Origin of the sequence: Myroides odoratimimus (assembly GCF_030326305.1) — a bacterium.
Taxonomy (GTDB): Bacteria; Bacteroidota; Bacteroidia; order Flavobacteriales; family Flavobacteriaceae; genus Flavobacterium; species Flavobacterium odoratimimum_A.
Map to the genome: position 1 here is coordinate 1 of NZ_JACAKB010000016.1, position 84,205 is coordinate 84,205.

Sequence of the window (84,205 nt, forward strand, 5' to 3'; positions counted from 1 at the left end):
TGTAGCAGAGAAAAAGTAGCCTAAAACATTATACTTTAAAAATTTAAAAATACTCTAGGTTTATAGGGGTCAAAACAGCATTGTAATAGCTTTTTCTTGTAATTCAATATTTTTTCTTAGACGAATCAAATGTTTAGTATAAAAATCAATGCTTTTTTCGCATTCCTCGAATAGGCGGTCGTATCCTGTCATATTTATAATAATTAAAATAAAGGGTATAGTAAAAATGATACTTTAGTGAAGTTACTTAAAATATAAAATTTTTAGTAATTTTATATTTGGTTAATGGTGACACAATCAATTAATAACGTATCTTTTTTAATTTTTCTAAAATTTCTATATTTTCTTTCATGCAGACCATTATTACATTTCTTTAGAGCTTCTTTTGACCCACAATAACATCCATCTTTTAACTTTATTTTTTGGCCTTTCAATCTATTTAAAATTAACCTATAGATAGGTAATATATCAGTTATCCCTAATATGTCATAATATCCTTCTATTACACCTTGTTTGTTATGAGAATACTCATCTCCATGGTATCTACCATTGATTTCATAATATGAATTATTTTCAAAATAGGGAATCACAATCTTATCTATAAAATCTAAAAGAGTAAATATTTGTGTTTCTAAAAAAATATCAGCTTTAGCTCTTGTTGTAAAGCAACAAGAGCCTGTATCTGAATAAATATGTCTTTCCACCTTTTTAGGAATTCTATCATCAAGTTCATGTACTATAGGAAAACAAGCAGGAAAATTTTTAAAATTTATTTCAACTTCATAGCTATCTTCTTCACTAATTAATAAACTCCCATATAGAATACAACTATCCTTTACTAACTTAAATCCTTTATGTTTCTGAAGAACTTGTTTAATTTGATCATTAATATCCATATGGTTTTGGTTTAATTAAAGAGGTTGTCAATGCAATAGATAGTACTCTGTTTTTAGTATCTTCTGTTTTATCTACACCTAATGGAAATCTATTCCCAAACTGATTATTTCTAAGAATCTCAGAAGCTTTTTTGTAATTTGGTTCCTCAAATGCTTTAAGACAATCTTCTTTTAAACTCTTTAAAACATTCAAGAAATTATTTTTACGTGTTTCTGAATAATTCGCAAAGACATCTTCTCCTTTAGGAGTAGTTGGACGTATACACTTGAAGCCATTAAGTTTTGATAATGTATTATAGATTGCCTCTACAGTTTTTCTAAATGATTCGTCCAAGTTATCCGCATCATAATAATTCTCAGTAGCAAGTATTGTTAATTCAAAGCCACTTGGAAGTTTAAGGTTAGAGTTGTTTTGTTCTCTATAATTTTTCCAAGCTTTTAAACATCTTACCACAGCTTCCAATCTATATTTTACTTTCTTTTCTTCATTAAACCATTCATAAAAGGCCTTAGGATCACTTTCTATCCATCGATTACTTTTATGAGCTAATTCTATTAAATCATCTTCTTTATAATAAATTGGTAGATCAATATGATGACCATCATTAAAAACAACTCTAATACAAGTTGCTTTTTTAATAGGAGTTTGATTAGTGTAACCATCTACTGCCTGATACACCCAATCATGCAAAGTATTAATAGTTCGTTTATTATGCTCAGATTTAGTTTTAATAAAGTATACCCCATCATCAGTATCATACTTGATGATGGAATTCTCTAATTCATCATATTCTATTAACGGGTTTATTGTAGTTCTCATTTCAGAAGAACCTTGTGGATGAAATTTTGGTTGAATCTCATCTGGTTTGTTTTCTTTAAACCATTTTTTTATTTGCTCACGAATATTAGCTCTACTTGTTGCTAATGAGTCTTTTCTTGTTTTAGTAAGTTTAATTTTACTATCAAAAGATATGTATTCTTTATTTAAAGTTGCCATATTAATATCTGTTTTTAAATTTTTTATCAGTAAAGTTTAATGTCATTATACCTTTAGTTTGAGGTTCTTTATCTGTATAATATCTACCTGTTAAAGTTTTATTATCAAGAGAATAATCCAAAATATTAGTTCCATGATGCTCAGGAATATTTAACACTGAATTGCCTAAATTATGATAGATCATAAAAATTGTATAATGATTATCCTCAATGGTTAGTTTAAGGTCTTTAGTAATTGAATAACTAGTACCTTGTGTACAGTCTTTAAAGAAAGTTCTAATTCTCAAGCTTGATCCTGTTTGCCTTATTTCTATAGCACAATCCCTTTGCTCTACTTCGCCAGTTAAATAATGTTTGAAAGAGATATTACCCTCATATCTACCACTAATATCTTTAACTTCATATAAATATTTAAAAGGAAATTTATTCCATAAGCATTTATCTATTAGTGTAATTATAATTCCAAGTATTACAGCTGTAGAAGGAAACTTTAAGTAATCAACATTAAAGAAGGACTCTAATAATTCTGTTATATATAGTACTATCTGATTAATCAATATCCCTAATAAGAGTATTGTTATTATTATTTTTGGACCATTGTAGTATATAAAATAATTCTTCGTCATATGTTAGCCTTTTGATTTTATCGGATCTATTGATTTTGGATAAGTTCTTTCTTCTTGAAACTTACCATCAAGTTTTTTGATTTTTAGAGATCCACCTCCTTTATTAATAATATCATTTTTAGCAATTTTAATTGCATCTTTCTTATTAGTAACATTTGTATTGTTATAGTTATTTGTCTTATCTTGTTTATATTGATATGTACCCTCAATTTTTGAAATAGTATATTTTTTCATTTTTAATATTTTTTAATGATTAATTAAACGAGTGTTATTAGCTCTCATTCTTGTTATAATGTTAGGTGTTAAACCTATTTGAGATATGATTTAATACTACTTAAATAGTTGCTAAGTAGTAATGTATTCTGTAACCAATCATGACGTAAGATTTGTTTTAATTTTTTACTATCACAAAGTTCTTATTGACCTACGCAACCTAATTACGCACTATATTTTATTTTTTAATATTTATATAAAACACTTATATATAAGACTTTGAATATTTTTTTTTAAACAAAAAAAGCTATGTACGCAAATAGATTGCGTACATAGCTTTTAAACAAGGTAACTGTCTTTATTCTAAAATATACATTACCTGAAAATCTAAAATAAAAATCTCATTTGTTTTCTAAGAAACTCTTATTCCAAACAATTCTATACCTACCATTTTGTTCTGGTGTCCCTCCAAGTATATCAATTGTTTTTATGTGTTTTGTTTTATTAATTTCAATAGTAGCAACTAAAGAAGGTGGCAATCCAGAATTACGGAGATTACGTAGTCTTTTATCAGTACTATAGATGAATACACGAATATATTTTACAGGTAAATATTTCTCTTTAGAAAACCAACTGCATTGTTTACGTGAATATCGTATTGCTTTTTTAATTATTCTTTTACTATCCTTCCGAATTAAATTCTCAATACTAATTTGACAATCAGTTTTAACAACTAAACTAGTGTCCTGAATTATAGTAAAAAACTTTTTTGAATGAATTTGTGTTTCACGAATATAAAAAGGATCAGGAAAATATGTTTCTAAATAATTGTTCAAGATTATAGGAACAGAACTTCTTATAGTATCATTAAAAGTCTCTAATTTATAGATGAATTTTGGAAGTTTAAATTTAGGATCAAAAGCAAGTAAATCATTTTCTAATACTCCTTTGTAAGCTTCAAAATTTGTTTCATTTTTATTTCGAAGATATTTTAATTTATTAGCATCATATGATGCCCAACCTATGGGATATGTTTTACTATATTTTGAATGAAAGGAAAGAAAAATTCGATCATATGACTTTATCAAAGACTCTGCCCATAATGCCGTAGTGAATGAATAATAAAGTACTTTATTGTAATCCCAATTCTTATTATTGATATAAACAATTAATTGCTTTTTATTATCTATTGTGCTACTTTCCAAGCAATTTTTAATCGTCCATGCTGGAACATTTACTTTTGCTTGTAGTTCTTCTAGTAAAATAGATTGAGGAATAGGTATTTGATATTTCTCAAAGAAAGTAGAATTTGTAAACGCAAAAACTTTAAATGCTAAACAAAATCCATTAGTTATATCTAGGATACCATCAAAAATATCAATAATTTTTTTTATTCCAACCTTAGCTTTACCTCCCTTTTTATCAATATATGTTATATCTCTATCTGAAAATACAATTTTCCCATGTGCAATGCCATTTCTTACATTATGAAGGTAAAAATTATTTATAAAGTTAAAGTTACTTTTCTTTAAGTATTCAATAGAATTAAAGAGATCCAATCCATCTGTGTTTTTTTTTGATTCAATCCATTTATATTCTGTTATTATTCTAGTGAATTGATAAAAAGGAGTTTCATATATATTTAATAGATTATAATGTATTTCCCTTTCAATAAAATCTATTAGATCATTATTATCTGTTGGTAATAAAATATCATGTATAGATTTGTCATTTATCGTTGTTAAAGTTTTATTTGAAAGACTTAAAAGAGATTCTGCTTTAATTAGAATATTAGCCAATAGTTTTGGATTTACTTTTTTTGCAGTTTCTAGGAAATCTAAATACTCCTCAAAAGCTTGTTTTGAGTAAAATTTCTGAGGTGCTTTATCTAAATAGTTAATCAAACATAAATAATCTATGGATGAAGTAAAATCATTATTTGGAAATTCTTTTTGGATCCTCAATCTCCAATTAGAATGTAATGTTTTAGTGATAGGATTCTCATTTAATATCATGTGAATTGAAAGCAAAATTTTTACTTCAGCACTACTTAGGAAAAAAGCTAATGTAATTTTTTTATTAAACAGAAAGCTGAAACTTCATTTTTTTTGCCTTAATCCGTCATTGCGCCAAACTTATGTTAGTTGTGGTTCTTACTCTACTATTTCATATCTTTTAAAAACGCGTTCTTCTATGTATTTAAGAGGCTCATTCTTAATAGACTTAATTAACTCATCTATTTTAGGTTCAATATTTTTTATAAATTTTACAGTTTCATTTACAGTTTTTGAATCAGGTTCTAGTTTTCCATGAGTTGTTTGATTACGAAGTTCACGAAATTCTATAAACTTTCTCCTCTCATTAATTTCAGATTCAATTCCATATACTTCAAATAATCTTGGTATATAATCTAGATTATTTACTCTCATTAAAGTAAATCTAATTTCTCTTGCATTTGCACTGTTTTTAGATTTCGGTAATTTATCTAATGCTTCAGTCATAATGTCACTAATGCATTGAATTTTTCTTTCTAAATAAGTATACGCAGAAAGTAAAGCGCCTATTGGATGAACTTTACTAAGTTTCGAAAGTTTATCAAGTTCGTGAATAGTTTTAACTTCCCTTAATTGAAAGTTTGTGAAATCATCTTCTGATAGAAAGTCTTGTAAAATTTTATCTATTTCTAAATCGTAGTTTTCTTTTAAGAAGTCTCTGAAAAAGTCATAAGTAGCTTCCATATAAAAAATTGTTGTCAATTCATTTGGAAAACCATATCGATGTTGCAAAGAATTTCTTTCATCAATTAATAATTCTAATTTATTCAGATTAGGAATTACAATTTTTTTATCTTTAGTAAGAGTATCAATCGCCCCACTAATTGAAATTGTTTCTTTTGGATTTTTATAAATTGATTCTCCTAAATCTAATAATAGATCTTTAAATATTAATTCTACAGAATTAGCTAAGTGAAGAATTGTGAATTTTCTATCTTTTTCGCTACCCCAATTGAAATGTTCGATAGAATGTGCAAATAATTCTAATGAAGAATGAAATAGAGGAGATTCGTAAGCCATATTTATTGGGATGTTTGATTTTAAAATTAAACATAACGTTATTATTTCATAAAATAATACTGATATTCGTATTTCGATAAATTTTCTACTAATACAATTAGTTTTTATAAAATAGATATTTACTAAACTAACTTAGTATAGAGATCAAAATAATTCAACAACATTATTTCTTTTCAAACTTATTTAATAATTCTCAATATGAGATACGGAAATCCGTAAACCCCTCAATATTTTGAGTCTATCTACTATTTCAAAGAAAACTATCGACTTCTATGTTGTCTTCCAAATAATCCAAGTATTATTTTTATTTTAATCACGAAATAACTTCCTTTGTATTAAGGAGTTGAAGAAGAAACAGGCTCTGCTGAGGAGCAACTTGTCAGCAATAAGCTCCCTGCGTTACACTGTAATGTTTTTTTAGGGGATGATTAATCATCCTCTTTTTTTTATCTATTACAGGTATCGCTCAATGGCTAAAAAAACCTTTTTCCCTTAAAATAGTTACTATAAAAACAACCTTCTATCAGTAGACATGATATGCTACATTTCGCTTTTTCAATTTTTATAGAATGAGGGCCGCAAACTTCGGATAGTAATTTTATTGCAGTCGATCACTAAGCGGTCACCTCAAATTTTTGTTGTTCTTATAGCTCTTAATTTTTAATACCACAAGTATATAATTTTTCATTTTTCAAAACATAATAAATTCTATTTAATAATTTACGCGCAATGCGTATAATGGCTTTATTAGGTTGCATTCGTCTGCAATATTCATTAAAAGAAATAGATAATGCAGGGTCAAACCTGATAGTCATCCAAGCACACTCCACCAGTATTCTTTTCAATATCTTTTGCCCTCTGAAGGTGATTTCTCCCATTCGCTCTTTCTCACCACTTGAATAAGAGTTGGGTATTAATCCAATATAAGATGCAAGAGAATCTGTATTTTTAAAACGGTCTATATTTTCGATTTGGGTCAAAAGAGTAATGGCACTTATCCTCCCAATTCCAGGAACACTTATCAATAGGTCAAACTCTTTTTTGTACCTTTCTTCTTCAGACAAATCCCTAATTTTCCTATTTACTTCGAGTAATAATTTACGCATGCTTTCCACTTCTGATATTAGGAATCCCAACGCATCTTTCCCATAAGGAGAACTTAACTGGACATCATCCCTTAACCATTTTATAAAGCGTTTAGTCCAGTGTGTATAAGGACTCTTGAACTGTATTGGTATGTCTATCCCATAAAAGTGGAGAAAAGCCTTAACCCTGCACTTCAGTCTAACCAAGTCTTTCACCAACATGTCACGTGTTCTGACAAGAGAACGATCTTCTAAAGTTTGTATTTTCAGAACGTGGATAGGTTGAAGCTGTCCAGCTCTTAGGGCCCTTGCAATTTTTCGACTGTCCACAGGGTCATTCTTTTGGAACATCTCTTTTTGTGTAGTGGGAATGTCCGCTGCATTAATCACGATATTGTTTATTCCTAAATCAAGCAATTCGTAATGGGATCTAAATCCACTGAACCCCGCTTCATATGCAGAATGATATTCACAATCAGGAAAATTTTTAATTAGATAGTCTGCTAAAACGGAAGCTACAGCAGGCTGGGTAAAGGTCTTATGAATGATATTTTCTGTCAAGATTGTCACTGTCCAACTTTTTAGGTGTACATCTATTCCAACAAAAAGTTTTTGTTTACTTTCAATAATTTTAGCTATTTGGTCTTCCATAAGTTGTTGTTTATTTGGTAGTTAATATTTTATTTCAAATTTATAAAACCATATAATTACTTACGTCTTTTATCATCAACATTTGACAAACATAGCGACTTCGGAGCAGTTTTCTAGTCCTCTGCAAGAGCAAGTAGTTTTGAAAACGAGAATATCAATTTCGAGTGCCTCAAAACATAACTTGCTGTTACTTATTAAACAGTATCTTTTTTAATTCAAATACTATTCATAAACATAACTTTTCTTTTCTCATAGAAATACGTGCTTTGACAAGGAGTTATATAAAAAATATGTATTATGGCTTAAATAAGTAAAGAAAAATCATGGCATAATCTTGTAGATATAACGAAGTAGTAAGCAATAAAAAAAAATGCCACATATTCACCAAAAAACAATTGTATTTTATAATTGATTTAAACTTCACTTATTGCTAAATTAAGATTTTCTCTTTAATTTGTACCGCTGACTAAAAGTCTTGAAAGATTAGTTGTAAATTTTATTAAAAGCCTTTGTAAATGAAAGATAAATTCAAAGTATCCGAATTTTTTGATTCTTCGATGCAAGTAATTTTTTGTTATGAATCCGAATCTATTTTAAAAGCAAAATCTTTAATGCTATTAAATGATTTTTCACAAATCCCCGTTTTAAATGAAAATAATAAAATCATAGGCTCTGTTAGTTGGAAATCTATTGGAAAAATGGAATCTTTAGGAGTAACATCTCCAAGTATAATTGAATATATTGAAAATTCTGCAATAATTAATGAAAATGATGATTTTTTAAAATATATGAAATTAGTAGCCAAAAAAGATTATGTATTAGTTAAAGACCAAGAGGAAAGACTTAAAGGTATAATTACAACTTATGATATGACTATTAATTTTAAAAATTTCATTATTCCTTTTTTGCATTTAGGAATTATTGAAGATTGTATTAGAACTTTAATACAATCAAATGAAATTCAAATTAAGAAAGAAGTAGATTGTTTGACTTTTGGAGAATATATCAATCTTTTGAACAAAGAACAAAATTGGAAAAAAATTACAAAACTACAACTAATTGACAAACAGGTTTTTATAGATAAACTTAATAGCATAAGGATTTTAAGAAATAATATAGCCCATTATAAAAGAAAAGGTCTATCCTCCGATGAGATATTCTCAATTGTTTCTTTTGCAACAATGATGCAAACAATATGTAGTTGAATAGATTTTGTAAAAAAACTTAAACTTCTTCATTATTTACAAATAGTTAATTAATCTTTAAACCTGTATCTCTTCTCAATTTCTTCTTTTTATAAGATTGTATATTCTCATTGTACTCGTTATTTTCTGTAGTTAATAAACTTTTAAGTAATCCAGTACCTTTTGAGTCAAATATTTCAATAATGTTGTCTAAATCTAATGAAAAGCCCAATGAAATATTTTCTATAATTGTAAAGTATTCTTCTTTATTAGTGTCGCTTAGTTTGTCTTCAATATTTTCTAAAAACATAAGTGTCTTTTTTTCTTCAACACTTCCCTTATCCATAGTTACAGAATACACAAGCTTCTCTTTAAGCCCCCTTTGATAATCAAACATAACATCAAAAAGCTTTTCGCTATTTTCTTTAAAAGCAAGATTGTCAAACTGTCCAAACTTAGCAGAGTGTGCTACGTTTTTACCTCTTGAATTATTCTTTGGGCTAAGCTTTATCTTGTTGGTTATATCCTTACGACTAACTATAATCTGTAAGTGCATTTGTTCACCTTCTTTAATATCACCAGTGTTTACTTCTCCATCTTTTACTTTTTCATCCGTATTAGAGTAATACCTAAAGTACTCAAGCTTTCCAAACCAAAGAAGATCTTTACTACTTGTAATACTATCTTTTTTAAAGTTAAGTGCATAAGCATCCATAACAGCAGTAGCATATTCTTTTAGTTTCTGCTGTAATAATTCCTCTGTATACTTCTGTTTTAAAAAGAGAATTTCTTTTTCACTTGGACTAATATTTACTAAAAAGAACTTATCATCTGTTTTACTAAGCTTAGCTACGTTGTTATCAATTTTAACTCTTACTTCTTGATGTAGCACATCGCATCTATCATTTGTAAACCAAAGCTCTTTCTCTGCTTCATTAGCCTTTAGTTTGTTTTCTTTCTCTAAGTATTCAACAAGTCTTGCAGAGCTCCCTTTGTTATTTCCTGTTTCTGAATTAGTAGTATTTATAAACATAGCTACATATTATTTAAAGATTGTCTTACATGTTCTATTAGCTGTTCTTTCTTTGCATTAGCTGTTGTCCAACCCATTTCTTCACGTGAATGGATGTAATACTCTAAAAGCTCTCTAAACTGCTCTTTGAGCTCATCTTTTTGCTTTTGATGATTTACTAGTACTCTTATTCCACCTATTATACTTTTTGTGTACTTTAATAGGGCAATACTTACCTCGCTTTCTCTAGCTAAATGAGTATCAATATTACTAAGCTTATCATTACTTTGAGCCATAGCAACCTTTAAAAATCCTACATCAGTATAACTTGGCAATAGAAAATCTTTCTCTTGTTGTTTTATAAAAGAGATTATCCGACTGATTCCTGAGGATAATTCTCTTTTTAAAACTTCATCTCCAAAATCTGATGGATCTTTTTTACTTCTATAGAAGTAATCAACCATCTGAGTAAATAACTCCTTCTTGCTTCGCTTAAATCCTAAAGCGAGCTTTTCAAGCTTTTCATTAACTGATTTTGAAAAACGAATACTACTTGTATCTATTTGTTTCATACCAATTCTTTTTTAGTTCATTAATCTTAAAAAGAGTATACCCTTAAGTATACCTAAATCACATCTCTAACAAGGCTGAAAGCCCTAGAGTATACCGTAAGTATACTCTAACCCTTTGCAACGTCAGTAAAAAGGCAAGCGACTAGGGCTCTGCCCAAGTCCCGCTTGCTTTTTTCAAAACCATAGATTTCCGTAAAAGAAAAGAGTAGTGATATACTACTCTTTTAATATCTCTTTAAGCAAAGTAAATCAATGTGACTGAGAATATTGTAAGACATAATTAGCCAAATAGAGTCATTAAAAATAATGAGGAATAATTAATCCTTTGTAAGAATATATTATCCAATAAAATCCGAACAACTTGCAAGTGAATAACTTAAAAAAATCACATTATGACTAGTATTAAAAATCACATTTCAAGTTTAAGCATTCCTAGTGCCTTAATAGAAAATTTACAGAAAATAACTATTGATGAAAATTATACTTTTTACTTTATTTTCTACTCCGAATCAAACTTACTTACATTACCAACAATAACAATTGCAGGGAGAGGTGATGTATTTAAAGAATTAACAAATCAAGATTGGGTAACTCAAAGTATTGATTTATATAATGTTATTATCAATCTTTTTGAGATAGATGCTCTCATTGAGTACCAACTGAATTCTCAAAAAATGTATAGTCATCTAAATTGTCAACTCGATCAATTGGTTTTCCAAGCTGAAGAGGATTATGGTGGATATTTAGGACTGCATTTTATGAAAAAAACTGGAAAAGCCTATCTAAAAAAAACAAGGAAATGGCTTGAAAACAGAAGTAAAAATCATCTTAATAAACTTGATGAGTATATTGTTAGAATAGAAGATAGAGATAGTAACTATGTTACAATAGTCAATGCGCTTAAACAATTATTAAAAGAAGTCCTCATAGATTTTACAACTATATTTTTTCCTCCTTTTTTAATGCAAATACCTTCTGAAGAGGAAGTATTGAATTTTATATTAAAACATTCTAAATCAGTATCTAAGTACAATTGGCCTCAGATAGATACTGTAAGGGAATATAGGTTTCAGAAATCTAACCCTCCCATACAGCATCTTTTATATATTTTTAATTTCGACAAACAAGAAGAAAACAATAAATATGAAATCACTCTATTAATTGATATTATGCGAGTATTTATAAGTTTATTTTCAACCACTCTTCTATATCAATATACAGAAGAGTATAAAAAGAGAACTAAACAATTAAAAATTCACAATATAAGAGAAGAGGCTAAAGCTAGTGTAGAATCATGGGAAGAAACGTTAGAGAATCAGGTAAAAGCAACTCTTAAAACTTTTTATAGACCTAAGTCTGTATTTCTTCTTTCAAAGAGACACTTTAATATTCCGCTAACTGAATTAAACTATGAAAGAGGAATCCACTTATTTATAGTGGTATTAACTCAAAAAAGAACTTATCAGGACATTAGGCAGTTTTGTAAGGCAATTACTAAGCAAACTAGTGGGCAAGTTAAAGTTACGGCTATACTTCAAAAAGCAAGTGATTGGACAAGAAATATTCCTATGTTCTTTGAGTTTTATAAAAAATATTTTACCAACCAAAACTTATTTTATGGCAATTCAATTTATATAAGCCATGATAAGGACGAAGATATTATAACTGATAATAAAAATAAATATATTCAAGAATGCTTAGAATCACTTAATCAAGCTTATTTGAATATTAAAGAGAATAGTAATGCAATATTCTGTGAAGCGCAAGTGATGCTTTATCATTTTGTTATACAACAATCACTTGTATTACTTATTTATAAAAAACTTGAATTTATTCCGAGTATTATTGATGTAAACTATCTATATGATTTAATTCAATGGTGTTATCCCTCTGTTTATAAAAACATAAATGATTTACCCGCAGTAAAAAAAATTCTATTTAATAAGGACTGTTTTGTAAAATATTACCCTAAACCAAATGATTTTATAGCTGATTGTACATTAGAGGATATTAAGGAATTGGACTCATTTTGTGATATGATATACTCACTTACAAAAGAAGAGGTAAAAGATAGTTCGCTTTTAATTGAGCTCTAATAGTATAAGTGAATGTTTAATTCTTTTAAAGTTATACTTATGAAAAAAACAACGATCTCTTTAGAAACACATCTATGGTATGTACAAGACCTTAAAGTTCCATATAACCTACTTAAGGCTCTTTTTTCCTATACTAATCCATCTGAGTTAAGAACAGACTTTAATGAGTTAATGTGTTATGTAAATAGCTTAACTATATGTATGAGTAGAACTCCTGCAAAATCTTTAGAAGTATATAGTTTTCTTCGTTCGATTATTCGGGTGAGTTATAAAATGTATTGTAAGCCCAAAAAGTATCATGTACAATTACCTCTAACACCTTTAGATAAGACTAGTTTCCATCTTTTTATAGGCAATTTACTATACAATGAATACTTAGACCCTTATCTGACATTTAAAAATGTATTTGAAAAGCAATCTTATAAGAAATTAGAGAGCGATCTATATCAGATTATACAGTATGCAATAGGTAGTTTTTCAGATAATCTACCGCCAAAAAGCGTGAGTACAACTTTTATAAATATAAATAAACTACTTGATGCTTGTTGGTTAATTCATAAACGAGGTTATCTTAGAGATTCTAAGGAGTTATTACCCACAACGAAATGACGTTAGAATCATCGAGATGTGTCTTTGTCCTTACAAATTGAAAATTTTCCAGTATAAAAGACCACTCGTTTTTCTCCCGAAGGTCGCAAAATTGGTAAAGAGAAAGGAGTATTAATTACCAGAATACAAGAAACAAAAAAGCTAGAGTACAAAATTATAGGTACTCTAGCTTTTTCTATTTTATATAGACTCAAAAAAAGCCTAGCTAGAAGGTTAAGCTTTAATATTTTTATTATTGTTCTATCTACTTAGTTTGAATCAGCTTCTCTAAACGCATCATCATTTCGTCTTTCTCCTTTAGCATACGCTCATATAAGGCAATCTTTTCTTCGTGAAGTTGAACTATCTTATCAATGGAATTGTTATTTTGAATATTTAAGCCATTATTATTGATAGCATTATCAGAAAAATTACAAGCAATATTATAAACAGCCTGCTCTTCATCAAAATTCTCAATTGCTTCTACAGGTATTTTAAGCACCTTAGAAATCTGTTGTAATAAAGCATTATCAATAACTTCTTTCTGTTCAAGTAGAGATATCTTCTTTTGATTCCAATCCTCTCCTAAATCAAAAGCAAGAACCTCTTGTTTGATTCCAAGCATTTCTCTAAAACGCTTTACATTTCTTCCTTGATGTATTTTATGTTCCATAATTAATAGCTGAGTTAAGAAGGCTCAAAGATAAAGCCAATGATTTAAAAAGATTGAATTGTAAAGTTATTAAAAATAAATAGAATTCTAAATTATCTAAAATAGAATACAAATACAAAGGATATAATATCCTTTTAGAGAATTTTTTATTCTTTAGAAAGTGAACAACTTTGAACACAATTACAATAAAACTTTACTAAAGGAACTACTCTCGAATTGTCTACAAAGAGAGATGGATTATCACTTTTTTAAACTAAGAAAACTAAAAAATATAAGTTGAACTAAAAAATAAACATTATGAAAGATATTTACTGGTGCCCACCTGACGACAAATTAGAAATTCCTGAATACTTACTCAATGGAGGTATATTAGAAGCCTTGAGTTCATATACTTTAGAATCTTTTCGAGAATTATTAAAAGAACTATCACGCTTTAATGAATCAGTCACTAGCAAAAAAAAGCGAAAGCAAATTTGTGAGCGACAAATCCCTTTTGTAGTAGATATTAAAATGATGATTATGGGATGTCATTTTTTTATTCACCAGAAAAAACAACTCAAATATTGGGATGATTGGATCGATATTCCGTGGGTTAAAAATCCTTATCGTTGTGTACTTGAATATCGCTCTAGAGAGGATTTAAAAATTAATCATCATCTTGCTCATTTAGAAGATTCTTATACTTTACTTAGCATCAAAGAAGTGCAGAACTTTCAAAAAACATTTAAACGTTTTTTTAAACCAATGGACTTATCACTTTGGATAAAAATGCTAGATCATTGGAAAGAAGCTTTGGAGAGAAATCAGGACATTACCGATGTTATGGGACCTCCTCCTTATAAAGTATATGATGCTATATTAAAATTATTTGAAGCTAGCTACTTAGCAATAAGTTGGGCTGATTACAGTTATTTACCTCCCAATAATCATCTATGGCAACACTATTTAGGCAGTCCATGTGAAGGTTACCAAGCCAGTAATCCTTTTGAGAATATCATTCTTATCTTCAATACAATGGGATATTATGAAATTCAAGAAGCTATTAAAGTGATGTATTCTAACTCAAAAAAAGAAGATACTTTCCTTATACAAAACATTACTAATTTTCGATTTACCTTAAAGTGGTTACTACATACAGGATGGGTACTACTACAAACTGATTATTATCCAGCCAGTTGGCTTAATCCTGATATTCTAAACTACATTAACTGTCCATTTTCCATAGAGGAACTACGTATTTGGAAACCTATATATCTAAGTGCAGCAGAAAGTGAAAACCTAAATCTAACTCTTTCTATACTCTATCACAATATTGATATTAGGGAATTTATATACGAGGTAGAAGATCGACTAATCCAATCTATTACTGATAAACAAGCTATAGAAACAACTGATTCCGATTTGAATACTGAAACTACCTTGCTTAAAATCTTAGATGTTATAACCTTATTAGCTACTGATTTTTGCAAGAGTAAAATAAAAGAAGGATTGAATTATAAAGAATTATAGAATGCATTTTATCGAAAAAATTAATTCTTACAAGATCTTAAACTAGGCAAGATAAAGCCAAATAGACTTTAAAACTGCCAAAAACAGAGTGTCATCTGTTTTGATTGTAGTTTAGTTGTTTAACCTTAAAGAGAACTATCATGGAAAGTCAAATCACAAAAGAAGATTTAAGATTGTTTGCTCAAACAATCATTGGAGAGCTAAAAGAATTATTAGCTAAACAAAGCAAAGAGTGTTCACCCGAATGGGTAAAAGCTAAAGTAGCAAGGCAATTACTAAGTATCTCGCCAGCTTCACTACAAACTCTTCGAATCAGTGGTAAATTGCAGTATCGAAAAATACTAGGCTCGTATTACTACAACAGAAAAGAGATAGAGAACCTATTTAATAAGTAGAGGTTAACTTCTACTTATTAAATAGGTTGAAAATTGACTCCCTTAAATTCCTTACTTGCAGATACAACAGTTGAATTGTTAGAAAGTGTAGAGAATTTAAGGGAGTTTTTATTATCCATTTAGCTGATTAATAAAATTAGTTAGTTGGGTTAATTTATCAGGATCTAGCTTTTTTAAACTCTCTAATAAATCTGTGTAATTATCACTTTGTTTATTTGCTTTTCCTTCAAGCTTATCTTTTAATATCTGCATTTCTGTTTTGATAGACTCTTCTTCTGTTAGAGCGTATTCCTCAGTCTGTTTAACAGAGTGATGACCTAACATTTCTTTTACTACGTGAATAGGTACGCCATTGCCAAGAGTTACAGTACTTCCAAAAGTTCTTCTTGCCTTATGTGTATTTAGCTCACTTATCTCGCACAGTGAGGCGATCTCTTTTAAATACTCATTCATTTTTTGATTAGAGCGAACGGGAAGTACTATATCTTTATAAGTGCAATCAGGATGATCTTTATACTTTTCCATTATCTCAATAGCTTTTGGAAGTAATGGAATGGTAATATTAGCATCTGTCTTTTGTCTGTTGGTTCTTATCCATAGATTGCCCTCTTCATCTTTAGTAATATCGCTTTTCTTTAGCTGAAACACATCGATATAAGCAAGACCAGTATAACACTGAAAAACAAAGACATCTCTTACAGTTGCTAGTCGCTCGTTAATAAACTCTTTGTTTTCTAAAATAGATAGCTCTTGTTTGCTTAGTGGTTTCTTATTGAGCTTAGTCTTTTTAGGTTTGTATTGTACAAATGGATTAGAAGCAATAATCCCCTTAGCAACAGCTCTTAGAACAATCTTCTTAAAGTTTGAGATATACTTAATAGCTGTGTTATTAGAACACGCTCTAACGGTCTTTAAATAGTGTTCATAGCCAATTACAAACTCATAATTGAGTTCTCTAAACTCTATGTCGTCTTTACCACATACATAACGGATATATTCAGCTACATGTGATCTTGCTGTTACGTATCTTTCATGTGTTCCAATTGCGTACTCTTTAGGGACAAGCTTAAAAACTTCATCATTGTGCTTTTGAAACTCTTCTAAAACTTTGACTTTACTTGTTCCTTTGCCTTTGATATAATCCATAAGTACAGAAGCAGTAATAGGCTCTTCATTGCTTAAGAGCTCTAATTTGTACTTAGTAATCTTTGATACGATTGTATCTAAGAGGTAGTTTAGCGTTTTAGCATCTTCTTTAGTGCCATTGGCACGACCTGCTTTTTGGTTCCATCTGTTGATATCCCATTTATGACTTAAAGAAGTCTCTTTGCGAATACCATCTACTGTGATTCTAAGATAAACACCTCTTAAATCACTTTTCTCTCTATTGGGTTTAAGAAAGAAATTAATTGATAACTGTTTTTCTAACATAATTCAACTGTTTTTAAATATTAATAAATGTCGAATTAAAACGTTCCAAAATCACAGTTTAAAACTCTCTGGCGCCATTTGGCGTAAGGGTTCACTAAGTTTGAAGGTGCGCATCACTAAAATATTTTTCTGTGCACCGAATCAAGTGTATTTTTGGGTGCACTTTTTTAAAAAATGGGATATCCCTAAAAAAGAAAAAACCTATAACTCGTTGTGAATCATAGGTTTTGTGCTTTTTTAATAACTTTTGAAAAGTTATCTTTTATAAATCAGCGGAGAAAGAGGGATTCGAACCCCCGGACCTGTTACAGTCAACGGTTTTCAAGACCGCCGCATTCGACCACTCTGCCATTTCTCCAGTGGTCTGCATTACTTCCGTATTGCGAGTGCAAATGTAGCACAAATATCCAAACCTCCAAACTTTCGAGATAAAATAATTGAAAGTTTTTTCAGTAAAGCTCTTACTTCAGATCATAGCTATAGAATAAAAAACTAAGTATCAGCCTTATACTCCCCTAACCGATTCGCTGTCTTTTAAAAATAAAAAACTCCTTAGTAGGAGTTTTTAGTATTATTTGTCTTCAAAAAGCTTAACGACTAATTTATAACTTAAAGAATCTAGTCCATTAAGAGCTCCTTCAGAAGAGCTATTAGAAAGAACTATTAGACCTTTCTTTCTAACAGGGTCAAAAGCCACATAGTTAGAATATCCTGCATCTATACCTCTTGTGAAGTAAAGAGGCTCTCCAGAACCAAAAGGATAGCCTATCTTCCACCCTAAACTAACCCAGTAATTAGGACTTACAATAAGAGTAGGCTTCTGTGTCAGCTGTAGTACCTTATCTTCACTATTAAACTGCGCTTGAATGAACTTCGTCAAATCAGCTGCTGTTGAGATCCCACCACTAGAAGGTAATAAAGCACCTACTTTGATAGGATATACTTCCTTAAGGTTTACATTAATTCCTTTTACAACTTCGCGTTTCTTCTTAGACATATACACGGTAGAGTGATTCATACCATACCTAGCAAATACTTTCTCTTCAACTAATTTATCAAAAGGTTTATTATACACCTTACTCAAGGTATTACCTAGTATAGCGTATCCAAGAAAAGAAAAGCTCTGTCTCTTCTCTGCACTTATCGTATCTGTCTCTAGATTATGTTGTAAATAATCTTCTAATTGAGCACTAGTTAGATTAGTCAAATAATCATCCTCTACCTTTGGATCATCAGACTTTATCTCAGGCAACATAGGCACTAAGGAAGAATGATTAGCCAAAGCGATAAAGGGAAGTTTAATATTCTTATTAAAACTAAAGTCATAATACTTATTTACATCAGTAGTCATATCTATACCTTGCTCTAGTACAGCATCAGCTAATACAGTAGAAGTAAATATCGTCATTAGATTAGCCATAGAAAACTTACTATTTGTATTGTTCTCTATTTTCACCCCATCTCCTACTTTCTTAAAACCGTGGTATTCTACCTTATCATTATCGATAATAGCGATGGCATACTGTCCTTTATCAGGAAGATTAGTCGTTTCATTTGCGATAATTTCTTCTATACTAAACTTCTTGAATGAATCATCCACAGGCTTAGGCATATCTAATAATCTAAATCCAACTACCTCCCCTGTATCATTCATCGCTAGATTAAGTAATGCAACATCATTATTCTCAAACTCCGTTTTAAACAATGCTAACTGATTATTATCTAAACCATAGAACTCCATATTCTTAATATTACCAAGTTTTTCTTTCATCTCTACAAAGAATAACTTAGCCTTAGCACTAGGCAACTCTTCTTTTAAAGATGGTGCAAAGTGGCTGTAAATATCATCGTAATCATTGGTATTGTAATCCTTTACAAAAGTATCTATTAAAAGTTTAAACTCTTTCTCTTGAGCGAAAGAACCAAAACTCATCAATAAACACATCGCTATGGAAATACTTAATCTCTTCATTTCTTAATTTTATTTTGCAAGGATAAATATATCAGTTATTATCCGATAATTTTCTCCCTTTAACAAGAATAAAAGAAAATAAGAATTTTCCATCTTCTTTTAAGTTAAGTACATCAACCTCTATATAGAGCATCAAACCTCTGTTAGCCTAACACCATACCATGTCTCTCCTTCCTATTCTTAAATAAAGAAACTCTATTATGATTACGAGAGTCTCTTTATTTTTTTAAGTATATTCGCCCTAAATAAAAAACAGAAAGACTATGACTAAGAGTGAAAAAGTAAAATTTGCTATGGAAACATTGGACGCTCTTTATCCAGAAGTTCCTATTCCATTAGACCATAAAGACCCTTATACCCTTCTGATCGCTGTACTTCTATCTGCACAGTGTACAGATGAACGCGTAAATAAGATTACCCCACTACTATTTGCTAAGGCTGATAATCCGTATGATATGATCAAAATGACAGTAGAAGAAATACAAGATATCATCAGACCTTGTGGGTTATCTCCTATGAAATCTAAAGGTATTTATGGGTTATCACATATCTTAATTGATAAATATAATGGAGAAGTCCCTCAAGATATGGCTGCATTAGAAGAACTACCTGCCGTAGGTCATAAGACAGCTAGTGTTGTTATGTCTCAAGCATTTGGAGTACCTGCTTTCCCAGTAGATACCCATATTCATAGATTAATGTATCGTTGGAATTTCTCTAATGGAAAAAGTGTAGAACAGACTGAAAGAGATGCTAAACGCTTATTCCCAGAGGACAAATGGAACCTACTACACTTACAACTAGTATGGTATGGTAGACAGTACTCTCCTGCACGTGGTTGGAATCTAGAAATAGATATTATAACAAGTGTGATAGGTAGAAAGACTGTAATCAATGAATACTATAAGAAGAAAGAAAAGAAATAATACTGCTAATCCTAGCACATCAGTGTAAGATAATATAGAGGTATCGAGCAGTAATCTAAGATCATCACAAGGTAAAAAAAGAGGTTAAGTAAAATGACTTAACCTCTTTTTTTAATTCTCTTTCGAGTAAAGCGATAGATTATTGATTAACCCGTTTAGCCTAACTAGGCTCAATCCTTTAGAGTAATTCAAAAGGAATTTAATGGTCTCTTCTTTGGGTAAACTAAATGAACTAGTTTTCGTTGTGTAATTTTTCTTCATATGTGGCGCGTTTTGTTGTTTATACAATACTAACGACAAAACACTTCACATATTATATCTCTGTCAAAATAATATTTTTTTCGTCAATTAATTTTCTTAAATTAAGCAATGCATATCGCATTCTCCCTAGAGCAGTATTAATACTTACATCCGTTAATTCAGCTATCTCCTTGAAACTCAAATCTTGATACATACGCATCGTGATCACTTGACGTTGATCTTCTGGTAGCTCTTTTAACAATAAATGTAGATCTGACTCTATCTGCTGTTGGATAATATCTCCTTCTATTGTATTAGAATCATCTTTTAGAAAAGAGAAAATAGGCAACTCCTCAGAATCATACTGAAACTGTACACGCTTCTCTCTTCGGTAGTGATCCATTACTAAATTATGAGCAATACGGATAACCCAAGGTAGAAACTTACCTTCTTCATTATATCTACCCGATTTAAGGGTATTAATTACTTTTATGAATGTATCTTGGAAAATGTCATTTGCTAACTCAGCATCGGATACCTTAGAAAAGATAAAACCATAGATCTTAGACTGGTGTCTTTTGATCAAAACCTCTAACGCCTCTTCACCACCTGCAATATATAATGTTACAAGGGCTGCATCAGGCATATTTATATATACCATACCAAATTTCTTTTTTAAAACTGTAAATAGATTTTTATAAAGTAATTTTGTATTATAGGCTTTGATTTTTATCGTTTAACGAGACAAATATATAAAATTATATTTGTTAAAATAAATAAAAAATAAAAGTTTTTTTTAGAACCTCAATCAACAAACGTTATCATATCTCATCATTTAGCCGGAAAACAATAAAATTCACATATCTTAAATTTGTCTAAATGAAATAATCACAATATTAGGCAAAAATAGATGTAAAAAACACAATTATATCTAACGACATAACCTGTATATTTTTGGAGAACTAACTTCCTTTTGCTCATTCATATTATTTCATTCTTATTCCTATCTGATTGTAATCTAGCTTCTGTCTTGTTTCCGAGAGATGCCCTAGAAGCGACTTTTGGGGAACAACTCGAAAATAAAATAGAGTAACCACAGAACTAAAACAGATGTAACATCAGGCCATGACTGACTTTATCTCTAAACAATACCCTCTCTTTTACTCCTATTTACTCCATTTTTTGACTTTCTACTACATCCATTATTTCATTCTTTCTATATTGCGACATCGAATCGTTCTTCTATCCCACTCTGTATACCAGATGGCAATGCGAAATATTATAGCAGATTCAGCTTTTTGCACAAGATTATACCTTGTAGAGTTTTAGAGGAATTAAAGAAAGCATTATCTTTGTTTATTAAACCTTTATAGGCTACATGAAAAAAATAGATTTCTCCAATATAGATCCCAAAAAGAATATTATCATCAAGGGCGCTCAGCTACACAATCTAAAAGATTTAGACGTTGTCATCCCTCGTAATAATCTTGTTGTTATAACAGGATTATCTGGTTCTGGTAAGTCCAGTTTAGCTTTTGACACCCTATATGCAGAAGGACAAAGACGCTATGTAGAGAGCTTATCTTCTTATGCTAGACAATTCTTAGGGCGTATTAACAAACCTAAAGTAGAATACATAAAAGGGATTGCTCCTGCGATTGCGATTGAACAAAAAGTAAATACTAGCAATGCTCGTTCTACAGTAGGTACCTCTACTGAGATATATGACTATATCAAATTACTTTACGCACGTATCGGAAAGACATTTTCTCCTATCTCAGGAGAAGAAGTAAAGAAGGATACTGTAAGTGATGTATTAGACTATGTTAAGAGCTTGGCTATTGGAGCCAAATTATTATTGCTTGCTCCTATTGATTTAGGAGAAGACAGAGAGCTTTATGAGCATCTTAATGTACTACTTCAGCAGGGATATGCTAGAATATTAGTGCATGGAGAGACTTTGCGTTTAGACCAATACATTAGTGATAATACAGAAGATATCATTAACCAAGTAGATGCCACTCAGGTTTATCTAGTTGTAGACCGTATCGTAGTAAGTGATGATGAGGATTTCTTTAACCGTCTAGGAGACTCTGTAGAAACAGCTTTCTTCGAAGGAAAAGGATATTGTTATATCGTAGATCTTAAAGATAAGAAGCGCAAAGAGTTCAGTAATAACTTTGCCCTAGATGGAGAAGTATTCCTTGAGCCTAATGTTCATTTGTTTAGCTTTAATAATCCTTATGGAGCTTGTCCATCTTGTGATGGATATGGTAATATTATTGGTATTGATGAGGAACTAGTTATTCCTAATACAGGACTTTCTATATATGAGAATGCTGTTTTCCCTTGGAGAGGAGAATCAATGGGCTGGTATAGAGATCAATTGGTTAACAATGCTTATAAATTTGACTTCCCAATTCACAAACCTTATTTTGAGCTAACAGAAGAACAAAAGGCATTAGTATGGGAAGGAAACTCATTATTCACAGGATTAAATGATTTCTTTAGAGAATTAGAAGAGAAAAACTATAAAATTCAGAACCGCGTCCTTTTATCTCGTTATAGAGGAAAAACAAAATGTCCTACTTGTAAAGGAAAGAGACTGCGTAAAGAAGCGAGTTATGTAAAAGTAGGTAATAAAACAGTAAGTGAGCTGGTAGACCTACCGATCAAACATTTGATTACCTTCTTTAAAGATTTAAAACTGAATGAATACGAAGCAAAAGTAGCACAACGTTTATTAATCGAAATCAACAACAGACTTGGCTTTCTAAGTAATGTAGGGCTTGACTACCTAACATTAAATAGAAATTCTGCTACACTGTCGGGAGGAGAATCTCAGCGTATTAACTTAGCCACTTCATTAGGAAGTAGTTTAGTAGGGTCTATGTATATCTTAGACGAACCTAGTATAGGATTACACCCTAAGGATACAGAGAAGTTAATCGATGTATTGAATAACCTTAAACAACTAGGGAATACAGTTATCGTGGTAGAACACGATGAAGATATAATGAAATCAGCTGATCAGATTATAGACATCGGTCCTGAAGCTGGTAGCTATGGAGGGCAACTAGTAGCTCAAGGTGATTATGACACTATTTTAAAAGCAAACTCTCTAACAGGGAAATACCTTAGTGGTGCCCTTGAAATTGCTGTTCCTAAAAAACGTAGAGGGTACAAGCACTTTATCGAAATAGTAGGCGCTAGAGAAAACAATCTAAAAAATATAGACGTTACATTTCCACTAGACTGTCTAACAGTAATCACAGGAGTATCTGGTAGTGGTAAAAGTACATTAGTCAAAAAGATATTATTCCCTGCACTACAGAAAAAACTAACTGGACTTAGTGATAAACCTGGTCAGTTTACAGAGATGAAAGGGGAATTTGGTGGTATTAAATCAATAGAATATGTAGATCAGAATCCGATCGGAAGAAGTTCTAGATCTAACCCTGTAACCTATATCAAAGCCTATGATGATATTAGAGATTTATACTCTAAACAACAATTGTCAAAGCTAAGAGGCTACCAACCTAAGCATTTCTCATTTAACGTAGATGGTGGTAGATGTGAAACTTGTAAAGGAGAAGGAACTGTTACAGTAGAAATGCAGTTTATGGCAGACGTTCACCTAGAATGTGAAACTTGTCATGGTAAACGCTTTAAAAAAGAAATACTAGAAGTCAATTTTGAAGGGAAAAATATCGATGATTTACTGACCATGACGATAGACGATGCCTTAATGTTCTTCCAGCAACATAAACAAACTAAAATTGCACAAAAACTACAACCTCTACACGATGTAGGACTTGGTTATGTACAGTTAGGACAGTCTTCTTCTACCCTATCAGGAGGAGAAGCACAGCGAATCAAACTTGCTTCTTTCTTATTAGCTGGTACAACAAGAGATAAGGTATTATTTGTTTTTGATGAACCAACGACAGGATTACACTTCCACGATATTCAAAAACTATTGAAATCATTTGAAGCTTTAATTGAAAAAGGACATTCTATTATTGTAATTGAGCACAACCTTGATTTAATTAAATGTGCTGATTATATTATAGATATTGGACCTGAAGGAGGAGAAAATGGAGGGCAATTAGTTGCTTTTGGCACACCTGAAGAAGTTGTAAAAAACAAAGCTTCCCTGACTGGAAAATACTTAAAAGATAAACTTAAGTAATACATTAGATAATTACGAATTACGACTATATACCTCATAACTAAAAGGCTGTATCAAATAATGACACAGCCTTTTTTAATTGTTTCAGCTTAGGTCAATTAAAAAGACTTGAAAACATGATTATACAAAGATGTTTTTTAGAACAATATAAATTATCAATTGAGCTCGGGTTCTTTATAAATTTTGTGTATTTCCTCTTTCGTTAACAAAGTGCAATAAAAAAGGTAACCTCGAAGTTCAAGATTACCTTTTTTATTATTATAATATTCTATGATATAAATCCCTCATGCCGAAGGCTAATCATTCCTATTTTTCAATTCTTAATTAATTTGGCTAGTTTCTCAGTCAATCTCTTTCTACTGAAATACTGCAGTCCCATAGCGAATACTTTTAATTGATTCTGTTGATACTGCTCAAAGTATTCTAATAGAATATCTCTGACCCTATCTTTCTCAGAATACAACACCACTTTCCCTGTATTCGTTTCCTTTATGATATCGAAAAAATCAGAATCCTCAGGTCCTATTCCTAATATTGGACGTTCTGATGCCATATACTCAAATAACTTACCAGGAATAATCGCCTTAGTGTCTTCTGAATCTATTTCAACTAACAACAGTACTTGTGAAGCACGCATCTGTCTCAATGCTTCAACATTATCTACATAACCATGATTAACAACGCAGTCCTCTAGTTTAAACTCTTTAATGGTATCTAGAATCTGATTACTTACCTTCCCAACTAATTTTAGCTGAAATACTTCTTTAAATGCCTTATTCTCTTTTCTTAACTCTGAGATAGCTTTCCATAAAACCCTAGGATTTCTATCAGATAAAAACGAACCAATATGTGCTAAAGTAAATTTCTCATCTAGAGGTACTTTTCCAAGATTCGTAATATCATAACCATTCATAATCACAGTAATAGGCTTATCCGTTTTAGCTCGGAACTCCTCTTTAGTTGTTTTACTAGTGACAATAATCTGATCTGCTTTATTTAAAACCTCTTTCTCCAACTCCAAATGCTTAGTTGCACTAGACTGATTTAGCTTTAACTCTTTATGATAGCCAATAGTTGTCCACGGATCTCTAAAGTCAGCTATCCATTGGATGTTTAACTGCTCTTTAAGAGCCATTCCTATCAAATGCATACTATGAGGAGGACCTGTTGTAATAACGGTCTCTATATCCTTATTTTCCTTTAAGTACTTAGATAAATAAGCTACTGAAGGTTTCACCCAACTTACTCTAGCATCAGGAATAAAGAAATTACCTCTAACCCAAAGCAATAATTTATCTGTAAATGATTGTTTCTTTTTATCTGGAATAATACCTGCACTTAAAGTATCTGTTTTCTTCCCACTTACTAATTTAGCCTTGCTATAAGGCTCACTAATAGGCTTCCTAAGAATCGTTATTTCAGGGCTTACCTCCTGATCATTACTAGAATCTAGCAATGGATAACTCGGATTCTCTGGTATATACACTATAGGCTCTATATCAAAGCTAGGCAAGTATTTGACGAACTTTAACCAACGTTGTACTCCTGGTCCTCCTGCTGGAGGCCAATAATAACTTATGATTAAAACTTTTTTCTTAGGCATACTCATACTACATTTTGTTTTTTTGTGAAATCGTTTTTCTGTGAAATCGTGAAGGTGTAAAGTCGTTAGTCTACTTTATCTATTGTTAGTTTATCTCGTCTTCTAAGTACATTATAGCCATAGAACAAGGCTTTCAACCGTAAACTGCAAACCTACTCCTTCTTCTTAACTAATAGATATGCTCCTCCTACTGTAATTAAGAAAATAAGAATACTCGATCCTAGAGCTATTCTACTACCTGTTTTGATTACTTGTGGTTCAAAAGTAAACTCAATAGTGTGTTTCCCTTTTGATAACTCTATTCCTCTTAATACATAATCAACCGCAAAAATGGGTACTTCTACATTATCTACTTTAGCAATCCAACCTTGTGGATAATAGATTTCAGAGAATACTGCTACTCCATCAGCGCTGTTATTTGACTCATAAACCATCTTATTAGGAACGTAACTTTTTAACTCAATACGAGCTAAAGAATCCACAGCATACGTATCTTTTAGTTGAACATCTTTGAACATCGTTGTATTCAATACAGCCTGTTCTTTTGTTTTCAACTTATCCAATGCTTTCATTTCACCATTTGCATCTTGCACCTTTTGAACACTAGATACAAACCACGCATTTCCATTCGCATTATCATTTAATAGTGGAACATCACGTCCCTCTTCATCTTTCTGAATAATATACTTCACATTCATCATATTCAACACTTCCATATTAGAATGTTGATTCAATTGATAATCTGCTAACTCTTGCATTCTGCGAGGTTTCGCTGCATGATATCCACCTAAAGAATGGTGGAAGAATGAACTTCTCGCACTATTAAAGCCTCCATTTAACTCATATACTCTAAAATGCTCTGTATCATTTAATATCACTTTATCAGCAGGTGTTGCTTGGAAAGGTTGAGACATTTGAGATGCTAGTACAAAGTTTGAGTCATTAACATATTTACGATCTACCAACACTAAGTCACCTACCATCAGTACACCAATAATAATTACTGCAATAACTGGTTTTATCTTTTCTTTAGTTGACAAGAACAAAGCTCCTGCAGCTAAAGCAATTAATATAAAACTTCTGATAAGATCAGCGGTATACATTGCTTTTCTATCTTCTATTAAAGCACTGATAAATCCTGGTCCTATCTCACCATAAGCTCCTCTGTAATAACCGTCATTTAAGCCTGTAAAACTTAAAGATCCTTTTACTAAAAACAGCAATACTAAGATAGATCCAGCTACAATACCTGATTTCTTTAGAACAGATAATTGCTCTTGTTTTTCCAACTTACTATAAGCATATAATCCAATAATAGCTAAGGCAGGTACACATAATTCAAGTATTACTTGAATAGAAGACACTGCTCTAAACTTATTATACAATGGGAAATAATTAATAAAGAAATCTGTTAGAATAGAGAAGTTCTTCCCCCATGATAACAATAAAGAAAAGACTGCTCCTATTATGAATACATATTTGATATTTCTCTTCTCAGCAAAGATACCGATCAAGAACAAAAAGAATACAACAGCACCAATGTAAGCAGGCGCAGCGACAATAGGTTGATCTCCCCAATAGGTAGGCGAACTACTTGCCATTTCTTTTGCTTGTTGATCATTAGCTCCAACTGACTTAAACAATTTATATACATTAGAATCCGTATCTAAATGCTCATTATTCGCTCCTCCAGTCAAACGAGGTACTATCAAGTTTAAACTTTCAAAAATACCATAGCTATACTCTGTGATATAATCATAGCTCATCGCATTAGAAGATTCTTTTACAGAACCATCAGGTTGATACGTTAGCTCACTATTACTACGAGTACTAAACTTAGTATATTCTGAAGTAGCCATCAGGTTAGTAGCATTCGCGCCTATACTCAGAATAGCGGCTCCTACTAATACAGCTATTGATGTACCAATCGCTTTATAATCTTTTTCTCTTATATATTTGACCATATAAAATACTCCCACTACAATAAGTAATAATAGCAAGTAGTAGGTCATCTGGAAGTGGTTTGCACTAATTTCTAAAGCTGCTGCAAATAAAGTTAGTAATCCCCCTTTTATATAATGCTTTCTAAACACTAAAAGAACTCCTGCTAACACCATTGGCATATAAGCGATAGCATGAGCTTTAGCATTATGCCCTACTCCTAAAATAATAATCAGATAACTAGAGAAACCAAAGGCTAGCGCTCCTATGAATGATCTCAAAGGTTTCATTCCTAAAGAAGCCAATAGAATATAGAATCCAATAAAATAGATAAATAAATAATCAGCAGGTCTAGGCAGAAAGCGAATTAAACTATCTAAATCTTTTACATAGTTGTGTGGAAACTTAGCTCCTAATTGATAGGTAGGCATACCTCCAAAAGCACTGTTTGTCCAATAAGGCTCTTCTTTAACTTGTTCTCTAAAGTCAATTTGCTCTTTTGCCATTCCAGTATATTGTACAATATCGGATTGGTAAATTACCTTATTAGATAAAACAGGAGAGAAATAAAGTAGTGCTACTACTATAAAACCTAAAACCACTAATAGATGTGGATAAATTCTTTTAAACGTATTCGTTGTTTCTGATGACATTTATACTACTATTTAAGTATGCTAAAATAAGTAAATTTCAGATGGCTTTAAAGAGAAGCCTACAGATTTATTATATATACAAAAAAGCCCTCAAGAAGCATTGCTCTTGAGGGCCTTAGATTGTATTCTTTAATTACTTCGAATCAACTTCTTCGAAATCTATATACTCTCCAACAACTTTTGTTGAACGTGGTACCTTATTATGCTGAGTTGTAGTATCAGTATACGTTTCTGTTTCTTGATTGTTGTTATATGGATTGTACTGTTGTTGTCTTTGTTGAAAATTCTGTTCTGCTTTTTTTGCAGCCTTGTATATTAATACAGGAAACAAATAACGCATTGCTATTTTGAATGCATAGTATATCAGAACAATAATAATAAGTGTTTTAATAAATCCCATAATTTCCTTCTTTTTACCAAAAATAGTAATTATAAGCGCATAATAGCAATGATGGTTCTTAAATTATTGATAAATATGTTTAAGTATAGCCTCACATTCTATCTTATCGTTCTTTATACCTCTAGTTAGTTCTAAACCAATTAACCTCTTAATCCATTCATCACCAATTACTAGAAAGAAAGACTACTTATTATTACCTTCTTGCCATTTAGCATATCCTCCATCTAGTTCATACACTGTTTTAAAACCTTGTTCTAAAAGAATATTTCTAGCTTTCTCACTTCTCTTTCCTGATTTACAGAAAATATAAACAGGTTCATCTTTAGACAATTCTTTTGTCTTATCAATAAAACTATCTTCTAATACATTGATGTTCTTTGCATATTCTATTGTTCCCTCGCTAAACTCCTTATCTGTTCTAACATCAACTAACTGAACTTCTGTGTTCTCAATAGCTTTTTTAAAGCTTTCATTGTTTAATAAATGTGCTGCTTTTTCTTGACTATAACCACTAATCGTTACTAGTATAGTGACAATAAACGAAAGCCAAAAAGCGTTATATTTCTTCATAATATAGAATAGTTTATAGTTTAACAAAAATGACAAATATCATAGTATGCGATTTAACATTACTATACATTTGTTACAAATATAAAATAAATATGTCAGTTTCTCTTATACAAAAGTATAATGTACCTGGTCCTAGATACACTAGCTATCCCACTGTTCCTTACTGGGATGAGACCTCTTTTTCTGCAGATAAATGGATTGATTCTTTAAAGAGATCATTCGTTGAATCTAATCAAAAAGAAGGTATTAGTATCTATATCCATTTACCATTTTGCGAAAGCTTATGTACGTTTTGTGGCTGCCACAAGAGAATTACAAAAAGACATGAAGTAGAAAGTCCATATATAGATGCTCTTCTTAAGGAATGGGATTTATATTGTGCTTTATTTGATGAGAAACCCATTATCAAAGAAATCCATTTAGGTGGAGGGACTCCTACTTTCTTTTCGCCAAAACACTTAACTAAACTAATAGAAGGTATTAAGGCTAAAGCTATTATCGCTGATGGATATGAGTTTAGCTTTGAAGGACACCCTAATAATACAACTAAAGAACACTTATCTACCCTATACAAGCTAGGCTTTAGAAGAGTGAGCTTCGGTGTACAAGATTACAACCCTGAAGTACAAAAAGCAATCCATAGAGAACAGAGTTTTCACAATGTAGCTAAAGTAACTTTATGGGCAAAAGAACTAGGGTACACTTCTATTTCTCATGATATCATATATGGACTACCTTTCCAAAAGTTAGAACATGTAATCGATACTATCGAAAAGACGAAATCTCTTTCTCCAGATCGTTTAGCATTTTATAGCTATGCTCATGTGCCATGGATAAAAGGAAATGGTCAACGTGGCTTTAATGATGAAGATGTGCCAAAAGATGCTGAAAAACGTCAATTATACGAAAAAGGAAAAGAGCTTCTTCTTAAGAACGATTATATAGAAATAGGCATGGATCACTTTTCTTTAAAGACAGATTCACTATACAGATCTATGAATACTGGTCATATCCACAGAAATTTTATGGGATATACTTCTTCAAAGACACAAGTGATGATAGGATTAGGTGTTTCTTCTATCAGTGATAGTTGGTATGCTTTTGCGCAAAACGAAAAAGATATTGATACGTACTACAACCTTTTAGATCAAAATATTATTCCTGTAACCAAAGGACATATTTTAAACGAAGAAGATTTGATTATTAGAAAACATATCTTAAATTTAATGTGTGCTTTATCAACTGATTTATCAATTGATATTGATAAAGTTGATTTCAAACCTGTGTTAGAAGAATTAAAAGAATTAGAAAAAGACCAGCTTCTTGAAATCAAAGAATATAAAATTAAGATTACTAAAAAAGGTCGCGCGTTTGTAAGAAACATTTGTATGGCTCTTGATTTAAGACTACAAAAAAACAAACCACAGAGACAATTGTTCTCGATGACTATCTAATAAAAAATAAGTATAATGAATAAGAATGTTGAGAAGATAATTACTTTCCTTGTGTTACTAGGATTAGTTTCTGGAATATATAATCTAGATATGGATAACCTATGGTCTATCCAACACAATTGGTTATCTTATATTGGTTTTATTATTTTTATAGCTTACCTAGTTTACTCTATAAAAAAAGCAGCTAAAATACAGGATCAAAAAAGCCTGTAATCTATACTTGAATTGTCATTTGTTTATTGTTTACTCTCAGGTAAACGATAGTATAAAAAAAGTCCTTAATCTCACGATTAAGGACTTTTTATTATGTACAACTATTTGATTACTCAACTTTATTATTCATAATCACTTCTATCACCTCTGGATTAATAAGTGTTGATACATCACCGAACTCTTTCGTTTCTCCATTAGAGATAGAGCGAAGTATTCTTCTCATAATTTTACCAGATCTAGTCTTAGGAAGGCTATCCACAAACTGAATCTTATCCAACTTAGCGATTGGTCCAATATGACTTGATATATACTGATTAATCTCGCGTTTAAGATTTTCTCTATCACGAGCCTCTCCTTCTACTTTTAATGTAATAAATCCATATAAAGCATTTCCTTTGATATCGTGTTTATATCCTACTACAGCACTTTCTGCTACAGCTGGATGCTCGTTAATAGCATCTTCTATAGGAGCTGTTCCTAGATTATGTCCAGAAACAATAACAACATCATCTGCACGTCCTGTAATTCTATAATATCCTACTTCATCTCTTAAAGCTCCATCTCCTGTAAAGTATTTACCTGGAAACTGACCAAAGTAAGTCTCTTTATAACGTTCATGATCTCCCCAAATAGTACGAGCCATAGAAGGCCAAGGGAATTTAATACACAATGAGCCATCTACCTGATTATCCTCTATCTCATTTCTCTTCTCATCCATTAATACAGCTTGTATACCCGGTAATGGTAAAGTCGCATAAGTAGGCTTAGTAGGTGTAATAAATGGCAGTGGAGAAACTAAGATACTTCCTGTCTCTGTCTGCCACCAAGTATCCACTATAGGACATCTTTTCTTTCCTACATGGTCATTATACCAGTGCCAAGCTTCCTCATTAATAGGCTCTCCTACTGAACCAATAACTCTTAAGCTAGATAAGTCATGTGAATTTACATAACTATAATCTTCTGTCATCAACGAACGAATAGCTGTAGGAGCCGTATAGAATTGGGTTACTTTATACTTATCAATGATATCCCAGAATCTACTAGGTGTTGGGTAAGATGGCACTCCTTCAAACATCACTGTAGTCGCACCATTTAACAATGGCCCGTAAATAATATAAGAATGTCCTGTAATCCAACCACAGTCAGCAGTACACCAGAAGACATCCTCTTCTTTATAATCAAAAATATTTTTAAAAGAATAAGCCGTTTGCACCATATACCCTGCTGTAGTATGCACCATTCCTTTAGGAGCACCTGTAGAACCAGAAGTATAAAGAATAAATAAAGGATCTTCTGCATCCATTACTTGAGCCACATGATTATTAGATGCTTCTTCTAATAAAGGAGCTAACCACATATCTCTTCCCTCTTTAAAAGCGACTTCAGCACCTGTTCTCTTCACAACAAGTACTTTCTCCACTCCAGGGCAAGATTCTAATGCTTCATCAATAATTGGCTTTAAAGGAATAGTCTTATTCCCTCTAAAACTTCCATCAGAAGTAATAACAAATTTACATTCAGAATCATTGATACGCTTTGTCACAGCAGACGAAGAAAAACCAGCGAATATAACACTGTGTATCGCTCCTAATCTAGCACATGCCAACATACTAACCGCTAATTCAGGAATCATAGGAAGATAGATACATACTCGATCTCCTTTTTTAACCCCTTGTTCTTTCAGAACATTAGCCATCTTACACACTCTATTATATAAGTCATTATAAGTAATAGTTTCTGCTTGTTCTTCAGGATTATTAGGCTCAAATATAATTGCCGCTTTCTCTCCACGTTTTGCAAGATGACGATCAATACAGTTCTTTACGATATTCAATTTAGCATTTACAAACCACTGAAATTTAGATTCCTCCATATCAAACTCGAATACCTTATCCCACACCTGATACCAAACGAAGTTTTCTTCTGCTATCTTTCCCCAGAACTTACGAGGTTCTCTAACGGATTTTTTATAGTGTTTAAAGTATTGTTCTAGATTCTCTATTTTATAATAACTCATATTTAGTTGTGATTTTTTTACGTTACATTTTTTTTAGCTCTTAAATATATGATTTTACTAATAAATAGCAAAAAGTCATACGATATTTTTATAATATAAAAACACCGTATGACTTCCGTTATTTAAAATAATCTTTATAGCTGAGCTATTTCTTTCTTTGCTTGATCAAACTCAGCAATGATATTTTTAACAATATCACCTACTGGTTCTATTTTATGAATTAGTCCAGATATTTGTCCCACCTCTAGTTCTCCTTCTACCAGATCTCCTTCAAACATTCCTTTTTTAGCACGAGCTCTACCCAAATATTCTTTTAATTCTTCTACTGAAGGATTCTTAGCATACAAGGCTTGAAGCCCTGCATAAAACTCATTCTTAATTAAGCGCACAGGAGCAAGTTCTTTCAATGTAAGAACAGTATCTCCTTCTTGTACATCTAACAGAAGATTCTTAAAATTATCATGTGCGGAACTCTCCTCTGAGACAATAAATCGAGTCCCCATTTGCACTCCATCTGCTCCTAGTATCATCGCTGCTAACATTCCTCTACCTGTAGCGATACCTCCTGCAGCGATTAATGGTATAGAAATCTTCTCACGAACCATAGGAATTAAAGTAAGTGTAGTAGTCTCTTCTCGACCATTATGCCCTCCAGCTTCAAAACCTTCCGCAACTACAGCATCAACACCAGCCTCCTGTGCTTTTAAAGCAAATTTAGAAGAACTTACGACATGCACTACAGTAATACCGTGTTCTTTTAAAAAAGAAGTCCATGTCTTAGGGTTTCCTGCGGAAGTAAAGACTATTTTTACTCCTTCTTCTACAATAATGTTCATGATTTCCTCAATATTCGGATATAACATTGGAACATTAACTCCAAACGGTTTATCAGTTGCTTTCTTACACTTTTGAATATGTTCTCTTAGTACTTCAGGATACATTGACCCAGCTCCTATAAGCCCTAAACCACCAGCATTACTAACGGCACTAGCTAACTTATAACCACTGTTCCAAATCATCCCTCCTTGCACTATAGGGTGCTGGATTTTAAAAAGATCTACTAACTTATTTTTCATTGTATTTTGGTTGTTTATAGTTTCGAAATAACACCCGAACCAATTAGTTCGTCTTCGATATGCCAAGATACAAATTGTCCTTCAGTGATAGCAGATTGCGGTTCTTCAAAACGAACATACATACCTTCTTTCATCTTGTGTAAAGTAGCTTTTTGCAAAGGTTGGCGATATCTTATACGTGCTAATATAGACATTGTTTCTCCTTCTTGCAATGCTAAATCTTCTCTAATCCAATGAATTTCTGATTCTTTTACAAATAATGCTTTGTGGAATAATCCTGGGTGATCACTTCCTTGTCCTGTGTAAATGATATTCTCCTTTACATCAGTACCTATAATAAACAGTGGTTCAGCAGTACCTCCTACATTTAACCCTTTGCGTTGACCAATAGTAAAGAAGTGAGCCCCGAAGTGCTCACCTACCTTTTTACCCATTTCTGGTTTGTACACAATTGATTTCGCTTCACTGTACAAAGCATCTTCCAATGTAGAGAATGTCTCTTCCTCTTTCGCATAGATAGACGAATCTTTTGGTATTTCATAGATAAGTCCATCTTTTCTTTTCAACTGTTGTTGCAAGAATTCAGGCAATCTTACCTTACCAATGAAACACAATCCTTGAGAGTCTTTTTTATCAGCTGTGATTAAGTTCATCTTAGCGGCTATCTCACGCACTTGTGGCTTAAGCAATTCTCCTACTGGGAATAACGCCTTTGCCAATTGCTCTTGAGATAACTGACATAAAAAGTAAGACTGATCTTTATTAGGATCTACACCTGCCAATAGTTTATATACTGTCTCTTGTGTACCGTCTTCTTTTGTGATTACTTCTTCATCTTTACGACAATAATGACCTGTAGCTACATAATCTGCACCTAAAGTCATTGCAATTTTCATAAATACATCAAACTTGATCTCACGATTACACAATACGTCTGGATTAGGGGTACGACCATTCTCATACTCCTTAAACATATAATCTACAATCTTCTCTTTATATTGTTCGCTTAAGTCTACTGTTTGGAATGGTATCCCAAGTTTCTCAGCGACCATTAAAGCATCGTTGCTATCTTCTAGCCATGGACATTCATTAGAAATTGTCACAGAATCATCGTGCCAGTTTTTCATGAAGAGTCCAATAACTTCATACCCTTGTTCTTTCAGTAAATAAGCTGCGACACTTGAGTCTACACCTCCCGAAAGACCTACTACTACTCTTTTCTTCATAATAAAAAATATTGCGGCAAATTTACGAGAAATGCCGCAATACAAAAAGTTTTTGAATTTATCTTATCTTTTAATTATGATTCTCTCATAGAGAAAAACTATTAAACTTACTTTATTTGTCTACCCAGTAACTCTGACTGTGCTTTTGCCTTATTAATACCTTCAACTAATTTTTGTAATACTTCTTCTTCATTGAAGTATTTAATCGCTTGTTCAGTAGTACCTCCTTTTGACGAAACTTTTGCTATCCAATCTTGTGTAGAAAGTGAATTGGCTTCATACAGCCCTAGAGCACCTGATATAGTTTGCTTCACTAACAATTCTGCTTGTGACGGTTCAAAACCATAAGATATCGCCGCTTGTATCATAGCTTCCATAAAATAAAACACATAGGCAGGTCCACTACCTGATACAGCAGTAGCCGCATCTATTTTATTTTCTTCAGACACATATACAGACTTACCTGTAGTATTAATTAAGTTCTGAATAATGAACAACTCTTTTCGATCTAGTTCTTCTGAAGCGGTAAAAACAGTCATACCTCTACCAATCTGAGTTGGTAAGTTAGGCATAGAACGCACTACCTTATCTATTCCTAGATCTTGCTGTAATCTACTAATAGAAATACCAGCCATCACAGAAACTATTATTTGTTCTTTATTTACATATCTCTTTAAATCAGCAACTAATATAGCGAAGTCTTGGGGTTTCACTGCCACGATAACAATGTCACAAGTTCCGATATCACCATCCATTTGATAACGATAAGACAATCCATGAATATTACGATTATCTTCCAGAGTTTTCTGTGAACGTGTATATATCAATACATCTGATGGGTTTATAAATCTTGAATTTATAAATCCATTGGCAAACGTACTCCCCATATTCCCCATTCCTATAATTGCTATTCTCATAAAAAAAAACACCTCTGAATTTGATCAGAGGTGTTAAATATAAAAGAATTATTTATTTTTCTTCTTTCTTTCTTCTTGTAATTTTTGTTGCTCTTGCGCTTGTTGCATCATTTCTTGCATTTTACGTTGGAACTTACCTTTTGGACGCTCTTTCGTTTTATTGTCTTCAATGATTGCTTTAATTTTTTCTTCTTTCACAATGTGGTTTTTAATAACATACATAATACCAATTGTAATTAAGTTAGAAATAAAATAGTACAAACTCAATCCTGACGCGTAGTTATTAAAGAAGAACAACATCATTAATGGAGAGATATAAATCATCACCTTCATGATCTTACTCATATCTGGCATCCCTTCTTGAGCTGGCGCAGCCATTTGTTGATCTCCTGTAGTCATCTTCATATATACAAAGATTGCAACAGAAGCTAAGATTGGGAATAAACTCACATGGTTACCATAGAATGGAATACGGAAAGGTAATTCTAAAATCTGGTCATAAGACGATAAGTCATCTGCCCATAAGAATGATTTTTGTCTCAAATCAAATGCTGACGGGAAGAATTGGAACAATGAATAGAAGATAGGAATTTGTAACAACGCTGGAATACATCCTGCCATAGGGTTAACTCCTGCTTTAGAGTACAAGTTCATTGTCTCTTGTTGCTTTTTCATTGGATCGTTTTTATATTTCTCATTCAACTCGTTCACTTCTGGACGAATTGCTTTCATTTTTGCTTGAGAAACATAAGACTTATAAGTCAATGGAGAAATTAATAATCTCACAAGTACAGTTAATGCAATAATAGCAATACCATAAGGTAAGAATGAACTCAATACTCCAAATACTGGAATAAATAAGAAACGGTTTAACCATCCAAAGATTCCCCATCCTAGAGGAACAATCTTATCTAATCCTTGATCATAAGATTTTAATAATTTATAATCTGCTGGTCCGAAGAACCACTTCATATCATAGTTTAACTCTCCACCAGTGTAAGCTAAAGGCATTCTAGCATTGAATTGTTTTGTAAACACTGTATCAACTGCCTCATCATGAACCAAGTTAGCTGATTTTAAACTAGCTGTATCAAAAGCTTTATCTGTAATTAAAACAGAAGCAAAGAAATGTTGTTTAAAGGCAACAAAACTTACATTTTTAGCTTCAGTACTATCATCCTTACTTGTGTTACTTAGACTGTTATCTTTTCCTCCTTCATACTCATAGTATACACGAGTATATTGGTTCTCATAAGTAATACTCTTCTCATTACTATATGTCTTTAAGCTCCAGTCTAATGCTGGTGTCTCTGCTATATTAATAACTCTACTTAATCCTTGTGTACGAATAGTAAAGTCTAACATATAGTCATCTGGCTTCAATACATATCTATACTCTAAAAACTCAGTAGCTGATACTTTTAAACGCATAGATAACACTTGATTCTCTCCTTCTTTTGTCAATTCAGGCTCAAAGAACAAATCTCTTGTATTAAACTTTTTGTTATCCTTTGTATATAACTCTAAATTAAACTCAGCGTTATTATCTTTAATTAACTCTACTAATTCTTTAGAGTTTTTATTAAAACGAGCATTGTTATTGATTACAACATTTGATAAACTACCTCCTTTATTTTCAACAACTAAAGTCAGTAATTCATTCTTAAGTTCTGTTTTACCTCCTTGAGCAGATGGTAATGTTGCACTATAAGCAAATGGGCCTAAAGCAGCTTGTAAAGCAGTATTCTGAACAGAATCTGTTTCTACATGATTACTTATAGCACTTGAAATTTTCTCAGATTCAGCTTCTTTAACTATCTCTTTTTTAGCTACCTCATTATCTTGAGCGATAGCTTCTTTCTCTTTGTTGATATTATTCAACATCATCCAAATTAGCAATCCGGCTATAATAACAAAGCCGACAATACTGTTACGATCTAATTTTTTTCCTTCCATTACTTAATTTGTAGTTTATCAAATTTTTCGCTGTAATAATACTCGCTTATTACCTTTAGAACTTATTTTGCTCTATTATCAATTGCTGCCTTAACCAAGCTTACAAAAAGTGGGTGTGGTTTTGCCACTGTACTTTTGTATTCTGGGTGGAACTGTACCGCTACGAAGAATGGATGAGTATCTAACTCTACCACTTCTACTAGTCCTGTATCAGGATTCCATCCAGAAGCTATTAAACCAGCTTTTTCGAAATCTTCTAAATATTGATTATTAAATTCATATCTATGACGGTGACGTTCATTGATTAGACTTTCTCCGTAAATTTCAAAAGCTTTAGATCCTTCTTTTAATTTACAATCCCATCCACCTAGACGCATTGTACCTCCTTTATCTGTAATATTCTTTTGATCTTCCATAAAAGTAATTACAGGATATTGAGTACTCTCATTCACCTCAGTAGTATTAGCAGAAGCATATCCCAATACGTTTCTTGCGTATTCGATTACAGCCATCTGCATACCTAAACAAATACCTAAGAATGGTATATTGTTCTCTCTTACATATTTTACAGTTTCTATTTTTCCTTCTATACCACGAGAACCAAAACCAGGAGCTACTAACACAGCATCTAAGTTCTTTAATTTCTCTGCTACATTATTAGCATTGATATTATCAGATTGAATAGAAATAATATTCACCTTAATTTGATTCTCAGCACCACCATGTACTAAAGCCTCTAAAATAGATTTATAAGAGTCTTGTAACTCTACATATTTACCTACTAGACCTACATTTACTACATGTAATGGATTTTTAAGTTTATGGATAAACTCATTCCATTTCACTAAATCAGGCGTAGTTCTCTCTGGTAAATCTAATTTCTTAAGAGCTACTCTATCTAAACCTTCTTGTAACATTAAGTTAGGTACTTCATAGATAGTATCCGCATCAATAGACTGAACTACTGCTTCTGGCTTAACATTACAAAACTGTGCTAACTTCTGACGTATTTCCGTACTTAAGTTATGCTCTGTACGACACACTAAAATATCTGCTTTAATTCCGCTCTCCATTAAAGTTTTCACAGAGTGTTGAGTTGGCTTAGTTTTAAGCTCTCCTGCTGCTGCTAAATAAGGTACTAAAGTCAAGTGAACAACAATAGCATTATTATCCCCTAACTCCCATAATAACTGACGAACAGACTCAATATAAGGCAAAGATTCAATATCCCCTACTGTACCACCTATCTCAGTAATCACGATATCGTAGTCTCCTGATTTACCTAAAAGTTGCATACGCTCCTTAATCTCATTCGTGATATGAGGTACTACTTGAACTGTTTTTCCTAAAAACTCTCCTCTTCTCTCCTTTTCTATTACAGAAAGATAAACGCGTCCTGTTGTAACATTATTTGCTTGAGAAGTAGGTACATTTAAGAATCTTTCATAGTGTCCTAAATCTAAATCTGTTTCTGCACCATCATTTGTAACGAAACACTCTCCGTGCTCATAAGGGTTAAGTGTCCCTGGATCCACATTAATATATGGATCAAATTTTTGGATAGTTGTAGAATATCCACGCGCTTGTAATAGCTTAGCCAAAGAAGCTGCTATAATTCCTTTTCCTAATGAGGATGTAACTCCACCCGTTACGAAAATATACTTAGTTTGTTTCATTTAGTGTGTGTATTAGTTGTGTAGTTAACAATAAAACTTGGCAAAAATACAACATTCCGAGCTATTCTTCTAATTTTAGATTAGCTAAAAAAGCTTCTAAGACTAACTTATAGTTTTTTAACCTTTTAGAAAACATACTAGAAAATATTATTTTGAACATTGTAAAAAAACACTCTATTGTATCACATTAGTATATACTTTTGTATATTAATCCATTATAATAATGGCCCATAAAAATATTTTACAAAATATAAGAAGTATTAAAAAATGTGTTCTAGTACTTTAAACCAAATCGCATTACAAGAATTTTAACATTTATAGAGATATAAATCACGTTTCCAAGAGCTAGAATTAATACATTACACCTGTTTTTACCATAAAACAAATCTATTCAATCCAATAAAAGTAATTAAATGACCATAGAGCAAATCATTGATCTTATCTATCCTTTATCTAAAGCTGCTAAAGGCAAGCTTATTTCTGTCTTTACAGAAATCACGTTCCCTAAGAACTACTTATTGTCAGAATATGAAAAACACGAGAACTATTTCTACTTTATTAAAAATGGCTTAGTACGTGCCTATGCTATTCAAGAGGACAGAGAACTTACTTTTTGGTTTGGTAAAGACGGAGATCCTGCTCTATCTATGTACAACTATATACTCAATAGACCTAGTTATGAGACAATAGACCTTATAGAAGACAGCACATTTTATTTTACTAAGATAAGTCAATTAGAACAACTATACTTAACAGATATTGAAATCGCTAATTGGGGAAGAAAATTTGCTGAAATAGAACTTCTAAAAACAGAAGAACGTGCTATCAGTAGACAAATCAAATCTGCTAAAGAAAGATATATTGATCTTCTAGAGAAAGATCCATACCTTCTAAATAGAGTTCCCCTGAAGTATATTGCTTCATTTTTAGGCGTAACTCAGGTAAGTTTGAGTAGAATTCGCAGTGAATTCCTCAAAAAATAGCCTTATTTTATCAATCTAATAATATTCGAAGCAATGCCTTTTTCAAAGAATAATATTTGCTCACCACACTTTTGATATAAATTATATTCTGATTATTACATTTTATTTAGCTTAAAATAATATTCAACAAACAACATTTAGCTTATTTTATTATCTTTAATTCAAATTAATAAGCAATTTCATTAGAATTTACCTAATGTGTTTTATACTTTTGTAACAAATAGTAACAATGAAAAATCAGAATAAAAATCAAGAAGTAGTCCGTGGTTTAAAGGCTAGACACCTTTCCATGATTGCAATTGGAGGATGTATTGGAACAGGTTTATTTATGGCAAGTGGAGAAGCCATACATCAGGCAGGTCCAGGTGGTGCTTTATTAGCATACGCCATGATCGGTCTTATGGTGTATTTCTTAATGACCTCATTAGGAGAAATGGCAACCTACCTACCCGTATCAGGTTCATTCAGTACGTATGCCGCTAGATTTGTTGATCCATCATTAGGTTTTGCATTGGGTTGGAACTATTGGTTTAACTGGGTTATTACTGTAGCTGTAGATGTCTCTATCGCAGCAGTGGTTATTTCGTATTGGGAACCATTAGGATTCTTACCCACTTGGGGATGGAGCCTACTCTTCTTCTTCGTTATCTTTGGTTTAAATATGTTATCCGTTAAAGCTTATGGAGAATCAGAATATTGGTTTGCTATTATTAAGGTAGTGACTGTTGTTTTATTCCTAGGAATTGGGTTACTAACTATTTTCGGAATACTAGGAGGAGAATACATCGGATTCAAAAACTTCACATTAGGAGACGCCCCTATTTTAGGAGGAGGGTTCTCAGGCAAATTCTTAAGTGTATTAGGCGTATTCCTAATTGCAGGTTTCTCATTTCAAGGAACAGAATTAATCGGTATTACTGCAGGTGAATCAGAGAATCCTGAAAAGAATATACCTAAAGCAATCAAACAAGTATTCTGGAGAATCTTAGTATTCTATATATTAGCCATATTCGTAATTGGGTTAATCATTCCTTATACAAGCCCTTCTCTATTAGGAGCAGATATTTCTGAGATTGCAAAATCTCCTTTCACATTAGTATTTGAAAAAGCACATTTAGCCTTTGCTGCAGCCGTGATGAATGCTGTTATTCTTACTTCTATTCTATCAGCAGGTAATTCAGGTCTTTATGCCTCTACTCGTATGCTATATGCTATGGGGAAAGATGGCATGGCACACAAAGCCTTTGGTGGAACAAACAAACACGGTGTACCGATGATCGCCCTAATTGCTACTGGAGTTGTAGTACTATTAATATTCGCAGTACAATCTACTCATCCCAATGCTGTAGACTTTATTCTAGCTGCTTCAGGATTAACAGGGTTTATAGCATGGTTAGGAATAGCGATTAGTCACTATAGATTCAGAAGAGCATTTCACACTCAAAACAAAAGTCTAGATCAACTAGTCTATAAAGCCAAATGGTTCCCTTTTGGACCATTATTTGCCCTATTCTTATGTATATTAGTTATCATAGGTCAAGATTCTAAACTAATTATGGAAGGAGTATTTGACTGGAGAGGAATGCTAATCACTTATATGGGGATTCCATTCTTCTTAGCCTTCTACTTATACCATAAGCTGAAATTCAAAACGAAACTTATTCCACTTAAAGAAGTGAATTTAGACAGATAATATAATACTGGAAACAGGAAACATAAAAAAGCGTGAGTTAGATAATAACTCACGCTTTTTTTTAATACTTATAGAGTACTATATTAATTCTTAATTTTAATACTTATTATCCCGAAGCTTGTAGCAAAAGTTCCATTGATAAAATCTTTCCCAGGAGTCTTTTTGTATTCAAAACTCTCTATCTTATCTACAGCTATACCTTTAAAATCAGAAGATTTTTTTAGTTCATTATTACCTTCAGAATCTACTAATATAATAGCATATTCACCTTTCACTACTAATGGTAAAGCACCTTGATTAAAGAACTTTGTAGAACTTAGATAAACACTTTCGATATACTCCTGTAAATCTATTGCATTCTCTCTATTTAACATTGTCGCATCTTCCACGTCTAATTTTATAGACACTCTTTCTTTTCTTCCTTTTTCTTGTGCAAATACATTACTTGCCAAACACAAAATTAAAAATCCCCCTATTTTTCTCATACCTTCTTAATTTATACTATAACCTAGAATAAAACACCTCGGGGCAAGCCCACGAGGTATTATGTAGTACGATGTAGTATCTCCTGAAATACAAAATGTCACTTACATCCTCTATTATACACTTTTTAAAAGTGTTTTGAAAAACCATCCGCTTTTCAAACTTTTCCTCTTTGACCCCGAGGCAAGCCTCGGGGAATTCTTTGGATTAAATATCTATCTTTATTTCACTTAACTATATGGTTACTGACTTTTAAATACCAATGACAATTCATGATTCCCCCTCTATTCCCACGTATTTCTCTCCAGAGTGCACTACTAGATAGTTACACATCTTCTTATACATTGGGGTCTCCACTCCCTGTGCAATACCTTGCTTCACCATATAACCTCCCATTATACCAAGTTCATTATGCTCTTTAAAAGCAGCAAAGTCACTGTGCATAGACGTTGTTGACTCATATGGAATTGCTTTTAAGCGCTCTATAATAACCTCAACTACATCCTCGTCAAGAGCTACTCCTTTCTTCTTACCAATAGCAGAAGCCTCTGTGATTAATTGTCTCATCTCGTCTGGATGATGCTCCATCACGCCACCAAAACTACTATCATAATAAGCAGTAGCCATAGCAGAAGAAGAGACTAAAATATACTTCTCCCATACCTCCTTAGAGATAGAAGAAGTCGCCTCTGCATGTACACCCGCAGTTTTTAGAATTGTTTCCAAATCTTTCATTTCCAGAGATACTTGACCATCTAGGCCAAACAGAATACGTTGTCTACCACTCGGATTATCTATTACCCCTGCTTCCTTTAGACGAGAGACCATATACGTACACCCTTGCCATACTCTAGAGGTTCCAAACACCTCCCTCAATTGCTCATAAGCCTCTACTCCATTTAATAATGGGATGATAACTGTATGTTCACCTACTACTGATTTCATATCCTCTATTGTCTGAGACAAGTCATATCCTTTTGTAGCAAGGATAATATAATCTGTATGCTCGATATCACCCAACTGAGAAGTAGCGATACTAGGGTGCCCCACCACTTCACTATCTTTAGACAAAACAGTTAATCCCTTTTCCTTTATTGTTTCAAGATGTTTCCCCCTAGCTATAAAGCATATTTCTATCTCTTTACTATCTTGATATTGATGAGCTAATAATCCCCCATAAAATCCTCCTACACCACCAAGTCCAACTATTGTTATTCTCTTTTTATCTTTCATTACTATATATTTTTGTTTTGTGGTTATACTTTTCTGTGAAACAAAAAAGATAGAACACCAAAATAGTAAAAAGCCAGAATACCTAAAAACAAAAAGACTTAAACTTTAAACAATAATTGTAATGAACTTGAAACCTAGCTATTCAAAAGACATATATTGATGCGGATTTAAGGTTGTAATCCGTAATTATAAAAAAAAGCCTAACTAGAAATCTAATTAGGCTTTTACTATTTTAATTAGCGAACTAATTTTTTATATTTCAAACGAGTTGGAGCTACATCCCCTAAACGTTTCTTACGATTCTCTTCATAATCAGAGAATGATCCCTCAAAGAAATAAACTTGAGAATCACCTTCAAAAGCTAAGATATGTGTACAGATACGGTCTAAGAACCAACGGTCATGGGAAATAACTACTGCACATCCAGCAAAGTTCTCAAGACCTTCCTCTAATGCACGTAGTGTATTTACGTCCAAGTCATTCGTAGGCTCATCCAGTAGCAATACGTTACCTTCTTCTCTTAATGTCATTGCTAGGTGAAGACGGTTACGTTCTCCTCCAGAAAGCGTTGATACCTTTTTATTTTGTTCAGAACCACCGAAGTTAAATCTACTCAAATAAGCACGAGAATTCACTTGACGACCACCCATCATGATCAACTCTTGACCATCACAGAAGTTCTCCCAAATTGATTTCTCTGGGTCTATATTAGAGTGTGCTTGATCCACATAAGCAATCTTAACCGTATCTCCGATCGCAAATGTACCCGCATCAGGTTGTTGTTCTCCCATGATCATACGGAAGATAGTAGACTTACCAGCACCATTAGGTCCGATAATACCTACAATACCAGCTTGTGGTAAAGTGAAGTTTAAATCATCATATAACAACTTATCTCCGAAAGCCTTCGCTACACCTTTTGCTTCAATCACATTTGTTCCAAGACGTGGTCCATTAGGAATATAAATCTCTAATTTCTCTTCTAGAACTTTTTGATCTTCATTTAATAACTTATCGTAGTTCTGTAACCTTGCTTTCTGTTTCGTTTGACGACCTTTAGCACCTTGACGTACCCAGTCTAACTCACGCTCTAAGTTCTTACGACGTTTAGAAGCAACCTTCTCCTCTTGAGCTAATCTTGTAGACTTTTGATCTAACCAAGAAGAATAGTTCCCTTTCCATGGAATACCTTCTCCTCTATCTAACTCTAGGATCCATCCTGCTACGTTATCTAAGAAATAACGGTCGTGCGTTACAGCAATTACTGTTCCTGAATACTGTTGTAAGTGTTGCTCTAACCAATGTACAGACTCTGCGTCTAAGTGGTTAGTAGGCTCATCTAACAATAATACATCTGGGTTTTGTAATAACAAACGACATAAAGCAACTCTACGACGCTCTCCTCCAGAAAGAATATTAATAGGAGTATCAGGCTCTGGCGTACGCAAAGCATCCATAGCGATAGCTAGTTTTGTATCTAACTCCCATCCTCCTACAGCATCTATTTTATCTTGTAGCTCAGCTTGTCTATCCATCAGTTTCTGCATTTTATCTGCATCTTCATACACTTCTGGCAAACCAAACATATCATTTATCTGATTGAATTCATCTAAGATCGCTACCGTTTCAGCAGCTCCTTCTCTAACGATTTCGATAACAGTCTTTGTTTCATCTAATTGTGGTTCTTGTTCTAAATACCCAACAGTGTATCCTGGTGCAAACACCACATCACCTTGATAGTTTTTATCAACCCCAGCAATAATCTTTAATAAAGAAGATTTACCTGAACCATTTAGACCTAAAATACCAATTTTAGCCCCGTAGAAAAAGCTTAAATAAATATCTTTTAATACAGTCTTATTTGTCGATGAGTAAGTTTTACTCACTTTTGACATCGAAAAAATTACCTTTTTATCGTCTGACATAAAGTAAAATATATTGAATTTATTGATTACTAAGCTATAAGCATTCCATAGCATATTAGCCAAAAATAGTATTAATTAAGGAGATTAGGAAATGTGTTCTACATTTTTTTGATTTTGTCTTGATAGACTATTTCACCTTATATCATTATTGACTCTATCTGAATTTCTATTTACCCCATAAAACCTTTTTAGCCTAAAGAACCTTATAGAATAATATTTCTATTAAACCCAGATTAAGCGATAGACATATAAACGAAAAGTAATTATACAAAATAGCTCTGAATTTAAGAAAGGGCTGAGTATAAAATAGTCCTGTGGACTATTTTATACGAAAAGCCAGCTGTAGCAAGGCATGTAGTATGGTTTTAGAAGAAGTGAAAGAGATATGAAGTAGAATTGCTTTGCAGTATTTGGCTAATGCTTAATCTGGGTTAAACCTCTTATTTCTAAAAAATTCATCATTTCACATCGATTAAACCTAAACCACACACAAAAACACAATGTTTAGAAAATATTAACAATAAAAACACACATCCAAGCCTATAATTATTTGTTTTCTATACTTTTAAATACTATTTTAGAGACAACTTTAAAAAACTCACATATATGACAGAAAATTTACTTTTTGCAAAAAGTGAAACTTGTGAAAACAATCACGAAAATCACTACTACGACCCATCAATAGATGCTTACGTTTGCTCAACATGCAACGCAATTTCACCAGCAAATTCTATTTATGATTTCGAAGAGAAAGCAGACGATGAATACGAATTGCATATTGGAATTTAAGGTCGACAGAATCTTGTAATTAACTCTAATGTGAGAGACTTAATTACAAGATTTTTTTTATTCCCCTACTTTGAAGGGGTGTCCGAAGGACGGGGTGGTTTTCCCTACACCGAAGAGGTGTCCGAAGGACAAAATACTTTATCCTTACTTAAAATGATTGTTATACTTAAAGCTATATAGTCTACTTCTTCCTTCTTAAGATATGGTAAACTTTATAGTCTTTAGTCACTACTTTCTTACTCCAATCCACTATATGTTTTCCTTCTTCTAATACCCTCATCATTTTAACCACTAAATAGTCATAAACGGTGGTAAATAGAATAACCACCACCCCAATGTATAAGGTGCGCAAATGAAGGTACTGAAAGCAAAATGCTGCGGTAATCCCTCCTACTCCAAACGAAAAGACAATAGCTAGTTTAAGTCCAATATGAGAAAGCAAAAGATTGCGAAAGTTGGCTCTCGTTAGATTAAACAATAACCTCGCCGTTTCAATACCTAAATCGGTTACGATCCCCGTAATATGGGTAGTTCTCACTACCGCCTTAGAGATAAAAGTAACTAGAGAATTCTGTAATCCCATCGCAAATAGCAGTACATAGGCTATCTTCATCGGATATTGAAACAATATATCCCCCTCGAGATAAGCCACTCCTCCTAATAAGATAGCCTCTAATATCAAAGGTAATGTAAAATACACCTTGTTCCAAATCAACTTCTGCAACTGTAAGATCACGTGAGAAGTAAAAGATCCTAAAAAGAACGAAACCAATAACAACACTGATTTCATAATAGCTTGTTTATTAAAGGTAAGCACCTCCTGAGCAAAATTAGATAGATACCCTGTCACATTGGTTGTCATCAGCTTTAAAGCCAAAAAACCACTTACATTCACCACGCCTCCTACAAATGATAACAACACTGCTAAACGCAGATTCTGCATAAAACTTCTCTCCTTACCTCTGTGTGATAACATAAACTTATAAATTACTCCTCCTCAAACTATAATATAACAAATTTAAAGAGAATTACAAATATATGGGGGTATAGTAGGAGGATTTGTTAAGTTATCTTGAATTTCCGAATCCGTGACTGTAAACAGCTACGCAATAGTCTCCCGACTTTGCGTTATTTTATTATTTATTGAAGATAAATAGAAACTATTCGACTACTAAAATCTCATCAAAATAAACTTGAGTACCACTCAACACATCAAACTCCTTATACATAGCAGTTGGATATTCATTAATCAATATAACATTGTTGTGATAAGCATATTGCGGTTTGTCTTCTCCCGGATCAAGACAAAACAACTTAGTAAGATTACCTTTTTCATCCTCTTCATATCCTATAGCTACTACTGCATGTGCTCCAGCATCTTTCCCTTTAAACTATACTCTTAGCATTACAGGGATATCTTGTTCTAAATATCCTACAATACTTCTATTATTAGCTCGTTCAACAGTGACGTACCCTTTCCTTGTAGACACTTGTTCAAATCCTTCCTTTAAATCTAAAAAGTAATTCCCTTCCCAATGCATTCCATTATCTGCAAAGAAATAATGTACTAATTTACCTACAAAAGTATTTCTCCTTACTTTCTTATAGATTCCTATTTCACCTCTCTTTATAATCCCTTGAATCATTAAAAGCATAAAAAATGAATACACAGCACATGCTCCATCTAAACTTCCCTGTTGAATAAAGAAATCCTTATCTTCTTCGCTTTTCTCTCTTAACTCTACACCAGATTCTCCTATATCTAATTTTGAGATAAAGTAAGTATGTCTCTTATCCATCTTTTTATAATTCACTATTTACTAAAGGCAATACTTCCCTTAATTTATATACTTTATGATAAAGCTTAATCCTATTATCCTCTTGCAATAATTCAATAATAACCTTCAAAGAAAAAAGGCATAACAAACATCCTATCTTGACTTGCTCAAAAAAGCAGTTAACTGATTACTTTCTCTCATATCCTTTTCTATTTAACGTGCTCTAAAAAGCAGAATGTATATCTCGTTTTATAAGGTTTATCTACTTCTATAGAAATTCGCTCTAACACTTTTCCCTTTCTCTTTTGTATTCCATCCATAAAACTCTTTTCTAAGTCTATATATTTACCCTCTTCTAAACCTGTATATTCTTTTAATTGATACTTATATAATTTAGAATCAATCCCCCATGCTTTATCAAAGGTCTTTTTAGCATCGAGATCTATAAAGTCTTGCACTACAATCATCAACAAATCACACTCTTTTTCTAAATAATTATACGTTACTGAATTTTTTCTACCTCCTTTGATATCTCCAGTAAAATAAAACTTAATCTCAATTCTATAAGGACATTCTAACTCATTTACATTATTAAAAGACAAGTCCACTCGACCTTTTCTTTCTTCTCCGTTACTCAACTCCCACTTACGAGGATGCTCTGAGAAAGCTCTATAACTAGGAGTATTCTGTTGATTATACATAGACAAAATAACATCTCTTATCAAATGTTCTTACTTCATATTAGGAAAGTTATCATTGACTTGTTCTAATCTATCTCTAAACTCATTAGAGGTAAGTATCGTTTCTAACTGTTTAAAATATGTATTCATCATTTTATTTTTCAAAGAGATATAATCACTATCTCTACCTAATTATCGTTATTTAATCATTTGTATTTATACCTGCCTTTATAAACAGTTTCCACCTCTATCAAAACATCCCAATGGGTAAATAATGGTTATTCGAATCCTGGAATTTTACAAAGTATCTTAGTAACCTTCTCATGATACCAAATCCTATAACTGTAAATATACCTCCACCCTTATATTCCTACAAGTAGATTCTCGTAAACATTGCGAATTATTGAGTAAACAACAGTATCTCATAAATATCTACACACCAATAGAATGAGATACCTCCTATCGTCGGGATGACATATATTGTGGATTCAGTAAACAGATTTAAATACAGAACACAGCATATGAAACACCGTGTGACAAATTTAAACATCAACCCCTTGAATAAGGGCTTTCTATCCATTGGGACCTAACTGTGTGTTAGACGGAAGTATTCCGTCTCTACTGATGTGACGAACGTTATATATATGACGCGTTGCATCTATTCATTCAAATATCAGCTCTCTATTGACTCTTCACATCACAATCTAAGTAAACCCTGTATAACATCGAAGGTTGACTATCTAGGTTCATTGCTAATTTATTAATCTTAATAGGATTATTTATTAACGGTTATAGCATCGACACTTTATCTTTAATTACAAAGACATCTTTTTACACCTCTTTTAATATGCTCTATTTGGGAAAACAATTTATCAAAAACTAAAACCTTATATCCTTATTTTAATAGCTATATTCACCACCACCACACCTTCACACTACATACAAGAAGAATACCCAGAGAACAAAAGGAGCATTCTTCGACAAAAGCCTCATTTTGCCCACTAAAGTCCTAGCATTGTCCTACAACTGTCCAAGGAGCCAAAAAGAAGCCCTGATTTTGCTAGGGTTAAGAGCTATATACTACTGAGTACAACAACTCATTTTCAAACAAACCACTAACTATCAATTAGTTAAACAGAAAAAGGTTTAAAAAAAGTATACACTTTTTTGCTTTTCAAGCCTTAATTCACTAAAATTAGAAGAAAACAAGGTAAAAAGAGGGAGATTTTAGGGGAGAAATAAGTTTTTTTGATGATAAATAGGTGTTTTTTTGATAAAAGTTGATCATTTTTTTAATTGAAGTTGAATGGATATACTAGGCGGTTATGCCTAATTAAATATAGATGGGCTATATAGCCAGTCAGAATAATTCGGGTAGGTAGTTGGGATAGTGATATATCATGAATTAAAAATCCGCAAGAACGAGAACGTAACGATTGTGTGATATACATACCTAAAGCCCGAAGGGCTAAGATTCGTAATTATTAATTTGAAATTCGTAATTGTTAAAAGGGGTGTACATTGTCGGCAGTATGTAATACAGCCCTACGATGACGGATACATATCATGGATTAAATCCGAGATAACGAGACGTAATGTACATAACTAAAGCCCGAAGGGCTAGGATTCGTAATTTTTAATTGTTTAAAAAAGAAGAGGAGAGCAATGCTCTCCTCTTCTTTTTTAAACTTATACTCTTCCTTTTAAAGCGTTAAAAACCCATGCTATTGCAAAGAAACCGATTCCTACAGCTGTGAATCCCCACCCTGCGATTTCGGAATATTTAAATGCTCCTAGACAGATTAATAAGATACCCATCATAATCATAATCAACGTAGCATATCCTAGAATCTTATTCTTGTTTAAATTGTTCGACATTATTTATTTATTTTAATTAAATATTTTGATTAACATCTCCTTAAGCAGTTCTCCTTGTGGCATCGCTTGAGCTCCTACTCCCTTACTTTTAAGGTCTACATCCTTTAGATGTGCAATAATACTACTGACTTGCTTCATCTTATAGATTCTAAAACCCGTTTCGTAGTCTTTTATTGCGTATTGACTCACTTTTAATTGTTTCATCACGTTGGATGGTGACTTATCTTTCAGCCCGTGATACAACAAAAGTTTAGAAAAATAAGAATAAACAAGCCCCATTGTCAATACGATTGGGTTATTCTTTGGATTCTGTGCAAAGTAATTTGCAATTTTATACGCTTTGATCTGATTACGGTCTACAATAGCTTTAATCAACTCAAAATTATTAAAATCTTTACTTATTCCGATGTTCTTTTCTACTACTTCTGCTGTGATTTGTACTCCTTTTGGTACAATTAAAGCCAATTTATCTATCTCATTCGCTATTTTAGACAAATCTGTTCCTAAGAACTCTACTAACATTGCAGAAGCTTTAGGATCTATACTATACCCTTTTGCAGTTAGTAATTTCTTAAGCCAAGCTTCTATCTGATACTCTTTTAACTTCTTACTTTCAAATATGATACCAGACTTCTCTATTGCCTTGTAAATCTTCTTTCTTTTGTCTAATGTTTTGTACTTATAGCAGAATACTAATACCGTAGATGGTTGTACTTGTGCAGCATAAGATTCTAATTGGTCTATAGAACGTGCTAACTCTTGAGCTTCCTTAACTATGACCACTTGCTTTTCTGCCATTAAAGGGAATCGCTTTGCATTAGAAACAATGTCTTGAACAGTGACATCTCGCCCATATAATACCATTTGATTAAACCCCTTCTCTTCTTCTGTCAATAGATTATCTTCAATATACTCAGAGATTTTATCAATATAATACGGTTCTTCCCCCATCAAAAAATATATAGGAGCAGCATTCCCTGCCTTTATATTCTTTATTATGTCCTTTACTTGATCCAAAATATTAGTTTTAAATATTGCTCAATACCGGTAGAAAAAAAATATCTTTGCTTTATGCAAAGACTGAATTTCCCACCGTTTGATTTTCGTTTCAAAAATAGTGAAAATAAGCTATCTATTTTTGATGTTATCCGTAAAAAGTTTATTCAGCTTACTCCTGAGGAATGGGTAAGACAGCATGTAGTACATGATTTGATCTATACTAAAGGTTATCCTCTTTCCCTCATCAGTGTAGAGAAAGTAGTGAGAATTAATGGAATGACGAAACGATATGATGTGGTGATTTTTAGACCTAATGGTGAAATCTATATGCTCATAGAGTGTAAAGCACCTGAGATAAAAATTACCCAAACAACATTTGATCAGATTGCTCGTTATAATTTTCAATTAAGATCAACCTATCTGTATGTCACCAATGGGCTAAATCATTACTACTGTCAAATGGATTATGAGAATAGTAAATATGTGTTCTTGAGAGAATTGCCGAATTATAATGAGGAATTAGGAATGAAAAATTAGTTAACAGTGAACGGTTGACAGTTTACAGTCTTACAAAACTATAATAGCTCAAAGTCGGGAGACTTTGCGCAGCGAGAGAACAACATCACGACATCACAAAAAACGATTTCACACAAAAGAAAAACAAAATGAATAAAAAGTTTGCCGTAGCTATTTTAAATTGGAATGGAGAACAGCTGTTAAGACAGTTTCTTCCTTCTGTAGTGAAGTATTCGGACAAAGCTAATATATACGTTATAGATAATGCTTCTACTGATCAGTCTATAACTGTTCTAGAACAAAAGTTTCCTTCTGTTCATATTATACAGAATAAGCAAAACTATGGTTTTGCTCAAGGATATAATGAAGGGTTAAAAGATATACAAGAGCCTTACTTAGTACTGTTGAATTCAGATATCGAAGTAACCGAAAATTGGTTAGACTCGGTAGAAGAAATATTTGATAAACAACCTCGAGTAGCTATTGTACAACCTAAAATTCTTGACTATAAACGCAAAACACACTTTGAGTATGCAGGCGCTGCAGGTGGTTTTATAGATTCGTACGGATTCCCATTCTGTAGAGGACGTATCTTCGATACCATAGAAGAAGATAAAGGGCAATACAACGATATTATAGATATATTCTGGGCATCAGGTGCTTGCTTTTTTATCCGTAATGAAGTTTACCAAAAACTAGGTGGGCTCGATGAAGACTACTTTGCTCATCAAGAAGAAATAGACTTATGCTGGCGAGCACATCATCTGGGACATAAGATTAAGTACACGGGGTATTCTACTGTGTATCACGTTGGTGGAGCAACTTTAAAGTATCAGAGCCCAAAGAAGACTTATCTTAACTTTAGGAACTCATTACTAACATTATACAAGAATCTCCCTTCTAAAGGCAAGTTCTCTACTATCTTTTTGAGATTGTGCTTAGACGGCATCGCAGGGGTAAGATATATGCTAATGTTGCAACCCAAACATTGTTTTGCAATTGTTCGTTCTCACTTTGCATTTTACAAACGTATTCCTATCTTCAAAAAAAAGGTATCAAAATCTCCTGTAAAAGAGTATTATCGAACTAAATCAATTATTAAATTATATTATATTCAAAAACGTAAGACTTATATTAGAATATTCTAATTAAAATAGTTTAGACTTTTCTTTCTATATTGCCATCTATTTGCTATATTTGACAAAACAATTCAATCATTTTTTAATTATGAAAAAAGTAGTTTTAGGATTATCTGTTTTAGCCTTGACATTAGGTTCTTGTGGTACAAAACAGAAAATTGCAGACTTAGAAGCTAAAAACAAAGAAGTACAAGATTTATTAAATACATGTACTATAAAACTAAACTCTGCTTTAGCTGAGAGAAATGCTTTCTCTAACGAGATCGAGCATTTGAAAAAGAACAACTCTGACTTATTAAGCAATATGGGTAACATGACTATGTTAACTTCTAAAGGTGCTGAAAACTTAGAGAAAACTTTGGAGAGCATGAAAGAGAAAGATCTTAAGATCACTCGTCTTCAAGATGCTATCACGAAGAAAGACTCTGTTACTTTAGCTTTAGTAAGAAGTGTGAAGAAAGAAGTTGGTTTCGATGATCCAGATATCCAAGTTAACGTAGAAAAAGGTGTAGTATACATCTCTATCGCTGACAAATTATTATTCAAAACAGCTGGTTATGAAGTAAGTTCTGAGGCTAAACGTGTATTAGCTAAAGTAGCTGCTATCGCTAAGAGCAAACCAGACTTCGAAGTAATGGTAGAAGGGCATACAGATAACGTATCTATCAAAAACGCAATGATGAGAGACAACTGGGATTTAAGTGTTAAACGTGCGGTATCTATTGTTCAAGTTTTACAAAATGACTTCCAATTAAACCCTGGTCAATTAGTTGCTTCAGGACGTGGAGAGTATGTGCCATTAGTTGAAAACGATACTCCTGAAAACAGAGCTAGAAACAGAAGAACTAGAATCGTTTTACTTCCTAAGATTGATCAATTCTACGATATGATCGAGAAAGAAATGAAAAATATGACTAAATAATTTTAGTTATTAAAATAAAGAAAAGGGCTGTCTTATAAATAAGACAGCCCTTTTTTAATTATAAATTTTCAATTAGGAATTAATTACGAATTTCAAATGACAAATGACGATTTTAATACGCGTCACATCATGGATTGCTAACAATTCTTAATTCTTTAGATAGTCTCTCAATACATATTGTAGAATACCATCGTTTTTATAATACTCTATTTCAATTAAAGAATCAAAACGAGCTTTAGCTTGGAAAGAAAGAGTTTCTCCATTCTCTTTTACCGCCTTTACCTCTAGTATTTTGTGTGGTACTAAATCTTGTTCGATTCCTGTGATAGTGAATGTCTCTTTTCCAGTTAAACCTAATGATTCAGCTGTTTGGCCTTCTAAGAATTGTAATGGAGCTATCCCCATACCTATTAAGTTACTTCTATGGATACGCTCAAAGCTTTCTGCTATAACAGCTTTTACTCCTAATAAATAAGTTCCTTTTGCTGCCCAGTCACGAGAAGATCCACTTCCGTATTCTTTACCAGCCAAGATTATTAAAGGAGTCTTATCTTCTTGATACTTCATCGCTGTATCAAACACAGAAAGAGATTCATTCGTAGGTAAATAAGTACTATATCCTCCTTCGCGTTGTGCTACTTTATTCTTAATACGCACATTGGCAAAGGTACCTCTCATCATCACTTCATGGTTACCACGTCTAGATCCGTATGAGTTAAAATCTTTTGGTTCTACTCCTTGTGACAGTAAATATTTACCTGCTGCTGAACTCTCATTAAAAGCTCCTGCCGGCGAAATATGATCTGTAGTCACTGAATCTCCTAAATACAACAATACCCTAGCATTGTGTACATCTGCAATTGGCTTAGGTTGAGCTGGTAAGTTTTCGAAGAATGGCGCTTGTCTGATATAAGTAGATGGTTGATCCCATTCAAACTTCTGACCTGTTGGCGCTTGTAAGTTCTTCCAGTCTTGCTCACCTTCAAAAATCACACTGTATACTTGTTCAAAATCTTCTTGTTTCAATGATTCGTTAATTACTGCTCTAATCTCCTCATGTGTTGGCCATATATCTTTTAGATACACTGGCTGTCCATTAGGATCATAGTCTAAAGGATCATTAATTAAATCAATATCTACTCTACCTACAAGTGCATAAGCAACAACTAACATCGGAGACATCAAGAAGTTCATTTTTACTTGTGGGTGTACCCTAGCCTCGAAGTTTCTATTCCCTGACAATACAGATGCTACAACTAAATCACCTTTAGTCACTGCCTCTGCTACAGGTAATGGAAGAGGTCCACTATTACCAATACATGAAGTACATCCGTACCCTACTGTATGGAATCGAAGTGCCTCTAGGTCTTCTAATAGACCTGAGCGCTGTAGATACTGAGTCACAACCTTAGACCCTGGAGCTAAACTTGTCTTAACCCATGACTTCGTTCTCAGACCTTTCTCAATAGCTTTACGAGCTACTAGTCCTGCTCCAATCATTACTTCTGGATTAGACGTATTCGTACAACTCGTAATAGCAGCGATAACGATACTTCCGTCTCCTATTACATACTCTTTGTTCTTCTGTTTAATACGAACTGTACGCAGACTATCTTTTACAACTTCTGTAGTAGGATTAGCAGCTTTGTTCTCTTCGTAAGCAAACTCAGTCCCAGAACCTCCTTCTGATAGCCAAGCGTGCTCTCTACGCTCTTTAGTATCAGTATAGGTACGATTATACTCTTGCTCTAATAAAGTAGAGAATGATGTCGCTAAATCTTTTACTAATATTTTGTCTTGTGGACGTTTAGGTCCAGATACTGTAGGCTCTAATGTATTTAGATCTAACTCGATCACAGTAGTATACTCAATGCTCTCTTTCCCTGTTCTCCATAACATATTGTTTTTACAATAGTCTTCTACTAAGTTTATCTGCTCTTCACTTCTATTCGTAGCACGCATATAATCTAAGGTACGGTTATCAATAGGGAAATAAGTAACTGTACATCCGAACTCTGGTGACATATTAGATATAGTCGCTCTATCAGTCACAGATAGATTATCTAAGCCATCGCCAAATACTTCTACGAATTTACCTACTACTCCTACTTGACGCAATATCTTCGTAATAGATAATACCATATCAGTAGCAGTAGCGCCTTGTGGTATTTTACCCGTTAATTTTAATCCGATTACTTCTGGGCAAGTAAAATAAATTGGTTGTCCAAGCATAGCCGCCTCAGCTTCAATACCTCCTACTCCCCATGCAATAACTCCAATACCATTCACCATAGGTGTATGTGAATCTGTACCTACTAAAGTATCTGGGAAAGCCCATCCATCTCTTTCGATAACACCTTTAGCTAAATACTCTAAATTTACCTGGTGACAAATACCCATTCCCGGAGGAACTACTGTGAAGTTATTTAGCTCCTGCTGAGCCCATTTTAACAACTCATAGCGTTCAGAATTACGCTCATATTCTTTTTCTACATTTCCCTTATAAGAGTAATCTGTTCCATAATAATCTACCTGAACAGAGTGGTCAATAACCAAATCTACAGGAATTGCTGGGTTAATCTTATTCCCGTCTTTTCCCTGTCTGATGAACTCATCTCTCAAAGACGCAATATCTACAACAGCTGGTACCCCTGTAAAGTCTTGCATTAAAACACGTGCTGGCTTAAAGGGAATATCTTTGTCAGTACCCTTTGGATCCCAGTTAACTAGAGTGTCTAAATGCTCGTCTGTTATCACATAACCATCGTGATTACGCAAAACATTCTCCAATAAAATTCTTATCGAAAACGGCAATCTTTCGATATTGTTACCCTTGTCCTGTAACTCTTTTAGTGATGCAATTTTATACTTTGTCATAATTGTTAGTTTATACAGGTTAAGTTACTGAAAACAAACTAGATTAGCTATTAAATATTTATTAAAAAACCGCTAACATTATAATATATCCAACTTATAAACAAGAGAATAAGCCATCTTAAAGAATTATTATATTGGCAAATTGACTCTTATTTTTTTAGAGAATATAGATATTTTCAATACCGTATTTTCTCTAATACAACCACCTCATTCAAAGACATATATCAATATCTTAATTCCTATTACTATCTCACTAGATAATTCAGCCATAAGCCTATATATTCCATTACTTTTAAAAACAAACAAAAAATAACTTTACTCTTAAAAAATAGATTTTAATTTATTATTTAACATATTTCACTTTTCTTTTATATGATACAGTTATTATAAACTAATTTTATTGTAGATATCATATATTATCTTTTTAATTTTATTTTTCAGATAATTTATTCGCAAATTATTGTACATTTAATAACACCAACAACTTGTATAATGAAAACAATTGACAAAAATTTTGTAGACTTTGATATAATAGGAGATATTCATGGACATAGTAATGATTTAAAGAGATTATTAGCTGCTTTAGGCTATTCTAATAAAAGAGGATATTATCAACATCCTGAACGAAAAGTACTATTCGTAGGAGATTATATAGACAGAGGAATTAATATTATAGAAGTTCTAGATATCGTAAAAAAGATGGTTGATAATGGGGAGGCTATTGCCTTAATGGGAAATCATGAGTACAATGCTATCTGTTATAACACCTTATCTACAGAAGGAAATTACCTTAGAGAACACACTCCTAAGAACTTTAATCAACATGCTGTGACAATGGCTGCTTTTATGCAAGTGCCTAATATGTACAAAATGTATATAGAGTGGTTTAAATCACTTCCTTTATTTTATGAGAATGATTCGTTTAGAGCTGTTCATGCATGTTGGGATGATCGACATATCAATTATTTAAGAAACCGATTAGTCAATGACTGTATTACGAATGATCTGTTAGAAGAAGCGAATAAAGAAGGAACAGAATTATATAATGCTGTAGAAACAACATTAAAAGGAAAAGAAGCGAAGATGCCTGAAGGTATAAGCTTCATCGATAAAGATCGTATACTACGCACTGAGTTTAGAACTAAATGGTGGGAAGATCCTAAAGAAATGACCTATAACTCTATCAGTGTACATCCTATACAAGAGCTACCTCATACTCCTTTTGAGTTTGAGAGTGATAACTTTTATCAGATCGTAGAGAAACCTGTGTTCTTTGGTCACTATTGGATGAAACACAAGGTAGGTACTAGACCCAGTATCATTAAAGATAATGTATGCTGTGTCGATTTTAGCGTTGCTAAGGGGGACGGAATACTTGTATGCTACAGATATAGTGGAGAAGACAAGTTGGACTCTAAGCAACTCGTCTTTGTAAAATAACGTCAAACTTTCTCTCTCCAAATCTATGATTAACTATTTAAAACTTTTCCTTAAAAGAAAAAACACCAAAGAAATAGACAATACGTCATTAGATTTTTTGACTTTACAAAATTGTGATAACGCCGTTTTTATACTTGATAATCATTTAATAAGCAAAAATAAAATATCTTATTACAACTGTAACCAAAACATCGATGACATACAAGTTTTGTATTTTACTTGTATTAACAATAAACCTTTGCTATTTATAGCAGGGAAGCACAATAGTCATATCCCTACTTCATCTGTAAACTTTCTTTCTACTTTTCTACACTTAGCCGAAAAGTTAGGGTTTAATCCTGTATTACTAACCTTATTCGAAGAAACCTTTAGTTGTGAAAGAAATATGTTTATATGGGCTAGAAAAAATCCTAGTAACTGTAAAGTATTAGAACAAGGAACCTATGCAGATACAATCCTAGAAGGTTATGAATTGCAGAATCAAGCAAAAACTTTTATATCATGGGAAACTCCTTATGAAGAAGTAATTGCATTAGAAGAAGTATTAATGACTAAACCATCTAATGAAGATGATTTAGTTAAATACAGCTTTAAGGTCCCTGTGAGACTTGGAAACCTTGTTCTCAACGATTTTAATTTTTATGATTGTCATAGAAAGAATATTCCTGTGAGCAATTATTTCTCTTATTGTGAGTATAAACAAATTGGTAATAAACCGTATTCCTTTTTAAAACATGCTTTACTAGAGAATCAAAGCCTTACTAGTGCTTCTATCGATACAGAAGAGGATAAGAGTGTTATCTTTAGTACAAAAATAAAAACAGATCACTTAGAGTTTTATTTCTCTAACGCCTATCCTGTAGACTTAGATGCGGCTAATAATAAAGTATTTTTCTTAATTACTAATTTAAAAGAATACTTGAATACTGTAATCTATCCAGAGTATATACTTAAATTATCTATAGCCAACTGTACAACACTATCAGATAATATAACTCTAGATATAAAAACCTATAAAGAAACAGCACATATCTATAGAGTACCAACATTCATACAAGAGATCTCTCAGAATAAACCTTTTATTTGGATAGATGATAATAACGACGAAATAGGCTTCTCTGATGATCGCTATGCTCATATAATACCACTAGCAGAGGTAAAATATATCTGTATAGAAACTACTGAGAATAGCGATGGAACTATAGAGTCTAAACTAAGCATCCGTCCACAAGGAAGTAATATGGAAATTATAAATATATTTACTTCAAAAAGCGTAGATTTGAGCAAATTTGAAGAACAAATCAGAAGAGATATTCCTGTACCTATACAGTGTCCTCTAGATGATTATTTATAAAACAATATTATGTGGAAGTACTACGCTCTACTCTCAGCTATATTTGCTGCAATGACAGCCATATTATCGAAAGTAGGAGTAAAAGGAATTAATGGTAACCTAGCTACAGCTATACGCACTAGTGTAGTCTTAGTCTTAGCTTGGGGAATAGTGATTGCAAATAGCGACTTTAAAGGTATGAAAGAATTGAGTAAGTCTAATCTTATCTTCTTAATTGCTTCTGGAGTTGCGACAGGGCTATCGTGGATATTTTATTTCAAAGCTCTAGAGTCAGGTCCTGTATCTAAAGTAGCTCCGATAGATAAACTGAGTATTGTATTTGTGATGATTATCTCTTTTATCTTCTTAAAAGAGCCTATGGATCTAAAAACTATAATTGGTGGATGTCTTATTGTAGGAGGTACACTAGTCCTAATCTTATAAAAAACTTTCTTTGAGTTCTCGATTAACTCAAAGAAAGTTCTTCTATAGCTTCAATACCTGTTCGTTTACACACAATTCTAAATCGTTTATACTCTACGATATTTTCATACTTTATTTGTGCTATGAAGTTAAGATAGTAGATCTTATCTGCTAATATTCTTTCTGGCTCCCCTATTAAATCATTTTGATCTAGAGTATACACAGTCACATAAGGATTATTCATTCTTTGAGTAAGTCGAGTTAGATTAAAATGAATAATATCATTAATCCCGTCAAAGGCATACGTACTCTCTTTAATAACCTTCTTATTATCTAGATGTACTTTCTTTCTGTACAACATGATTTTCTCATTGTGAATCTTATTCTCTATTTCTAATAAGGCTGAACGATCACGTAAATTAAGTACTTCTTCAGGCACCTTTTCTTCTACTATAAAATCGACAGATTCCTTTATCCAACCTATCTTTTGATCTTTTACACTAATATTCGTTTTATTATCGAAATACTTCCCTCCTAACTTTCCTATAAAGTAATAACGCATTAGTTCCTTAATCCTATCTTTCAACATATAACTTATAACTAATGCTACAAACAAAGGCATTGTAAAGTTGCCATATTTTTGTTGAAAAGAGAAAGCAATAACAGTAGCAAAAATCATAGACAACCCCGCTGCTAAACTATAATATATCTGCTGGGCAATCACACCATCTTCGTCTTTTCGTTTATTCGAAATTAAAGCTAAATCAGACTCTATATACTTATCTAACATAGTGTGCCTATATACTACTTTCTGATTATTCTCTCTATCCCCTTTCTTAATATCTAGATAGTTGTGTATTTTCATATACTCTTTTTCTCTAGTTATTAATCCTATTAAATGTTGGCGTACTTTCTCTGATAGATTATACTGATCACCTTCTAACAGTTCTAAGAAACCAAAAACCTGATGCACTATCGCATAAGATAAATACTCATCTGCAAAGTCATAGTAATTTCTTGTTTCACTCCCTTCTTCTATATCAATTAACAACTCTCTAAGCCCTCTAAACTGAATAGAAATGTTCTCCACTGCTGAGGCAAATTCTAAACATCTTACCTCTAAATCTTTCGTTAAAATACACTTCTTGATCTCAACAAGATGATTGCGAATAGCACTTCTAAAAATAGCCATGAACATCTTTAGCTGAAACTCATACTCCATTAATAACTCAGATGAATCCTCTTCTGCTTGTAACACATCATTTAAAGCTGAACGCAAATTATTTAATGGTACAGCTCCGTTATCAACAATTTCTTTTAGAAGGTAAATAGGTGTTATAAATCTGACCTTAGACTTAACATCTGAATAAAACTGATCTTTAGTATATGTAGAAGCATTAATATCTAAACTATTAGGAATAAAAAACCAAGTATTAATATCAAACTCTGCTGTTTGACCAATTTGCTTTGTCTTAAACCCTATTTTAACCTCTACTGAATAAGCATCATGAATGCTTGTTTCTATATCTATCATACCTTAACCCTAGAATATATACGTGAAGATATTAAATAATTCTGAGGTTAAACATATAACTTCTTCTAAAACTCACTAGCTCTTTACATTGCTTTATGAAATAAAAAAACTGCTCTCCCTGGACGGAGAGCAGTACCACAAATTAATATAAAACACACAATATCTCTACAATTGAATTAACAACATAGATGGTGCACTGTTTAGCCATGCTTTTCGTTCTTCTACTAGTGTTTTCCAACTTTCTAAACTGATCAACATCAGATTAAAATCCTTTATAAACTCATTATTAACTTCCTTAACACTAACAATTCTAATGTGGTTAGGCTTAAACTGTTCGATCAACCTAATCTGTTCTTTAAACTCAGGGTAACTTTCTAACTGACCTGTTGCGTCTAACACTGTAATCTGCGCTTCACTATTGCGAATCCACTTCTGTGCATAACTTAGCAGCTTCAAGTCCTGCTTAGAGAATACAGGCAAGAAAATTTGCTCCACCTTATCAAAGTCTTTATTGATAAAAATTCCCACAGGTACTTTAGAACGATTAAGAATCTGTTGTGTTCTAGCGTTAAACCATGAGTTCTCAAAGAATTTCTCTTTTCCTGTCACCTTGTTCAACAATACATCTGGATTGATAATACGAGTGGTAAAACCTAAGATATTCCCTAATAGAGACCCTCTATAAATAGAATACCCGACTTCAATTAATAATAAATCACTGATTTGCTCATTAACTACATTGACCACATCACTTTCGATATCATTGGATACCTTATAATAGGTTTGTACTTCTTGATCTAAGGCTGTCGCTTCTTCTTGCACTGCTTCAAATATTTCATTCTCATACTCCGTAGAAGTAAAGGCATTTACTTCTATACTATCTACTAAGTGCATCGCTGTAATCCCAGTATCTGCATTATTTTTGCCTACAAAGCTACTAGCCAATCTCATCAGTGGAGCTAAACTTGTTTTGTCTTCAAAAAATAGAGATACTTGGTATTTTCCTAGATTAGGAGTAACAGTTTTTACTTCATCATCTCCTAATGGTCCGAATATCTTTGCAATCAAATCTAATACAGGCCCCGTCATAAAGGTCGTTGCTAAAGCCATAATCACCATCATAGCAAACACTTCTCCTGTCAATACTCCTAGATCAAAACCAATATTCAATACTATCAATTCCATTAATCCTCTAGTATTCATCAGTGCACCTATCGTTAAACTATCTTTCCAAGATATACCAACTATCTTGGCTGTTAAGGCACTACCGACAAACTTCCCTATCGTTGCTACCAAGATAATGACTCCAGTCACCTTCCATAGATAAGGTTCATTTAAAAGACCTATTTCTGTACGTAACCCTGTATAAACAAAGAATAGAGGTAAGAATAAAACTACTGCTACATCTTCTACCTTCTCAATAAAGATGTTTCTAATCTTCATATTATCAGGCATCACTGCACCTGTCATAAAAGCTCCAAATAAAGCATGGATACCTATTACTTCTGTACAGTAAGAAGAAATAATTAATGTCAATAAAAATATAGCTACAGTTCCTTTAGAGAACATATTACTCGTTGGTTGGTATTTAGCAATACGTGCTAAGAATGGCTTTACTAACTTTAGCATCACAATTACATAAATAATAGCTAAAGCCATAATATAAAGCGAACTAGCAAAACTTCCTGCTTGTACAATCGCTATTACAGCTGCTAATAGACACCAAGCTGTAATATCATCTGCCGCCGCACAAGTAATAACGATAGTTCCTAAACGTGTCTTTTGTAATCCTCTCTCCTGCACAATACGCGCCAATACTGGAAAGGCAGTGATACTCATAGATATACCTAAAAACAATCCGAAGGACAGAAACTCTACTCCTTCTGGTGCGAAGGAAGTGAAAATATAATAAGCAAGAGTCATTCCCAAGGCGAAGGGAATAATAATACTAGCGTGACTAATCAGAACAGCATCATGTGCCTTATTCTTTAGCACCTTTAGGTCTAGCTCCATTCCGATGACAAACATGAAGAGAATTAATCCTATCTGACTTAAGAAACTTAAATTGCCTAATGAATGTACAGGAAATAAAGCTTCTGAGAATTCTGGAAAATAAGCCCCTACAAAAGAAGGGCCTAACGCAATACCTGCTATGATTTCTCCAATTACAGAAGGTTGACCTATCTTCTTACAAATCCATCCGAATACTCTAGCAACTAAAACAATCGTTACAATCTGGGCTAATAATAAAGCTAATGGAAAGTTTAAGTTGTCTTGTATCGTATCTAAGAAATTCTCAAAAATACTCTTGTCTGACACTACTTTAACAACATTAGACTCTAATTTAACCCCTTTAGAAACCACCCAATACATTAAGGCTGAACATCCGCCAATAATAAAGAAATATAAAAGCGAATTTTTAAACTTTGACATACTACTTACTTTTTACACCACAAACATCTCTATAATAATGCTTGTAAATAGCAAGAATGAATCCAAAGACTACCAAGTTGTAATGAAAGTGTATTTTTCTGTAATGAGTTTTATATCTTTTCTAGAAAATCAGTTTTATAGGTCATCCCAAGTGTTAGTTCTAGAGGCTTTCCATCAATTCCCTTTAGTGTAGTAGTTATCTCATCATGACTAAAAAAACGCACTATTCTTAGAGCGATCAACTCTCCTTTATTAATACGACAGAACTTAGAACTAGGCAAAACTGAAACGAATTTATCTAAAGACATATTCTTCGCTACGACCACTTGATTGTTCTCTAAATAAACATCTTTATCCCTACTATCCATTTCGTTAGTTTTGATATAAAGAATATCTGAGAAATAAAGCAGTGCTTTTCCTTTGTTCGAATTTATCGTAATAAAGGTAACTTCATCCACTGGCTTATACTGTCGCATTGCTTTTAATACGGCTTTGTGAAGTCTTTCCTTCTTAATTGGTTTAGCGATATAGTCAATAGCTTCTATCTCAAAAGCTTCTAGCGCATACTCTTTATATGCTGTCACGAAGATAACACCTTTATTAGGCAGAAGTTGTGCAACACTAAGACCATCTAATCCAGGCATATTAATATCCAAGATAACAACATCAAAGTCTTGATGTGGCGCTTCCTCTAAAAAGACTGCAGGATCATTATAAGCCTTTACGATTTCTATTTCCTCTATTTGCTCACATAACATTTTTAGGTATTTTAGTCCTAAAAGTTCATCATCGAGCAATATGCATTTTAGTTTTGAAGTCATGTAGGTTAATTTTTAAGTGCGTAGAGTAAATATGATCATCTTCGTTTTTTTCTAGCTTATAAGCAGTCCCATATATTAATTCAAGTCGCTTATTCAAAGCAGTAAGTCCATATCCCCCTTTTTCCTTGTGTAAAGTTTTCATACGAGACTTTTTATTAGAAACCAGTAGATCAAAATGTCCATTCTTCAATTTAAACAAAATAGAAATAAACGCATCTGTACTAGCCAAGTCTGCATGCTTAAATGCATTCTCAATCAATTCTACACATATAAGAGGCGCTATTAATTCTTCTGTATAAAATACCTCTCCTTCTCCTATATTAGATCTTATATCAAGTCTAAAAAGAGGATTCAACTTAATCTTATTGATGTCGATAAGGCGCAAAGCAAATTCGTGTTCTTCTTTAAGAGAAACCATTTTTCGTTGGCTATCATATAAAATATAATCTAATACTCCAGCCATTTTATCTAGAGCGTAATAAGTCTGATAAGCATGAGATTGAATAGAGTTCAGAATATTTTTAAACAGATGCGGGTCTAATCTAGACTCAAGATTTTCTAACTGTAAATATCGCATCTTAGAATCAAAGAGATACTTTTCTTTTTCTAACTCTAATCGCTTCTTATTATTCTGTATAATTAAGTATACTAAGCAAACAATCGCTACTATCAATAAAATAATTACTATAACTAGAAAAGCTTTCATCTATTCTGATTTTTAAACAAAACTAAAGAAATAAATCGACTTCATAATATCATAATTTACAGACGTAATTAAGCGTATTAACTGCATATACTACAGAATAAACAATTTTTTAATATTTAGGGAACACTAAACTATCATACTGACTAAAAGTTACAATATATAATTAGTACATAAAACTGAGCTTTTATTTAAAAAACACAAAAAACACACATATCAGACTATTATTAACCAATTTAAACACATTCCATTATTGAATTCTAAAAACAAACGAAAATAATAAAAATAAACTATTATTTTAACAATAATAATTATCTTAGCTAATGTAATAAATCAAATAAAAACACCATAAATATGATAGTATTCAAATCTGATTTACAAAATCACTTGTCAAATCTAAATGCTAAAAAGGAAAGTAAAAACACCACTAATTATGTACTTTCTTATTTAACACAAAACACCATTACGCCAATTGGTTTCTATGGCATGCTAGAAAATAACCAAATAGAAAATATCTTAAGTATTAAAAAGACATTAATCAACTTATTCGTAGATATTAAACTAGAAATACTAGATGCTATAGGATATCTAACAGAAGACCATCTACAGGATTTAAACAAACTAAAAATCCTATTCCAAATCAACGAACAAGAGCTTCTAAGCTATAAAACGTATGAAATTCAAGATATCATAACACAACAAATATCTTCTCTAGAAAACAAATTTAAAAACAACGGATTAGATATCATGATGAATCTAAATAGTTTAAAGAGGTTATTAGGGATACCTACTCCAGAGTTAAATATGAATTTAGATACTAATCTATGTACTAACTCAATGACAGAAGTAGTAATCTAACAGTAATAGCCAAACTCACAAACAACAACAAAAACAACAAATACTTTTTACTGTATTCAGATTATTTAATATACTATTCAAAGTATATTAAATAATAATGTTCCTATTGAAACATTCACTTAATCTTGGTATAGTCTTAGCGGTCTTCTAGACAAACATCTATTATTATGAAACCGCCTATTTTTATCATTCAGATAATCACTTTATCTGTTTCCATCTACTTTAATAGTCTAGCAATAGATTACTTGATTCAATATATACATACTGACCTAGATCATATCTTTGGTATAGCACTTGGTATCACTACGATTTCTTCTATTATTACATTACTGACATTCACTTACCTCATTTGGGGTATAGTACAGCATATCACTAAACGAATAACCTAGTACGCTATCAAGAATTTTAAGGCTTATCGTATCGATATTTACCCAAATACACCTTTAGATATCCTTGACTAGTAGAAACAAAAAAACCTCCCTTCTAATTGAAGAGAGGCTTATATATTATATAGTTTATTTCTTAACTATTAAGCATTACAGGCATTACTAACATCGTAACTGTTTCACCATCTTCTAACCCATCTACAGGTGTTAAGATACCAGCTCTATTAGGTAATGACATCTCCAATAAAATATCATCAGACTGTAAGTTGTTTAACATCTCTAATAAGAATCTAGAGTTAAACCCGATTTGCATATCATCTCCTTGATAATCACAAGTAAGACGCTCATCTGCTTTATTAGAATAGTCAATATCTTCAGCAGATATGTTTAATTCTGTACCAGCAACTTTTAATCTTATTTGATGTGTTGTTTTATTAGCATAAATAGAAACACGTCTTACAGAACTCAAAAACTGCGTTCTATTGATTAAAAGCTTATTTGGGTTCTCTTTAGGAATAACTGCCTCATAATTTGGATATTTCCCATCAATCAAGCGACAAGTTAAAGTATAATTCTCAAAAGAGAATTGTGCATTAGATTCATTAAACTCTATAACTACATCTGCTCCTAAAGCCATCAAGATACTCTTAAGAATATTAAGTGGCTTCTTAGGCATGATAAAGCTAGCTTCATTTGAAGAAACAATATCTGTACGAGAATATTTTACTAATTTATGTGCATCTGTTGCCACAAAGATTAATCCTGAAGGAGAGAATTGGAAGAATACTCCTGACATCACAGGACGTAAGTCATCATTCCCAGCAGCAAATATAGTTTTGCTAATAGCTGTTGCTAGAACTCCTGCAGGAACTTCTGTTTTAGAAGGATCCTCTAATGACTCTGCTTTAGGAAACTCATCTCCTTGTGCATATGCTAAAACGTATTTTCCTACGTCTGAACTAATTTCAATTGTATTGTTTTCCTTAACTGAAAAAGTCAATGGCTGCTCAGGAAATGTCTTTAATGTCTCCAACAATAACTTTGCAGGAACAGCTATACTTCCTTGACTTGTAGATTCAATTTCTAAAGTAGCAGACATTGTAGTTTCTAAATCTGAAGCAGATACCTTTAATACATTATTATCTAACTCAAATAAGAAGTTATCTAAGATATGTAAGGTATTACTACTGTTTATTACACTACCTAGAACTTGTAATTGCTTTAACAAGTAGGAACTCGATACTATAAACTTCATACTATAATTGTTTTATATGTAAAAATACTTTTACAGTTACAAATATATCCGATTATTACCAATAATAAAAGGATTATTACGTTACTTTTTATTGAATTTGCGTTTTCTTATAAGAATAAATATAGTTCCGAAAACCACAACTAGAACTATAGGTATCACTAATACTTTCATTTGAATAGAAGTATATTCTCGTTCTACACTAACTTTATCTAGCATCGGAATCTTAACCTCTTTGGTTCTCAAATTAATAAGCCCCGTATCATCTAAAAGATAATTTACTGAATTAACTAATAACTCCTTGTTACCATAAAGCATATTAGTCCACTTATCATACCCCAGCTCTAGAGGCATTCCTTTATCGTCTAATTGATTTTTAATAATATCTCCATCAGAAATCACAATCATTTGAGTCTGTCTACTCTCAGAAATCGGCTTATCTAGCCCAAAAGGAAAGACTCTATTCTTAAAAACAGAAGGAAATTCTCCTTCTAAAAGAACTCCTAGAATGTAATTCCCTTTTCCTTCATAAAACTCAGGTGTGACCTCCTCTTTTAAAACGTTGAAGTTTATTTCTCCTGGTACTCCCACTAGACTAGAGTATTTAGATGATTTAGCCAAAACTGTTTTTTTAACTCCGTTTTTTAGAGTATCTATTGGAGAAGCAAAGTCATACTTCACTCCTTCTATATTTTTTACAATAGGATGATCAATATCAGGATAAACAAATGGTGCAAATTTCCATAAGAAATCGGTATAGACTGTTTCACTCCCTTGTCTGCCTGATGCCAGTTTTATTTTTGTACTAATCTCATCTTTTACTAATACTGGATTAATACGTATACCATACTTAAAAAGTAGTTCTCCTAAGCTTTGATCTTTATTATACGCCAACATCGTTCCATTAGATCGCAAACTATCAAAATCTGCCTGAACTTGATCTAACAACCACATCGTTTTACCACCATTCATTACAAACTGATCCAACACCCCCACTTGCTCTTCAGAAAAAGCTTTAGTTGGCTTAGCAATAATCGCTAAATCAAAATCTTTTAACTGTTCTAAAGTCTTCTGTGGCTCGTTAGAGACAGATTCTAATGTGAATGGCGCTAAGTGATAAGTCTCACGCAAAGTCATCAGAAAGTCTGCTATATAAGCATCATCTAACTCTCCATTTCCTTTAAGAATAGCTATTTTCTTACTCTTCTCTGTTGTTACTTTACTGATAGCCTCAGCTAGCGCATATTCTAAATGTTGTACAGACGAAATCACTTTTTCTTCTGTATTCGCCCCCATCATATTCTTCAGCAATTGTACTCTAGCAACTTTCTCCCCTTGACTCACTAATGCCCAAGGAAAAACCAATTGTTGACTTTGAGCCCCTTTATCTGTAACTGTAATGGTTACAGGCTTTAATCCATATTCATATAATTGCTCTAAGGTTTCAGCCTTATTAGCTCCTTCTTCGTTTGGATCAATAAATCTAAATTTGATATTTTCATTTCTAGATTGTATTTCCTCTAGTAATTGTTTTGTCTCGTTCTGTAATCTTCTAAACTCTAATGGAAAGTTCCCTTTTAAAAATACATCTACGATTAACAGTTCTTGAACATTATCTACTATCCCAACTGTACTTTTAGACAAAGTATATCTCTTGTCTTGCGTAAAGTCAAAACGTGTATAAGTTAAAGCACCGATAACATTAATGACAACTAAAACAACTAATAATCGAACTAGCAGCTTTACATCTCTTTTTTGAAACTTTTTCATTATTTGCGTAGTGTTTTAATTTTAAAGACAGTTAACCCTAGACACAAAACAGTCATGGATCCGAAATAAATCAAATCTCTAGTGTCTAACACCCCTTTCGAAATACTTCTAAAGTGATATAGAATCCCTATTTTTTCAAACCACTCTCCAAATAGCCCTGCTAACATATCGATTCCCAATGAAAAAAACAGGCACAAAACAACACCTACTATAAAGGCTACGATCTGGCTCTCTGTCAATGAAGAAGCTAACAGCCCCATCGAAACATAACAGCTCACTAAAAATAACAATCCTATAAATGAACCTATTATACTACTATAATCAATTACCTGTCCTTCTAATACAATATTATTCAGTACAAAAACGTAAACTACAGTAGGCACAATAGCCATAAATATCAATGCGAACACTCCTAGATACTTCCCTAGTACAATCTGCCACACAGACAAAGGCTTAGTCAACAGCAACTCTATCGTTCCATTTTTAATCTCTTCTGAAAAGCTCTTCATACTAACAGCGGGAATCAAAAATATCAATACCCAAGGGGCTAAATAAAAGAATGGTGATAAATCTGCAAAACCACTTTGCAACACATTATATTCTCCATCTATAAACCATAGTAGAGCTCCATTTATCACTAAAAATAGGACGATAACAAGATAACCTGTCAATGAGCTAAAGAAAGCTCTAATTTCTCTAAGACTAATTGCCTTCATAAAAATATCTATTTAAGAGTAACGACTTTATCCACACTCCACGCCTCTGCTTTCTCTTTGAATAAAGTCTTTGTGTAAGGCCATATCTCCCCGAAAAGTTCTGATTTTTTATATGCTTCTAGATTACTTTCATCTTCCCAATAACTATAAGTAAAGAAAATATTAGATTGATCCTTATCACGATATACTTCTAAGAATTGACAACCAGGATAATGTCTTACCTTATCCTTAATCGTATCAAAATGCTCTAAAAAATCATGTACCTTATTTTCAAGCAAGGTTAGCTTTACAATTCTTATAAACATACTTTTTATTTTAATATTGTGTTTCAGAATCAAATTCAATGACAATAGTATCATTTAATTGAAGATTCATTAATTTTCGCGGAGTTCCTCCTGGTGTATCAGGTTTAGAATAGAACAATGCAATCGTCAATAAGTCTATATCATTAAATATAGCAACTAGTTCGCCTGCCCTTTCTTTTAAGGTAGCTCTATCATTAAGCTTGAAGTCTGCAAAATAGTCATTTATTCGATTGATTCTATAATTCTTAACTCTAATAGCGAATTCTCTGCCTTCTGAGACTACTTCGTAGTCACTTCTATGGATATTAGTCACAAGGTTACCATAAGAATCCTCATAGATTACCTTACCTGTTATTTTATTTCTATTTAAAACGACATTTGTAGCCAGTCTACTAGGACTATAGATAGATTCTAACATCACTCCTATTTCTTCTAATTGACGACCTTCATTTAGTTGATATGCACAATAGACAAATATATCATTTGATTTCATCATACCATCATGATTAATCTCTATTGCTTTATCGAAATCCTCTTCTCCTAATATAATACTAACTATTCCATTATCTGCTGTAATAAAATAATGTCCATCAAATTCTACACAAATTGCCTTTGTATAGTCCGTCACAGAAGCATCAACTGCTATAATGTGAATAGTACCTTTGGGAAATTGGTTATATGCTGCCCCGATAACGAATCCAGCGTCCTCGGTATTATATTTACTTATTTCGTGTGAGATATCAACTAAAGTACAGCCAATGATATTCGAATAGATCTTCCCTTTCAAAGCTCCTACATAGTGGTCCCGATATCCAAAATCTGTTGTTAGTGTAATTATTCTCTGCATTATTATTTTTCAATATATTTTTAAGAAAAATGATTTTTTTATAGTAGATTTGAATATACAAAATTAGATTATTTTTTTTAATTAACTCTACAGGTATTGAACGAAAGGATAATAGAATTAACAGATTTTAGCCCTAAAGATTTTTGGGGTCCACAAGACACTCATTTAGATATACTTAAAAAATTATATCCAAAGATTAAAATTGTGACGAGAGGATCAGTCCTAAAGATTTATGGAGATCCAGAGATTTTAGATGAATTTGAGAAGAGTTTTGACCGACTAGTCAAATATTTTATCAGATATAATCGCATCGATGAAAACATTATCGAAAGGTTAGTCTTAGATAGCGCTCCTCCTTCTCTTCCTACAGATGACATTCTTGTACATGGCGTATCTGGTAAACTCATCAAAGCAATCACCCCTAATCAACAAAAACTAGTTAAATTCGTTGAAAAGAACGACATGGTTTTTGCCATAGGGCCTGCTGGTACTGGTAAGACATATACAGGAGTAGCATTAGCTGTAAGAGCTCTAAAAAACAAAGAGGTAAAAAGAATCATCCTAACTAGACCTGCTGTGGAAGCTGGAGAAAATCTTGGTTTTCTTCCTGGAGACATGAAAGAAAAACTAGATCCATATATGCAACCATTATATGATGCTCTAAGAGATATGCTTCCTCCACAGACATTAGATGACTACATCCTTAAAGGGGTTATCCAGATCGCTCCATTAGCATTTATGCGTGGGCGTACATTAGACAACGCCTTTGTTATCCTAGATGAAGCACAGAATACGACTCATTCTCAAATGAAGATGTTTCTGACACGTATGGGAAAAAATGCCAAGTTTATAATCACAGGAGACCCTGGCCAGATAGACTTACCTAGAAAGGTATCTTCTGGATTAAAAGAAGCTCTTTATATCCTAAGAGATGTAGACGGAATAGGAATGCTATATTTAGATGATAAAGATATCGTACGACACAGATTAGTAAAGAAAATCGTAGATGCTTATAAGACTATTGAAGAAAGACCTGATAAGATGTCTATAGAAGAACTAAAAAAAATGGAAGGTTAATTAGTTAACCTTCCATTTTTTATTATTTATTTCAATACAATTATTCTACATATTGTATGTATCTCTTAAGAACATAAGCTTTTGCTTTCCTTCTTCATATAGATACAAGTAATCATCTTTAAGCTCAAAGCGATCACAACTATCTAATACTGCTAGTAGCTCCTTCTCTTTCTGATACATCTCAGTTACATATTCTGGAGAAAGTACTACTTTAAAGAAGATTGAATCCCCTTCACATCTAACATCTCCATAAATCATATGATTCCCACCACTTCCAGAGAAACTACGTGTATTAATATCAATACAAATCATAGGAATCTGATTAATACCTAATTCTTCTACTCTCTTATCTTCATAAGACTGAAAAATCCAGTTACCAGATAATTTATCTGTATATAAATAGTGTCCAAAACAAGCAAAATCAATTACATCATCTTCTACACCATCGTGTTTCTTAATTAAACGCACTGCTACAGAGTGATCAAACCTACCATCTGCAAAGTCCTTTGCAGTCTCATCTTCATAAATCACGATCTCTATCTCCTCATGCTTCGTATAAGACTTATATATTCTAGATTCTCCATCCACTAATGGTTCTACAAATGGAAAAATTATCTTCTGATTAGGTTTTGTACTTGAATAAACAATTCCTTTTTTCCCAATTGATACAACCTGTGGTAAATCTTGAGCTACTGCTTTAAAAAAAGTACCATCTAAATCATTCTTGCTCAATAGGTCAATTTGTTTATTACTAGCTTCTTTAAAGCTTTTTTCTTTAGATTGATCTACCCCACAAGAAGGAAACAACGAAACAGTTAACGCCAATATCATATTTTCAATTTTACAGTATGCAAAGATAAATCCTACTATCTTCTAAAAAGAATTATTCACTCTCTTTTAGTATTAATTTAACTCTGAATGACTACATTCTTTAAACTTTCATCTTATTTGTCCTTGCAAAGATACAACAACAATAATTAAACTGCATTTCTATTTGACACCTATTGTCATAATTATAACAAAACATTAATAAATACATGCATATTAAATCATCTGTTTTGTACTAATCACACAATTTCTACACACATTTCATTTTAGGATTACTCTTTTTTAACAATATCACCGAACTTACCATTCACAATATTCGATAAATCACCAGGACTAATACCAATGCTCAGTCCTTTACGTCCACCACTCACATAGATAGTCTCTAAATCTTTTACTTCTATATCTATAAATGTAGGGTATAGCTTCTTCATCCCTATAGGAGAACATCCTCCTCTAATATATCCTGTTATTCCTAACAAATCCTTTACAGCTAACATTTCTATCTTTTTCTCTCCACAGATATTAGCTGCCTTTTTTAAATCTAACTCACTATTAATAGAAACCACAAAAACATATATCGCATTCCCCTTACCATGAGCCACCAAAGTCTTTAACGACTCTAGTTCAGATATTCCTAACTTTTCACAGACAGATTTACCATCTATTAGTTCGTCAGAAATATCATACTCATACATATCATAACTTGTCTTCTTACTATCTAATATACGTAAAGCATTAGTCTTTGCTACCTTTTTACTCATTCTGCTATCTTAATTTTATCAGGAGCAAAATTACTACTTTTTACAACAAAGTCGTTTTATACCCTGTTTGTCTTAGACAAAACATAAAATCGTCTTGATTATTGCATACGCAATATATATTCATATTCGATCCTACTACTTTCTTAAAAATTGGCTTAAAGCTCTTCGGTAATGTATTATAAAACTCATCAGCGTTAGACACCTTATATTTAGGATCAATGTCCACCGCTACTAATACAACAAATTCATTCGATTTTAATTCAATAGGTAATTTCATAGTTTTTTTATTTTAATGGTTATTACGGCAATTTATAAAAAAATTCATTAATTTTTTACATTCATTAAAAAAATCACAATCCTATAAACATACTATTCTTTCGAAATTCTCAACATACACAATCACATATTCAGAATAATTCACACCCAAAAAAAACATAAATTGTAGTTATCAACACTATTTTGTGGAAAAATAATATACATTTGTGTCAAATAACTCAAGTAAGCATATATAACAACTTAGAAAATGCAAAACATTCCTAGTGTTGACTTACGTGATTTCCTATCGGATGACCCGGTACGTAAACAAAAGTTTGTAAATGAAATCGGCCAAGCCTACGAAGAAATTGGATTCGTAGCATTAAAAGGACACTTTTTAGATGATCAATTAGTTGATAATCTATATAAAGAAGTTCGTAATTTCTTTAATCTTCCATTAGAGACTAAAAATTCTTATGAAGTACCAGGTATTGGTGGTCAGAGAGGATATGTTTCTTTTGGTAAAGAGCATGCTAAAGGAAGAACAGAAGGTGATCTAAAAGAGTTCTGGCATTTTGGACAGTACGTTGAAAATGATCCTGCTTTAGAAGCATCTTATCCTGCTAACGTAGAAGTAAAAGAGTTACCTCAATTTAACGCTGTTGGAAAAGAAACTTACCAAATGTTAGAAAAAACAGGTGTATACGTATTGCGTGCGCTTGCTTTATTCTTAGGTTTAGATGAGTTCTACTTTGACAAATTCGTTAAAAACGGAAACAGTATCTTACGTCCTATCCACTACCCTCCTATCCAGAACGAACCTAAAAATGCTGTGAGAGCAGCTGCACATGGTGACATTAACTTAATCACTCTGTTAATGGGAGCTCAAGGTAAAGGACTACAAGTACAAAACCACGATGGACAGTGGATCGATGCTATCGCAGCTGATGATGAATTAGTAATCAATGTTGGTGACATGTTATCTCGTCACTCTAACAACAGATTAAAATCAACTATCCACCAAGTTGTTAACCCTCCTCGTGAATTATGGGGAACTTCTAGATACTCAATTCCATTCTTTATGCACCCAGTGAGCACAATGCCACTAAACTGTTTAGAGAATTGTATCGATGAGAACAACCCTAAATTATATGAAGATATCACTTCAGGAGAGTTCTTACACCAAAGACTAGTTGAATTAGGCTTAATTAAATAATTAATTCTAATAAAAACATATTCTTAAAAGAGGGAGCCCATTACTCCCTCTTTTTTATTTCATGCGATATACTTCGTAAAAGGTCATTTTTTTTACCCCATTTATATTGATTGATTTTAACATATTTCGTATCTTTACTTATATACATAGCATTCTAATCATTCTCCTGTAGAAAGACTAGAATACGCTTTTAGATTAATCATTTTTATAAGCACCATATTACATAACTAAATGAGTAAAAAGTTAAATAGCTTAGATGCCTTAGGAGGCTTTGTTTTTTCTACTAATAAGGATTTTGAATTCGAACAAGAAGAATCCACAGAAACTCTCGCCCCTAATCTTCAAAGATTAGAAGCACATATAGACAAAAAAAATAGAGGTGGTAAAGTAGCTACCCTTATCAAAGGTTTTGAAGGAAATGAAGACGACCTTAAAGATTTAGCTAAAAAACTAAAAACACTATGTGGTGTTGGCGGAAGTACAAAAGATGGCGAAATAATTATACAAGGTAATTTTCGCGATAAAATAATGGATTATTTAATAAAAGAAGGCTACAAAGTAAAACGTGTAGGCGGCTAATTAAAAATTTAATATTATGAAGATTAAATCATCTGAATTAATTCTAAACCCTGATGGTAGTGTATACCATCTAAACTTAAGACCTGAACATGTTGCTAAAGACATCATATTCGTAGGTGACCAAAACCGTGTAGACAGAATCACTAAGCACTTCGATGCTATTGAATTCTCAACACAAAAAAGAGAGTTTAAAACAACTACAGGTACGTATAAAGGAAAACGTCTAACTGTAATCTCTACAGGTATCGGACCTGACAATATTGATATTGCTGTTAATGAAATTGACGCTCTATTTAATATTGATTTAGAAACTAGAGAAATTAAAAAAGATCTTACTTCTGTAAATATTGTAAGAATAGGTACATCTGGTTCTTTACAAGCAGATATTCCAGTGAATAGCTTTGTACTATCTCAGTATGGATTAGGACTTGATAACTTAATGCGTTCTTACCTTATTGACGGAGTTACAGATGTTGCTTTAGAAGATGCTTTTATTGAACATACAAATTGGGATCTTAAAAAAGGACGCCCATACTTCATTAAAAACAGTGCAGAGTTAGAAGCTAAATTAGAAAGCGACTTAACATTCAAAGGAATTACAGGTACAGCAGGTGGATTCTACGGTCCACAAGGACGTGTACTTCGTCTACAAATCCAAGATCCAGAACTAAACCACAAAATCGATAACTTTAAATTCGGTGAATACCGTATTACAAACTTCGAGATGGAAACTTCTGCTATCTATGGTTTATGTAACTTATTAGGACACCATGCAGTATCTCTTAATACAATTATTGCAAATAGAGCTAACGGAACATTCTCAGAAGATCCTTATGCAGCTGTTGACAAACTAATTGTATATACATTAGACAAACTTAGCGCAATATAATAAGATTACTTTTTCTAAAAAGCTGCCTCTATGAGGTAGCTTTTTTTATATCTACTCCCCACTATTCACTACCTCTTATACTACTAAAGTAGCACACTAAAAGCGATCATATTGCAGTTGATTTAACTTTAAGTATAATACCCCTGTGTTATGACACCGTTATTTTACCCAAAATAACGGACTCACTACGGACTCATATCGGACTCAGTACGGACTCATTCAAAACAAAATGCGTCACGATCTGCAATCGCCGTACAACTATTCCTCTCTTTATTATATTTACTATTTATTATACTTGTTCCTTCTTCTAGAAAAACAAATCTCAATACTTCAAAAAAACTCTTCTAAAGAACTTCTCCTAATTCAAAATACAAAATCAATAAATCACAAAAACTAAAGAAGTATTACTACTAAAAAATCTACTTTAACTATCGTTTTCGACATTAATTCAATAAATCAAACTATAAAAAGCCTTATTACCAAGTTTAGTACTTATAAAATAATATCAAAAAATTAACAAAAACAACCTCACCTAACAGTATCGTTTTTATATCTTAATTTTTTAAACATTATCGTATTTTTTTAATAAATAACTTATATAAATCAATATAATTAATATATACGTTTATTTTATTTGACTCTTACAAATAAATGCACTTAATTTAAGGTGCTTAAAATTTTTATTTGAAATGACGAAAGAAGACTCGAAACTAGAGAGGATAAAATACGCACCGTATAGAGAGCGTATTGTGTCAGCAGAAGATGCTGCTCTCTTAATACATGACCAAGCTGTAGTAGGAGCTAGTGGCTTCACTAAAGCTGGAGATAGTAAATCTGTATTACCTGCATTTGCATTACGCGCAGCAAAAGAAAATGTTGCGATTACCTTAATAACTGGTGCCTCATTAGGACAAACTACTGACGCTGATTTAGCAACCAACAATGCCTTAATCCGAAGAATGCCTTTCCAAGCAGATTCAGTATTAAGAAAGTCTATAAACAGCGGACAAGTAAAATATATCGATCAACACTTAAGTGAAACGATCGAACAACTTCAAGAAAAACATATTCCTCAAGTAGATATCGCTATCATTGAGGCTACTTATATTAACGAAGAAGGATTTATCATTCCTACCACATCTATTGGTAACTCTGCTTACTTCGCTAGTGTAGCTAGAAAAATCATTATTGAAGTAAATACAGCTATTCCTTTAAAAATAGAAGGTGTACATGATAATAGTGTGCCTATCAAACAACCACGTAGAGAGATCATCCCTATTCACACAGTAAAAGATAGAATAGGAGAAAACTTTATTCGTCTAAACCCAGATGACGTTATTGCAGTTGTTTACTCTAGTATAGAAGACACTCCAGCTCAATTACCAGAACCAGATGTTAAAACTTCTGCGATCTCTGGTCACTTACTTAAATTCTTCGAAGAAGAAGTAAGAAAAGGTAAATTAACTCACTCTCTTTTACCATTACAAGCAGGAATCGGAAAAGTAGCTAATGCTGTATTAACTGGTTTTATTGATGGTCCATTCCACGACTTGACAATGTATTCTGAAGTATTACAAGACAGTACTTTTGATTTAATTGACTCTGGAAAAATGACTTTTGCATCAGGATCTTCTATTACTGTAACTGAAGAGTGCTATGGAAAAATCATTAATAACTTTGGACAATATAAAGATAAACTAGTACTACGTCCACAGAACATTAGTAATGCTCCTGAAGTTATTCGTAGATTAGGTATTATCGCTATTAATACTGCTATCGAATTTGACATCTACGGTAACGTTAACTCTACTCATATCGGAGGTAGTAAAATGATGAATGGTATCGGTGGGTCTGGAGACTTCGCTAGAAATGCTTATTTAAGTATTTTCGTTACACAAGCAGCATCTAAAGAAAACAATATTTCTCACGTACTTCCTATGGTATCTCACGTAGACCATACTGAGCATGATGTAGACATCCTAGTTACAGACCAAGGTCTAGCAGACTTAAGAGGTCTATCACCTAGAGAGCGTGCAGAAGTTATCATCGAGAACTGTGTACATCCAGAATACAAAGCAGAATTAAGAGATTACTTTGAAAGAGCAAAAGAAAGAGGAGGACACACTCCACATGTCTTAGAAGAAGCTTTCAAATTCCATATTCGCTTCCAAGAAAAAGGCTCAATGAAACCTTAATAATAAATAAAAACTCTACTCTCTTTTTAGTAGAGTTTTTTTTTGTTTTACTCTTAAAATATTATCTAAAAAATGCCCTATTTTACTATCTTAGCATAAAAATGTAGTACGATTTAAAATGGCAAATGTAAATATTATCGGAGTGCCTGAGCACTTCAACCTCCCTTGGCAATTATGTATAGAAAATGGTGAGTTCGAAGAACTTGGTATTAATTTAAAATGGACAGATGTACCAGAAGGCACTGGAAAAATGTGCCAAATGCTAAGAGATAAAGAAACTGATTTAGCTGTTATACTTACAGAAGGAATTATCAAAGACATATCTGAAGGTAATCCAGCAACTATCATACAAGAGTATGTAGCATCTCCTCTACAATGGGGAATACATGTAGCACACAACTCTCCTTATCAATGTATAGAAGAACTACAAGGTAAACGTATCGCCATCAGCAGATATGGTTCTGGATCACATCTAATGGCTATTGTTCATGCTCAAAAGATGAACTGGGACACGGCTTCTCTTGATTTTGTTGTTGTCAATACATTAGACAATGCAGTAGAAGCTTTAACTAAAGGTGAAGCAGATTATTTTATGTGGGAACACTTTATGACTAAACCAATAGTAGATCAAGGAATCTTTAGAAGATTAGATGACTGCCCTACTCCTTGGCCTTCATTTGTAATAGTTGCAAATAATGAGTTCTTAAATAAAAATAAAGGGCTTATAAACAATTTACTAGATTGTATTAATGCTACTACAGAAGAATTCAAAATGATCCCTTCTATTGACCGTACGTTATCTAGTAAGTATAATATCAATATAGACGATATTAAAGAATGGTTAGGTATGACTAAATGGTCTCAAAGACAATTGTCAGAAAAACACTTTAATAAAACACAAGAACAATTAGTGGATTTAAATATAATCACTAATACTATTAAATACAGCGAAACCGTTTTATAATATAGTTTTGATCTTAGAGTAAGATGAGTAATAATACAGAATTACCAGATAAAGTTTCTGAAAAAAGTTGGCTTAAGTACTTAAGAGTCCCAAAACCTTGGGACAATATCATTATACTTATACTTAATGTACTGATCACCATCCCTATCTTTATTATTATTCATCAAAATATAGATGACCCGAACTGGCCATATCAACTAGATCGTATCATTCTATTTCTGTCTATAATAGGTATACTACAGTTCTTACTTCAAAAGATGAAATTAGTATTAAATATGCTAATTATCATTTATTTGATTGTTCTTATTGTCAATTCTTTCTTTGGAGGTTATGGTTATAATGCTGTCTTTGAAGACTATAAAGTTATGATTTATGCGATGGCAGAAGATCCTAAACCACAAGATCTTATCATTTCTAAGCTACTGCCCTTTCCTAATAAGAGTAAAATAATCCCTGCAATAGAATATGATAAACCTATCGTAAGGAATTATGCTTTAGCAACTACCCGTAAACACTTTAGCAATATTCCAAATACTCAACATTATAGACAGATAGTACAATCTTTAGCTATTTTTAAAGAAGTACGAACTAAATGGAATTATGTAAATGACCCTAAGGGAAGAGAATATATCGCCACAGCATCAGAATCATTACAGCATTTCTCAGGAGACTGCGATGACTATTCTGTATTAATGGCAGGACTACTCAGAGCTATAGGTGCAACCCCAAGACTGATACACACTAAAGAACATATGTATCCTGAACTATTAATCCCTAATAAAGGAGATCTAGAACAGGTAATCTACCTTATTAAAGAAGTTCTTTTTAAAGAAGAAAGTAAAGGCAAAGAGATACATTATCACATAGATGAACGCGGTCAAATATGGTTAAACATGGATTACACTGCTAGATACCCTGGTGGACCGTTTATGTCAGAAGAAATATTAGGACAACTCACTTTTAATTAAATAAATATATGGAATTAGTTAATACAACTCCCCTCATAGCAGGTTCAATATATGGCGCATTAGCTATTATATTTGGAGCCTTCGGAGCACACGCTCTAAAAAAACATATGACTGCCGAGCGCTTAGAGAGCTTTGAAGTCGGCGTAAAATATCAAATGTATCATGCTATCCTACTACTAGTATTAGGATTAATGCCAGCACATATCCACATAACTAGAGCAGTTAATATCATCATCATAGGTGTATTCTTGTTCTCTTTTAGTATTTATGGATTGACTTTAAGCGCTACATTTAAGAAAAAAATCAAGATACTTGGCCCAATAACTCCTCTAGGAGGTGTGTGTTTAGTAATTGGTTGGATAATGCTGTTAATTCAATTCATAAAACTTTTATAGACTTTTTTAAGCTAATTTTAGGTTAATGTAGTTTTTTAAGTATATTTGTTTACATAGTGTAATTATAACTTGTATTTCTAATACTAAAACACGAAATCGATGAAAAAAATTTTAACTGTACTTGGAGCTGTAGCTGTATTAGCTTCATGTAACAAAGAAGCTACTGGTTATACAATCAATGGTGAAACTAAAGGGCTAACAGATGGTACTAAAGTATATATTGAGAAAATTGATATAGCAACAGGAACTACAGTAGCAATTGACTCTACTGAAATTAAAGACAATGCATTTACCTTCAAAGGAGCTGCTGAGAGTCTAGACCAAAACTTCTTTTCATTTGGTAAAGAACCAGGAAAGTTACCTTTCGTTTTAGAAAATGGTAAAATCGTTGTTCAATACGATAATGAAAAAGCAGAAAACAGTAGCGTAACAGGTACTAAAAACAATGATGAGTATACGGCATTCTCTAAAAAGGTAGATGAATTAGAAAAAGCATTATTCCAATATCAAGGTGATAACCAAGAGGCTTTTAAACAAGCTAATGAAGCTCAAGATCAAGCTAAAAAAGATGCTATTATCAATGGTTATATGGCATTAGCAGAAAAGTATGATGAGTATGTAGAAGATTATATTGATAACAATGCTAACTCATTCACTACTTTAGTTTATTTATCAAAAACAGTTGGTACAGGACAGTATATCAAAGAAGAATTAGTTGAAAAATTCAATAAATTCGATGAAACTTTAAAGAACACTACTGTAGCAAAAGCTTTTAAAACAGCATTAGACGCTATTCCTGATGCTAAAGTAAAAATTGGAGACAAAGCTCCTGATTTCAGTGCTCCATCTCCAGAAGGAAAAGAAATTTCTTTAAAAGAAAGCTTAGGTAAACTAACTATTATTGATTTCTGGGCATCATGGTGTGGTCCTTGTAGAACAGAGAATCCTAATGTAGTAGCTCTATATGAAGAATACCACCCTAAAGGATTAAACATCATTGGTGTTTCTTTAGATAAGGATAAAGCAAAATGGATCGAAGCAATTGCTAAAGATAAATTAACTTGGAATCAAATCTCTAATTTAAAGTTCTGGGAAGAGCCTATCGCTCAAACTTATGAAGTACGTGCTATTCCAGCAACTTATCTTCTTGATGAAAATGGTGTTGTAATCGCTAAAAACTTAAGAGGTAAAAAGCTTAGAGCTAAAGTTCAAGAAATCTTAAACAAATAAATATCTACTTAAGATATAGAATCGAGTAGGAGGCTGAAGATTATTTCTTCAGCCGACCTCTCACACCACCTGGCATACGGATCCGTACCAAGGCGG

At 32.4% G+C, this 84,205-nt stretch carries 73 protein-coding genes and 1 tRNA gene; 29 read left to right on the forward strand and 45 right to left on the reverse strand.

The genetic code is table 11. The features are described from left to right. Positions 1-272: 272 nt before the first annotated feature. From HX049_RS11770 to HX049_RS11800, 7 genes are all read right to left on the reverse strand, one after another. Positions 273-896 (reverse strand): hypothetical protein, encoded by a 624-nt coding sequence (locus HX049_RS11770; protein ID WP_286415997.1) that lies wholly within the window; start codon positions 894-896, stop codon positions 273-275. Then, on the reverse strand, positions 886-1,893 hold the full coding sequence (locus HX049_RS11775) for a cyclic GMP-AMP synthase DncV-like nucleotidyltransferase (RefSeq protein WP_286415998.1): 1,008 nt from the start codon (positions 1,891-1,893) through the stop codon (positions 886-888). Before HX049_RS11775 ends, HX049_RS11770 begins: the two co-directional genes overlap by 11 nt. Position 1,894: 1 nt before the next feature. Then, positions 1,895-2,518: a hypothetical protein gene (locus tag HX049_RS11780; protein ID WP_286415999.1), complete on the reverse strand. Its 624-nt coding sequence runs from the start codon at positions 2,516-2,518 to the stop codon at positions 1,895-1,897. A gap of 3 nt (positions 2,519-2,521) precedes the next feature. After that, a complete protein-coding gene (locus HX049_RS11785; RefSeq protein WP_286416001.1) occupies positions 2,522-2,752 on the reverse strand; it encodes a DUF2188 domain-containing protein in 231 nt (76 codons plus the stop codon). 380 nt (positions 2,753-3,132) lie between these two features. Next, positions 3,133-4,746, reverse strand: coding sequence for a hypothetical protein (locus HX049_RS11790; protein WP_286416002.1), 1,614 nt, complete (start codon positions 4,744-4,746; stop codon positions 3,133-3,135). Positions 4,747-4,884: 138 nt separating this feature from the next. Then, positions 4,885-5,805 carry a hypothetical protein gene (locus HX049_RS11795; protein WP_286416003.1) on the reverse strand — a complete coding sequence of 307 codons (921 nt, stop codon included), beginning with the start codon at positions 5,803-5,805 and terminating at the stop codon, positions 4,885-4,887. A gap of 653 nt (positions 5,806-6,458) precedes the next feature. After that, on the reverse strand, positions 6,459-7,541 hold the full coding sequence (locus HX049_RS11800) for an IS110 family transposase (RefSeq protein WP_286416005.1): 1,083 nt from the start codon (positions 7,539-7,541) through the stop codon (positions 6,459-6,461). Between the two features lie 515 nt (positions 7,542-8,056). Here HX049_RS11800 and HX049_RS11805 point away from each other — a divergent pair. After that, positions 8,057-8,746 carry a CBS domain-containing protein gene (locus tag HX049_RS11805; RefSeq protein ID WP_286416007.1) on the forward strand — a complete coding sequence of 230 codons (690 nt, stop codon included), beginning with the start codon at positions 8,057-8,059 and terminating at the stop codon, positions 8,744-8,746. Positions 8,747-8,792: 46 nt separating this feature from the next. Here the strand turns inward: HX049_RS11805 and HX049_RS11810 are convergent, their stop codons facing one another. Then, positions 8,793-9,758, reverse strand: coding sequence for a DUF5712 family protein (locus HX049_RS11810; RefSeq protein ID WP_286416009.1), 966 nt, complete (start codon positions 9,756-9,758; stop codon positions 8,793-8,795). Positions 9,759-9,760: 2 nt separating this feature from the next. Further along, positions 9,761-10,309 (reverse strand): BfmA/BtgA family mobilization protein, encoded by a 549-nt coding sequence (locus HX049_RS11815; protein WP_286416011.1) that lies wholly within the window; start codon positions 10,307-10,309, stop codon positions 9,761-9,763. Positions 10,310-10,701: 392 nt separating this feature from the next. On the opposite strand from HX049_RS11815, the gene HX049_RS11820 reads away from it, so the two are divergent. Then, on the forward strand, positions 10,702-12,405 hold the full coding sequence (locus HX049_RS11820; protein ID WP_286416013.1) for a hypothetical protein: 1,704 nt from the start codon (positions 10,702-10,704) through the stop codon (positions 12,403-12,405). A gap of 39 nt (positions 12,406-12,444) precedes the next feature. Next, positions 12,445-13,014: a hypothetical protein gene (locus HX049_RS11825; protein ID WP_286416014.1), complete on the forward strand. Its 570-nt coding sequence runs from the start codon at positions 12,445-12,447 to the stop codon at positions 13,012-13,014. Positions 13,015-13,258: 244 nt separating this feature from the next. On the opposite strand, the gene HX049_RS11830 is transcribed toward HX049_RS11825, so the two are convergent. Then, complete coding sequence (locus HX049_RS11830; protein ID WP_006263267.1) at positions 13,259-13,666, reverse strand: helix-turn-helix domain-containing protein; 408 nt, start codon at positions 13,664-13,666, stop codon at positions 13,259-13,261. 297 nt (positions 13,667-13,963) lie between these two features. On the opposite strand from HX049_RS11830, the gene HX049_RS11835 reads away from it, so the two are divergent. Together HX049_RS11835 and HX049_RS11840 are read left to right on the forward strand one after the other, a co-directional pair. Continuing rightward, positions 13,964-15,175 carry a hypothetical protein gene (locus HX049_RS11835; protein ID WP_286416017.1) on the forward strand — a complete coding sequence of 404 codons (1,212 nt, stop codon included), beginning with the start codon at positions 13,964-13,966 and terminating at the stop codon, positions 15,173-15,175. A 140-nt stretch (positions 15,176-15,315) separates the two neighbouring features. Then, a complete protein-coding gene (locus HX049_RS11840) occupies positions 15,316-15,570 on the forward strand; it encodes a DNA-binding protein (RefSeq protein WP_286416018.1) in 255 nt (84 codons plus the stop codon). A 111-nt stretch (positions 15,571-15,681) separates the two neighbouring features. On the opposite strand, the gene HX049_RS11845 is transcribed toward HX049_RS11840, so the two are convergent. The 3 genes from HX049_RS11845 to HX049_RS11855 form a co-directional block, all read right to left on the reverse strand. Beyond that, complete coding sequence (locus tag HX049_RS11845; protein ID WP_286416019.1) at positions 15,682-17,001, reverse strand: site-specific integrase; 1,320 nt, start codon at positions 16,999-17,001, stop codon at positions 15,682-15,684. A 273-nt stretch (positions 17,002-17,274) separates the two neighbouring features. Then, positions 17,275-17,359: transfer RNA gene (locus HX049_RS11850), tRNA-Ser, on the reverse strand. Positions 17,360-17,572: 213 nt separating this feature from the next. Continuing rightward, positions 17,573-18,973: a serine hydrolase gene (locus tag HX049_RS11855; protein ID WP_286416021.1), complete on the reverse strand. Its 1,401-nt coding sequence runs from the start codon at positions 18,971-18,973 to the stop codon at positions 17,573-17,575. Positions 18,974-19,236: 263 nt separating this feature from the next. Between HX049_RS11855 and HX049_RS11860 the strand changes: the two genes are divergently transcribed. Then, complete coding sequence (locus HX049_RS11860; protein WP_286416023.1) at positions 19,237-19,899, forward strand: endonuclease III domain-containing protein; 663 nt, start codon at positions 19,237-19,239, stop codon at positions 19,897-19,899. A gap of 313 nt (positions 19,900-20,212) precedes the next feature. Here HX049_RS11860 and HX049_RS11865 read toward each other — a convergent pair whose 3' ends face one another. Continuing rightward, positions 20,213-20,800, reverse strand: a complete 588-nt coding sequence (locus HX049_RS11865; protein ID WP_041891253.1) for a sigma-70 family RNA polymerase sigma factor — start codon at positions 20,798-20,800, stop codon at positions 20,213-20,215. 717 nt (positions 20,801-21,517) lie between these two features. On the opposite strand from HX049_RS11865, the gene uvrA reads away from it, so the two are divergent. Next, positions 21,518-24,331, forward strand: a complete 2,814-nt coding sequence (gene uvrA, locus HX049_RS11870; protein ID WP_286416026.1) for an excinuclease ABC subunit UvrA — start codon at positions 21,518-21,520, stop codon at positions 24,329-24,331. A gap of 313 nt (positions 24,332-24,644) precedes the next feature. On the opposite strand, the gene HX049_RS11875 is transcribed toward uvrA, so the two are convergent. The 4 genes from HX049_RS11875 to HX049_RS11890 form a co-directional block, all read right to left on the reverse strand. After that, positions 24,645-25,940: a glycosyltransferase family 4 protein gene (locus HX049_RS11875; protein ID WP_286416027.1), complete on the reverse strand. Its 1,296-nt coding sequence runs from the start codon at positions 25,938-25,940 to the stop codon at positions 24,645-24,647. Positions 25,941-26,086: 146 nt separating this feature from the next. Further along, positions 26,087-28,528: a YfhO family protein gene (locus HX049_RS11880; RefSeq protein WP_286416028.1), complete on the reverse strand. Its 2,442-nt coding sequence runs from the start codon at positions 28,526-28,528 to the stop codon at positions 26,087-26,089. Between the two features lie 133 nt (positions 28,529-28,661). Next, positions 28,662-28,928 (reverse strand): DUF4834 family protein, encoded by a 267-nt coding sequence (locus HX049_RS11885; protein ID WP_286416029.1) that lies wholly within the window; start codon positions 28,926-28,928, stop codon positions 28,662-28,664. A 183-nt stretch (positions 28,929-29,111) separates the two neighbouring features. Further along, positions 29,112-29,498 (reverse strand): rhodanese-like domain-containing protein, encoded by a 387-nt coding sequence (locus HX049_RS11890; protein WP_286416030.1) that lies wholly within the window; start codon positions 29,496-29,498, stop codon positions 29,112-29,114. 92 nt (positions 29,499-29,590) lie between these two features. On the opposite strand from HX049_RS11890, the gene hemN reads away from it, so the two are divergent. Beyond that, positions 29,591-30,952 (forward strand): oxygen-independent coproporphyrinogen III oxidase, encoded by a 1,362-nt coding sequence (hemN, locus tag HX049_RS11895; protein WP_286416032.1) that lies wholly within the window; start codon positions 29,591-29,593, stop codon positions 30,950-30,952. Between the two features lie 15 nt (positions 30,953-30,967). Next, positions 30,968-31,165: a hypothetical protein gene (locus tag HX049_RS11900; RefSeq protein ID WP_286416034.1), complete on the forward strand. Its 198-nt coding sequence runs from the start codon at positions 30,968-30,970 to the stop codon at positions 31,163-31,165. Positions 31,166-31,274: 109 nt separating this feature from the next. On the opposite strand, the gene acs is transcribed toward HX049_RS11900, so the two are convergent. The 6 genes from acs to HX049_RS11930 all read right to left on the reverse strand — a co-directional run bounded on the left by acs (position 31,275) and on the right by HX049_RS11930 (position 40,036). Continuing rightward, positions 31,275-33,185, reverse strand: coding sequence for an acetate--CoA ligase (acs, locus tag HX049_RS11905; RefSeq protein ID WP_286416036.1), 1,911 nt, complete (start codon positions 33,183-33,185; stop codon positions 31,275-31,277). A gap of 134 nt (positions 33,186-33,319) precedes the next feature. Further along, positions 33,320-34,261, reverse strand: coding sequence for an NAD(P)H-dependent flavin oxidoreductase (locus HX049_RS11910; RefSeq protein WP_286416037.1), 942 nt, complete (start codon positions 34,259-34,261; stop codon positions 33,320-33,322). A gap of 14 nt (positions 34,262-34,275) precedes the next feature. After that, complete coding sequence (gene mnmA / locus HX049_RS11915) at positions 34,276-35,487, reverse strand: tRNA 2-thiouridine(34) synthase MnmA (protein WP_286416038.1); 1,212 nt, start codon at positions 35,485-35,487, stop codon at positions 34,276-34,278. A gap of 107 nt (positions 35,488-35,594) precedes the next feature. Next, positions 35,595-36,404 carry a pyrroline-5-carboxylate reductase gene (gene proC / locus HX049_RS11920; protein ID WP_286416040.1) on the reverse strand — a complete coding sequence of 270 codons (810 nt, stop codon included), beginning with the start codon at positions 36,402-36,404 and terminating at the stop codon, positions 35,595-35,597. 48 nt (positions 36,405-36,452) lie between these two features. Further along, on the reverse strand, positions 36,453-38,360 hold the full coding sequence (gene yidC, locus HX049_RS11925; protein ID WP_286416042.1) for a membrane protein insertase YidC: 1,908 nt from the start codon (positions 38,358-38,360) through the stop codon (positions 36,453-36,455). A 62-nt stretch (positions 38,361-38,422) separates the two neighbouring features. Continuing rightward, positions 38,423-40,036, reverse strand: a complete 1,614-nt coding sequence (locus HX049_RS11930; RefSeq protein WP_286416043.1) for a CTP synthase — start codon at positions 40,034-40,036, stop codon at positions 38,423-38,425. A gap of 413 nt (positions 40,037-40,449) precedes the next feature. Here HX049_RS11930 and HX049_RS11935 point away from each other — a divergent pair, with 413 nt between their 5' ends. Next, positions 40,450-41,019, forward strand: coding sequence for a Crp/Fnr family transcriptional regulator (locus tag HX049_RS11935; protein WP_286416045.1), 570 nt, complete (start codon positions 40,450-40,452; stop codon positions 41,017-41,019). Positions 41,020-41,248: 229 nt separating this feature from the next. Then, positions 41,249-42,712 carry an amino acid permease gene (locus HX049_RS11940; protein WP_286416047.1) on the forward strand — a complete coding sequence of 488 codons (1,464 nt, stop codon included), beginning with the start codon at positions 41,249-41,251 and terminating at the stop codon, positions 42,710-42,712. Positions 42,713-42,795: 83 nt separating this feature from the next. On the opposite strand, the gene HX049_RS11945 is transcribed toward HX049_RS11940, so the two are convergent. The 3 genes from HX049_RS11945 to ettA form a co-directional block, all read right to left on the reverse strand. Continuing rightward, positions 42,796-43,197 (reverse strand): hypothetical protein, encoded by a 402-nt coding sequence (locus tag HX049_RS11945; RefSeq protein ID WP_286416048.1) that lies wholly within the window; start codon positions 43,195-43,197, stop codon positions 42,796-42,798. A gap of 268 nt (positions 43,198-43,465) precedes the next feature. Then, positions 43,466-44,428 (reverse strand): ketopantoate reductase family protein, encoded by a 963-nt coding sequence (locus tag HX049_RS11950; protein WP_286416050.1) that lies wholly within the window; start codon positions 44,426-44,428, stop codon positions 43,466-43,468. 236 nt (positions 44,429-44,664) lie between these two features. Beyond that, positions 44,665-46,353, reverse strand: coding sequence for an energy-dependent translational throttle protein EttA (gene ettA / locus HX049_RS11955; protein WP_041891189.1), 1,689 nt, complete (start codon positions 46,351-46,353; stop codon positions 44,665-44,667). A gap of 606 nt (positions 46,354-46,959) precedes the next feature. On the opposite strand from ettA, the gene HX049_RS11960 reads away from it, so the two are divergent. Beyond that, positions 46,960-47,142: a hypothetical protein gene (locus HX049_RS11960; protein ID WP_006261104.1), complete on the forward strand. Its 183-nt coding sequence runs from the start codon at positions 46,960-46,962 to the stop codon at positions 47,140-47,142. A 181-nt stretch (positions 47,143-47,323) separates the two neighbouring features. On the opposite strand, the gene HX049_RS11965 is transcribed toward HX049_RS11960, so the two are convergent. The 5 genes from HX049_RS11965 to holA all read right to left on the reverse strand — a co-directional run bounded on the left by HX049_RS11965 (position 47,324) and on the right by holA (position 52,495). Next, positions 47,324-48,118, reverse strand: a complete 795-nt coding sequence (locus HX049_RS11965; RefSeq protein ID WP_286416053.1) for a YoaK family protein — start codon at positions 48,116-48,118, stop codon at positions 47,324-47,326. A gap of 415 nt (positions 48,119-48,533) precedes the next feature. Continuing rightward, positions 48,534-48,941 (reverse strand): hypothetical protein, encoded by a 408-nt coding sequence (locus HX049_RS11970; RefSeq protein WP_286416055.1) that lies wholly within the window; start codon positions 48,939-48,941, stop codon positions 48,534-48,536. Between the two features lie 188 nt (positions 48,942-49,129). Beyond that, positions 49,130-49,627, reverse strand: a complete 498-nt coding sequence (locus HX049_RS11975; RefSeq protein ID WP_286416057.1) for a hypothetical protein — start codon at positions 49,625-49,627, stop codon at positions 49,130-49,132. 1,662 nt (positions 49,628-51,289) lie between these two features. Next, on the reverse strand, positions 51,290-51,478 hold the full coding sequence (locus HX049_RS11980) for a CAL67264 family membrane protein (RefSeq protein WP_286416059.1): 189 nt from the start codon (positions 51,476-51,478) through the stop codon (positions 51,290-51,292). Between the two features lie 12 nt (positions 51,479-51,490). Continuing rightward, positions 51,491-52,495, reverse strand: a complete 1,005-nt coding sequence (holA, locus tag HX049_RS11985; protein ID WP_286416061.1) for a DNA polymerase III subunit delta — start codon at positions 52,493-52,495, stop codon at positions 51,491-51,493. Positions 52,496-52,549: 54 nt separating this feature from the next. On the opposite strand from holA, the gene HX049_RS11990 reads away from it, so the two are divergent. The 3 genes from HX049_RS11990 to HX049_RS12000 all read left to right on the forward strand — a co-directional run bounded on the left by HX049_RS11990 (position 52,550) and on the right by HX049_RS12000 (position 55,054). After that, positions 52,550-53,014, forward strand: a complete 465-nt coding sequence (locus HX049_RS11990) for a type I restriction enzyme HsdR N-terminal domain-containing protein (protein WP_286416063.1) — start codon at positions 52,550-52,552, stop codon at positions 53,012-53,014. Positions 53,015-53,142: 128 nt separating this feature from the next. Continuing rightward, positions 53,143-54,141 (forward strand): glycosyltransferase family 2 protein, encoded by a 999-nt coding sequence (locus HX049_RS11995; protein ID WP_286416064.1) that lies wholly within the window; start codon positions 53,143-53,145, stop codon positions 54,139-54,141. 79 nt (positions 54,142-54,220) lie between these two features. Next, positions 54,221-55,054 (forward strand): OmpA/MotB family protein, encoded by an 834-nt coding sequence (locus HX049_RS12000; RefSeq protein WP_286416065.1) that lies wholly within the window; start codon positions 54,221-54,223, stop codon positions 55,052-55,054. Between the two features lie 147 nt (positions 55,055-55,201). Here HX049_RS12000 and acnA read toward each other — a convergent pair whose 3' ends face one another. Then, on the reverse strand, positions 55,202-57,931 hold the full coding sequence (acnA, locus tag HX049_RS12005; protein WP_286416067.1) for an aconitate hydratase AcnA: 2,730 nt from the start codon (positions 57,929-57,931) through the stop codon (positions 55,202-55,204). 492 nt (positions 57,932-58,423) lie between these two features. On the opposite strand from acnA, the gene HX049_RS12010 reads away from it, so the two are divergent. From HX049_RS12010 to HX049_RS12020, 3 genes are all read left to right on the forward strand, one after another. Next, entirely contained in the window at positions 58,424-59,371 is a 948-nt protein-coding gene (locus HX049_RS12010) for a metallophosphoesterase (RefSeq protein WP_286416068.1), read from the forward strand. Between the two features lie 238 nt (positions 59,372-59,609). Continuing rightward, the gene (locus HX049_RS12015; protein WP_286416069.1) at positions 59,610-60,725 is read left to right on the forward strand and encodes a hypothetical protein; all 1,116 of its coding nucleotides are present in this window, start codon (positions 59,610-59,612) and stop codon (positions 60,723-60,725) included. A gap of 9 nt (positions 60,726-60,734) precedes the next feature. Beyond that, complete coding sequence (locus tag HX049_RS12020; RefSeq protein WP_041891154.1) at positions 60,735-61,148, forward strand: EamA family transporter; 414 nt, start codon at positions 60,735-60,737, stop codon at positions 61,146-61,148. A 22-nt stretch (positions 61,149-61,170) separates the two neighbouring features. On the opposite strand, the gene HX049_RS12025 is transcribed toward HX049_RS12020, so the two are convergent. From HX049_RS12025 to HX049_RS12040, 4 genes are all read right to left on the reverse strand, one after another. After that, positions 61,171-62,661 (reverse strand): hypothetical protein, encoded by a 1,491-nt coding sequence (locus HX049_RS12025; RefSeq protein WP_286416073.1) that lies wholly within the window; start codon positions 62,659-62,661, stop codon positions 61,171-61,173. A 165-nt stretch (positions 62,662-62,826) separates the two neighbouring features. Continuing rightward, the gene (locus tag HX049_RS12030) at positions 62,827-65,094 is read right to left on the reverse strand and encodes a cation:proton antiporter (protein WP_286416075.1); all 2,268 of its coding nucleotides are present in this window, start codon (positions 65,092-65,094) and stop codon (positions 62,827-62,829) included. 110 nt (positions 65,095-65,204) lie between these two features. Continuing rightward, a complete protein-coding gene (locus HX049_RS12035; protein WP_041891143.1) occupies positions 65,205-65,915 on the reverse strand; it encodes a LytR/AlgR family response regulator transcription factor in 711 nt (236 codons plus the stop codon). Continuing rightward, positions 65,881-66,621, reverse strand: a complete 741-nt coding sequence (locus HX049_RS12040) for a sensor histidine kinase (protein ID WP_041891140.1) — start codon at positions 66,619-66,621, stop codon at positions 65,881-65,883. The genes HX049_RS12035 and HX049_RS12040 overlap by 35 nt, the downstream gene beginning before the upstream one ends. A 351-nt stretch (positions 66,622-66,972) precedes the next feature. Here HX049_RS12040 and HX049_RS12045 point away from each other — a divergent pair, with 351 nt between their 5' ends. After that, on the forward strand, positions 66,973-67,476 hold the full coding sequence (locus HX049_RS12045; protein WP_286416076.1) for a hypothetical protein: 504 nt from the start codon (positions 66,973-66,975) through the stop codon (positions 67,474-67,476). A gap of 167 nt (positions 67,477-67,643) precedes the next feature. Then, positions 67,644-67,865 carry a hypothetical protein gene (locus HX049_RS12050; RefSeq protein WP_286416078.1) on the forward strand — a complete coding sequence of 74 codons (222 nt, stop codon included), beginning with the start codon at positions 67,644-67,646 and terminating at the stop codon, positions 67,863-67,865. 133 nt (positions 67,866-67,998) lie between these two features. Here the strand turns inward: HX049_RS12050 and dnaN are convergent, their stop codons facing one another. The 5 genes from dnaN to HX049_RS12075 form a co-directional block, all read right to left on the reverse strand. Continuing rightward, on the reverse strand, positions 67,999-69,117 hold the full coding sequence (dnaN, locus tag HX049_RS12055) for a DNA polymerase III subunit beta (RefSeq protein ID WP_041891132.1): 1,119 nt from the start codon (positions 69,115-69,117) through the stop codon (positions 67,999-68,001). An 81-nt stretch (positions 69,118-69,198) separates the two neighbouring features. Continuing rightward, a complete protein-coding gene (gene gldG / locus HX049_RS12060; RefSeq protein WP_286416079.1) occupies positions 69,199-70,884 on the reverse strand; it encodes a gliding motility-associated ABC transporter substrate-binding protein GldG in 1,686 nt (561 codons plus the stop codon). Continuing rightward, positions 70,884-71,600 (reverse strand): ABC transporter permease subunit, encoded by a 717-nt coding sequence (locus HX049_RS12065; protein ID WP_286416080.1) that lies wholly within the window; start codon positions 71,598-71,600, stop codon positions 70,884-70,886. Before HX049_RS12065 ends, gldG begins: the two co-directional genes overlap by 1 nt. Before the next feature lie 8 nt (positions 71,601-71,608). Further along, the gene (locus HX049_RS12070; protein ID WP_006259028.1) at positions 71,609-71,905 is read right to left on the reverse strand and encodes a putative quinol monooxygenase; all 297 of its coding nucleotides are present in this window, start codon (positions 71,903-71,905) and stop codon (positions 71,609-71,611) included. A gap of 10 nt (positions 71,906-71,915) precedes the next feature. Further along, positions 71,916-72,752, reverse strand: coding sequence for an SAM hydrolase/SAM-dependent halogenase family protein (locus tag HX049_RS12075; RefSeq protein WP_041891118.1), 837 nt, complete (start codon positions 72,750-72,752; stop codon positions 71,916-71,918). A 96-nt stretch (positions 72,753-72,848) separates the two neighbouring features. Between HX049_RS12075 and HX049_RS12080 the strand changes: the two genes are divergently transcribed. Next, entirely contained in the window at positions 72,849-73,829 is a 981-nt protein-coding gene (locus HX049_RS12080; protein ID WP_041891115.1) for a PhoH family protein, read from the forward strand. A 45-nt stretch (positions 73,830-73,874) separates the two neighbouring features. Here HX049_RS12080 and HX049_RS12085 read toward each other — a convergent pair whose 3' ends face one another. The 3 genes from HX049_RS12085 to HX049_RS12095 form a co-directional block, all read right to left on the reverse strand. Continuing rightward, positions 73,875-74,660, reverse strand: a complete 786-nt coding sequence (locus HX049_RS12085) for a hypothetical protein (protein WP_006259031.1) — start codon at positions 74,658-74,660, stop codon at positions 73,875-73,877. Between the two features lie 269 nt (positions 74,661-74,929). After that, on the reverse strand, positions 74,930-75,418 hold the full coding sequence (ybaK, locus tag HX049_RS12090) for a Cys-tRNA(Pro) deacylase (RefSeq protein WP_286416081.1): 489 nt from the start codon (positions 75,416-75,418) through the stop codon (positions 74,930-74,932). Positions 75,419-75,458: 40 nt separating this feature from the next. Beyond that, a complete protein-coding gene (locus tag HX049_RS12095; protein ID WP_006259033.1) occupies positions 75,459-75,695 on the reverse strand; it encodes a hypothetical protein in 237 nt (78 codons plus the stop codon). Positions 75,696-75,941: 246 nt separating this feature from the next. Here HX049_RS12095 and HX049_RS12100 point away from each other — a divergent pair, with 246 nt between their 5' ends. From HX049_RS12100 to HX049_RS12135, 8 genes are all read left to right on the forward strand, one after another. Then, positions 75,942-76,889, forward strand: coding sequence for an isopenicillin N synthase family dioxygenase (locus tag HX049_RS12100; protein WP_006261068.1), 948 nt, complete (start codon positions 75,942-75,944; stop codon positions 76,887-76,889). 231 nt (positions 76,890-77,120) lie between these two features. Further along, positions 77,121-77,468, forward strand: coding sequence for a translation initiation factor (locus HX049_RS12105; RefSeq protein ID WP_006259036.1), 348 nt, complete (start codon positions 77,121-77,123; stop codon positions 77,466-77,468). A 16-nt stretch (positions 77,469-77,484) separates the two neighbouring features. Further along, the gene (locus HX049_RS12110; RefSeq protein WP_016649505.1) at positions 77,485-78,357 is read left to right on the forward strand and encodes a nucleoside phosphorylase; all 873 of its coding nucleotides are present in this window, start codon (positions 77,485-77,487) and stop codon (positions 78,355-78,357) included. 689 nt (positions 78,358-79,046) lie between these two features. Beyond that, the gene (locus HX049_RS12115; RefSeq protein WP_286416084.1) at positions 79,047-80,552 is read left to right on the forward strand and encodes a succinate CoA transferase; all 1,506 of its coding nucleotides are present in this window, start codon (positions 79,047-79,049) and stop codon (positions 80,550-80,552) included. A 118-nt stretch (positions 80,553-80,670) separates the two neighbouring features. Further along, positions 80,671-81,516 carry a substrate-binding domain-containing protein gene (locus HX049_RS12120; protein ID WP_286416086.1) on the forward strand — a complete coding sequence of 282 codons (846 nt, stop codon included), beginning with the start codon at positions 80,671-80,673 and terminating at the stop codon, positions 81,514-81,516. Positions 81,517-81,539: 23 nt separating this feature from the next. Then, complete coding sequence (locus HX049_RS12125) at positions 81,540-82,484, forward strand: transglutaminase-like domain-containing protein (RefSeq protein WP_041891100.1); 945 nt, start codon at positions 81,540-81,542, stop codon at positions 82,482-82,484. 8 nt (positions 82,485-82,492) lie between these two features. Further along, on the forward strand, positions 82,493-82,879 hold the full coding sequence (locus HX049_RS12130) for a DUF423 domain-containing protein (protein WP_041891097.1): 387 nt from the start codon (positions 82,493-82,495) through the stop codon (positions 82,877-82,879). A 99-nt stretch (positions 82,880-82,978) separates the two neighbouring features. Next, positions 82,979-84,109 carry a redoxin domain-containing protein gene (locus tag HX049_RS12135; RefSeq protein ID WP_286416088.1) on the forward strand — a complete coding sequence of 377 codons (1,131 nt, stop codon included), beginning with the start codon at positions 82,979-82,981 and terminating at the stop codon, positions 84,107-84,109. The last annotated feature ends 96 nt before the right edge of the window (positions 84,110-84,205 follow it).

Bases quoted from the DNA above. Each gene is read 5' to 3' on its own strand.
- HX049_RS12035 (WP_041891143.1), bottom strand. From the start codon at position 65,915: ATGACTTCAAAACTAAAATGCATATTGCTCGATGATGAACTTTTAGGA.
- HX049_RS11815 (WP_286416011.1), bottom strand. From the start codon at position 10,309: ATGAAACAAATAGATACAAGTAGTATTCGTTTTTCAAAATCAGTTAAT.
- gldG (WP_286416079.1), bottom strand. From the start codon at position 70,884: ATGAAAAAGTTTCAAAAAAGAGATGTAAAGCTGCTAGTTCGATTATTA.
- acnA (WP_286416067.1), bottom strand. From the start codon at position 57,931: ATGACAAAGTATAAAATTGCATCACTAAAAGAGTTACAGGACAAGGGT.
- HX049_RS12000 (WP_286416065.1), top strand. From the start codon at position 54,221: ATGAAAAAAGTAGTTTTAGGATTATCTGTTTTAGCCTTGACATTAGGT.
- HX049_RS12095 (WP_006259033.1), bottom strand. From the start codon at position 75,695: ATGAAATTACCTATTGAATTAAAATCGAATGAATTTGTTGTATTAGTA.
- HX049_RS12125 (WP_041891100.1), top strand. From the start codon at position 81,540: ATGAGTAATAATACAGAATTACCAGATAAAGTTTCTGAAAAAAGTTGG.
- HX049_RS11965 (WP_286416053.1), bottom strand. From the start codon at position 48,118: ATGTTATCACACAGAGGTAAGGAGAGAAGTTTTATGCAGAATCTGCGT.
- HX049_RS11790 (WP_286416002.1), bottom strand. From the start codon at position 4,746: ATGATATTAAATGAGAATCCTATCACTAAAACATTACATTCTAATTGG.
- HX049_RS11770 (WP_286415997.1), bottom strand. From the start codon at position 896: ATGGATATTAATGATCAAATTAAACAAGTTCTTCAGAAACATAAAGGA.
- HX049_RS11875 (WP_286416027.1), bottom strand. From the start codon at position 25,940: ATGAGTATGCCTAAGAAAAAAGTTTTAATCATAAGTTATTATTGGCCT.
- HX049_RS12020 (WP_041891154.1), top strand. From the start codon at position 60,735: ATGTGGAAGTACTACGCTCTACTCTCAGCTATATTTGCTGCAATGACA.
- HX049_RS12115 (WP_286416084.1), top strand. From the start codon at position 79,047: ATGACGAAAGAAGACTCGAAACTAGAGAGGATAAAATACGCACCGTAT.
- HX049_RS12130 (WP_041891097.1), top strand. From the start codon at position 82,493: ATGGAATTAGTTAATACAACTCCCCTCATAGCAGGTTCAATATATGGC.
- HX049_RS11845 (WP_286416019.1), bottom strand. From the start codon at position 17,001: ATGTTAGAAAAACAGTTATCAATTAATTTCTTTCTTAAACCCAATAGA.
- hemN (WP_286416032.1), top strand. From the start codon at position 29,591: ATGTCAGTTTCTCTTATACAAAAGTATAATGTACCTGGTCCTAGATAC.
- HX049_RS12050 (WP_286416078.1), top strand. From the start codon at position 67,644: ATGAAACCGCCTATTTTTATCATTCAGATAATCACTTTATCTGTTTCC.
- HX049_RS12025 (WP_286416073.1), bottom strand. From the start codon at position 62,661: ATGATAGATATAGAAACAAGCATTCATGATGCTTATTCAGTAGAGGTT.
- HX049_RS11935 (WP_286416045.1), top strand. From the start codon at position 40,450: ATGACCATAGAGCAAATCATTGATCTTATCTATCCTTTATCTAAAGCT.
- HX049_RS11910 (WP_286416037.1), bottom strand. From the start codon at position 34,261: ATGAAAAATAAGTTAGTAGATCTTTTTAAAATCCAGCACCCTATAGTG.
- HX049_RS12135 (WP_286416088.1), top strand. From the start codon at position 82,979: ATGAAAAAAATTTTAACTGTACTTGGAGCTGTAGCTGTATTAGCTTCA.
- HX049_RS11795 (WP_286416003.1), bottom strand. From the start codon at position 5,805: ATGGCTTACGAATCTCCTCTATTTCATTCTTCATTAGAATTATTTGCA.
- HX049_RS12030 (WP_286416075.1), bottom strand. From the start codon at position 65,094: ATGTCAAAGTTTAAAAATTCGCTTTTATATTTCTTTATTATTGGCGGA.
- HX049_RS11810 (WP_286416009.1), bottom strand. From the start codon at position 9,758: ATGTTTATAAATACTACTAATTCAGAAACAGGAAATAACAAAGGGAGC.
- ettA (WP_041891189.1), bottom strand. From the start codon at position 46,353: ATGTCAGACGATAAAAAGGTAATTTTTTCGATGTCAAAAGTGAGTAAA.
- HX049_RS12085 (WP_006259031.1), bottom strand. From the start codon at position 74,660: ATGATATTGGCGTTAACTGTTTCGTTGTTTCCTTCTTGTGGGGTAGAT.
- HX049_RS12100 (WP_006261068.1), top strand. From the start codon at position 75,942: ATGCAAAACATTCCTAGTGTTGACTTACGTGATTTCCTATCGGATGAC.
- HX049_RS11995 (WP_286416064.1), top strand. From the start codon at position 53,143: ATGAATAAAAAGTTTGCCGTAGCTATTTTAAATTGGAATGGAGAACAG.
- HX049_RS11780 (WP_286415999.1), bottom strand. From the start codon at position 2,518: ATGACGAAGAATTATTTTATATACTACAATGGTCCAAAAATAATAATA.
- proC (WP_286416040.1), bottom strand. From the start codon at position 36,404: ATGAGAATAGCAATTATAGGAATGGGGAATATGGGGAGTACGTTTGCC.
- HX049_RS11800 (WP_286416005.1), bottom strand. From the start codon at position 7,541: ATGGAAGACCAAATAGCTAAAATTATTGAAAGTAAACAAAAACTTTTT.
- HX049_RS12110 (WP_016649505.1), top strand. From the start codon at position 77,485: ATGAAGATTAAATCATCTGAATTAATTCTAAACCCTGATGGTAGTGTA.
- HX049_RS11990 (WP_286416063.1), top strand. From the start codon at position 52,550: ATGCAAAGACTGAATTTCCCACCGTTTGATTTTCGTTTCAAAAATAGT.
- HX049_RS11775 (WP_286415998.1), bottom strand. From the start codon at position 1,893: ATGGCAACTTTAAATAAAGAATACATATCTTTTGATAGTAAAATTAAA.
- HX049_RS11960 (WP_006261104.1), top strand. From the start codon at position 46,960: ATGACAGAAAATTTACTTTTTGCAAAAAGTGAAACTTGTGAAAACAAT.
- HX049_RS11860 (WP_286416023.1), top strand. From the start codon at position 19,237: ATGACTAAGAGTGAAAAAGTAAAATTTGCTATGGAAACATTGGACGCT.
- HX049_RS12040 (WP_041891140.1), bottom strand. From the start codon at position 66,621: ATGAAAGCTTTTCTAGTTATAGTAATTATTTTATTGATAGTAGCGATT.
- uvrA (WP_286416026.1), top strand. From the start codon at position 21,518: ATGAAAAAAATAGATTTCTCCAATATAGATCCCAAAAAGAATATTATC.
- HX049_RS11950 (WP_286416050.1), bottom strand. From the start codon at position 44,428: ATGAAAGATAAAAAGAGAATAACAATAGTTGGACTTGGTGGTGTAGGA.
- HX049_RS11890 (WP_286416030.1), bottom strand. From the start codon at position 29,498: ATGAAGAAATATAACGCTTTTTGGCTTTCGTTTATTGTCACTATACTA.
- HX049_RS11930 (WP_286416043.1), bottom strand. From the start codon at position 40,036: ATGAAACAAACTAAGTATATTTTCGTAACGGGTGGAGTTACATCCTCA.
- HX049_RS12070 (WP_006259028.1), bottom strand. From the start codon at position 71,905: ATGTTTATAAGAATTGTAAAGCTAACCTTGCTTGAAAATAAGGTACAT.
- HX049_RS11880 (WP_286416028.1), bottom strand. From the start codon at position 28,528: ATGTCATCAGAAACAACGAATACGTTTAAAAGAATTTATCCACATCTA.
- HX049_RS12075 (WP_041891118.1), bottom strand. From the start codon at position 72,752: ATGCAGAGAATAATTACACTAACAACAGATTTTGGATATCGGGACCAC.
- ybaK (WP_286416081.1), bottom strand. From the start codon at position 75,418: ATGAGTAAAAAGGTAGCAAAGACTAATGCTTTACGTATATTAGATAGT.
- HX049_RS11980 (WP_286416059.1), bottom strand. From the start codon at position 51,478: ATGTCGAACAATTTAAACAAGAATAAGATTCTAGGATATGCTACGTTG.
- HX049_RS12120 (WP_286416086.1), top strand. From the start codon at position 80,671: ATGGCAAATGTAAATATTATCGGAGTGCCTGAGCACTTCAACCTCCCT.
- HX049_RS11855 (WP_286416021.1), bottom strand. From the start codon at position 18,973: ATGAAGAGATTAAGTATTTCCATAGCGATGTGTTTATTGATGAGTTTT.
- HX049_RS11835 (WP_286416017.1), top strand. From the start codon at position 13,964: ATGAAAGATATTTACTGGTGCCCACCTGACGACAAATTAGAAATTCCT.
- HX049_RS11820 (WP_286416013.1), top strand. From the start codon at position 10,702: ATGACTAGTATTAAAAATCACATTTCAAGTTTAAGCATTCCTAGTGCC.
- HX049_RS11825 (WP_286416014.1), top strand. From the start codon at position 12,445: ATGAAAAAAACAACGATCTCTTTAGAAACACATCTATGGTATGTACAA.
- HX049_RS11940 (WP_286416047.1), top strand. From the start codon at position 41,249: ATGAAAAATCAGAATAAAAATCAAGAAGTAGTCCGTGGTTTAAAGGCT.
- HX049_RS11805 (WP_286416007.1), top strand. From the start codon at position 8,057: ATGAAAGATAAATTCAAAGTATCCGAATTTTTTGATTCTTCGATGCAA.
- HX049_RS11900 (WP_286416034.1), top strand. From the start codon at position 30,968: ATGAATAAGAATGTTGAGAAGATAATTACTTTCCTTGTGTTACTAGGA.
- HX049_RS11865 (WP_041891253.1), bottom strand. From the start codon at position 20,800: ATGGTATATATAAATATGCCTGATGCAGCCCTTGTAACATTATATATT.
- HX049_RS11970 (WP_286416055.1), bottom strand. From the start codon at position 48,941: ATGGATAAGAGACATACTTACTTTATCTCAAAATTAGATATAGGAGAA.
- HX049_RS12105 (WP_006259036.1), top strand. From the start codon at position 77,121: ATGAGTAAAAAGTTAAATAGCTTAGATGCCTTAGGAGGCTTTGTTTTT.
- HX049_RS11945 (WP_286416048.1), bottom strand. From the start codon at position 43,197: ATGAGAAAAATAGGGGGATTTTTAATTTTGTGTTTGGCAAGTAATGTA.
- HX049_RS11840 (WP_286416018.1), top strand. From the start codon at position 15,316: ATGGAAAGTCAAATCACAAAAGAAGATTTAAGATTGTTTGCTCAAACA.
- HX049_RS11785 (WP_286416001.1), bottom strand. From the start codon at position 2,752: ATGAAAAAATATACTATTTCAAAAATTGAGGGTACATATCAATATAAA.
- mnmA (WP_286416038.1), bottom strand. From the start codon at position 35,487: ATGAAGAAAAGAGTAGTAGTAGGTCTTTCGGGAGGTGTAGACTCAAGT.
- dnaN (WP_041891132.1), bottom strand. From the start codon at position 69,117: ATGAAGTTTATAGTATCGAGTTCCTACTTGTTAAAGCAATTACAAGTT.
- HX049_RS11885 (WP_286416029.1), bottom strand. From the start codon at position 28,928: ATGGGATTTATTAAAACACTTATTATTATTGTTCTGATATACTATGCA.
- acs (WP_286416036.1), bottom strand. From the start codon at position 33,185: ATGAGTTATTATAAAATAGAGAATCTAGAACAATACTTTAAACACTAT.
- HX049_RS11830 (WP_006263267.1), bottom strand. From the start codon at position 13,666: ATGGAACATAAAATACATCAAGGAAGAAATGTAAAGCGTTTTAGAGAA.
- yidC (WP_286416042.1), bottom strand. From the start codon at position 38,360: ATGGAAGGAAAAAAATTAGATCGTAACAGTATTGTCGGCTTTGTTATT.
- HX049_RS12065 (WP_286416080.1), bottom strand. From the start codon at position 71,600: ATGAAGGCAATTAGTCTTAGAGAAATTAGAGCTTTCTTTAGCTCATTG.
- HX049_RS12010 (WP_286416068.1), top strand. From the start codon at position 58,424: ATGAAAACAATTGACAAAAATTTTGTAGACTTTGATATAATAGGAGAT.
- HX049_RS12045 (WP_286416076.1), top strand. From the start codon at position 66,973: ATGATAGTATTCAAATCTGATTTACAAAATCACTTGTCAAATCTAAAT.